Here is a 103,099-nt window from a genome sequence, read left to right as displayed (position 1 = left end):
CAGCAGCGCGAGAGAGGGCGCATTGTAGGGAAAGGGGGCGAGAAAGGCAAACAAGAAATTTTGATCCATCCTATAACAAAACGAAAACGGCACCCAGAAAGGTGCCGTCATCAGTCATCGTGCGCCATCGCTCCGTCAAGGACGGGGCGATGGACGCAGGCTCAGAGCGCGACGCTTTCGGCGACTTCGGCGAACTCAGGGATCTGATCGAAGTTCATGTAGCGATAGATCTCGTTCGCCTTGCTCGTCACCGGCTGCAGGTGCGCGAGGTACTCTTCCACCGTCGGGATGCGGCCGAGCAGCGCACAGACCGCCGCGAGTTCGGCCGAGCCGAGGTAGACGCGCGTATCTAGCCCCAGCCGGTTGGGGAAGTTGCGCGTCGAGGTCGACATGGCCGTGGAGCCGCGCTTGATCTGCGCCTGGTTGCCCATGCACAGGGAGCAGCCTGGCACCTCCATGCGAGCGCCGGCGCGGCCGAGGATGCCGTAGTAGCCTTCCTCGCGCAGCATCATCTCGTCCATCTTGGTGGGCGGGGCGATCCACAGCCGCGCCGGGATGTCGCTCTTGCCTTCGAGCACCTTGGCGGCGGCGCGGAAGTGACCGATGTTGGTCATGCACGAGCCGATGAAGACTTCGTCGATCTTGTCGCCGGCGACTTCCGACAGGCGCTTGACGTCGTCGGGGTCGTTCGGGCAGGCGACGATGGGCTCGGTGATCTCGGAGAGGTCGATCTCGATCACCGCGGCGTACTCGGCATCTGGATCGCGCTCGAGCAGCTGCGGATTTGCAATCCAGTCTTCCATCGCCTTGATGCGCCGCTCGAGGGTGCGGCGATCCTGATAGCCTTCGGCGATCATCCACTTGAGGAGCGCGATGTTCGAGCGCAGGTATTCGATGATCGGCTCCTTGTCGAGCTTGACCGTGCAGGCGGCGGCGGAGCGCTCGGCGGAGGCGTCCGACAGTTCGAAGGCTTGTTCGACCTTGAGCTGCGGCAGCCCTTCGATCTCGAGGATGCGGCCGGAGAAGATGTTCTTCTTGCCCTTCTTCTCGACGGTGAGGAGCCCTTGCTGGATCGCGTAGTAGGGGATGGCATTGACGAGATCGCGCAGCGTGATGCCGGGCTGCATTTCGCCCTTGAACTTGACCAGCACCGACTCGGGCATGTCGAGCGGCATGGCGCCGGTGGCGGCAGCGAAGGCCACCAGCCCCGAACCGGCCGGGAAGGAGATGCCGATGGGAAAGCGCGTGTGCGAGTCGCCGCCGGTGCCGACGGTGTCGGGCAGCAGCATGCGGTTGAGCCAGGAGTGGATGACGCCGTCGCCCGGGCGCAGCGACACGCCACCGCGCTCGGTGATGAATTTCGGCAGCTCGCGGTGCATCTTGACGTCTACGGGCTTGGGATAGGCGGCGGTGTGGCAGAAGGACTGCATCACGAGGTCGGCGGAGAAGCCGAGGCAGGCGAGGTCTTTGAGTTCGTCGCGCGTCATGGGACCGGTGGTGTCCTGCGAGCCCACGGTGGTCATACGCGGTTCGCAGTAGGTGCCGGGACGCACGCCCTGTCCTTCGGGCAGACCGCAGGCACGACCGACCATTTTCTGCGCCAGGGTGAAGCCCTTGCCGGTGTCCTTGGGTTGCTGCGGCAGACGGAAGAGCGTGCTCGGCGGCAGGCCCAGGGCCTCACGCGCCTTGGCGGTGAGCCCGCGGCCGATGATGAGCGGGATGCGACCGCCGGCGCGCACTTCGTCGAGCAGTACCGGGGTCTTGAGGCGAGACTCGGCGATGAGCTCGCCGTTCTTGTAGGCCTTGACTTCGGCGGTGTCGTGGTCGATGACGAGCTCGACCTCGTCCCCCATTTCCATCTTGCTGACGTCGATCTCGATGGGCAAGGCGCCGGCATCTTCCTGGGTGTTGAAGAAGATGGGGGCGATCTTGCCGCCGAGGCAGATGCCGCCGTAGCGCTTGTTGGGCACGAAGGGGATGTCCTGACCGGTCCACCAGATCACGGAGTTGGTGGCGGACTTGCGCGAGGAGCCGGTGCCGACGACGTCGCCGACGTAGGCTACGACATTGCCCTTCTTCTTGAGTTCTTCGATGAGGCGGATCGGGCCGCGCTGTCCGGGTTCGTCCGGTTCGATACCGGGGCGGGGATTCTTGAGCATCGCCAGCGCGTGCAGCGGAATGTCGGGGCGCGACCAGGCGTCCGGCGCGGGGGAGAGATCGTCAGTGTTGGTCTCGCCGGGCACCTTGAAGACGGTGATCTCGAGGCGTTCAGGCACGGGCGGGCGGGAGGTGAACCATTCGCCTTCGGCCCAGGAGCGCAGCACGGCCTGGGCGTTGGCGTTGCCCTGGTCGGCTTTTTCCTTGACGTCATGGAAGTAGTCGAACACCAGGAGCGTCTTCTTGAGTCCTTCGGCGGCGATGGGACCGACGAGCGCGTCGTCGAGCAGATCGATCAGGGGCTGGACGTTGTAGCCGCCGAGCATGGTACCGAGCAGTTCGGTGGCGCGCTCGCGCGACAGCAGCGGGTTTTTCTCTTCGCCCTTGGCCACGCGCGCGAGGAATTCAGCCTTGACTTTGGCGGCGTCGTCGACGCCGGGCGGCACGCGCTGCTCGAGCAGTTCGAGCAGGAAAGCCTCTTCGCCGGCAGGCGGTTGGCGCAGCAGCGCGACGAGCTGCTCGGTTTGTTCTTTCGACAGCGGCAAGGGAGGAATGCCGAGCGCGGCGCGTTCGGCGGCATGGGCACGATAGGCTTCTAGCACGACGATCACCTCATCTGGGTTTGGGTCGAAAACCGCGGAAAGCGAACAGGTTCGATATTATATGTCTTTTATAAGACTTGGGCGTCCCCCGGCTCATTGTACCAAAGGGCAAGGCGCAAAAAACCCTCGATCGGAACGATAATTCGCTTCGATCGACCCTGCACGGCAATCGGGTCGAAGATGTTCTAGACTATTGCCAGACGGCGAAACCGTGTCGACCAGCGTTTTTTATAGGAGGTGTCCGATGTCCGTTGCTGCCGCTACGCTCAAGACCTTCCACATCCCGGGCGTCGGGACGGGGAGATTTCACGACCTTCATGCGCTGGAGACGCTCGGCATTGGCTCGGTGAAGCGCCTGCCGGTGTCTATCCGCCTGGTGCTGGAGTCGCTCGTGCGCAATTGCGACGGAGTGCGCGTCGAAGAACACCACGTGCGCGAGCTCGCCAACTGGCAGCCGCAGGGGAAACGCACCGATGAGATTCCCTTCGTCGTCGCCCGGGTGGTGCTGCAGGATTTCACCGGCGTGCCGCTGCTGTGCGACCTGGCGGCGATGCGCTCCACGGCCGCCGAAATGGGGAAAAAACCCAAGGCGATCGAGCCGCTCGTGCCCGTCGATCTGGTGGTCGACCATTCCGTGCAGGTGGATCATTACGGCACGCCGGATGCGCTGCGCAAGAACATGGAGCTGGAGTTCGCGCGCAACCGCGAGCGCTACCAGTTCATGAAGTGGGGAATGCAGGCATTCGACACTTTCCGCGTCATCCCGCCGGGCATCGGCATCATCCACCAAGTCAACCTCGAATACCTCTTCCGCGGCGTTCGTCGGCAGGATACGCCCGAAGGCCCCGTCTATTATCCCGACACGCTGGTGGGCACCGATAGCCATACGACCATGATCAATGCCGTGGGCGTGGTCGGCTGGGGCGTGGGCGGAATCGAGGCCGAGGCGGCCATGCTCGGCCAGCCGATCTATTTCCTCACCCCCGACGTGGTCGGGGTGGAACTGGTCGGCTCACTTCCCGAAGGGGTCACCGCCACCGACCTCGTGCTCACCATCACCGAGATGCTGCGCAAGGCGAAAGTGGTCGGGCAGTTCGTGGAATTCTTCGGCGAGGGCGCCGCGAGCCTGAGCGTACCGGATCGCGCCACCATCGCCAACATGGCACCCGAATACGGCGCGACCATGGGATTCTTCCCGGTGGACGAGAAGACGGTGGAGTACCTGCGTGCGACTGGCCGTACCGAGGAAGAGATCGCTGCCTTCGAGGCCTACTTCCGCGCCCAGAGCCTCTTCGGCATGCCGCGTGCGGGCGAGATCGACTATACGCGCACGCTGAAACTCGACCTCTCCACGGTGCGCGCCTCGCTCGCCGGCCCGAAACGCCCGCAGGACCGCATCGAGCTGCAGGCGATGAAGTCGAATTTCGAAACGCTCTTTTCCAAACCGGTGAGCGAAAACGGTTTCGGCAAATCGGCCGAGGAACTGGGCAAGCGCTACCCGGTGCCGAGCCGCGAGGGACTCACGCTCGGGCACGGCGACGTGCTCATCGCCGCGATCACCTCCTGCACCAACACGAGCAACCCGGCGGTGCTCATCGCTGCGGGGCTGCTGGCGAAGAAAGCGGTCGAGAAGGGTCTGAGCGTGTCGCCGCACATCAAGACCTCGCTCGCCCCCGGTTCGCGGGTGGTCACCGAATATCTGCAGAAAGCGGGCTTGCTCGATCCGCTCGCCCAGCTCGGATTTGCGCTTGCCGGCTACGGGTGCACGACCTGCATTGGCAACGCCGGCGACCTCGCCCCCGAGCTCAACCAGGCGATCACCGAGAACGATCTCGTGGTGGCGGCGGTGCTCTCGGGCAACCGCAACTTCGAGGCGCGCATCCACCCCAACATCCGGGCGAATTACCTCGCCTCTCCCCCCTTGGTGGTGGCCTTCGCCATCGCCGGACGGGTGAACGTCGATCTCACGAGCGAGCCGCTGGGCACGGGCGCCGACGGCAAGCCGGTCTATCTGCGCGACATCTGGCCGAGCAGCGAGGAGATCCACGCCGTCCTGCCCTACGCCAACGATCCCGAAGTCTTCCGGCGCCTCTACCGCGATTTCACCAAGGATCACGACCTGTGGAATGCCATCCCGGCGCCCACGGGCGAGGTCTACAATTGGCCGAAGTCGACCTATATCGCCCGGCCGCCCTTCTTCGACGATTTCTCCATGCAGCCGCCGGGGGTGCAGCCGATCACGGGTGCCAAGGCCTTGCTGCTGCTGGGCGACTCGGTCACCACCGACCACATCTCCCCCGCGGGTTCCATTCCCGAAAACTCGCCCGCCGGTCAATGGCTCAAGGCGCACGGGGTGGAGCGCAAGGATTTCAACTCCTATGGGGCGCGGCGCGGCAACCACGAGGTGATGGTGCGCGGCACCTTCGCCAATGTCCGGCTGAAGAACCTGATGCTGCCGCCCAAGCCCGACGGCAGCCGCATCGAGGGGGGCTATACGCTGCTCGATGGCAAGCAGACCACCGTCTATGAGGCGGCCATGGCCTACCGCGAGCGCGGCATCCCGACGGTGGTCTTCGCCGGCGAGGAGTACGGCACCGGTTCTTCGCGCGACTGGGCGGCCAAAGGGACGATGCTCCTGGGCATTCGGGCGGTGATCGCCCGCAGCTTCGAGCGCATCCACCGCTCCAACCTGGTGGGCATGGGCGTACTGCCGCTGCAGTTCCTGGGCGAGGATTCGTGGCAGAAGCTGGGCATCGACGGCTCCGAGACCTTCGACATCCTGGGGCTCGATGAAGCACGGCTCGCGCCGCAGCAGCAGCTCACCTTGCGCATCCGCCGCGCCGACGGCAGCACGCAAGAGGTTCCGGTGCTCTCGCGCATCGACACGCCCATCGAGGTGGAATACTACCGCCACGGCGGGATCCTCCCCTACGTGCTGCGCCAGATCCTGGCGCGCGTTTGATCGATCCGCCCCCGCCTTCGGGTGGGGGTGCCTCCTTGGCTAGGAGCCGTCGTGAACCCGGAAAAAGTCGTCTTCGGTTTCTTCATCCTACTGGCGGCCACGCTCAACTTCGGCTTTTTCATCGGCGATATCGGGGTGGCCGCCTACCACGACGTCTATGAACTCTTCGCCGCGCTGGTCGTGAGCCTGATCGCCACCATCCTGAAGCTGGGCGATCGCACCCAGATCGGGGCAGTGCACCTGGCCACCTCGCTCGTGGCCGACCTGCAGCTGATCACCGCCGCCATCGTCTGGGCCTATGCCGAACATGCCACCGCGGCCGGCCTCACGCCGGAGATGGTTGCGCGTATCGTCTCGCTCTCGGGCGGGGCCTTGCTCGCCAACCTCGTGTCGGTCACCATTCTCGTGGCCGAGACGCTGATGCAACGCCGTTGAGCCCTCCCCCATGAACGTCGAAGGGCCAGACCGCAATTTCAGCGTCATCCTGCTGGTTTTACGGCGGCTGCGCGGTCCCCTGATCCTGATGGTGACCCTCTTCGCGCTATCGGTATTGGGTATGGCGCTCGCCCCCGGCCCGCCCGATGCCGAAGGTCGACCGACGCATCTGAGCCTCTTTCACGCCTTCTACTTCGTGAGCTACACCGCCACGACTATCGGGTTCGGCGAAGTCCCCGAGGCGTTCTCCGATGCGCAGCGCCTGTGGGCGATCGTCGTGATTTACCTGAGCGTGCTTGCCTGGGCCTACCTGCTCAAGCAGGCGGTCACCTTGATGCAGGACGAAGCGCTGCGTCGGGCGGTGGCGGCGCTCGGCTTCGCACGCCGGGTCCGGCGCTTACACCATCCTTTCGTCCTGATCGCCGGTTTCGGCGAAACGGGGGCGCAGCTTGCATTGGCCCTGGATCGTGAAGGCATCGCGACGGTGGCGCTCGATCTCGACCCGAAGAAGATCGAGCGCGCGGAAATGATGGAATTCGTCCACCCACCCGTCACCCTGGCGGCGGATGCAAGCGACCCGAACGTGCTGCTTGCCGCCGGCTTGCGCCAGCCGCGCTGCGCTGCCGTGGCGGCGATGACCGACGACGACGCGGCCAACCTGGCGGTGACGGTAACCCAGGGTCTGCTCGCGCCACGCCTGCCCACCGTTTGCCGCGCCGAGCACGACGCCACGGTGGCCAATATGGCCGAATTCGCCACGACGGCGATCATCGATCCCTTCCACGTCTTTCAAAACGACCTGGCGCTCGCGCTCGAACATCCGGCCGCCTGGCGGGTGCGCCAGATATTGCTCGACATGCCGATGGACGAGATTCGCACCGACCGACCGCCTCCACGGGGCAGATGGATCATCTGCGGCGCGGGGCGCCTGGGTCTGGCGGCAGAGGCGGCGCTGCGCGGCAGTGAGCTCGAACTGGTGGTGATCGACCGCGCCGCCACGGACGGGGGCAAGCATTCAGAATGGATCACGGGCGATGCCACCCAGGCGGAAGTCTTGCGGCGAGCAGGAATCGAGAAAGCGGTCGGTATCGTCGCAGCCACATCCAATGACATCGACAACATTTCGATCCTCGTCGCCGCCCGCCGCCTCAACCCCTCGCTCTACACCATCGTGCGGCAGAACCGCAGACGCAACGAAGCGCTCTTTGCCGCTTTCCACTACGACCTGCGCGTGGTGCCACGCCACCTCGTCGCTGCCGAGGCGCTCGCGTGGTTGCGTCTGCCGGAGATTCCCGCCTTCCTTGCCTGGCTCGCGAACGCCCCGCAAGAACTCGCCCATGATCTGCAGGAAACGCTGCTGCGCCTGCGACGGCATGGCCCCTTGCGCAACCTGAAGATCGCGATTCTGCCGCAAACCGCTCCTGCGTTGTGGCACGCGCTGGCCGATGATTCCGGGGTCACGCTCGAGCGGCTGCTGCGCTCGCCTTCCCTGCGGCCAGAACCGTTGGCATTGCGGGTACTGGCGCTGGAGCGCGAAGGGCATTGGCAGCCCTTGCCGGAGCCGTCGACCCTCTTGCGGCGGGGCGACGTATTGCTGGTAAGCGGTACCGCCGCGGCGCTTGCCGACCTGAAAGAAATCTGCGGCTATGAGCCGACCCTCTACTACGTGCTCGAAGGCCGCGAGCGACCGCAGACTTGGCTGGGACGATGGTGGGCGAAACGCGCCCCGGAGGGATGAGCATGGCACCCTGGAGTGAACGCATCCGTGCCGTTGCCGAACGGGCACTCGCCTGCGGCGCTCTGGAGCCGATCGCCACCGAGGCGCTCGAGCGCCATGAACAGGGGTTCCCCTTCGTGCTGCGCTGGGTCTCGACGCTGGCGCACAAACCGCACCCCAGAAACGATGCAGGGCGCAACCCCTTCCTGCCGCCCGAGCCGGAACTCACGGTCGGCGCGCTCGGCAAGCGGCACCTGGTGGTACTCAACAAGTACCCCGTCTTTGCCGGCCATACCCTCATCGTCACGCGCGAGTTCGAGCCGCAGACGGCGCCGCTTTCCGGCGACGATTTTCTTGCCTGGCATGCGCTGCTCGCCGAAGGGGGGCTGGGGTTCTACAACGGCGGAGAGATCGCCGGAGCGAGCCAGCCGCACCGTCATCTGCAGTGGCTCCCGGAGGGTCATCTGGGCGAAAACCAACTCCGCGCCTTCCTGCCTCCCGGCGAAACCGGTTGGGCGGAACTGCCGTGGGCGGCCTGGCGCGAGCCGTTACCCATGCATACCGAAAGCGCCGCCTGGGCTGCAGCGGCCCGCCGCGCCTACCGCGCCGCGCTCGCCTCAATGGGTTGGCATGACGAGGCGCCGCAGCTGCCGCCTTACGACCTCCTGCTGCGGCTCGATCGCCTGTTCTTCATCCCGCGCCGGGTCGAGCGACTCGCGGGCGTGTCGGTCAACGCGCTGGGCTATGCCGGTTCGCTCTTTGCCGCCTCCCCAGAAAAACTGCGCGCGCTCGCCGCGCTCGACCTGGTCGCAGGGCTATGCACCCTCGGCTGGCCCCGCGCCGAGCTCGCCTCGGGCAAACGCTGAGAGATCGGCGGTGACGCGCCACAGCGTCTGCCCCGAATCCCGGTACTTGCGCTCGAAAGGCGTCATCGGCTCCTCGGGCACGAATGGGGTGCATTCGCCCCGTATCCCCGAAAGGGCCAGCGCGGCGATGAGCTCGCGGGCATAGACCGACCAGTTGGTACGGCACTCGAAGCGTCCGCCGAGTTGCAGCACGGTAGGCCAAACGGGATGCGCATACCAGCGCCGCCCAAGGTGCCCGATCTTGGGCCATGGGTTGGGATAGAGCCACCAATGCTCGCGCACCGGAACGCTGGCTTCCAGCGCCAGGCGCCAGAAGTCGATCACGTCGGCGCGCACGAAACGCAGGTTCTCGGGCCAGGTCGCGCGCGGATAGGGTTTCTGCCGCGAGAGCCGCTCTTGCGATTGGTCCACGCCGACGACGAAAGCCTCAGGGCTGCGCCGCGCCAGCAGGATCGTCGACCAACCCACACCGCAGCCGGAATCGAGGATCCACGGCGAGCGCCCGTCCCATGCGGCGAGCGTCTCTTCGAAGGCGGCGAGGTTATAGGGCGCGTAGGGTTTGCGGAAGGACCGAGCGAGATGGCGGCGCACGAGTTCGGGCAGGCGCTCGTGCACCTCGCCCTGGGCGCTCGTCGGGATGCGGGAGATGCCGTAACTCATGATCGCTCAGAGGAAAGAAAGGGGAATTTTAACGAAAACCCCTTGCCCCGACTGGATCGATCGGCGATAATTTGCGTTTTCTCCAAGCAAAAGGATGGCCAAATCCGCCATCCGCCCGATCCCGAGGTGCCCCATGAAAGAGAACATCCATCCGAATTACGCCGAAGTCCAGGTGACCTGCTCCTGCGGCAATTCCTTCGTGACGCGCTCCACCATCGGCAAGCCGGCGCTGCACGTGGAAGTGTGCTCCGAGTGCCATCCCTTCTACACCGGCAAGCAGAAGATCGTCGACACGGCCGGCCGTGTCGAGCGTTTCCGCCAGAAATACGGCAATCTCGCCAACCGCGGCTGAGTTCGTCACGCCGGGTTTCAGCGAAAGGGCGGCCTTGCCGCCCTTTTTCATTGACTCCGTCCCGCCCGACGACGGGGAGCGACTATAATCGCCTCTTCCGCAACGAGTGGCAATGGCATGTTTTTCGACCCGCGTCCGGTTCCGCCGTGGCAACGACGACTCTACGGAAAATGGGGATTGGTGGCGCTACTGGCCGCCTTTCTCTTGGTCGGCACCACAGGACACGACCCTTGGCGCGGCGCCGATTTGCGCCATTTCTTTGCCGTCTGGCAGGTGCTCCAAGGCCAATGGCTGCTGCCTTCCGCGCTCATCGACGGCACCGTCCCTGCAGCCGGTCCGCTCTATTACTGGGTGGCGGCGCTCCTGGGTCTGCTGCTCGAACCCTTGGGCTTGGCGTTGCACGACGCAACCCGCTTCGCTTCTCCGCTTCTGCTGCTCTGCACGCTGCTGAGCCTGGGCGCAGCGGCGCTCCCCTGGTGCGGCAAACCCTGGCAGGCGGGCGCGATGCTCGTGGGACTGGGAACCCTCGGCTGGGTGCTCGACGCGCACCAGCATCAGGCCCTGCTCGCTTCTGCCGCCGCGATCGGCCTTGCCCTTGCCGCCGTGAGCCGACGAGAGGCGCAGCCGGCAAAGGCATGGATCGCTGCCTGTATTGCCATGGCAGCCGGCTTTCTCGCACAGGGGTTTGCTCTCCTGCTCGTGCTGAGCATCCCCTGGCTGGCGACCTGGCCCTGGCCTCGGATCGAGGCAGCGCGGCGTCTGTCGCTTCTCATGGCCACGGCGCTGATCTTTGCTCTCCCTGCGATCTGGTTCGTCACCGTCTGGCGCACTGCCGAAGGCGAGGCTTGGTTTGCGCTGCAAGCACCGCAGCTCTCACAGGAATTCATCGCCTCCAACCTCGATGACGCCTGGCGTGACGCAGCCTGGGTGGCCTGGCCTTTGTGGCTGCTGGCATTGTGGCCACTGCGCCGGGCTGTCAACGGCGATGGGTCGAATCTCCGGCTTCTTGCCGTGGCTTGGGCCATGATCGCCATGGGACTGGTCGTGGTAACCGCCTGGCCTCCCAGCAATCCCAGCGACCTCCTCATCCTCTTGCCGCCGCTCACCCTCTTGGCGACGGAGCGGCTGCGGCGCATGCCTTCCGGCGCCCGCGCGGCGTTCTCGTGGTTCTCTGCGGCAACGGTGCTGAGCCTCGTCGTCTTCGCCGGCCTCTCGTGGAGCGCATGGAACCTCGACTGGCCGCCGGGGCTTGCGCGCCACATGGTGCGCGTCGCGCCCGAGTTTGAAATGAGCGGGTCTTTGTGGCGCCTCGGTGCGGCCACGGCGGTGCTGCTCACCTGGTTCGTCCTCGCCGTGACGACCCCGCCTTCGCCGCTGCGCCCGGCAATCCATTGGGCGCTCGGCGTCACGCTCGCCTGGGTGGTGCTGGTGCTGCTGCTCGAGCCCTGGTTCGAGCATACGCGCAATCTGCGGCCGATCGTCGAGCAGATGCAGGGAACGCTGCGCGAACGCGCTCCTTCCTGCGTTTCCGTGCCCGGTCGAGAGCCCGACGTGCGGGCGGCGCTCGTCTATTTCGGCGGCATCCCTGCGACCCTGGAAGACGGCTGCCCCGTCCGTTTCGCCCGACTGCGCGGCCAGCAGCCCTTGCCGTCGGACGGCAGCGTGCTCTGGTCGATGACGCGTGGCCAAGGCAAACGCCTAGAATACTGGCTTCTGCTGGACAACGAACGAGCGAGGCCCACCCATGACTGATTCTCTTCCCCCTTTCGTCGCGCCCGAGCAGACCCCTGCATGGGCCGAACTGCTCGCCTTGGCCGATCTCTGGCTGGCGCGCCGCATTACGGATGCGTTTTCCGCCGATGCCGCTCGGGTCGATGCGCTCTCGCTGCCGGCAGGCGCCTTGTGGCTCGACGCGAGCAAGCAGGCATGGGACGCCGGAGTGCTCGCGCAGCTCCTCGCCCTTGCCCGGGCGGTGCGGCTGCCGGAGGGAATCGAAGCGCTCTTTGCCGGGGCGGAAGTCAACTTCACCGAGCGTCGCCCGGCACTGCACATGGCCTGCCGCGGCGGAGCGGACGTACCGCCGGCCGATCGCGAGCGCTTCGCCGCAACGGAAAGCCGACTGCAAGCGTTCGTCACCGCCTTTCACCGCGGCGAGCTGCGCGGTGCCACAGGCGAGCGGCTCGATCATGCCGTCAACCTCGGCATCGGCGGCTCCGACCTCGGCCCACGGCTCGCCTGCGAGGCGCTCTCGCATCAGGAAGCGCCGCAGCGGAATGTGCGCTTCGTCGCCAATCTCGACCCGAGCGATTTCAGCGCAACGATACGCGGGCTCGAGGCGGCGCGTACGCTCTTCGTCGTCTCTTCCAAGAGTTTCGGCACCGCCGAGACGCTCGCCAACCTCGAACGCGCGCGGGCGTGGCTTTCCCGGGAACTGGGAACGCACGAAACGGCGGCACATTTCCTCGCCGTCACCTCCAACCCGGACAAGGCGCAGGCGCTAGGATTTGCGCCGGATCGCATCCTCTGGCTGCCGCCTTGGGTAGGTGGACGCTATTCGCTGTGGTCGGCCGTGGGCTTGCCGGTGGCGCTCGCTTTCGGCTGGGAACGGTTCCTCGAACTGCGTGCCGGCGCGCGCCGCATGGACCAACATTTCCGCACGGAGCCGCTCGAACGCAACCTGCCGGTGTGGCTTGGGTTGCTTGGTCTGTGGAACGCGAACCTGCTCGATGTTCCTTCCTGGGCCGTGCTCCCCTACGATCAGGGGCTTTCCTGGTTTCCGGCCTGGCTGCAGCAGCTCGAAATGGAGAGTAACGGCAAGCGCTGCCGGCGCGACGGTTCGCTCGTGCCCTATCCCACCGCGGCCGTCGTCTGGGGCATGAGCGGTACCCTGGGACAACACGCCTTCCATCAGCTTTTCTACCAAGGAACGCGGCGCCTCACGCTGGACTTCATCGTCCCCCTCCCCCGTCCGCTCGATGCCGGGCGTCGGGCCTTGGCGCAACATGCGCTTGCGCAGGCAGGCGCCTTGCTTGCCGGTCGCACGCGCGACGAGGCGCGCGCGGCGCTTCGGACGCAGGGCCTGGCACCCGAAGAGATCGAAGCGCTCGCGCCGCACCATGAGATTCCCGGCAACCGCCCCAGCTCCGTGCTACTCACCGAGGGCTGGGACGCCAGCGTGCTCGGGGAGCTGCTCGCCGCCTACGAACACGCCACGTTCGTGCGCGGCTGGATCTGGGGGATCGATCCGTTCGACCAGTACGGCGTGGAGCTGGGAAAGGAACTGGCGCGCACGCTCGCCGCGGGCGGAACGCTCGCCGGTTTCGACCCCTCCACACGCGCCCTCGCCGCCCGGCTGGATGCGCACCGCTGAAACGGGGCACCCCGAAAAACGCCGCGAGCGGAAAAGTCGCGAGGCACCAAAACGCTCAGCCTTCAGGCAAACGCAGGAAAGCAGCGCGGTAGCGGCGCAGCTCTTCGATCGACTCATGGACGTCGGCGAGTGCCGTATGCTTGCTTTCCTTCTCCCAGCCCTGCAGGATGGCGGGGGCCCAGCGGCGCGCGAGTTCCTTGAGGGTGGAAACATCCAGGTTGCGGTAGTGGAACCAAGCCTCGAGCCGCGGCATGTAGCGGTAGAGGAAACGCCGATCCTGGCAGATGGTGTTGCCGCACATGGGGCTCGAGCGCGGCGGCAGCCAAGGACTCAGGAATTCGAGCAGCATCGCCTCGGCCTGGGCTTCGTCGATGCGTGAGGCACGCACCCGCTCGATCAGGCCGGAAGCGCCGTGCGTCTTCTGGTTCCAGTCGTCCATCGCGGCGAGCACCTCGTCGCTTTGGTGCACCGCGATCACCGGCGCTTCGGCGAGCACGTTCAGGTCATTGTCGGTGACCACCATGGCGATCTCGAGGATGCGGTCGCGATCGGGATCGAGCCCGGTCATCTCCAGGTCGAGCCAGACCAGCTTGTCGGAAGGCGCGTTGTTCTCACTCATGCGGTTTTCCTTTCTTGGGGGAATGGGTGCGCTATACTGCCACGGCCGCGTGCCGGACGGCGCGATCCTCACCCGTATTTTTTCGTATCCTGCCCATGGATGAAACCTTCCTCGCCACCGTCGTCGCCGCCCACGGCCGCAGCTACGAGATTTCCCGGACGATTCCGTGGCACGAGCCGCCCTGGCACGCCGTCACCCGCGGCAAACGCCACGACTATGCCTGCGGCGATGTGGTCGAGGCGCGCGCCACGGCCCCCGGCCAGGCGGTGATCGAGCGGCACCAGCCGCGCTCCTCGCTCTTCTGGCGGGCGGACGGCGTACGGCAAAAGCTCATCGCCGCCAACGTCGATCAGGTCGTCATCGTCACTGCGGTCGAGCCGCCCTTCTCGTCCGAACTGGTGACGCGCTGCCTCGTGGCCGCCGAACATCAGGGGATCGAAGCCCTCATCGTGCTCAACAAGTGCGACCTCAAGGACGGCCTGGATGCGGCGCGCGCACGGCTAAAGCCATTTCTCGCTGCGGGCTATCGGGTGCTCGGCCTCTCGGCCAAACGGGACGTCGCCCCGCTCGAACCGCTCTTCGCAGGGAAGCGATCGCTACTCGTCGGACAATCAGGCATGGGAAAATCGACGATCATCAATGCCCTGGTGCCAGAAGCCCGAGCGCGCACGGGCGAAATCTCGCGTGCGCTGGAATCAGGACGGCATACCACCACCGAGGCGCGGCTCTATCCCTACCGGCAAGGGTGGATCATCGACAGCCCCGGCCTGCAGACCTTCGGCTTGGCCCACGTGCCACTGGAGGCGCTGGAAGCCTGTTTCCCCGAACTGCGTCCGGCGCTGGGTGAATGCCGTTTCCGCGATTGCCGCCACGATGCCGAGCCGGGATGCGCCCTGCGCGCGCTGGCAGAGCGCGGCGCGATCAGCCCCGAGCGCTGGCAGCAGTACCGCCGCATCCGCGCCGAACTCGAGGCGCTGGCGCGGCGGTCCGCGACGGGGAGGTAGGGCAGGAACCACCCTATCCCCGCCCTCGGGACTCAGAGACGCTCGAAGATCACCGTCAGGCCCTGACCGCCGCCGATGCACAGGGTCACCAGGGCATAGCGCCCGCCGATGCGGTGCAGCTCATGGATCGCCTTGGTGGCGATGATCGCGCCGGTCGCGCCCACCGGGTGCCCCAGGGCGATGGCCCCGCCGTTGGGGTTGGTCTTGACCGGATCGAGCCCGAGCCCCTTCATCACCGCCAGCGACTGGGCGGCGAAGGCCTCGTTCGATTCGATCACGTCCATGTCTTCGAGCTTGAGGCCAGTCTTCTCCAACGCTTTCTTGGTGGCCGGGATGGGGCCCTCGCCCATGATGTCGTTGGGCACTCCCGCCACGGCGTAGCCGACGATGCGGGCGAGCGGTTTCAGGTTTTTCTGCTCGGCCGTCTTGGCGTCGGCGAGCACGAGGAAAGAGGCGGCGTCGTTGATGCCGGAAGCGTTGCCGGCCGTCACCGTGCCGTCTTTCTTGAACGCCGGCTTGAGCTTGGCAAGGCTCTCCATCGTCGTATTGGGCTTGGGATGCTCATCGACTTCGAACACCACGTCGCCCTTGCGCGTCTTGATCGTCACCGGCACGATCTGCGAGCGGAAGCGCCCTTCTTCGATCGCACGCGCGGCGCGGCGCTGCGACTCCAGCGCGAAGGCGTCCTGCTCTTCGCGGCTGATGCCCCACTTGACAGCGAGGTTCTCGGCCGTGATGCCCATGTGGCCGACGCCGAAGGGATCGGTGAGCACCGCCACCATGGCATCGATCATGGTCGTGTCGCCCATGCGGGCGCCGTTGCGCATCGTCGGTGAGAGATAGGCTCCGCGCGACATCACTTCCACGCCGCCGCCCACGCCCATGACCGCGTCTCCGAGCATGATGTTCTGGGCCGTGGTGACGATCCCCTGCAGACCGGAAGAACACAGGCGGTTGACCTGCATCGCCACCGAGCTCATCGGCAGCCCCGCCTGGATGGACGCCACGCGCGGCACGTAGGCATAGCGCGAATCGGTCGGGATGCAGTTGCCAACCGTGACGTATTCGACTTCGTTGGGATCGACGTCCGAGCGTTCGATCGCCGCCTTCATGACCTGGCCGGCGAGCTCGGCCGGTTCGATCTGCGACAGAGTCCCCCCGAAGGTTCCAATGGCGGAACGCACGGCGCTCAGTACCACGACGTCTTTGTTCGGCATATCCTCTCTCCTTGCTGGTCAGTGAAACGGTTCCATGCGACTGGATTCATCATACGACGAAATTGTGACGATTGTCACCTGGGAGGTCGTGCTCATTCTTCTTTACCACGAATTAGTTCGAGGAACATACGCAGCATGGCCGCTGTTGCCCCCCAAATGAAATACTGCCGCCAGGGAACGGCCCAATAGTGGCGACGGCCTGCTCCGTATTCCAGCGAGTGACGCACGTAGCGGCGCGGATCGAGCACGTGCGACAAAGGTACGGTGAACACCTCGGCAACCTCGAACGGATCGGGGCGCAGCTCGCCCGGATCCTCTACCCAGCCGACGAGGGGGGTGATGCGATAGCCCGTGATGGTGACGTAAGGCGGCATCGCGCCCAACACTTGCACCCGCTGCGGCGCGAGCCCGATCTCTTCCTCGGTTTCGCGCAAAGCTGCCTCCACCGGACCGGGATCTTCGGGCTCCACCCGCCCGCCGGGAAAACTGATCTGTCCCGGGTGATGGGCGAGATGCGGCGTGCGGCGCGTGAGCAACACTCGAGGCCCTTCTTCGCCGGGCACCAGGGGGGCGAGTACCGCCGCCGGCCAGCGGACCTCGCGAGCCCCTTCGTCGCCTGCAGCAAGATCAAGAGGCCGATTCGCCGTCCGCTGCAGACGCTCGGCGATGCGCTCGCGCAGCCGTTCGGGCGAGGAAAGCAGATCCAAGAGTTCGTCATCGCGCATCAGTTCATTGTGGCACAAAAAAGCGGGAGGTTCGGCAGCGACTTCAGCAAAAATTATTTGACCAACCGGTCGGTTTATTTTATTATTCCTTGATCCAGATCAAACTCTGCCGTGAGAAGCTGCAGTACATTCACGGTACGCGAACGGCTTCGATCATGTTGAAGCCGATCCGCGAACGATCCGGATGGACGTTTTATCCACCCTAGAGGAGGCAACACCATGGCTCATCACGACAAACTCGCCCTACAAATGGACCTTCCGCCGCAGATCCCGCAGCCGAACGTCTTTCCCCTGTCTTGGCACGCCAAGACGCAGAAGATGGAGGAAATCTGGGATGCGGCGCAGCGCGAGTTTTGGGATCCGAAGAAACTTCCCTGGGACACGCTCGACGTCGAGTCCTATTCTTGGGAAGAACGCGAGGCGATCGCCTATTGGTGGACGCTTCTGTCCGTCTTCGACGCTTCCGCGCCTCCCGTCTTCGCCTCGGCGCTGATCAAGACCTACGAAGACCACGAAGAAGACCCGGTACGCCGCTGCTTCTTCTCGGTGACGCGCGACGAGCAGAACCACGAACAGATGTGCGGCCTGGCGATCACCAAGTTCCTGGGACACGACGATCCGCTCACCTACCAGCCCAAAACCGACCTGGGCAAGCGCCTGCAGAAAAACGCCATGTGGCTCTACTACAACGGCGGACGCTACTGGAACGGCTACAAGAATGCCGTGCCGAAGTACTCGCTTGCCGTGCTCTTCTCCTCCTTCCTCATGGGCGAGATCGCCGCGGCCACCATTTTCAAGCAGATGCATGACAACAGCCGGGAACTGGTGTTCAAAGAGGCGTTCCGCAATATCGGCCGCGACGAGGGTCGCCACATGGCGATCTGCATGGCGCTGATGGAGCGCGACTATCCCCGGCTCGCCGCCGAAGACAAGGCACTCGTCACCAAGCAAATCCGCGCCGGTTACCTCTTCCTCTCGGCGGTACTCTTCGAACCGCCGGAAGAATTCTGGGACCTGCCCGCCGACTTCATCAAGAACCAGCGTGAGGGCGAAGAAGTGGCGCGCGGCGCTGGCTTCGGCATCCCCACCTACGAGGCGAAGAAGGAGAACTGGCGCAACGCCATGCTCAACCTCAAGGGCGTGCTGGATCGTTACGGCATCCCCTTCCCTGCCATTCCGGAAGTCGGGATCGAAGGTCAGGAAGTAACGGAAGTCGACATGGACTCGATCATCCCGGTCTTCTGAGCTTCGGCGGCCGCCTGCAGGGGCGGTCGCGCCAAGGCACACCGACCGCCGGGGTCCGTGAAGGACACCGGCGGTTTCGTCGACCAGGCACCCCATCACCCCTCAAGAGAGCGAACCCGAATGAGTACTCTCATCAAACTGCACCCTTCCGGCCGCCAGATCGAATCCCGCCCCGGCGAGACCGTGCTGGAATCCCTCGAACGGGCGGGCTATGCGCTGCCGAACAATTGCCGGGCCGGCGCCTGCGGCGAATGCAAGGTCAAGGTCCTCTCCGGGCACTTCGACCAGGGGGTCGTGCTCGACATGGCCCTGTCGGCCGAGGAACGCAAGCAGGGATTCGGCCTCATGTGCATGGCCAAGCCCCTCTCGCCCGAGCTGGTGATCGAATGGGGCACGGCCGACGCAAAACCCAAACTCTTTCCGCCGCGGGAGAACCAGCGCTACGTCGTGATCGACCGCGTGCCGCGTACTCCTCGCATCACCGAATTCCGCTTGCGGCCATTGGGACAGCCGATGCGCTACTGGCCAGGGCAATACGTGACCCTGAGCGATGTCGAGGGCAAGATCCCGGCACGCTGCTATTCGATCGCCAACGCACCGCGCCCCGACGGCGAGATCACCCTGCAGATCACGCGCATCGAAGGAGGTGTGACCAGCGTCTGGATCCACGATCACCTGCAGATCGGCGACATGGTGCGCATCAACGGCCCTTACGGGACCTTCATCGGCGACCTGTCGCTGGATACACCCGTCCTGTGCCTGGCAGCCGGCTCGGGCCTGGCGCCGATCCGCGCGCTCACCGAAGCGGCCCTGCGCCGGGGCTACCGCAAGCCCGTCACGCTCCTCTATTCAGGAAAGACGAAAGAGGACATTTACGAGCTTGGCCTGATGCGCTATTGGGAGACCAAGCACCGCAATTTCACCTTCAAGGCCACGCTCACGCAGGAACGCGATCCTCAGTGGCTGCACGGGCGTATCCCGCAGATCCTGCCCGAGCTTTTTCCGACGCTGGCTGGCTACAACGTATTCATCGCCGGCAGCCCGGCCTTCGTGGCCGACTGCAGCGCGGCGGTGCAAGCCTTGGGTGCAGAGGAAACGATGATCCACACCGAAGGCTATTTCGGCCAGGCGCAACCCTCGGTGGCGCCGGCCGAACAGCTCATGAGTGCGTGATGCTGCATGACCTGCCCGGGATCACTCGATCCCGAGCAGATACTGGATCAGTCCCTTGGCGATGAAGCCGATGAATCCTATTCCCAGGGCGAGAAAGAGCCACAGGGTACCGTACTTGCCGGCCTTGGACTTCCACGCCAGGTTGGCGATGATGAAAATCATGTAGAGGATGAAGGCCGGCACGAGGATCTTGAAGGCCAGGTCTTCGAGCTGGGGAAAGGTGAGTCCAAAAAGTACCGTGTCTTCCATGGGGAGGCTCGCTTGGCCGGATTCATCGATCCGGCCAATTTATAGGTTAAATTAAATAAATTAAATATTAATTAGACGCCGCGTTTCTTTTCGAGTTTCGCCGCGATGCGCAAGCGCAGGGCATTGAGACGAATGAACCCTTCGGCGTCTTTCTGGTTGTAGGCGCCGCGGTCGTCCTCGAAGGTGGCGATCGTCGGGTCGAAGAGGGAGTCGGTGGGCGAGTCGCGTCCCACCACCATGACGCTGCCCTTGTAGAGCTTGACGCGTACCCAGCCGTTGACCGTCTGCTGGGTGGCGTCGATGAGGGCTTGGAGCGCGCGGCGCTCGGGGCTCCACCAGTAGCCGTTGTAGATCATCTCGGCGTAGCGCGGCATGAGCTGGTCTTTCAGGTGCGCGACTTCCCGATCGAGGGTAATCGACTCGATGGCACGGTGCGCTTTCAGCAGAATCGTACCGCCCGGCGTTTCGTAGCAGCCGCGGCTCTTCATGCCGACGTAGCGGTTCTCCACCAGGTCGAGCCGGCCGATGCCGTGCCTGGAGCCGAGTTCGTTGAGCTTGGCAAGCAGCTCGTGCGGCCGCAGGCGCACGCCGTCGATGGCCACGAGATCGCCCTTCTCGAACTGCAGCTCGACGTACTGCGGCGCATCCGGGGCCTTCTCGGGAGCCGTCGTCCAGCGCCACATGGATTCTTCCGGCTCGGCAGCCGGGTTTTCCAGGTGCCGCCCCTCGTAGCTGATGTGCAGGAGGTTGGCGTCCATCGAGTAGGGCGAGCCGCCTTCGCGGTGCTTCATCTCGATGGGAATGCCGGCCTTCTCGGCGTAGGCGAGCAGCTTCTCGCGCGAGGTGAGGTCCCATTCGCGCCAGGGGGCGATCACTTTGATCTCGGGCATGAGGGCGTAGTAGCCGAGCTCGAAGCGCACCTGGTCGTTGCCCTTGCCGGTGGCACCGTGGGCCACCGCATCGGCCCCGGTGAGTTTGGCGATCTCGATCTGGCGCTTGGCGATCAAAGGACGGGCGATGGAGGTGCCCAGCAGGTATTCCCCTTCATAGATCGTGTTGGCACGGAACATGGGGAAGACGAAGTCGCGCACGAATTCCTCGCGCAGATCGTCGATGTAGATGTTCTCGGGCTTGATGCCGAGCTTGAGCGCCTTTTGCCGCGCCGGTTCGAGCTCCTCGCCTTGCCCCAGGTCGGCGGTGAAGGTGACCACCTCGCAGCGGTAGGTGTCCTGCAGCCACTTCAGGATCACGGAGGTATCGAGCCCCCCGGAATAGGCCAGTACCACTTTCTTGACTTCGCTCATCGTCCTTTCCCATCGAGCGTTCGCACACGATCCGGACGCGGGGTGCGCCGGATCCCCAAAATCTGCCTCAACCGTCCATCCGGCCGAGCACGAGATATTCCATCAGCGCCTTCTGCGCGTGCAGGCGGTTTTCCGCCTCGTCCCAGACCACGGACTGCGGCCCGTCGATCACCTCGGCCGAGACTTCCTCGCCGCGGTGCGCCGGCAGGCAGTGCATGAAAAGCGCATCGGGCTTGGCCTGGGCCATCATCGCCGCGTCGACCTGCCAGTCGGCGAAAGCGCAGAGGCGGTCGTCGGTCTCGTGCTCGAAGCCCATGGAGGTCCATACGTCGGTGGTGACGAGATCCGCCCCGCGCGCAGCCTCCATCGGGTCGTCGAAGCAGCGGTAGTGCCCATTGGGGGTGACGCCTGCAAGCTGCGGGTCGATCGCGTAGCCGGGCGGTGTGGACACGTGCACCGTGAAGTCGAGCACTTCGGCTGCCTGCAGCCAGGTGTGGCACATGTTGTTCGCGTCCCCGATCCAGGCGACGGTCTTGCCGCGGATGGAGCCGCGGTGTTCGATGTAGGTGTAGACGTCGGCGAGCACCTGGCAGGGGTGGAACTCGTTGGTGAGCCCGTTGATCACCGGCACGCGCGAACGGGCGGCGAAGCGCTCGACGATTTCCTGCTCGAAGGTGCGGATCATCACCAGGTCGCTCATGCGCGAAATCACCTCGGCGGCGTCTTCCACCGGCTCGCCCCGCCCCAGCTGGGAATCGCGCGTGTTGAGATAGACCGCGAAACCGCCGAGCTGCTGGATGCCGGCTTCGAACGAGAGGCGCGTACGCGTGCTCGCCTTCTCGAAGATCATGACGAGCGTACGGTCGAATAGAGGATGCCAGGGTTCGTAGTTTTTGAACTTGCGCTTGATCCAGGCCGTACGCTCGAAGAGGTAGGCGTATTCGTCGGCGCTGAAATCCTTGAACTGGAGATAATGTTTCGGCGGCATGGCGACCCCTCAGTGGCGCGCGACGAAGCGCTCGACGAGCGGCACCAGGCGCTCGACGATCTGCTGCGCCTCCTCGATGGCGAGGATCAAGGGCGGGAGCAGGCGGATGACGCGCTCGGCGGTGACGTTGATGAGCAAACCCGCTTCCAGCGCATCGAGCACCAGCGCCCCACAAGGGCGGTCGAGCTCGACGCCGAGCATGAGCCCCTGACCGCGCACACCCTTGACCTGAGGAAGATGCGCCAGGCGCGCAGCGAGCGTCGCCTTGAGGTAGCCGCCGACCCGGGCAGCGTTGTCGAGCAGGGCGTCGGTCTCGATCACGTCGAGCGTGGTGAGCCCGGCAGTGCAGGCGAGCGGATTGCCGCCGAAGGTGGAGCCGTGGTTGCCCGGGCCGAAGAGCCCCGCTGCCGGCCCGGCGGCGAGACAGGCGCCGATGGGCACGCCCGAGCCCAGCCCCTTGGCGAGCGTCATCACGTCGGGGCGCACCTCGCTCCATTGCCAGCCAAACCATTTGCCGGTACGCCCGAGGCCACATTGCACCTCGTCGCAGATCATCAGCAGTCCATGCGCGTCACACAAGGAACGCACGGCGCGCAGGTATTCGGAATCGGCGAGCCGGATACCGCCCTCACCCTGGATGACCTCGAACATCACGGCCACCAGATCCGGCGTTTCGGCAATGAGCCGGGTGAGCGCGGCGATGTCACCGAAAGGCACGCGCAGGAATCCCGGCACGAGCGGCTCGAACCCCAGCTGGGTCTTGACGTTGCCGGTGGCCGAAAGGGTGGCGAGCGTGCGCCCATGGAAGGCGTGTTCCATCACGGCAATTTTTGGCGCTTCGACCTTCTTCACCTTGTGGCCGTAGAAGCGCGCTAGTTTGATGGCGCATTCGTTGGCCTCCGCCCCCGAGTTGCCGAAGAAGACCTCGTCCATGCCGGAGAGCTCGCACAGGCGGTCGGCCAGGCGCTCCTGGGCCGGGATGCGGTAGAGGTTGGAGGTATGGATCACGGCCTTCGCCTGGCGGGCGATCGCCTCGACCAGGCGCGGATGGCCGTGCCCCAGGGTGGAGACGGCGATGCCGGCGAGCGCATCGAGGTAGGGTTTGCCTTGTTCGTCGTAGAGCCAGACGCCCTCGCCGCGCACGAAAGCCACGGGCAGACGGGCGTAGGTGTTCATCAGATGCGACATGTGCGACGCTCCCGCGAAATCCGGTTTTCCCGTGCAGTAAGAAAGGGGTCCGGATCAGGAAAAGTCTATGATCTTACGGGAAAGGCGCTTTTTTTGAAAGAGCACCCATAGCAAAAAGCGGCGCCACGCGGCGCCGCCGTCTTTCTTGCACGATCAGGGCGCTCAGCTCTCGCGGATGGCCTCGGCGACCATCTCGAGGGTATGGGCGTCCTCGATGGTGGGAAGATCGCCGGGGTCGCGCCCTTCGGCGAGCGCCTGCAGCGAGCGGCGCAGCATCTTGCCCGAACGCGTCTTGGGCAGCCCCTGCACGAAATAGACGCGGTGTGGACGCGCGATCGCGCCGAGGAGCTCATCGACCGTCTTCTTGACCTCTTCTTCCAGCGCCCGGCGCGCCTCGCGCGTGGCGATGCGCGAAGGATCCTTGACCACGGCGAAGGCCACCGGCACCTGCCCCTTCACCTCGTCGTGCACCCCGACCACCGCCACTTCGGCGATCGCCGGATTGGCCTGGATCGCCTCCTCGATCTCGCGCGTCCCCAGACGGTGCCCCGCGACGTTGATGACGTCGTCGATGCGCCCGAGAATGGTGAGGTAGCCGTTCTCGTCCTTGATGCCCCAGTCGGCGGTGGAATAGACGAGCGGCTCGCGGAAGAGGCTGAAATAGGTCGACACGAAGCGCTCGTCCTGCCCCCAGACGGTGGCCAGACAGCCGGGAGGCAGCGGCGGCACGATGCCGACGATGCCTTTTTCGTTGGGGCCGCACTCGGTGCCGTCTTCGCGATAGACGTGCAGGTCGTAGCCGTAGACCGGCAGACCCGGCGAGCCGTACTTGATGGGCAGATCTTCCTGCACCCCGCGGCACAGGGCGAGGATCGGCCAGCCGCTCTCGGTCTGCCAGTAGTTGTCGATCACCGGCACGCCCAAGGCTTCGTGGATCCAGCGATGGGTGGTCTCGTCGAGCGGTTCGCCGGCAAGGAAGAGGTGCTTGAGCGAGGAGAGGTCCCGCTTCATGTAGGAAGGGTCCTGCTTCTTGAGCACCCGCACGGCAGTAGGCGCCGAGAACATGACGTTGACGCGGTACTTCTCGACGATGCGCCACCAGATGCCCGGGTCGGGGCGAAGCGGCGTACCCTCGTACATCACCGTGGCCATGCCGGCGAGCAGCGGCCCGTAGATGATGTAGCCGTGCCCGACCACCCAGCCGATGTCGGAGGTGCAGAACATCGTCTCGCCTTCGCCGCCGCAGAAGATGTGCTTCATGGAGCTCGCGAGCGCCACGGCGTAGCCGCCGGTGTCGCGCTGCACCCCCTTGGGCTTGCCGGTGGTGCCGGAGGTGTAGAGGATGTAGCTCGGATGGGTGGCATCGACCCACTCGACCGGCACGCGCGCCTCGCCCACTTCGTCGCGCAGCGTCGCATAGTCGAGGTCGCGCCCCTCGACGCGGGCGAAGTTGGGGTCGAGCCCGCGATCGACGATGAGCACCTTCTCCGGCGGGAACTGGGCGAGCCGGCAGGCTTCGTCGAGCAGGTGTTTGTAGGGGATGACGTTGCCGTTGCGCATGCCCGCTTCGGCGGTGACGACGAGCTTGGGTTGGGCATCGTCGATGCGGGTGGCGAGCGAGGCGGCGGCAAAGCCGCCGAAGACCACCGAATGGATGGCACCGATGCGCACGCAGGCGAGCATGGCAAACGCCGCCTGCGGGATCATGGGCATGTAGATGAGCACCCGGTCGCCTTTCTCCACGCCGAGCCGGCGGTAGATCGCCGCCATGCGCTCGACTTCGCGCTGCAGCTCGCCGTAGGAGTAAGTCTTCTCCTCGCCCGTCTCGGTGGAGACGTAGATGAGCGCCGGCGCGTCGGGGCGCTTGGTGGCATGGCGATCGACGGCGTTGTAGCAGAGGTTGGTGAGCCCGCCCTTGAACCATTTGACGAAAGGCGGATTGCTGTAGTCGCAGATGAGCTCGGGCGCTTTCTCCCAGTGGATGAACTGCGCCTGTTCGGCCCAGAAGGCGTCGCGATCCTCGATCGAGCGACGGTAGAAATCCTGGTACTTGCCCATGTCCTCTCCCCGATGACAAAGAAATTCCGGAGCGATGCCGTCCGGTCTTGCGAAAGTTGTCTATTATAAGACATGGTACCAAAGGGGAAATCCCCGGTCTCGCGGCAGAACGGCGAAACCAGGGAGTTCTGGCCAAAAAGGGCTCGGCTTACTCGCCGCCGATGCGCACCACCGTGCGCCCTTTGGCGCGGCCGGCGATGAAGTCGTCGAAGGCAGCGGGCAGTTCGTCGAGCGTGATGACGCGCGTGATCTCGGTCAGCTTCTTCGGTTTGAGATCCGTGGCGAGCCGCTGCCAGACGATGCCGCGGGTGGGAAAGCCGATGTAGCCGGAATCGACCCCCAGCAGGCTCACGCCGCGCAGGATGAAGGGAAAGACCGTGGTCTCGAGCTTGGGCGAGGCGGCATTGCCGATGGAGGCCACCGTACCGGCTTGCTGCATGGTGGCGAGCATCCAGTGCAGGATGGGGCCGCCGACGTTATCCACGGCGCCGGCCCAGCGGGATTTCTCCAGGGGGCGGGTGGCGGCAAAATCGATGGTATCGCGCAGCAGGATCTCGGCTGCCCCTAGCCCCTGAAGATAACCGCTCTCCTGTGCCTTGCCGGTGAGCGCCGTCACGCGATAGCCGCGTCCGGCGAACATCTGGATGGCAAAGCCCCCTACCCCGCCGGTGGCGCCGCTCACCACCACCGGACCTTTTTCCGGCTCGAGGCCATTGTCTTCCATGCGTTGGATGCCGAGCGCGGCGGTGAAGCCGGCCGTACCCAGCGCCATGGCCTCGAACAGATCCAGACCCTGCGGCAGAGGAATCACCCAGCCGGCAGGGATGCGGGCGTATTCGGCATAGCCGCCGTGGTGCGACACGCCGATGTCGTAGCTGGTGGCGATGACCTTGTCGCCGGGACGAAAACGCGGATCGCTCGACTCGACCACCGTACCCGAAAGGTCGATGCCGCCGATGCAGGGAAAGCGCCGGATGATCTTGCCCTTGCCGGTGGCGGCGAGCGCATCCTTGAAGTTGATGCTGGAGTACGCCACCCGGATGAGCACTTCGCCCGGATCGAGGACGTCGAACCCGACCTCTTCGATGCCGGAGCGCACCGCCCCGCCCTCTTCGCGGATCATGAGGCATTTGAATTTTGCGGGTAATTGTCGTTCTTGCGTCATGGCGACTCCTCCTTCGTGAATGAAACCGCAATCAGGGTGAAGTGCCGCGCTCGAGCACGGCAGCGAAAAAGCCGTCGGTGCCATGCACGTGCGGCGCCAGGCGCAGCACCGTCGGGCTGAAGCGATCGACCAGCACCTCGGCCGTCGGACTCTCCCATCGGGGAATCTGCTCGGGCACCCCCGCCTTGAAGAGCAGCGGCAAGGGATCGAGCAGGGAGAACCGCGGCTCCTGCGCGAGGAAGGCTTCGAGCACGGCCTCGTTCTCCTCGGGCAAGAGGCTGCAGGTGACGTAGACCAAACGGCCGCCGGGGCGCACCAGGCGCGCCGCGGCCGCGAGGATGGCGCACTGTTTTTCCTGCAGCTCGGCGATCAGCGCCGGGTGCTGACGCCACTTGAGATCCGGATTGCGCCGCAGTGTCCCGAGGCCGGAACAGGGCGCATCGACCAGCACGCGATCGGCCTTGCCTTCGAGCCGTGCGAGGCGCTCGTCGCGCTCATGCGCGAGCACCATGGGCTGTACGTTGGTGAGTCCGGAGCGCACGAGCCGCGGCTTGAGTTTGGCAAGCCGCCCGGCCGAGACATCGAAGGCGTAGACCTGGCCGGTGTTGCGCAGCGCCGCGGCGAGTTGCAGCGTCTTGCCGCCCGCTCCGGCGCAGAAGTCGACCACCGTCTGCCCGCGACGGGGGGCTACGAGCAGGGCCACCAGCTGGCTTCCCTCGTCCTGTACTTCGAACATCCCTTCCTGAAAGAGGGGATGGGCATGCAGTGCCGGTTTCCCTTGCACGCGGATACCCAAGGGCGAGAAAGGGGTTGGCGCGCAGTCGATGCCGTCGGCCTGAAGCCGAGCGAGCACCGCCTCGCGCGTCGTCCGCCACGAGTTGACGCGCAGATCGAGCGGGGCCGGTCGGTTCGAAGCCGCGAGCAGCGCTTCGGTCTCTGCCGGGCCATAGGCGGCATCGAGCCGCTCGATGAGCCAGTCGGGCGCATCGAGCCGCTCGGCGCGCGAGAGCACGGGCGCGGCCGCCTTGCGTTCGGCGAGCCAGGCGCGTTCCCCTTTCTCCAACCAGGGCTCGAGGCGAGCGAGCGACCAGCCTTCGCCGCGCATGAGCCAGGCGAGCAGCAGCGCGCGCGGATTCGTACGCCCGGCCCAGGTTTCCAGACTGCGTCGATGCCGCAATACGGCATAGACGCGCTCGGCGATCTCGCCGCGATCGCGCTGCCCCAAGTGGGGCCGCTCGCGGAAGAATCGCGACAAGACGGCATCGGCCGGTCGCTCGAAGCGCAGCGCCTCGGCGAGCGCTGCCACCGCCTCGGTCAGCCAGGGGGCACGCGGCGCGGTTTCGCCCGATGGGGCCTTTCGGCGACGGGAAGCGCTCATGACTGCAGCCAATGGTCGAACACGCCGTCTTCGGACTCGATGAGCAGGCGCACCGGTCGGGAGACGGGCTCGGATTGCCACCACACGGTCATGGCGAAATCGCCGCTGTCGGTGCGTGCCGTGATGCGCTGCACCGGGATTTCTCCCAGGCCGTCCACTTTCAAACGCTCCGGCTGTGGTTCGACGCGATAGCTCGCCTGCTTGATGCGCCTACCCGTGACCACGGCGATCTTGCCTTCCCGCGGTCCTTTCTGGCGCAAGAAACCGAGCTGGTGCATCAAGGAAAGATAGTCCTGCTCCTGATCGGTGAGGGGCAGCTCCTTCGTTTGCCCCTTGCGCGTGGTCCGCACGATGCGGGCATTCCAATCGAAATCGAGCAGCTCGGGCGGCTTACCCTGTCGATGGCGCTCATAGTGCAGCGGATGAAAACCCGTCTTCGCATCCCAGGTGCCGTTGCTCGTGCGTTTCTCATTGACCTGGGCGACCAGCGCGACCAGACCGGTGGTTTGTAATTGCAGGGTCATGGCGTAGCGCCCGTCGTCGCCCAGCGTCCAGGCGAGGTCGGCTTGCCCGATCTGTAGCCCCCTTTCGCCGCTCAGGACGCGATAAACGAGCCGCTGCGACTCGGCAGCGAAAGCGGATGCCGCAACGAGCATGCCAACAACGACCAGAATTTTCTTCAACATCATGACTCCAATGGCGGCCAGACGAGGGCCGCTTCTTGCACGCTGGCCGACACTCCCTGCAGCACGACGCGGCCGTCGGCCGTGAGCCGCAGGCGATCCTCGACGAACCAGCGCACCGCCTGCGGATAGATGCGGTGCTCCTGCGCGAGCACGCGCGCAGCCAGCGTCTCGGGGGTGTCGTCGGGCAGCACCGGCACTGCCGCCTGCACGACGATGGGCCCGTGATCGAGCGCCGGAGTGACGAAGTGCACCGTGGCCCCGTGCACGCAGCACCCTTCCTGCAGTGCCCGCTCGTGCGTGTGCAGTCCGGGGAAGGCAGGCAGCAGCGAGGGATGGATGTTCAGCATCCGCCCTTCGTAGCGGCGCACGAAGGGCGCTCCCAGCACCCGCATGAACCCGGCGAGCACCACCAGATCGGGCGAGAACGCGTCGATCGCCGCGGCGAGCGCCACCTCGAACGCCTCGCGCGAGGGGTGGGCTTTGTGATCGACCACGGCCGTGGCGATGCCGTGGCGCCGGGCGAATTCGAGGCCGGCGGCTTCGGGACGGTTGCTGATCACCGCCGCGACGCGCGCCCCTGGAATCGCAGCGCGCACGATCGCCTCCATGTTGCTGCCGCGGCCGGAAATGAGGATCACCAGATTGCGCACACCCGCTCCTTTCACGCCGGCTTCACGATAAACTTGGATTGTAGCGTCTACCGCCAAGCCCCATGCCCCGTATCCACCTGCTGCCCGACGCCCTGATCAACCAGATCGCTGCCGGCGAAGTCGTCGAGCGCCCTGCCTCCCTCGTCAAGGAACTGGTCGAGAATGCGCTCGACGCCGGCGCCCGTGCCGTGGCGGTGACGCTCGAGCAGGGCGGCGTGCGCCGCGTCCGCGTCCAGGACGATGGCCACGGCATAGCGCGCGAGGAGCTCGCGCTCGCGGTCATGCGCCACGCCACGAGCAAGCTGCACACCGCGGAAGACCTGGAGCGCATTGCCACGATGGGTTTTCGCGGCGAAGCGCTCGCGGCGATCGCCTCCGTCTGCCGCCTGACGATCACCTCGCGCGCTCAGGGAAGCGAGCACGCCTGGCGGTTCGACGCCGTAAGCGGCGAACTCGCCCCGGCGGCTCTGGAATCCGGCACGGTGATCGACTGCGCCGACCTTTATTACAACACGCCGGCGCGGCGCAAGTTCCTCAAAAGCGAATCCACCGAATACGCCCACTGCGAAGAGGCCCTGCGCCGCGTGGCCTTGTCGCGCCCAGAAGTAGCCTTCGCGCTCAGCCACAACGCCCGCAGCGTGCTGCACCTCAAGCCAGGCACCCCCGAGGAGCGGCTCGCCGCCCTGCTGGGGGAAACGTTCATCGAACGCAGCCGGGCCGTGGAGGCCGAGGCCGGGCCGGCTCGGCTCTTCGGCCGGGTGATCGAACCGCGCCACGCCGATCAAAGCCGACCGCCGCAATACTGGTTCGTCAACGGCCGCTTCGTGCGCGATCGCATGCTGACCCAGGCACTGCGCCAGGCCTACGCCGACGTCCTGCACGGATCACGCCAGCCCGCCTTCGCCCTCTTCCTCACCATCGACCCCGCGCTCGTCGACGTCAACGTCCATCCGGCCAAGATCGAGGTGCGCTTCCGCGATTCGCAGGCGGTGTTTCGCTTCGTGCTCGACGCGGTGCGCCGGGCGCTGGCGCCGAGCCGCATCGCGCTCGAAGCGCCTGAAGAAACCGATCGGCGAGGGAGCCCCGAATCTCTCGGCACGGCGCCCCTGCCGCAACAGCCAAGCCTACCCTACCCTTCCCGGAGCGGCGCACCGGCCTCGCGCCCGGCCCCCTATCCCGCCTCGCCTCCCCGCGCCCCCGCCGGTTCGCGTCTGCACGACGCCGACGCCGGTTCGCGCCTGCACGACGCCGCCGCCGAGACTGCCTATCTCGCCTTCGCCCGCTCGGCCCTTGCCCCAACGAGGGAAGCGGACGGCACCTCGGCCGTGCGACCGGTCGCAGAAAGCACCGAAAAGGGCTCGCCGGAAATTCCCGCCCTGCCGGCTGCCACCAGCACCGACGACGCCCTCGCCCCCCCGCCGCTCGGCTACGCGCTGGCGCAACTGCACGGCATCTACCTGCTCGCGCAAAACGCCGCCGGACTCGTGCTCGTCGACATCCACGCCGCACACGAGCGTATCCTCTACGAAGGGCTCAAGGAGGCATGGGATCGCACCCCGAGCGTGCAACGCCTGCTCGTGCCGCTCGTGCTCGCGGTCGATGCCCGAGAATATGCTGCATGGGAAGAACACCGTGAAACGCTCGAACGGCTGGGGTTCGACGTCGGCGCCCTGGGTCCCGAGCAACTGGCCGTGCGCTCGGCCCCTTCGCTCCTCGCCCAAGGTGCGCTGGAACCCTTGGTGCGCGCCCTGCTGCACGAACTTTCCGAGCTGCCGCAAAGCCTTGCCGTCGAATCCTTCCGTGATAAGATTTTAGCCACGATGGCCTGTCATGGAGCCGTACGGGCCAACCGCCCGCTCACGCTCCCCGAAATGAACGCGCTCCTGCGTGCCATGGAGCGCACCGAACGCAGCGACCAGTGCAATCATGGCCGCCCCACCTGGGTGCAACTGAGCCTCACCGAGCTCGACCGCCTCTTCCTGCGCGGACGCTGAACGCCCGCAGCTCTTCTGGCCGCTCAGCCCCACCCCCAGCGGTAGAGCGCATAGGCAAGGAGCAGTGCCGCCACGCTCGCCCAGCCGAGCCGGTCGATGATGCGGTGCAGCCTCGCCTCCATGCGCTCGCCGCCCCAGCGCATCAGCGCCGCCACGAGAAAAAAGCGCGCGCCGCGCCCCACGAGCGAGGCGAGCGTAAACGGCAGCAGCGCCATCTGCGCCACCCCGGCGGCGATGGTAAAGACCTTGTACGGGATCGGCGAGAAGCCGGCGATGAACACCGCCCACGCTCCCCAGGCGTCGAACCATGCCCTTGCCTGCAGATAAGGCTCCCAGTACGAAGAACCCTCCAGCCAGGGCCGGATCCCCGCGAACGCGAAATAGCCGATGGCGTAGCCGAAAAGCCCTCCCAACACCGAAGCCACGGTGGTGAGCAAGGCCAAAGCCCAGGCGCGGCGCGGCGCGGCCATGGCCATCGGCGCGAGCATCACATCCGGCGGCACCGGAAAAAACGAGGATTCGGCAAACGACAGCAGCGCCAGATACCACGGCGCGTGTGGATGGCGCGACCAGCGCATGGTGCGCGCGAACAGCGAAGAAAAGATCTTCATCGACGAAAATGGCCTGGCGGGATGAGAATCGGCCGGATTCTATGCTATAGAAAAGAAAATGCACATACCGCCACCCCCAAAGGGCGAGGTCACCAACCGTCCCCTTATCCCCTGGCTGCTCGGCCCTACCGCCGGCGGCAAGACGGCGCTCGCGCTCAGGCTCGCCGAGCGTTTTCCGCTGGAGATCGTCAGCGTCGACTCGGCGCTGGTCTATCGCGGCATGGACATCGGTACCGCCAAGCCCACAGCCCAGGAACGGGCGCGCGTGCCGCACCATCTCATCGATCTCGTCGAACCGGAAGAAGCCTACGGCGCGGCGCGTTTCCTTGCCGATGCGCTCGCCGCCATCGAGGAAATCCTCGCGCGCGGGCGGCTGCCGCTGCTCGCGGGCGGCACCATGCTCTACTTCAAGGCGCTAAGGGAGGGCCTCTCCGACCTTCCTCCAGCCGATCCGCGCCTGCGCGCCGAGCTCGACGCACGCGCGGCACGCGAGGGCTGGCCGGTGCTACACGCCGAACTCGCCCGCCTCGACCCGCAGGCTGCTGCCCGGCTCGCTCCCACCGACGCGCAGCGCATCCAGCGCGCACTCGAGATCGTCCTTCTTACTGGCGAACCGCTCGCTGCACGCTACGCCCGCCGCACCCCTGCCGCCCACGGTTACCGCTGGCTGCCGCTCGCGCTCGTGCCGACGGATCGCGCACGGCTGCACGAGCGCATTGCCGAGCGCTTCCACGCGATGCTGCAAGCAGGATTCATCGAGGAAGTGATGCGGCTACGGCAGCGCCCGAACCTCACCCTTTCCCACCCTTCCATGCGCGCCGTGGGCTATCGCCAGGTCTGGCACTACCTCGAAGGCACGATCAGGCGCGAAGCCATGATCGACGCCGGGATCGCCGCCACGCGGCAACTGGCCAAACGCCAGCTCACGTGGCTGCGCCAGTTCGGCGAAACCTGGCCCGAGCTGCGCCGCTTCGACCCCTTTGCGCCGGACACGCCGCAGCGCTTGGCTGCGGCGCTGGAGGAGGCGTTTTAGGCTGGCGAGCCCACGATGCGCGCCTGCGGCTCATCCCCTACCCGCGGCACCACCTCGCCGATGCGATAGACCGTCTCGCCCTGCGCCCGCAGCAGTCCTTCTGCCGCCCCGGCCTTCTCGGGCGCGACCACGAGCACCATGCCAATGCCGCAGTTGAAGACGCGCGTCATCTCGGCCTCGGCCACCTCGCCCTGCTCCTGCAGCCAGCGAAAGAGCGCCGGCCGGGGCCAACTGCCCAGATCGATGTGCGCGGCGAGCGGTTCTGGCAGGATACGCGGCACGTTCTCCCTGAGCCCACCGCCGGTGATGTGCGCAAGCCCCTTGACGGCCTCGGGCAGCTCGCGCAACAGCGCCAGGATGCTGCGCACGTAGATGCGGGTGGATTCCATCAGCGCCTCACGCAGCGGCTTGCCGTCGAGCACGAGCTCGGCATCGCGCGCCGCGTCCACCCCATGGCCCGCCTTGGCGAGCACGCGACGGATGAGGGAATAGCCGTTCGAGTGCGCCCCGCTGGACGCGAGCCCCAAGAGCACGTCGCCGGCGGCGATGCGCGAACCGTCGAGGATGGCCTCGCGCTCCACGGCTCCGACCGCGAACCCGGCCAAGTCGTATTCGCCTTCCGGATACATGTCGGGCATCTCGGCCGTCTCACCGCCAATCAGCGCACAGCCGGCGAGTTCGCAGCCGCGCGCGATTCCGCCCACTACCCGCGCCGCCACCTCGACGTCGAGCTTGCCGCAGGCGAAATAATCGAGGAAGAAGAGCGGCTCGGCGCCTTGCACGAGGATGTCGTTCACGCTCATCGCCACCAGATCCTGCCCCACCCCGTCGTGCATGCCCCAGGCGAACGCGAGCTTGAGCTTGGTGCCCACGCCGTCGGTGCCGGAGACGAGCACCGGATCGCGATAGCGCCCACCCAGCGCGAAGAGCGCGCCGAAGCCGCCGATGCCAGCGAGCACTTCCGGGCGCATGGTGCGCGCCGCCAAGGGTTTGATGCGTTCGACCAGGGCATCGCCCGCGTCGATATCCACTCCGGCATCCCGATACGTCAGTCCCGTCACAACGGCTCCTCTTGCTCAGCTTCCGGTTTCCCGGCGATAATTGACACCTATATATCACAAGGCGGTCGTTTCGACCGAACCCTCGCACATGGCGAACGACGCAAAATTGTACGATACCGCATGAACGGCGCACCCTCGACCCGTGCAGAATTTTGGCTGTGGGGTGGATGTGCGGCGCTCTTCGCGCTGCTCTTCTACTCCCTGCTGCCGGTGCTCACGCCGTTCATCGTCGGCGCGGTGCTCGCCTACATCTGCGGCCCCATCACCGACCGGCTCTCCGCCCTGGGCCTGCCGCGATCCTTGGCGGCCTGGCTCACCATCATGGCCGTCGGGCTGGTGCTGGTGACCCTCGTCCTGCTCGTGCTGCCCATTTTCTGGCGCCAGATCGCCGTCTTCATCCAGCAGCTGCCCGACCTGCTGGGCCGGCTCGACACGCTCTTGCAGGACCTGGGGCGGCGCATCGGGGTCGACATCGATCGCATCGACCCGGAGTTCGTGCGCGACTGGCTCAAGGAACACTGGGCGAGCGCCCAGAGCTGGCTGCTGGTGCTGCTGGGCAAGCTCAAGAGCGGCGGCGCCGTGCTCGTGGGAACGCTCATCGACCTCGCCCTCATCCCGCTGGTGATGTTCTATCTGCTGGTGGAATCGCCGCGCCTGCGCCGCGCGTTGTTGCGCCTGCTGCCGCGCGACTGCCAGCAGCCGGTGGCAAGGAAGATGCGCGGCATCGACCAGGTGCTGGCCGAATTCCTGCGCGGGCAGCTGTCGGTGATGATCGCGCTCGCTTTTTACTACAGCATCAGCCTGAGTCTGGCGGGGCTCAATTTCGCCCTGCCGATCGGCGTCATCACGGGACTCGTCGCCTTCATTCCCTACGTGGGCTACGGCACGGGAGTGGTCCTGGCCACCTTGGCCACCCTGCTGCAAGGGCCGGAGCTCGGGCTCGTGCTGCCCGTGGTCATCATCTTCGCCCTCGGTCAGGCCCTCGAGACCTATGTGCTCACCCCCTATCTGGTGGGCGAGCGCATCGGGCTGCATCCCTTGGCGGTGATCTTCGTGCTCATGGCCTTCGCCCACTGGTTCGGCTTCGTCGGTATGCTGATCGCGCTGCCCACCGGCGCGGTGCTGCTCGTGGTGTTGCGCGATCTTCTCGCGGCATGGAAGCGCAGCACCCTCTACCGTGGACGTCGGGGGAAAGGCCCTTGAGCACCCAGCTCGTGTTCGATTTCTTCGACGACACCGTGCCGACCTTCGAGCGCACGGTCATCGGGCGCAACGCGGAGCTGGTAGCGGCGCTGCAGTGCGTGGTGCAGACGCGAGACGGCAATCCCCTGCCCGCCGCCCATCTCTACCTCTGGGGCGACTCAGGCAGCGGTCGCACGCACCTTCTGATCGCCACCGCCGAGTTCGCCCAACGCCACGCTCGCCCCGTACACTACTTCGCCGCAGAGCATTTCGCCGGCGAAGCGCTGCCGGAGACGCCCGAGGCGATCCTTCTCCTCGACAACGTGCAGCGCGCCCCCCCTGGGCTGCAACATGCGCTCTTCAACGCCTACAATCGCGCACGCGAACTCAAGCAACGGCTGGTGGTGAGCGGTGACGCCCCGCCGCTGCGACTGGCGCTGCGCGAGGATCTGCGCACCCGCATCGGCCAGAGCCTGGTGTTCCACGTCGAGCCACTCGACGATGCGCAGCGGCTCGGCTTCCTGCAGCAGTGGGCCCAGGCACGCGGCATGCGGCTGGAACGCGACGTAGCCACCTACGTGCTGCACCGCATCGAACGCGACCCGCGGCGCCTGGCCGCTTTCGTCGCCGCGCTCGACCGGCGATCGCTCGAGCGCCAGCGTCCCGTGACCGTGGCGCTCGCGCGCGAGGTGCTCGCCGAGCTGGAGGCGGAACCGCTTCGGGATGAATCTGGTCTATCAAACAAGGAATGATGGTGAACCTCTCGCTCTTCGATCTGGACAACACCCTGCTTGCCGGCGACTCGGATTTCGAGTGGGCGCAGTTCCTGATCCGCAAAGGACTGGTCGACGCCGAGCTCTATGAAGCAAAGAACGCCGAGTTCTACGCCCAGTATCAGGCCGGCACGCTCGACATCCACGCTTTCCTCGATTTCCAGCTCGCCCCGCTCGCGCGCCACGAGCGCCGCACACTGGAGGCGCTGCACGCCGAATTCATGCGGGAAGTCATCGAACCCATGATGACGCCGGCGGCCAAAGCCTTGGTACGCGAGCATCTGGCCGCGGGCGACGTGGCGGCGATCGTCACCGCCACCAACGCCTTCGTCACCGGACCGATCGCGCGCGCCTTCGGCATCTGCCACCTCATCGCCACCATCCCCGAGCAGCAAGACGGACGGTTTACCGGCCGCTGCCGCGGCACGCCGGCCTTCCAGGCGGGCAAGATCGCGCGCGTCGAATCCTGGCTCGAATCGCTGGGCCTATGGTGGACGAGCTTTTCCCGCACCACCTTCTACAGCGACTCGCACAACGACCTTCCCTTGCTCGAACGCGTCGACGAGCCCGTCGCAGTCGATCCGGACGAGCGGCTGCGCATGCACGCCCTTACCCACGGCTGGCGCATCTTGTCGCTGCGCGAATCCTCGCCCGCGACGTGCTGAGAAACCCATGATCCGCAAACTCATCAAAAAAGTCATCGCCAAAGTCACCAAACCGAGCGCTTCGGTGCCGGCCGTCTTGCCGGCCGCGCGCTACGGCATCACGCCCGAGCACATTTCTCCCGGCGCCCGTCTCGTGTGCGAGACGCTGCAGCGCCACGGCCATCAGGCGTACGTGGTGGGTGGCGCGGTGCGTGACCTGCTCTTGTCGCGCACGCCCAAAGACTTCGACGTCGCCACCGACGCCCATCCCGAGCAGGTGCGTGCCCTTTTTCGCCGCGCCCATATCATCGGACGCCGCTTCAAGATCGTGCACGTCTATCACGGCAAGGAAACGGTGGAAGTCACCACTTTCCGCGGCCTGGTCGATCCCGAGCGCGCCCCGGTGGATGCACACGGCAGGCTCCTCGACGACAACGTCTTCGGCACGCACGCCGAAGACGCCCAGCGGCGCGACTTCACCATCAACGCCCTCTACTACGATCCGGTGGCCGGCGTGCTGCACGACTTCCATCACGGCGTGGGCGACATCGAGGCGCGTACCCTGCGCATGATCGGCGACCCGGAGCAGCGCTACCGCGAAGATCCGGTGCGCATGCTGCGTGCCGTACGGCTCGCCGCCAAGCTCGACCTCCTGATCGACCCGGCGGCCCGCGCCCCCATCCGGCGGCTCGCGCCGCTCCTGGAGAACGTTCCGCCGGCGCGGCTCTTCGACGAGATCGTGAAGATCCTCACCTCGGGTTACGCACTCGCCTGCCTCGAGCGGCTGCGCGAGGAGGGCTTGCACGGAGGTTTGCTGCCGGTGCTCGATCTCGTCTTCGCGCATCCGAGCGGCGAGCGCTTCGTGCGCCTTGCCCTGGAAGACAGCGACCGACGCATCCGCGAGGGCAAGAGCGCCTCGCCCGCCTTCAGCTTCGCCGCCTTGCTGTGGCCGCGCGTGCTCGACGAATGGCGCCGGCGTCAGGCCCAGGGCGAACCGGTCTTCCCGGCGCTGGAAGCCGCAATGGACACCGTACTGGAGACGCAGGCCGAGTCGCTCGCGATCACGCGCAAGCTCGCCGGCGACATCCGTGAGCTGTGGATGATGCAACCGCGCTTCGAGCGGCGTGCCGGTAAGGCCCCCTACCGCCTCGTCGAGCAGCCGCGCTACCGTGCCGGTTGGGATTTTCTCTCGCTGCGTGCCAAGGCAGGGGAAGTGCCGGAAGAATTGCCGCGCTGGTGGCAGCGCTTCGCCCACGGCGACGAGGCCGAACGCGCGGCGCTGCTGCGCGAAGCGCGAAGTGCCGGTGAACCGCCGGCCAAACGCAAGCGCCGCCGCCGTCCGCGCAAGGCAAACGCGGTCGAACCCGGGACGATCGCAGTCACTCCCACGCCGGACGCGCCATGACCCCCGTGCTTGCCTACGTCGCGCTCGGAGCCAATCTCGGCGAAGCCGAAACCACGGTACGGGCGGCGATCGCCGCCCTGGGGCGATTGCCCGGCACGCAGCTCGTTGCCGCCTCCTCGCTCTACCGCACCGCGCCGCTCGAAGTCCCCGAGCCGCAGCCGGACTACATCAACGCCGTAGCGCGCCTGGCTACGACGCTGACGCCGCATGCCTTGCTCGACGAACTCCTCGCGCTGGAAGCGCGCTTCGGCCGCGTCCGTCCCTACCGCTGGGCGCCGCGTGCGCTCGATCTCGACCTGCTGCTCTATGGCGACGTCGTACTCGACACCCCCCGCCTCACCCTGCCCCATCCGCGGCTGCATCGGCGCGCCTTCGTGCTCGAACCGCTGCTCGAACTCGATTCCTTCCTGGAAGCCCCTGGCCTGGGGCCGCTGTCGGCCTGGCGTGCGCGGCTGAGCGACCAGGACGTCGAACGCCTCCTGCCCCATCCCGCATGAACGCGCTCTCCCACCCCCCTCTCTGGCTGCAAACGGCGCTGCTGCTTTCCGCTTCCAACCTCTTCATGACTTTTGCCTGGTACGGCCATCTCAAGCATCTGGCCGACCGGCCGTGGTGGTTCGCCGCGCTCGCCTCCTGGGGCATCGCCTTTTTCGAGTACCTGCTGCAGGTGCCGGCCAACCGCATCGGCGCCCAGGCGCTCGCCCTGCCGCAGCTGAAGCTGATGCAGGAAGTCATCACGCTCGCCGTCTTCGTGCCGTTTGCCGTCTTCTACATGAAGCAACCGCTCAAGCTCGACTATCTCTGGGCCGCGTGCTGTCTGCTCGGCGCCGTCTATTTCACCTTCCGGACGACCTGACCATGCTCGACAAGGCCCGCTATCTCGTCATCGAAGGCCCGATCGGCTGCGGCAAGACTCGGCTCGCGCAGAAACTGGCCGAGGCGCTCACCCTGCAGCCAGCGCTGGAAGCGCCCGAGCGCAACCCCTTCATCGCCCGCTTCTATCAACACCGCGAACGGTGGGCGCTGCCCTTGCAGCTCGACTTCCTCTTCCAGCGCCTCGAAGCGCTCTCGAGCGTGAGCCAGATGCTCGCCGCCGGGCAGCGCGTGGTGAGCGACTTCATGCTGCAGAAAGACACTCTCTTCGCCGAGCTCAACCTCGAGGCGGACGAATACGCCCTCTACCGGCGGATCCAGGAGCGGATCGTCCCGGCAAACCTCCCCAAGCCCGACCTCGTCGTCTACCTGCAGGCGCGCCCCGAGACGTTGGCCGAACGCGTCGAGCGCCGCGCCTGGGCGGCCGAGCGCGGCATCTCGCTCGATTACCTCACCGACGTCTGCGCCGCCTACGCCCGCTTCTTCTATGAGTACGACGCCTCCCCCCTCTTCATCCTGGACGCGGAGGTACTCGATCCCATCCACGAATCGGGCGACTTCGCCCTTGTGCTCGAACGCCTGCGCGAGATGCGCAGCCACCGCGAGTATTTCGGCTACGCCTGAGCGGCGCGGGTTGTGCGCCGCGGCGAAATGCGCCACAATCGCCCGCACCATCGCTGCACGGAGGAAGTCATGAGCGCCCAACCCTTGGACGACAAGCCCGTCACGCTCACGCGGCTCGCCGAGATGCGCGCCGCCGGCGAGAAGATCGCCATGCTCACCTGCTACGACGCGAGTTTCGCCACGCTCTTGGAGCGCGCCGGCGTCGACGTCCTGCTCGTGGGCGATTCGCTCGGTAACGTCGTACAGGGACAAAAGAGCACCCTGCCGGTGACGATGGCCCACATGGTCTATCACACCGAATGCGTGGCCCGCGGAGCCCGGCGCGCCTTCGTCGTCACCGACCTGCCGTTTGCCTCCTACCAGGAAAGCCCGCAGCAGGCGCTACGCAACGCCGCTGCCCTCATGGCTGCCGGGGCGCAGATGGTCAAGCTCGAAGGCGGGCAGGTGATGGCCGAGACGGTGCGATTCCTCGTCGAACGCGGCATTCCGGTGTGCGGGCATATCGGCCTCACGCCGCAGGCGGTGCACCAGCTCGGCGGCTATCGCGTGCAGGGGCGCAGCGAGGAAGACGCACGCCGCCTCCTCGAAGACGCCCTGGCGCTGGAAGAAGCCGGAGCGACACTCCTCGTCATCGAGATGGCCCCGCGTACCCTGGGTGCCGAGATCAGCGCCAAACTTTCGCGCACGGCCACCATCGGCATCGGCGCCGGGCCTGAGTGCCACGGCCAGGTCTTGGTACTGCACGACATGCTGGGCATCTACCCCGGGCGCAAGGCGCGCTTCGTCAAGAATTTTCTCACCGGCCGCGATTCGGTCGAGGAAGCGGTGCGCGCCTACGTGCGCGAAGTGAAGGAAGGGACGTTTCCCGCCCCGGAACACTGCTACTAGAGGCTTTAGAGGCTTGCCATGACCACGATTGCACCGCTCACGACCGTGGCCGAAGTCCGCGCCCTGCGGCCCTCCCTGGGACGCGTGGCGCTGGTGCCGACCATGGGCTGCCTGCACGAAGGGCACCTCGCCCTCGTGCGCCAGGCCAAGACGCTCGCCGACACGGTGGTGGTGAGCATCTTCGTGAACCGCCTGCAATTCGGCCCGAACGAGGATTTCGAGCGCTACCCGCGCACCCTGCCGCGCGACCTGGAGCTGCTCGCCGCCGAAGGCGTGCGCCACGCCTTCGCCCCCAGCGAAACGGAAATGTACCCCGAACCGCAAACCTACACCGTGGCGCCTCCGCCCGAGCACACCGACATCCTCGAAGGCGCCGTGCGTCCCGGGCATTTCCGCGGTGTGGCCACCGTGGTCACCAAGCTCTTCGGCATCGTGCAGCCCGAAGTCGCTCTCTTCGGCAAGAAGGACTACCAGCAGCTCATGGTGCTGCGCAACCTGGTGCGCCAGCTCGCCCTGCCGGTGACGATCGTCGCCGGCGAGACGATGCGCGCCCCCGACGGCCTTGCACTCTCCTCGCGCAACACCTATCTCTCAGAAGCCGAGCGTGCCGAAGCCCCGCGCCTCTACCGCGTGCTCACGCGCATCGCCCAGGCCGTGCGCGCCGGGGCCACCGACCATGCTCGGCTGGAAACGGAGGCGATGGCCGAACTTGCCGCCCACGGCTGGCAGCCGGACTACGTCACGGTACGCCGCCGCGCCGACCTGCAGCCGCCCGCACCGGGCGAGCAGGAACTCGTCGTGCTCGGCGCCGCGCGCCTGGGCAGCACGCGGCTCATCGACAACCTCGAGATCTGACGGGAACCGACATCAGCGCGGCGTGTAGCGCAACCCCACGAAAGCGCTCAGTCCCGGTGTGTTGTAGCCGCGCACGCTCTCGTAGTCCTTGTCGAAGAGGTTGTCGATGCGCGCCTCCAGCTTCAAATCCGGCGCGAAACGATAGCTCGCCACGAGGTTGAAGAGGCTATAGGCGCCGAGCTCGCCGCCGCCGGCCGTCGCGGCTTCCGGACGCCGCTCCATCCCCACCCATTCGAGGCCGGCGTCCCACGCGCCCCATTGGCGCCACAGCGACGCGGTGGCGCTGTGCCGCGCCCGGCGCGCGAGCGCTTTGTCGGTGGTCTCGTCGATCGCCTGCAGCCAGTCGTAGCTCGTGCGCCACTGCCAGGCACCCGCAGTCCCCTCCCAGGCGAGCGTCACCCCCTCGAAGTGCGCTTTGCCGACGTTGATGTAGCGTCCGCCCCAGGTGTCGGTCGGCACCCAGTCGATCAGATTTCTCACCCGGTTGTAATAATAGGTGAGCGAGGCGGACTGCTGGCCGCGTTCCCAGACGAGCGCGACTTCACGGTTGCGCCCTTTTTCCGGCTCCAGCTGCGGATTGCCGGAATAGGGGTCGAAGAGCTGGTAGAGCGAAGGCGCCTTGAATGACGTCCCCAGACTCGCGTGCGCTCGCCATTCGCGGGCGATCTGATAGCCGTAGGCGAGCGCGTAGGTATCCTCGCCGCCAAAAGTCGAATGCTGGTCATGCCGCGCGCTCAGCTGCCAGCGGTGCGGCCCGAGGTTGGCGCTCCAGGCGGCCACGGCCGAGTTGATGGCGATGGATTCCTCGCTCGAGGACTCGTCCCCTAACGGCGCGTTCTGCTCGAAGCGCTCCAGCGCGAGCATCGCCCGCCCCAGCGGCAGGGCCACGTCGTTCTGCCAGCTGTATTCGTCGTTCTCGGTGCGCATCCGGCTGGGCCAGGAGGAGACGTATTTGTGCCAATCCAGAGCGTGCCCGATGCGCAAGGTGCTCGTCCAAGCGTCGGTGAGGGCGTTGCGCGTATAGACCTGCCACTGCTGCGTGCGAAACTCCTCGTAGTCGTTGAACTGGCTCGTCGGCGGGATTTCGTCGTAGTGGGCCCGACCCTGGTTTTGTCGCAGCACGAAGCCCATCTCGTGGCCGGCGAGCGGCGTGAGCACGAGCGAGGCGGTACCGCCGCGGTTGCGGTAGGCATCGTCGTCCGCGTCCTGCCCCGAGGCATTTTTCATGGCGGAGAAGCCACCGCTATAGCTCTGCTGGAAGTCCGCCCGCAGCCGGACGAGCTCGTTGCCCACCGACAGCCCGGCGCTGCCCTGCGCCGTGTCGTACGAGCCATAGCCCGCGAAGGCATCGACCGAGAGGCCGGGCGCACCGCGCCGGGTGAAGATCTGGATCACGCCGCCGATGGCATCCGCCCCGTACAAGGTCGAAGCCGGTCCGCGCAGGATCTCGATGCGATCGACATCGGCCAGCGACAGGAAACGCAGGGGCGAACCGGCCAGGTCGAGCGAGTTGATCGGGACGCCATCGACCAGCACCTTGGTCTGGTCGGGACGCGTCCCGCGCACGAAGAGGCTGGCCGACGTCCCAGGCCCCCCGTTGCGCGTCATCTGGATGCCGGGCTGGCGGGCGAGCAGGTCGACCACGGTCTCGCCCCCCGCGCGCTCGATCTCCTCGCGCTCGATCACCGTGACGTCGGCAAGGATCTCGGAGACCCGCGTCTGCTGCCGCGTGGCCGTGACCACCACCGGCTCCAGCGCCTCCTGGGCCTCGACTCCAAAAGAAAAAGACGACAAAAGCAGGCTCGGCGGCAGCGCGGCCGCCAAAGATTTGACGAAGCGATTCACATGATTCCCCTCGGCCGGCCACCCCGCCGGCCCGAATGGAAAGCCCACCGCAGGCGAGCACCTCGCCTGCGCCCTGCGTTTCTGGCCGGTCTCCGGGCTTGCGAGATTTGACGCGCCGCCTTCCCGGGCCCAAAGAGCCCAGTGGCGTTTCGGCGCGCCCGCACTCGCCTACCGTTGCGGGGGCAGCAGCGGCTTTGCCGGAAGCACTCCAGCGCACCGCTTTCCCGTTTCACCGCGCCGGGAGAACCCCGGCCGCGGCACCAGAAACGTGAGGGCGAATTCTACCTCAAGGCGCCCCGACCTCGCCGTCGGCCATGCGATCGAGGATCTCGCGCACCTCGGTCGAACGGACCTGGCGGCGGGTCGCCTCCAGCACGGGCGCGAAGGACGCACGATAGGGTTCGGCCCAACGCCGCCAGCGCTCCAGCGTCCGGGCCAGGCGCGATCCCACGATGGGGTTGGTCGCATCGAGCCGCAGCACCGCCTCCTGCCAAAAGGCCCAGGCCAGCTCGCCGGCGGCGCAGGCTTCGGCAAGGTTGTTGGCAAAGAAATTGAGTACCAGGGCATAGACCTTGTTCGGGTTGGTCCAGCGAAACGCCCGATGCTCGGTCAGACGCCGCACGCGCGCAAGCACCACCCCCGGGGCAGCGTGCCACGACCAGCGCATCGCCTGGCGGGCGAACCATTTGTCGAGCACCAGCTCGTCGTCGGCGTAGCGCGCCTCGAAGGCGGAGAGCAGCGCCTCGCCCACCGACTCGTCGGGATGCGCGAGCGCGGCATCGAGCGCCGCCAGCCGCTCGGTGAGGTTGTCGGCGACGGCAAACGTGCGCGAGCAGCGTTCGTCCTCACCCAGCAGCGCCTCCATGCGCCAGGAAAACGCGGCGAGTGCACGCCGGCCGGCCTCCAGCGGATCGTAGCGGTAGGGGCGAGCGGCTCCGGAATCCCGCCAGCGGGGCCACAGCTCGGCTCCAGCCCGGGCGAGCGCGAGCGAGGCGCGCACGAGGGCGGCACGCAGGCGCACCGGGTCGGCCGGCGTCATCGCCTCCAGCAACCAGCGCTCGCTGGGAAGCGCCGCGGCCTTGACGCGGAACATCGCATCGAGCGACTCGTCGGCGAGAAGCTGCCTCCAGGACGCGACGAACCCCTCGTCCAGCGTCTCGGCTTCACCCCGCGCCAGCCGCAGCACCTGGCGCTGCGCCCAGCTCTGCGCCGCATCCCAGCGGTTGAAGGCGTCCGAATCGTAGGCCATGCGGTGGCGCAGCGCCTCGTCCGGCTCATCGAGCATCAGCCGCACCGGTGCCGAAAACCCGCGCAGCAGCGAAGGCACCGGCTTCGGCCCTGGCGGCAGACCGACGAATTCGAGCGCGAGCGTCTCCCCCGTCAGGGTGAAGAGGCGGGTCCTCGCCCCCACCGCGGTGTCGCGCGGCGCGATCGGCCGCATCCCTCCGGCTGGCGGCGCCTCGGGTTCGGGCACGGCATCGCGCTCGTCGGCGAGCACGAGCGGCAGGTCGCGCCCGTCGGCACCGAGCAGCCCCAGGCGGATGGGCAGCACCACCGGCCCTTTCTCCGGCTGTCCCGGCGTAGGCGGAGTGAATTGCCTCAGGCGCAGCCCGTAGCGCCCCGCTTGGCCGTCCCAGTCTTCCTCCACCACCAGCCGCGGCGTGCCCGCCTGTTCGTACCAGCGCAGGAACGGCGTCAGATCCACGCCGTTCGCCTCGGCCATGGCCGCGACGAAATCCTCGCAGGTCACCGCCCGACCGTCGTAGCGCTCGAAGTAACGGTCCATCCCGGCGCGAAAGCCTTTTTCTCCCAGCAAGGTGTGCAGCAGCCGGATCACCTCGGCGCCCTTTTCATACACGGTGGCGGTGTAGAAATTGTCGATCGCCCGGTACGCCTGCGGGCGGATGGGATGCGCCATCGGCCCGTCGTCCTCGGGGAACTGCGCCGTGCGCAGCGTCTGCACGTCCTCGATGCGTTTCACCGCCCGGGCCGACGCCGCCCGTTCGGGCCCAGCCGCCTCGGCCAGCTGGTCGGCGCTGAATTCCTGCTCGCGGAACACCGTGAGCCCTTCTTTCAAAGTGAGCTGGAACCAGTCGCGGCAGGTGATGCGGTTGCCCGTCCAGTTGTGGAAGTACTCATGCCCCACCACGGCCTGCACCGCGGCATAGTCCGCATCGGTGGCCGTCTCGGGGCTCGCCAGCACGTACTTCGTGTTGAAGATGTTGAGCCCCTTGTTCTCCATCGCCCCCATGTTGAAATCCGACACCGCCACGATCATGTAGCGGTCCAGATCGAGCACGCGGCCAAAGCGGCGTTCGTCCCAGCGCAGCGCCGCCTGGAGCGACTCCAGCGCCCAATCCGCCCGCGGCAAGTGTTCGGCCTTGACCCACACCTGCAGCAAGGCCCGGCGCCCGTCGGCCAGCGCCACTTCCCGCTCGAGCGCCTGCAGGTCGGCCGCCACCAGCGCGAAGAGATAGCACGGCTTGGGGAAAGGATCCACCCACACCGCGCGATGCCTTCCGCCGGGCAAGCGCGCCGTCTCCTGCAGATTGCCGTTGCTGAGCAACACCGGATAGCGCGCCTCGTCCGCTTCCAGGGTCACGTGGAAACGCGCCATCACGTCGGGCCGATCGGGAAACGGTGTGATGCGGCGAAAGCCCTGCGCCTCGCACTGCGTGAAAAGCCCCGTGCCCGAGCGGTACAGCCCCGAGAGCGCCGTGTTGCGCGCCGGATGGATGCGCACCACGGTCTCTACCCACGCCTCGGGGCCGCGTGCGCCGTAGAGCCGCAGGCTGGAGGCGTCATACACGAACCCGCGTTCACCCGGTCCGGCCAGCGGCGACAGCGGCTCGCCATCGAGCGTCACCGAGACGAGCTCGAGCTCCTCGGCATCGAGTACGACCGGTTCCTCTTCGCTCACCCCTTCGCCGCGCACGCAGTGCAGCCGCGCCCGCACCTCGGTCGTTTCCTCGTCGAGCGCAAAGGAGAGCCACGCCTCGCGCACCGACCACTGCGGCGGCCGGTAATCTTCGCGTCGGATCAGGTTTTCCGTCATGGTTTGCTCCTCATCGTTTCGGTGGCAGCAGCACGACTCGCGTGCCTGCCAAGCGGTCATGCAAGAATTGCCCCTCGGCATCGACGAAGGCCCATAGCACCCCAAGCCCCGTCAACCACGAAGGCCAGCAGAGCAGGTAGCGCCACAGGCAGCGCCGCAGGCCCGGGGGCGCACCGTTGCACTGGACCAGCCGCAGGCGCCAGGTCTGCATCGCCAGCGTCGCCCCCAGGCGCCACCAGCAACCGACGAAATAGGCGCCCAACAGCATGAAAAGGTGCAGGAAAAGCCAACCGCCAGAAGCGATCCTCCCCCAGACCGTTCCAATCAGGATCCACGGCAGCATGAATCCGACCCCCACGATGCCGCCCAGGAGCAGCAGCTCGTAGAGGGCGGCGGCAAGCCGCCGTGGCAGCGGCGCGAGCACGGCCACGATCTTGCGCCCTTCGTCTTCCATTCTTCGCTCCGAAATCGTCAATGCAGATGCCACCACGCATAGAAGGCCGCACTGCTCGCCACCACGTTCAAGGCCGCCTCGGCGAACCCTCCATTGGCGAAGAGCCGAAAACCCACCCGCCGGCGCCACGGCCAGAATAGGGGGATCCCGCCGTCGGTGAGGAAATCGCCAAAAAGGTGCGAGGCGTAGCCCGCCGCGAACCCCAGGCCGATCGGCATCGACACGAAACAAAAGAGCCCTCCGCCCACCAGCGCGAGAAACGCGAGCGAATGCGTCAGCCCCCGATGCCCGGCGATGCAGCGCACCAGCCACGACACGAGCGGCATCGCCCGCCCCATGCGCGAATGCGGGTGATCCACGTCAGGGAAGAGCCCTCCGACCACCGCCGCCGCCATCCACAGCATGAACTCGTTCGCCCCGCCCACCGGCAGCCGCCCCACCCCTGGCAGCGGCACCACCTGCACTGCCGCCCACGAGGCGCTGCCGGCCAACACGGCCCAGAGCAAATGCGATTTGTACGTCATTGCAGGATGATCATCGTTACGTTCGGTTTTCGCGCCGGCGCTGACGCGGCGCCCTTCCCCCTCCCTCATCGGGCGCAGACTGTACCATTTCCGGCGCCGCTACTGCGCCCTCTCCTCCACTGCCCCCTCGCAAAAGCCCACCAGCGTCCCCGGCGGAATCGGCGTCCAGGTTTCGTTGTCGGTGAGCGGCGTGGTGGCGATCACCGCCACGCGGTCCTGCGGCGTGGTCACCTCGCTGAAGTCCATCGTCAGGTCTTCGTCGCACAGATGCGCCGCGGCAAAGGGCGCCTGGCGCACCCGGTAGCACAGGCGGGTCGAAGCGTGCGCATAGAGCCGCTCGCCGTTGGAGAGCAGGAAGTTGAATTCCCCGTGCGCGGCAATCTCCCGCACCGTCTCGCGCAGCGTGGCGAAGAGCGCTGCCGGCGTCGGCGGCCCATCGGGGAAACGCCGCGCCAAGGTATCGAGCAGGTGGCAAAAAGCCCGCTCCGAATCGGTATCCCCCACGGGCAGGAAACGTCCGCTCAAACGAGGCGCGTAGTCGAGAAGGTTGCCGTTGTGCGCGAACACCCAGTAGCGGCCCCACAGCTCGCGCACGAAAGGGTGCGTGTTCTCCAGCCGCACCACCCCTTGCGTGGCCTTGCGGATGTGGGCGATCACGTTGAGCGAACGGATGGGGTAGTGGCGCACGAGCTCGGCGATCGGCGAATCGGCGCTCGGCTGCGGATCGAGGAAGACGCGCACGCCACGCCCCTCGAAGAAGGCGATCCCCCAGCCGTCGCGGTGGTGATCGGTGCGCCCGCCCCGCGCGCGGAAGCCGGTGAAGGAAAAGCAGATGTCGGTGGGAACGTTGCAGTTCATGCCGAGCAGCTGGCACATGGACAGACCTCGCAAGCACGAATCATGGGTTCGACGAGCGATAGTCTAACGCAGACGAAACCTTGCTTGACCGTGCGCACTCCCATCGTTATAATTTCATGTTCTCTCATACCCTTTTTCGGAGCAGCGCCATGTACGCGGTCATAAAAACCGGCGGCAAGCAGTATCGCGTCACCGTCGGCGAAAAGATCAAAGTAGAACAGATACCTGCTGAAGTGGGCGCCGAAATTTCCCTGGACCAGGTCCTGATGGCCGGTGAAGGTGATTCGGTGAAAATCGGCACGCCCGTGCTCGAAGGCGCGCGCGTGAAGGCCACGGTCGTCGCCCACGGCCGGCACCCCAAAGTGCGCATCTTCAAGATGCGTCGCCGCAAGCACTACCAAAAGCACCAAGGCCACCGGCAAAACTACACCGAATTGCACATCCAGGCGATCGAAGCCTGATCCCCTTGCGCGAGGACAACCACCATGGCACACAAAAAAGCGGGCGGCAGTTCCCGTAACGGCCGCGACTCCGAATCGAAACGGCTCGGCGTGAAGCGCTACGGCGGCCAATTCGTGATCGCCGGCAACATCATCGTGCGGCAGCGCGGCACCCAGTTCCACGCCGGCGACAACGTCGGCGTCGGGCGCGACTACACGCTCTTCGCCCTGAAAGACGGCATCGTCGAATTCACCGTCAAAGGGCCGAAGCAGCGCCGCTACGTCACCATCCGGCCGCTCGAAGCCTGATTCACCGCGCCGCCCCTGCGGCCTGAGGAAAGCCTCGTCCGGCGTACCGGGTGAGGCTTTCCCTCTTTGGAAGACCCATGAAATTCATCGACGAAGTCCGCATCGAAGTCATTGCCGGCAAAGGGGGCGACGGCTGCGCCTCGTTCCGCCGCGAGAAATTCATCCCCAAGGGCGGGCCCGACGGCGGTGACGGCGGACGCGGCGGCAGCATCTGGTTCGAGGCCGACGAAAACCTCAATACCCTCATCGACTACCGCTACACCCGCCTCTTCCGTGCCCAACGCGGAGAAAACGGCCGCGGCAGCGACTGCTACGGCGCCTCCGGCGAGGACATGACGCTGCGCGTGCCGGTGGGCACCCTGATTTTCGACGACGAGACCGGCGAGCTCCTCGCCGACCTCGCCCGGCCGGGCGAGCGGGCGCTCATCGCCAAAGGCGGCCGCGGTGGGCTGGGAAACCTGCACTTCAAATCGAGCACCAACCGCGCCCCGCGCCAGCGCACGCTCGGCGAGCCGGGCGAACACCGCCTGCTGCGCCTCGAACTGCGCGTGCTCGCCGACGTGGGGCTCCTGGGGCTGCCCAACGCGGGCAAATCCACCTTCATCCGCGCCGTCTCCGCCGCGCGGCCCAAGGTAGCCGACTATCCGTTCACCACGCTCCACCCCAACCTCGGCGTGGTGCGCACCGACGTGAACCGCAGCTTCGTCGTCGCCGACATCCCCGGCCTGATCGAAGGGGCGAGCGAAGGCGCCGGGCTCGGTCACCGTTTCCTGCGCCACCTGCAGCGCACGCGCCTGCTGCTGCACCTCATCGACCTCGCCCCGCTCGACCCGGAGGCCGACCCGGTGCACGACGCGCACGCGCTCGTCGAAGAGCTGCGCCGCTACGACGAAGCGCTCGCGGCCAAACCCCGCTGGCTCGTGCTCAACAAGATCGACCTCATCCCTGAGGACGAGCGCGAAGCCCGCATCGCCGCGTTTCTCGACACCTACGGCCCCGCGCCGCGCCATTTCGCCATCAGTGCCGCCACCGGCGAAGGCTGCCAGGCGCTCGTCTACGCAGTGCAGGAAGCGCTCGAGGCGATGAAAGCCGAAGCGCCCGCGCCGCAGGATCCGGAAGACGTCTTGGACGACCGCGACGAGACCGAGCATGACGCATCCTGACCGCCGCGCAGCGCTCGCCACCGCCAGGCTCCTCGTGGTCAAGGTCGGCAGCGCGCTCGTCACCGCCGACGGCCGCGGCCTGGATCACGAGGCGATCCGCGGCTGGGCAGAGCAGATCGCCCGCCTCTTCGAGGAAGGGCGGCGCGTCTGCCTCGTCTCCTCGGGGGCGATCGCCGCCGGCATGCAGCGCCTGGGCTGGCGCAAGCGTCCCAAGGAAATCCCCATGCTGCAGGCCGCGGCCGCCGTCGGCCAGGCCGCACTCGTCGACGCCTACGAGCACGCCTTCCGCCCCCACGGGCGGCACACGGCCCAGATCCTCCTCACCCACGCCGATCTGGCCGATCGCACGCGCTATCTCAACGCCCGCAGCACCCTCAAGACCCTGCTCGATCTGGGCGTGGTACCCATCATCAACGAGAACGACACCATCGTCACCGACGAGATCAAGTTCGGCGACAACGACACGCTCGGCGCGCTGGTGACCAACCTCATCGATGCCGACGCCCTCTTCATCCTCACCGACCAGCAAGGGCTCTACACCGCCGACCCGCGCCTCCATCCCGAGGCCGAGCTCGTGGCCGAGGGCAACGCCGAAGACCCGCGTTACGCCGCCATGGCCGGCGGGGCCGGCTCGAGCATCGCCAAGGGCGGCATGATCACCAAGATCCGCGCCGCCGCCCGCGCCGCCAAGAGCGGAGCGCACACCGTCATCGCCTCCGGGCGCGAGCCCGAGGTGATCGTGCGCCTCGCACATGGCGAACCGCTGGGAACGCTCCTCTACGCCGAGCGCAACCGGCTCGCGGCGCGCAAGCAGTGGCTCGCCGACCACCTCAAACTCGCCGGCAGACTGTACGTCGACGCGGGGGCCGCCCGGGCGCTGCGCCAGGGCAAGAGCCTGCTGCCGGTCGGCGTCACCCGCGTGGAAGGCGAATTCGTGCGCGGCGCCGCCGTCGCCTGTCTCGACCCCGAAGGGCGGGAGATCGGCCGCGGTCTCATCAACTACAGCGCCGCCGAGGCGCGGGCCATCCTCGGCCTGCCCTCGAACCAGATCGCCGAGCGCCTCGGCCACGTGGACGAACCCGAGCTCATCCACCGCGACAACTTCGTGCGCACCGGCTGAGCGTCAGCGCCGAATCATCGCAGCCACCCCAGGATCACGCTCAGCGTCAAGGCCGAGGCCAGCGTGGTGAGCGAAATGAGCCGCGCCACGGCCGGCGCGTCGCCCCCGAGGCGGCTTGCGAGGATATAGGCCGAACTCGCAGAAGGCAGCGCCGCAAAGAGGATCAGCATCTGGCGCGCCAAACCCTCGATCCCCCACCACTGCGCCAACCCCCAGGCGACGAGCGGCAGCGCCAACAGCTTGATGAACACGATGAACCACGCCCCTGGCTTGACGAAGGAACGATCCAGGCGCAAGGCCGTCCCCACGCCAAGGAGCCCCATGGCCACCGCCGCGGATGACAGGCGCCCCAGCAGCGTATCGACCGGCGCGGGCAACGGCAGACCCGCCGCGTGATAGGCGGCACCGGCCAGGGTGGCCAACACCAGGGGATTGGTGAGCAGCGCCCGCACGGTGGCCCGAACCCCTCCCCGGCTCATGGAGCCCACCGCCAAGACGTTCGCCAGCGGCACCATCGAGCCGCACAGCGCCCCCATGAGGGCCGAGCCGCTCGCCCCGGCCAGTTGCCCCGCGAGCGCCATGCCGATATAGGTGTTGAAGCGATAGGCGCACTGGATCTGCGAGGCCGCCCGCACCGCATCCGGGTCGATCGCGCGGCGCAGCATCCACCCCAGGGCAAAGCCCGCAATCACCGTGACCGCCGCCGCTCCCACCAGGGCCACGGCATCCGCGCCCAAGATCGGCGCATGGACGAGCGAGCGGAAGAGCATGGCCGGAAAGAGCACGAAATACACCAGCCGCTCCACCCCGTTCCAGAATTCCGGCTGCACCATCACCCGGCGTGCGAGCAGCGCCCCCAGCACGATCAAGGCGAAATCCGGCAGGACCAGCGCGAATCCCTCTCCCATGTGCCCTCCTCTCCTGGTTCAGTCGCCCATTGTACGGCTTGAGGCAATGGGAAAAATCTCCTTGAAATCCCCCGCTCCCGCCCCCATAATGGATCGACGACCCCTATCTGCGGAGCAAACAGGCATGACCGAAGAAACCCGACGCACCGAACCGATCGATCAGCCTCAAACCCCCGAGGCAGCCAGTGCGAACGAAAGCACGGCCAATGCCAACGAAGAAAAAACCGACGTGATGCCCAGCCTCGAAGAGATGCTGCGCATCGCCGAGCAGAAAGCCGCCGAACACCACGATGCCTGGCTGCGGGCCAAGGCCGAGGCGGAAAACGTCCGCCGCCGCGCCCAGGAAGAAGTCGCCAAGGCGAGCAAGTTCGCCAGCGAGCGCTTCGCCGCCTCCATGCTGCCGGTGAAAGACAGCCTCGAGGCCGCCCTCGGCACACCCAACCAGACTTTGGAAACCCTGCGCCAGGGGGTGGAACTCACCCTGCGCCAGCTCGAAAACGCCTTCGAGAGCGCCAACGTGCGCCAGATCGATCCGCAGGGCGAAAAATTCGACCCCCACCTGCATCAGGCGGTGGGCATGATCGAGAGCGAGGCCGAGCCCAACACCGTCGTGCAAGTCCTGCAAAAAGGCTATCTGCTGCACGAACGCGTACTGCGCCCGGCGCTCGTCATGGTCGCCAAGCCCAAGTCCGAACCGGAAAGTACCAAGGGCGGCGAGCAGGGCGCCTCCTCTTGAAAAACCGGCTCCTCGCCGCCATCTGAACTTCAACCGCATTCAAACGAGAGGAACGCATCATGGGAAAAATCATCGGCATCGACCTCGGCACCACCAATAGCTGTGTGGCCGTAATGGAAAACGGCAAGCCGAAGGTGATCGAGAACTCCGAAGGTGCGCGCACCACCCCCTCGGTGGTCGCCTATCTCGAAGACGGCGAAATCCTGGTGGGCGCCCCGGCCAAGCGCCAGGCCATCACCAACGCCGCCAACACCATTTACGCCGTCAAACGCCTCATCGGCCGCAAGTTCGACGACCCGGAAGTGCAGAAGGACATCAAACTGATGCCCTACAAGATCGTGCGCGCCGACAATGGCGACGCCTGGGTCGAAGTGCGCGGCAAGAAGATCTCGCCGCAGCAGGTCTCGGCCGAGATCCTGCGCAAAATGAAGAAGACCGCCGAAGACTATCTCGGCGAGGAAGTGACCGAAGCCGTCATCACGGTGCCGGCCTACTTCAACGACGCCCAGCGCCAGGCCACCAAAGATGCCGGCCGCATCGCCGGGCTCGACGTCAAGCGCATCATCAACGAACCCACCGCCGCGGCGCTCGCCTACGGCATGGACAAGAAGCCGGGCGACTCCAAGATCGCCGTCTATGACCTCGGCGGTGGCACCTTCGACATCTCCATCATCGAGATCGCCGAAGTCGACGGCGAGCACCAGTTCGAAGTGCTCTCCACCAACGGCGACACCTTCCTCGGCGGCGAAGACTTCGACAACCGGCTGATGGACTACATCGTCGACGAGTTCAGGAAGGAACAGGGCGTCGACCTCAAGAAAGACCCCCTGGCGATGCAGCGGCTCAAGGAAGCGGCCGAGAAGGCCAAGATCGAGCTCTCCTCGAGCCAGCAGACCGAGGTGAACCTCCCCTACATCACGGCGGACGCAAGCGGCCCGAAACACCTCGCCATGAAGATCACCCGGGCGAAGTTCGAGGCGCTGGTCGACGACCTCATCGAGAAGACGCTCGAACCCTGCCGCATCGCCCTCAAGGATGCCGGGCTCAAGGTCTCGGACATCGACGACGTCATCCTCGTCGGCGGTCAGACCCGCATGCCCAAGGTGCAGCAGAAAGTCAAGGAATTCTTCGGCAAGGAGCCGCGGCGCGACGTCAACCCCGACGAAGCCGTCGCCATCGGCGCCGCCATTCAGGCGGGCGTGCTGCAAGGGGAAGTCAAGGACGTGCTGCTTCTGGACGTCACGCCGCTGTCGCTGGGCATCGAGACGCTCGGTGGCGTGATGACCAAGCTCATCCCCAAGAACACCACCATCCCGACCAAGGCGACGCAGATCTTCTCCACCGCCGAGGACAACCAAACGGCCGTCACCATCCGCGTCTTCCAGGGCGAGCGGGAACTCGCGCGCGACAACAAGCTGCTCGGGGAATTCAACCTCGAGGGGATTCCGCCTGCGCCGCGTGGGGTGCCGCAGATCGAGGTCACTTTCGACATCGACGCCAACGGCATCCTGCACGTGTCGGCCCGCGACAAGGCCACCGGCAAGGAGAACAAGATCACCATCAAGGCGAACTCCGGCCTCAGCGAAGAACAGATCAAGCAGATGATCCGCGACGCCGAAGCGCACGCCGAGGAAGACCGTCGCCTGCGCGAGCTGATCGAGGCGCGCAACCAGTGCGACGCGCTCATCCACTCGGTGCGCAAGAGCCTGGAAGAGCTCGGCGACAAGGTGAAGGCCGACGACAAGGAGAAAATCGAAGCGGCCCTCAAGGAAGCCGAAGAGGCGATGAAATCCGACGACAAGGGTAAAATCGAGGCTGCGATGCGCAAGCTCGGGCAGGCGAGCGCCGAGATGTCGCAGCACCTCTACGGTAGCGGCGAAGCGGGTGGCGCGACCGGCAGCGCCGGCGCCTCGTCGAGCCAGCGCGCGGGCGACAGCGACGTGGTCGACGCCGAGTTTACCGAGGTCAAGGACGACAAGAAACACTGACCGGCCCTGCCCTGCACCCTGAAAGCCGAGCCCGCGTCGGACCCTTCCGGCCGGGCTCGGCTTCATCATGATTCCACACGGGCGAGACGATGGCACAACAAGACTATTACGCGATCCTCGAGGTGAGCCGCGAAGCGACGGCGGCCGAGATCAAGAAGGCCTACCGGCGCCTGGCGATGAAATACCACCCGGACCGCAATCCCGGCAACAAAGAGGCCGAAGAGAAATTCAAGGAAATCCAGCGCGCCTACGACGTGCTGAGCGACGAGCAAAAGCGCGCCGCCTACGACCGCTACGGGCACGCCGGCGTCGATGGCGCGGCCGCGGGCGCTGGGGCGGCCGGATTCGACGACTTCGCCGAGGCCTTTTCCGACATCTTCGGTGACCTCTTCGGCGGCGGCCGGCGCGGCCGCTCCCAGGTCTATCGTGGCGCCGATCTGCGCTACCAGCTCGAGATCACGCTCGAAGAGGCCGCCCACGGCACCACCAAGACCCTCCGCATCCCCACCACCGAGACCTGCGACACCTGCCACGGCACCGGCGCGCGCCCCGGCACGCAGCCACGGGTGTGCCCCACCTGCGGCGGCGTCGGCCAGGTGCGCATGCAGCAAGGCTTCTTCTCCATTCAGCAGACCTGCCCCGAATGCCACGGCAGCGGCAGTATCGTCGCCGATCCCTGTCCCGACTGCGGCGGCGCCGGACGCGTGCGGCGAACGCGCACGCTGGAGGTGAAGATTCCCGCCGGCATCGACACCGGCATGCGTCTGCGCCAGAGCGGCTATGGAGAAGCCGGCATCAACGGCGGCCCGCCGGGCGATCTCTACGTCGAGATCCGCATCAAGCCCCACCCCATCTTCCAGCGCGAGGGCGACGACCTGCACTGCGAGATGCCCATCTCCATCACCACCGCGGCGCTGGGCGGCGAAATCGACGTCCCCACGCTCGATGGCATCGCCAAGCTGCGCATCCCGCCGGGCACACAGACGGGCAAGGTCTTCCGCCTGCGCGGCAAAGGCATCCGCAACGTGCGCAACCAGGGCGTGGGCGACCTGCTCTGCCACGTGGTGGTAGAGACACCGGTCAATCTCACCGAGCGGCAGAAAGAACTCTTGCGCGAATTCGAGGAGATCGCCCGCGAGAATGCCGAGCGCCACAACCCGCGCAGCAAATCCTGGTTCGACCGCATGCGCGAGTTCTTCACCGGCGAGACGCAATGAGGCGCTGACAACGGACGCGGCGGCAGGCTTCGATCCCCCCTCTCCGACCGAGGGGGACGCATCACCCTAGCCCTCGTCCAGACGCGCGCCGCGAATCTGCTATCCTTGCCCAGCCGTCTTCGTACAGGACCTTCCCATGCCGCAGACCGCTTCCCGCATGAACCCCTGGCGCCGCGCCCTGCTCGCGGCGCTCTTCGCCTGCACCTTCTCCCCCCTTTCCTTCGCCCAAGGAGCCCAAGCCGTGCAAGTCAAACTCGCCACCAACCGCGGTGACATCGTGCTCGAACTCGACGCCGCCAAAGCGCCCAAGACCGTCGAGAACTTTCTCGCCTACGTCGAGAGCGGCCACTACGACGGCACCATCTTTCATCGCGTCATCGACGGCTTCATGATCCAAGGCGGCGGGCTCACCGCCGACATGAAGCAGAAACCCACCCGTGCCCCCATTCCCAACGAGGCCGACAATGGTCTCAAGAATCTTCGCGGCACCGTGGCCATGGCCCGCACCCAGGACCCGAATTCGGCCACGGCGCAGTTCTTCATCAACGTGGCCGACAACGACTTCCTCGACTACCGCGCCCCCACCGTCCAGGGCTGGGGCTACTGCGTCTTCGGCAAGGTCGTACAGGGCATGGACGTGGTCGACGCCATCAAGTCGGTGAAGACCGGCGCCGTCGGCCCGTACCGCGACGTGCCGCTCGAACCGGTGGTGATCGAGCACGCCGAGGTGATCCGGTGATGGCGCTGCCGGCGTTCGAAGCGCCGCGCCTGCGCCTGCCGCGCGCCGCTTTCGTCTCCGACCTGCACCTCGACATCGACCGCGATACGCCGCGCCTGCACGCCTTCCGCGAATGGCTCGCGCAGCGCCCGGCCGAAGAACCCATCTTCCTCCTGGGCGACATCTTCGAATACTGGATCGGCGACGACTGGACGCACCCGGTGGTGGAGACGCTCATCGACGCCTGCGCCGCCGCCCGTGCACGCGGGGCCGCGTTCTACTTTCTCACCGGCAACCGCGATTTTCTCGTAGGCGAGACCTTCGCCGCGCGCGCCGGCTGGGAGATGCTGCCCGACCCGGTGACGGTGGAGATCGCCGGAATCGCCTTCGTGCTCACCCACGGCGATCTGCTCTGCACCGACGATCACGCCTATCAGATCTGGCGCGCCCAGGCACGGCAGCCCGCCGCCCAGGCTGCCTTCCTCGCCCAGCCGCTACCGGCGCGCATCGCCTTCGCCCAGCGCTCGCGCGAGCAGAGCCGCGCCTACCAGGGGGAGCTGGAGGCGCCGATCGACGTCAATGAGGAAGAAGTCCGCCGCTGGCTCGAAGCCTGCCGCCCCGCGGTGCTGCTGCACGGCCACACCCACCGCTGCGCCGTGCACCACTATGCGATCGCAGGCGAGCCACGCGAGCGCTGGGTGCTGCCCGAATGGCACGACACCGCCCGCTGGCTGGAGATCGGCCCCGACGGCGCCACTTGGCACGGCGTGACGCCGGCCAGAGTGGAGCACTCGTGAGCGCACCATGCCGACGATCAGCCTCTTCTATGGCATCATCATCAACATGTACTTTTTTGACGACGAGCGGCACAAGCTTCCCCACATCCATGCAAAATACCAGGGAATGGAAGCCGCTTTCTCCATCATCGACGGCTCGTTGTTGAGTGGGGATTTTCCTGCGGCAAAAGCCAGGCTCGTCCAAGCATGGATCGAGATCCATCGAGAGGATCTCTTGGCCGATTGGGAACTCGCCATCAACGGTCAAGCTCTTTTTCCCATCGACCCCTTGCGTTGAGGTTCTGCCATGGAATCGGTCGTCCGCGTCATCCCGCACGAGAACTTCACGCTCGAGCTCTGGTTCGACGACGGAAGCCATCGCCTCTTCGACGCCCGTCCCTATCTCGAACGTGGCATTTTTACCCGCCTGAAACGGTGGGACGAATTTCGGCTGGCCCACGTTGGGCTCGGCACCGTCTGCTGGCCCGGAGGACTGGACATCGCCCCGGAGACGCTCTACGACAAATCGGTGCCGCTCGCATCCGGGGAACCTCTGAATCTCGCCACCGGCTGAAGCCTCAGCCGCCGATCGCATCCAGCCCGCGGGCGAGGTCGGCTTGCAGGTCTTCGACCTCTTCCAGGCCGACCGAGAGGCGCAGCAGGTCTTCGCCCACGCCCATCGCCTGCCGCACTTCCGGCGCCAGCCGGCCGTGCGTGGTGCTTGCCGGGTGCGTGATGGTGGATTTGACGTCGCCGAGGTTGCCGGTGATCGAGAAGAGCCGGGTGGAATCGATCACGCGCCAAGCCTCGCTGCGTCCGCCGCGCACGCGGAAACTCACCACGCCGCCCCCCAGTTTCTGCTGGCGCCGGGCGAGCGCGTGCTGCGGGTGCGATTCGAGCCAGGGATAGAGCACCTGCGCCACGTTCGGATGCCCCTCGAGCCAGCGCGCGAGCGCGAGCGCCGCCTCGCTCTGCGCCCGCACCCGCAGCGGCAGTGTCTCCAGGCTCTTCACCAGCACCCAGGCATTGAAGGGCGAAAGGCTCGGCCCCGCCGTGCGCAGGAAACGATAGACGAGGTCGATGAGGGAACGCGCGCCGAGCACCGCTCCGCCGAGCACCCGGCCCTGGCCATCGAGGTACTTGGTGGCCGAATGGATGACGAGATCCGCCCCCAGGGCGAGCGGCTGCTGCCCGATGGGGGTGCAGAAGGTGTTGTCGACCGCGAGCAAGGCCCCCGCGCGGTGTGCCCGTTCGGCGAGCGCGGCCAGATCGACGAGCTGCACGAGGGGATTGCTGGGCGTCTCGCAGAAAACGAGTTTGGTGCGTGGCGTGAGCGCCGACTCGAGCGCCGTGGCATCGTTCAGATCGACGAAGCGCGTGGTGATGCCAAAGCGCGGCAGGATGGCCGAGAAGAGCTGGTGCGTAGCGCCGAAGAGTCCCTGCCCGGCCACGATTTCCTCGCCCTGGGAGACGAAGGCCATGGCCGTGCACAGAATCGCCGCCATGCCCGAAGCCGCGGCGATGCAGGCTTCGGCCCCTTCAAGGCTTGCGAGCCGCTCCTGGAACATGCTCACCGTCGGATTGGTGAAGCGGCTGTAGGTATAGCCCTCTTCCTGCTCGAGGAAGCGCGCCGCGGCTTGCGCCGCGTCGGCGAAGACGAAGCTCGAAGTGAGATAGAGCCCTTCGGCATGCTCGCCGAATTGGCTGCGCAGCACGCCGTCGCGCACCGCGCGCGTGCCCAGTCCTTTACCGTCGTCCATCACCGTCCTTTCATGCATCTTGGTCGAGCGGGAGGTTGAGGTCGAGCTGCGCCGCGCCGGCGCCTTCCTCCCCTTCCCGTGAAGCGACCGAATCCTCGCCGCGCCGTTCGATCCGTTCAAGGTATTCGGGCGTGACGTCGCCCGTGATGTAGCAGCCGTCGAAGCAAGAGGACTCGAAGCGCTGGATCGACGGGTTGACGCTCTGGATGGCGCGCTTGAGATCTTCGAGTTCCTGATAGAGCAAGCCGTCGGCGCCGATCTGGCGGCGCACTTCCTCCTCGTCGCAATAGGCGGCGATGAGCTCGCGGCGGCTTGGCATGTCGATGCCATAGACGTTGGCATAGCGCACGGGCGGGGCGGCCGAGGCGAGGAAGACTTCCACGGCACCGGCGTCGCGCGCCATCTGGATGATCTCGCGGCTGGTGGTGCCACGCACGATGGAGTCGTCGACGAGCAACACGCGCTTGCCGCGGAATTCCTGATGTACGGCGTTGAGTTTCTTGCGCACGGAATTCTTGCGCACCGTCTGCCCCGGCATGATGAAGGTGCGGCCGATGTAGCGGTTCTTCACGAAGCCTTCGCGGTAGGGTAGCCCCAAGCGGGTGGCCATCTCCAGCGCCGCCGGTCGGCTGGAATCGGGAATCGGGATCACCACGTCGATGCGTGCGTGCGGATAACGGGTGCGGAAGCGCTCGGCGAGGTATTCGCCCATTTTCACCCGCGCCTCATAGACCGACACCCCGTCGATCACGGAATCGGGCCGCGCCAGATAGACGAATTCGAAGAGACAGGGGGCGAGCACCGGCTCGTCGGCGCACTGGCGCGCCCGCATGGTGCCGTCGATGCCAAAGAGGATCGCCTCGCCCGGGGCGACGTCGCGCACGAGACGGAACCCCAGGGTGTCGAGCGCGACCGATTCGGAGGCGACCAGCCACTCCGTTCCAGAGGACGTGTCGTTGCGGCCGAAGACGAGCGGACGGATGCCGTAGGGATCGCGGAAGGCGAGCAGGCCGTAACCGGCGATCATCACCACCACCGCGTAGGCGCCGCGGCAGCGCCGATGCACGCCCCGCACCGCCGCGAACACCGCCTCGTCGTCCGGCCGCGCCCCTTTGGAGGCGGCCGCGAGCTCGTGGGCGAAGACGTTGAGCAGAATCTCGGAGTCGGAATTGGTGTTGATGTGGCGCAGGTCGGTTTCGAAGATCTCGCGCTTGAGCGCCTCGCCGTTGGTGAGGTTGCCGTTGTGCGCGAGCAGCAGCCCGAAGGGCGAATTGACGTAGAAAGGTTGCGCCTCGGCCGGATTGCAGGCATCCCCCGCCGTGGGATAGCGCACGTGACCGATGCCCCAGTTGCCCACGAGGCTGCGCATGTTGCGCGTGCGAAAGACGTCACGCACCAGACCCGGCCCTTTGTGCATGTAGAAGCGGTCGTCACTGCCGGTGGCGATACCCGCGGCGTCCTGGCCACGGTGCTGCAATACCATCAGGCCGTCGTAGAGGAGCTGATTGACCGGCTGATGGGCGACCACCCCGATGATTCCGCACATTCAAACGATCTCCCTAGGCAAAGGCAATTTCTCGATCAAACCTCGCGGCAGCCAAGGCTCCAGGCGCTGCAAGGCCACGACGATCCACGGCACCGTGCGCGCCTGTCGCCACCAAGGGGATTCCTGGGCACCGACCGCCAGCAGCACCGCCGCACACAACAACACCACGGCCGCTCCGCGCAGCACACCGAAGATGGCACCGAGCAGACGGTCCACGCCCCCCAGCCCGATGGCGTGCAGGACCTCACGCAAAGCGTAGCGTACCAACGCCGCCAGCATGAAGACGGCAAGAAAGATCGTCGCAAACCCGAAGATGCGCTGCAGCAAGGGATCGGCGAACCAACCTGCATAGAACGCCCGGCCGATCGGCCAGCCGAACGCCCACCCCAGACCGATCGCCAGCACCCAGGCCGCCAGCGAGAGCAGCTCGGCGACGATGCCGCGCCAGGCGCCCACGAGGAGCGAAATGCCGATCACCGTGAATACCGCGTAATCGAACTCATTCATGGTGAAGCGACATGCACGACGCGCGGGCTCAGGCGCTGCTGCTCGGCGATCGCCTTGGCTGACTGCGCCTTGGCTTCACTCACGAAAGGACCAATGCGCACGCGGTACCACCCGTCGGCGCCTCCTTCGACGAAGGCATCGAGCCCGGCGCCGCGCAGCTGCCCGGCCACCTGTTTCGCCTTGGCCTCGTCGCGGAAGGCACCCGCCTGCACCACCCAGTAGCCCGGCAGCTTCTGTCCCGGTTTCAGCGCCCCTTCCAGGGCCGCGAGCGCGCGCGCCTTCTCCTGCAGGGCATCGGGTTTGACGGTAGGCGCCGGTTTGGGTTCGGGCACCGGTTTGGGGGATTCCGGCGGCGCGGCGGGTTTGGCCGCCGCCACGTTCGCTTCCGGTCGCGGCGGGAGAGACGCCACCGGTTTCGATTGCGGCGGCTCTGGTTTGGCAGCAGGTTCTTGCCAGGCCGGAGGGGATGAGGGAGGAACCGGTACGGGCGCTTCGGCGAGTTCGGCTTCCGGGGGCGGTGTTCCTTCGGGGCCGGCCGTCTGGGTCGGGTCGGGAACGGCTGCGGGCGGCGGCACGGTCGCCGGCACCTGATCGCGCGCGGGGATCCGCACCTCGACCGGGGCTTTCTGCCCCTTGGGCTTTTTCTCCATCACCAAGGGTAGGGTGATGAGCGCCGCGAGCAGCAGGACGATCGCGCCGACGAAACGCCGCCGTATCTTGCGCAACCGCTCGAGAGTGTCTTCCTGGGTCGTCACCGTGCTTCCGTGTCCTGGACGTGCAGCGCACGCAGCGCCTCGGCCACCGTGAGGAAAGAGCCGAACACGACGATTCTATCATCGTCCTTGGCCTGCGCCCTGGCCGCAGCAAGCGCCTCGGGCACCGAGGCGAACGTTTCCCCAGGCACCACGCCCGCAGACTCCAAGCGCGCGGCGAGCGCCCCGGCCGTGAGCGCGCGCGAGCCTTGCAGACCGGCGGCGAACCATGCATCGATCCGGCGGACGAGCGCGCGCGCCACCCCTTCCACGTCCTTGTCGGCGAGCATGCCGACCACCGCCAGCGTGCGCCGGTAGCCCGGCATGGCGGCGAGGTTCTCGGCGAGCACGGCCGCGGCCTGCGGATTGTGCGCAACGTCGAGGATCACGCTCGGGCGGCCCGGCAGCACCTGGAAGCGCCCCGGCAGTTCCACCGTCATCAGGCCCTCGCGCACCGCCTGCATCGCCAGCGGCAGACGATCGCGCAGGCAGGTGAGCGCCATCAGGGCCGCGGAGGCGTTCATCAGCTGATTGACTCCGCGCAGCGCCGGATAGGGCAGACCGCCGCGGTTGCCCGCCGTGCGCGACCACCAGCGCCACTGCTGGCGGTCGCCGTCGTAGCCGAAATCCACCCCGAGGCGGTAGAGCTCGGCACCGAGCGCAGCGGCCGTCTCCAGCACCGAGCGCGGTGGCACCGGATCGGCGACGATGGCCGGACGTCCGGAGCGGAAGATGCCGGCTTTTTCACGACCGATCGCCTCCCGGTCCGGCCCGAGCCAGGCCTGATGGTCGAGCGCCACGCCGGTGAGGATCGCGGCATCCGCATCGAAGACGTTGGTGGCATCGAGCCGCCCGCCCAGCCCGACCTCCAGGATGATGGCATCGAGCGGTTCGCGGCAGAAGGCCACCCAGGCCGCCAGCGTGCCGTGCTCGAAATAGGTGAGCGGCACGTCGCCCCGCACTGCCTCTACGGCTTCGAAGGCGGAAAGCAGGGCTTCGTCGCCGATCGGCTGACCGTCGAGGCGCACGCGCTCGTTGTAGCGCAGCAGATGTGGCGAGGTGTAGCAACCGACGCGGTAACCGCCGGCGCGCAGCATCGCTTCGAGCAGCACGCAGGTCGACCCTTTGCCGTTGGTTCCAGCCACGGTGATGAGCACCGCCCCAGTCGCAACCGGCAGGCGATCGAGCACCGCCCGCACCCGCTCGAGCCCCAGGGCGATCACATGGCTCGCTGCCCGCGCTTCGAGCTTCTCCAGCCAGCGATCCAGGGCGGAAGTCTGCGTCATGCCACCTCGTGCGGGCGCAGCCCCAGCAGAGAGAAGGTACGCGCGAGCCACGGCCGCAGCTGGCGCCGATCGACGATGGCATCCAGCGCCCCCTTCTCCAGCAGAAACTCGGCGCGCTGGAACCCTTCCGGCAGAGTCTGGCGCACCGTCTGCTCGATGACGCGCGGCCCGGCAAAACCGATGAGCGCTCCCGGTTCGGCCACGACCACGTCCCCCATGAAGGCGAAACTGGCCGACACCCCGCCCATGGTCGGATCGGTGAGCACCGAGACGAAGGGCAGCCGTGCCTGGGCGAGCTGCGTGAGCGCGGCATTCGTCTTGGCCATCTGCATGAGCGAGAGCACCCCTTCCTGCATGCGCGCGCCGCCGCTTGCGGCGATGCACACGAAGCCGCAGCGATGCTCGATGGCGTGGCGCACCCCGCGCACGAAACGCTCGCCCACGACCGAGCCCATGGAGCCGCCCATGAACTCGAACTCGAAGCAGGCCGCCACCACCGGCAGGTTCTCTAGGTGCCCGGCGAGCACGATGAGCGCCTCGCTCTCGCCCGTGGCCTTGGCCGCTTCCTTGAGCCGGTCGGTGTAGCGTTTGCTGTCCTTGAATTTCAGCGCATCCACCGGACGTACTTCGGCACCGATCTCCACTCGCCCTTCGGGGTCGAGCAGCGCCTCGAGCCGGGCACGGGCGCGGATACGGTGGTGATGGCCGCATTTGGGGCAGACGCGCAGTTCGCGATCGAGGTCGGCAGCGTAGAGCACCTCGTCGCAGGCTTCGCACTTGGTCCACAGCCCCTCGGGGACGCTGTGGCGCGCGCCGCTCACTTCACGCCGGATGCGCGGCGGCAGGATCTTGTCGAGCCAGCTCATGGCGCCACTCCTTCATCGAGCGCCCGGCGGATCGGGCGCAGGAATTCCTCCGCCCGCCGGCACGCCTCGTCGGCATGTGCAGCGCCTTCGATCGCTTCGAGCAAGCGGCTGCCGATGACGACCGCGTCGGCCGCCGCGCCGATCTCGGCGGCGGTGTGCGCATCCCGGATGCCGAAGCCCACCGCGATGGGAAGCCCCGTGCGCTCGCGCAAGGCGGGAATGCGCGCGAGCACCTCGGCCACGTCGAGGGAACCGGCCCCCGTCACGCCGGTGAGCGAGACGTAATAGACGTAGCCGCCGCCGAGCCGTGCCACCTCGTCGGCCCGCTCTGGTTTGGAAGTGGGCGCGAGCAGAAAGATGGGGTGCAGCCCCGCTTCGTGCAGCCGCGCGGCGAAGGATTCCGCCTCCTGCGGCGGATAATCGACGGTGAGCACGCCGTCGACGCCGGCGTCGCGCGCCGCCTCCACGAAGCGCTCCTCGCCCATCGCCTCGATCGGATTGGCGTAGCCCATCAGCACTACGGGCGTGTCGGCATCCATGCGGCGAAAGTCGCGCACCAAGTCGAGCACTTGCGCAAGCGTCATACCCTGCGCCAAGGCCCGTTCGCTCGCACCCTGGATGGTGGGGCCGTCGGCCATGGGGTCGGAGAAAGGGATCCCCAGTTCGATCAGGTCGGCGCCGGCGCGCACCAACGCCGGCAAGAGCGCCTGCGTTGTTTCGACCGAGGGAAAACCCGCCGTCACGAAAGGGATGAGCGCCTTGCGCCCCTGCTCGCGCAGGCGGGCGAAGGTGCAATCGATGCGGTTCATGGGACGCTCCTCGTTCACCAGCGAATGCCCGAGCGTTCGGCCACGGTGTGCATGTCCTTGTCGCCGCGCCCCGAGAGATTGACGAGCAGCACCGTCTCGCGCGGCAGGCTCGGCGCGAGCTTGGCCGCATAGGCGAGCGCGTGCGAGGATTCGAGCGCGGGGATGATGCCCTCGTAACGGCACAACGCGTGGAAGGCCGCCAGCGCCTCGTCGTCGGTCACGGCCACGTACTCAGCGCGCCCCAGATCCTTGAGGAGCGCATGCTCCGGCCCCACGCCGGGATAGTCCAGACCGGCGGAGATGGAATGCGTCTCGCGGATCTGGCCGTGCTCGTCCTGCAGCAGGTAGGTGCGGTTGCCGTGCAGCACGCCGGGGCGACCGGCCACGAGCGTGGCCGCGTGCCGCCCCGTCTCGATCCCCTCGCCGGCCGCTTCCACTCCGATCAGGCGCACCGATTCATGCTGCAGATAGGGGTAGAAGATCCCGATGGCGTTGGAGCCGCCGCCGACGCAGGCGATCACGTAGTCGGGCTGACGGCCGATGAGCTCGGGCATCTGCCACAGGCACTCTTTGCCGATGACGGACTGGAAGTCGCGCACCATCTCTGGATAGGGATGCGGCCCGGCGACGGTGCCGAGAATGTAGAAGGTGTCGTGCACGTTGGTGACCCAGTCGCGCATGGCCTCGTTGAGGGCGTCCTTGAGCGTGCGCGAACCGGAGGAGACCGGCACCACTTCGGCCCCCAGCAGCTTCATGCGATAGACGTTGGCCGCCTGCCGGCGCACGTCTTCTTCGCCCATATAGACGACGCAGCGCATGCCGTAGCGCGCCGCCACCGTGGCGGTGGCTACGCCGTGCTGCCCCGCGCCGGTCTCGGCGATCACGCGCGGTTTGCCCATGCGCCGGGCGAGCAGCGCCTGGCCGATGCAGTTGTTGATCTTGTGCGCGCCGGTGTGGTTCAGGTCCTCGCGCTTGAGATAGATCTGCGCCCCACCCAACGTCTCCGACCAGCGTTTGGCGTGGTAGATGGGGCTGGGGCGGCCGACGTAGTGTTTGAGCTCATCCTCGAACTCGGCACGAAAAGACGCGTCGCGCTTGGCCTCCTCATAGGCCTGGGCGAGCGCCTCGAGCGCCGGCACGAGCGTCTCGGCCACGTAGACGCCCCCGTAGGGGCCGAAATGGCCCCGGGCATCCGGGTAGTGATAATCCATCAGCGCATTCCTCGGGTCACGGCGGCGAAGAAGGCCGCCATCTTCTGCGGGCATTTGATTCCTTTGGCCGCCTCGACGCCGCTCGAGACATCCACGGCCCAGGGTCGCACGCGCGCGATCGCCTCGGCCACCGTCTCGGGCGTGAGGCCGCCGGCGAGCACCACGGGGCACGGCAGACCGGGCGGGATCAGGTTCCAGTCGAAAGCACGGCCACTGCCGCCCCATACGGCGGAGTCGGCATCGAGCAGCAGCCCCTTCGCGTCGGGATAGCATCGCGCCAATTCTAGCAGATCGAGCCCCGGGCGCACCCGCAGCGCCTTGAGATAAGGCCGGGCGAAACGCCGGCACAACTCGGGCGGCTCGTCGCCGTGGAACTGCAGTAGATCGAGCGGCACACGCTCGAGCACCGATTCCACCTCGTCCGGGGTGGGATTGACGAAGAGCCCCACCGTGGTGACGAAGGGGGGCACTTCGGCAAGCAGGGCTTCGGCCTGCGCGATCGTCACCGCCCGGGGGCTGGGCGGATAGAAGACGAAACCGAGCGCATCGGCGCCCAGCCGGCAAGCCTCCCGCACGTCCTCGGAGCGCGTCAGACCGCAGATCTTCACGCGCACGCGGCGGGGGGGGGCAGAATTTGAATTTTGGGGGTCAGGATTTTGGGACATCCACTTCCTCGTCCAAGCCGAATTCGGGCCGGCGCACGATCCGCTCGGGCACGCCCAGCCCTGGCGGATACTCGACCCCACAGAAATAGAGCCCGGCGGCAGGAAAAGTGGGCGCGGCGAGCGCGCGCTCGCGCCGTTCGAGCACCTCGCCGACCCATTCGGGCGGGAAACGCCCCTTGCCCACGTAGACGAGCGCGCCAACGAGGTTGCGCACCATGTGATGCAAGAAGGCGTCGGCGTGGAAGTCGAAGTGCAGGAAGGGGCCGCGGCGTTCGATTTCGAGGCGATGGAGGGTCTTCACCGGCGAGCGCGCCTGGCATTGGGCCGTGCGAAAGGCCGAGAAGTCGTGCGTCCCCAAGAGCGACGTCGCGGCCTCGCGCATCGGCTCGAGCGCAAGCGGCCGCGCTTCCCAGCCCACCCGGCCGGCGAGCGCGGCCGGGCGCACCGGCGCATTGTAGAGCACGTAGCGGTAGTGGCGGGAGACGGCGCGATAGCGCGCGTGAAACGCCTCGGATACGGGCCAGGCCGCACGCACCGCCACGTCTTCGGGCAGATGGGCATTCACGCCCCGCACCCAGGCGTAAGGCGGTCGTTCGGCCTCCGCGTCGAAATGCACCACCTGGGCGAGCGCATGCACTCCGCCATCCGTGCGTCCGGCGCAATGCAGGCGCACCGGCTGCGCGGCGAGTACCGAGACCGCCGCCTCCAGCACCGCCTGCACCGTGCGCCCCTCTGCCTGCATCTGCCAGCCGAGGAACCCCTGCCCGGCGTATTCGACGAGCAATGCCCAGCGCACCGCGCCTCACCCCCGCCGGCGGGAGAGTCCCGTCAAGCTTTACTCCCCAGGATCCGGTCCATGAGCTGCTGCGCCGCAGCGCGCTGTGTCTCGTCGCCGTCGCGCAGCACTTCCTCGAGCAGTTCACGCGCTCCTTCGGTATCCCCCATCTCGAGATAGGCCTCGGCGAGTTGCAGGCGGGTGTCGTGATCGGCCGTGCCGGCTTCACCGGCGAAGCGCTCGAGGTCGATGTCCATCACCTCGGTCGGCGGACCGGCCTCGGACGACTTCTGCTCTTCAGCGCTTGCCGGAGCCACCGCGGAAGGCTCCGCTCCTTTCGGCGGTTCGGTCGGCTCCTTGCCCGGCGCCTCCGTCTCCGGCGAGATCTCGGCGAGATCGAAATCGATCTCTTCGAGCATGGACTTCAATTCCTGCGACTCCGCCATTTCGGCCGGAGAAGGAGCGGGGCGCTCTTCACGCGGCGCCGCAGCGTTCTCTTCCAGCGAAAGCTCGGGGAATTCCAGCGCCGAGGAATCCTCCCCTTTTTCCGGGGAAGGAGCCTCTGCCGCCGGAGCCCCCGAGGGCGCCTGCGGCCGAGCTTCTTCCTCGGGAGGAAGTTCGAGATCGAAATCCAGCGCATCCGGGGCCGGCGCAGGCGCCGCGGTAGCCGGCGCAGGCTTCGGTTCGGCCGCCATCTGCTCCGTCAGTTTGTCGAGATCGAAGTCGAGTTCGACGAAGTCTGCTTGGGGAACGGTCGCAGCTGGCTCGGCAGTCGCGGCCGGTTGGGCCGGCGCCTCGGCGGCCGGCGCCGTAGCCGATGCAGGCGAAATCTCGCGCTGCAGCGTCGATTCGCCCGCTTTTTCGGCCAAAGACTCCGTGGGCTCCAAGGTGTCGGTCACGACCACCGTGGCGAAACGCTCGTCCTGCGGCCAGGCCCGCTGCCCGATCGCCAGGGCCATGGTCCAGTCGGGCCCCTGCTCGCCGGTCAATTCGGACAGGGTCCGCAGATATTGATCGAATTTCGCCCGATCGCCGCGCTTGGCATAGACTTCGAGCAGCTTGAGGTAGATGGCCGCACGCCGCGGGTTCTGCTTGAGCGCGTCGAGCAGGATCTCCTCGGCCTGGGGGTCGCGGCCGTAGGCCAGATAGACCTCGGCCTCGGCCACGGGATCGACCCCTTCGTCGGCATGCAGGGCGTTGAACGCGACTTGGGTGAAATCGGTACCGAGGATGCTGGAGGTGTCGATGTTCTGCCCCGAGGTGACGGCGCGACCGGACTCGGTGACCGGACCGGAGTGCTCGATCGTGGTCACGGCGGGGGTCTCTGCCGTCACCGTCGCAGGAGCGGAGGAAATGGGAAGAGCGGCTTTTTCCTCGCGCCGGCGGCGGTAAGCAGACCAGCCAAACATCGCAAGCAGCGCGGCCGCGGCCCCTCCTACAGCAGGCAGGAGCCCATCGATCCACGACGCCTCGCTCTGTTTGGCGCTGGCTTCGGCCTGCGCCTGCAGGCGGGCCAGGGTAGCGTTTTGCGCCTCGAGCTGTTTCTGCAGACGGGCGATTTCCGTCTCGAGCTTGACGATGCGCTCGTTCGCCTCGCCGAGCGCCGCTTCCGAGGCAGAGAGGCTCTCTTGCAAAGCCGCGGTCTCGGGCAAAGGAATGGCGGGGCTTTTCGTTTCCGTGCCGGCCCCCGTCTCCGGAGCCGCACCGACCTTGAGCCGATCTTCGGCGGGCGCAGGCGATGGGGCTTCGAGCGCCTCGCGGGCGATCGCCTTGCCCTTGTCTGCCGCAGCCTCCGGCGCTGGCGCAGGCCCCGTTTCGCGGGCAGGCGCTGCCGCGGCCTGCCGCGGCTTGCTTGGCGCACGCAGCATCGAACGCGCTTCGGCCAGAGGGATGCGGCGGATCTCCTCGCTCGAAGGCACCTTGAGCGTCGCGCCGACCTTGAGCCGGTTGATGTCCCCCTCGATGAACGCATTGGGGTTGGCGCGCCACAATGCCACGAGCGTCTGCTCGGTCGTGGCACCGGATGGCGAGACTTGCCGTGCGATGGCGTAGAGCGTTTCGCCGGGCTGCACGGTCCATTGACCCGGCGTCTGCCGCGCTGCCGCCTTGGCGGGTACGGTCACATCCTTTCCGGTAGCCGGCACCGGACGTGCCGGCGCAGCCATTTCTGGCGGATCGAGCAGGATGGCGAATTCCCGCACCAGACGTCCGCCGGCCCAGTTCATGTCGAGCAGGACATCGACGAAGGGCTCCCGGATCGGCGTGCGGCTGGTGAGCACGATCTTGGCCCGGTTGCCGTCCCGGACCACTTTGGCATCGATCGCCTGGATCGTGGCGTTGTACGGCACGCCGACTTGGCGAAAATACTCGGCGGGGGCGATGCGTGCCGAGAGGGATCGCAGCTCTTCCGGAGTCGCCTTCACGGTGATCTCGGCCGTGAGCGGCTCCCCCAGGCGGGAGCGCACGATGAGCTCACCGAATCCCGCGCTCCAGGCGTTACCCCACAAAGCGCCCAGCAACAGGGCCAAAGGCACCTGCCTCGTTCGTTTCATGTTCTGCGCTCCCTCGTCGACATCGAATCCTGCAGCGGTTCCTCAGGCTTGCAGCAGGATCCGCAACATTCGGCGCAACGGCTCGGCCGCTCCCCACAGGAGTTGGTCGCCTACCGTAAACGCCCCCAGATACTCCGGCCCCATGGCGAGCTTGTGCAAACGCCCGATGGGTACCGTCAAGGTCCCCGACACGGCCGCCGGCGTGAGCTCGCGCTCGCTCGCCTCGCGCTCGTTCGGTACCACTTTCACCCACTCGTTGGCCCCGGCGATGATCGCTTCGATCTCCTCGAGCGGCACGTCGCGCTTGAGCTTGACCGTCAACCCTTGTGAATGGCAGCGCATGGCGCCGATACGCACGCACAAACCGTCGATGGGGATCGACCCTGGCGTGCGGAAGGGCGGCTTGCCGAGAATCTTGTTGCACTCGGCCCCGCCCTTCCATTCTTCCTTCGACTGACCGTGCTCGACCGGCACGTCGATCCAGGGGATGAGGCTGCCGGCAAGCGGCACGCCGCGGAAATTCTTGGTGGGAAAATCGGGCGAGCGCAGAGCAGCCGTCACCTTGCGGTCGATCTCCAGGATGGCGGAGGCTGGGTCGGCGAGATCTTTCTCCACCGCCCGATAGAGCCGCCCCATCTGCTCGAGGAGCTCGCGCATGTTCTGCGCCCCCGCGCCGGAAGCCGCCTGGTAGGTCATCGACGAGACCCACTCGACGAGCTCCTCCCGGAAGAGCCCGGCGAGCGCCATCAGCATGAGCGAGACGGTGCAGTTGCCGCCGATCCAGTCGCGCCCGCCCTTGGCGAGCGCCGCGTCGATGACCGGCCGATTGACCGGATCGAGCACGATCACCGTGTGCGGTTCCATGCGCAGGGCGCTCGCCGCGTCGATCCAATGCCCTTTCCAGCCGGCCGCGCGCAGCTTGGGATAGACCGCCTTGGTGTAGTCGCCGCCCTGGCAGGTGAGGACGATGTCCATCCGGGCGAGCGATTCCAGGTCGTAGGCGTCCTGGAGCGGCTCGGCCGGGGTCACGCCGCCGAAGCCCGGCGCGGGTTTGCCCGCGGCCGAAGTGGAAAAATAGACCGGCTCGAAGAGGGCAAAATCGTTCTCTTCTTCCATGCGCTGCATCAGCACGGAACCGACCATCCCGCGCCAGCCGACCAATCCGACTCGTTGCATTGCCATTCTCTGTTCCTCGTCTCGTTTTTCTGTCATTACAGCGCCGCGACCACCGCGTCGCCCATCTCGGCGGTGCCGACGAGCCGCGTGCCGGGCTCGAAGATGTCGCGTGTGCGCAATCCCTGCGCGAGCACCGTGCGCACGGCCCGCTCGATGCGCGCGGCCGCGTCTTCCCAGCCGAAGCTGTGGCGCAGCATCATCGCCGCCGACAGGATGGTGGCGAGCGGATTGGCCACGCCCTGGCCGGCGATGTCCGGCGCCGAGCCGTGGCAGGGCTCGTAGAGCCCCTTGCCCTGCTCGTCGAGCGAGGCCGAAGGCAGCATGCCGATGGAGCCGGTGAGCATGGCCGCCTCGTCCGAGAGGATATCGCCGAACATGTTGCCGGTGACGATCACGTCGAACTGCTTGGGTGCGCGCACGAGCTGCATGGCGGCGTTGTCGACGAGCATGTGCGTGAGCGTCACGTCGGGGTACTCCGGCGCGAGCTCGTTCATCACGTCGCGCCACAGCTGGGTGGTCTCGAGCACGTTCATCTTGTCGACCGAGCACAGCTTCTTGCCGCGGCGGCGGGCCGTTTCGAAGGCCACGCGCCCGATGCGGCGGATCTCGCTTTCGCGGTAGATCATGGTGTTGAAGCCCACGCGCTCGCCGTCGCGCACCTCGATGCCGCGCGGCTCGCCGAAATAGATGTCGCCGGTGAGCTCCCGCACGATGACGATGTCCAGCCCCGAGACGACTTCGGGCTTGAGCGCCGAGGCCGATGCGAGCTCGGGAAAGAGCACGGCCGGGCGCAGGTTGGCGAAGAGCCCCAGATCCTTGCGGATACCCAAAAGCCCCCGCTCGGGACGCTGGGCGCGCGGCAGTTCGTCCCACTTCGGCCCGCCCACGGCGCCGAGCAGCACCGCGTCGGCCCGGCGCGCCGCCGAACGCGTTTCCTCGGGATAAGGCTCGCCGGTGGCGTCGATCGCCGCACCGCCCAAGAGGGCATATTCGTACTCGAGCGGCAGCGCAAGAGCGTCGAGCACTTTCACCGCCTCGGCGACGATCTCGGGGCCGATGCCGTCGCCAGGAAGTACGCAGACTCGTTTCTTCATGCTGCGGACTCCTCGACAAAGTAATAGGGATGGCGCGCGCGATAGGCCTCTTCGAAGCGGCGGATCTCGTCGGCGTGGCGCAGCGTCAAGCCGATGTCGTCCCAGCCGTTGAGCAGACACTCCTTGCGGAAGGAGTCGATCTCGAAGGAAATCACCCTGTCCTCGGGCGTGGTGATGGACTGCGACGGCAGATCGATCGCCAGACGGTAGCCGGGCGCGGCCTCGCATTCGCCAAAGAGCCGATCGACCTCCTCGGCCGGCAGCACGATGGGCAGCAGCCCGTTCTTGAAGCAGTTGTTGTAGAAGATGTCGGCGAAGCTCGGACCGATCAGCGCCCGAAAACCGTAGTCGAGCAAAGCCCAGGGCGCATGCTCGCGCGAGCTGCCGCAACCGAAGTTCTCGCGCACGAGCAGGATCTGCGCCCCCTGGTAGCGCGGCTGGTTGAGCACGAAGTCGGGATTCTTCGGCCGCTTGCTGCAGTCCATGCCCGGCTCGCCACGGTCGAGGTAGCGCCACGCGTCGAAGAGGTAGGGGCCGAAGCCGCTGCGGTGGATGGACTTGAGGAATTGCTTGGGGATGATGGCGTCGGTGTCGACGTTGGCCCGATCGAGCGGAGCGACCAGGGCGTCGAGGCGGATGAATTTTTCCATGTCTTTGTCTCTCTCGGGTCTCAGACGGAGGCCGGCAGCAGTTCGCGCACGTCGACGAAGTGTCCGGCGATCGCGGCGGCGGCGGCCATGGCGGGGCTCACGAGGTGCGTGCGCCCACCCGCACCCTGGCGGCCTTCGAAGTTGCGGTTGGAAGTCGAGGCGCAGCGCTCGCCCGCCTCCAGACGATCGGCGTTCATCGCCAGGCACATGGAACAGCCCGGGTCACGCCATTCGAAGCCGGCTTCGATGAAGATGCGGTGCAGCCCCTCTTCCTCGGCCTGTTTCTTCACCAGACCCGAGCCGGGCACCACCAGCACGCGCTTGACGTTGGGTGCCTTCTTGCGCCCGCGCACGACGGCGGCGGCCGCGCGCAGATCCTCGATGCGGGAATTGGTGCACGAGCCGATGAAGACCTGATCGACGCGGATCTCGCCGATCGGCGTGCCCGGCTCCAGCCCCATGTAGGCGAGCGCCCGCTCGGCGGCGTCCCGCTTGACCGGATCGGCGAAAGAAGCCGGATCGGGCACGCGCCCTTCGATGTCGGTGACCATCTCGGGCGAGGTGCCCCAGGTGACCTGCGGCTTGAGGGTGGCGGCATCGAGCACCACCTCGCGGTCGAACCGGGCCTCGGGATCGGAGACGAGGGTGCGCCAGTATTCGACCGCCTGCTCCCACAGCTCGCCCTTGGGCGCGAGGGGTTTGTCGCGGAAATAGTCGAGGGTCTTGTCGTCGACCGCGACCATGCCCACGCGCGCGCCGGCCTCGATCGCCATGTTGCATACCGTCATGCGCCCTTCCATGGAGAGCGAGCGGATCGCCTCGCCGGCGAATTCGATGGCGTGCCCCGTGCCACCAGCGGTGCCGATTCTGCCGATGATGGCCAGGATCACGTCCTTGGCGTAGACGCCCGGCGGCAGGCTGCCGTCGACGCGCACGCGCATGTTCTTGGCCTTTTTCTGGATGAGGCACTGGGTGGCGAGCACGTGCTCGACTTCGGAAGTGCCGATGCCGTGGGCGAGGCAGGCAAACGCCCCGTGCGTGGAGGTGTGCGAGTCGCCGCACACCACGGTCATACCGGGGAGCGTCGCCCCGCTCTCCGGGCCGATGACGTGCACGATGCCCTGGCGCGGATCATGGAAGGGAAAATAGCGCAGCGCGCCGAAAGCGCGGATGTTCTGGTCGAGCGTGACCACCTGCTCGCGCGAAATGGGATCGCGGATCTCGGTCTCGCTAGGATCGGTAGGCACGTTGTGATCGGCCGTGGCGACGATGGAACCCGTCCGCCAGGGCTTTCGCCCCGCCAGACGCAGCCCTTCGAACGCCTGGGGACTGGTCACCTCGTGGATCAGGTGGCGATCGATGTAGATGAGGGCCGTGCCGTCGGGCTCCTGACGTACCAGATGCGCGTCCCACAATTTGTCATACAAGGTCTTGGCGTTCATCGAACGGTCTCTCCGGGTCAATCGCGCCACCCACGGCGCGTAATTATTTCACAACCTCGTCATCGGCGCCAACACCATGGCGTAGCGCATTAGCAACAGGTCATCCCTTCAAAGTGGCGAAGGAATCGAACCCGTTGCACCCGGCGACAAAGCCGGAACGGGGGAAAGCGGCGGCACCACGTCGCCGCACTGCGCCCGATGGCGCAGCGCCTGATCCATCAGCACCAGGGCGAGCATGGCCTCGGCAATCGGTGTGGCGCGAATCCCCACGCAGGGGTCGTGCCGTCCGTGGGTGGCCACCGTGGTCGGCACCCCACGCAGGTCGATCGAACGGCGCTCGAGCCGGATGCTGGAGGTGGGCTTCACCGCCAGATGCACGACGACGTCCTGCCCCGTGCTGATGCCGCCGAGAATACCGCCAGCGTGGTTCGACAGAAACCCCTGCGGCGTGAGCTCGTCGCCATGCTCGCTGCCGCGCTGGGTCACGACGGCGAACCCGTCGCCGATCTCCACGCCCTTGACGGCGTTGATGCTCATCATCGCCGCGGCGATCTCGGCATCGAGCCGCCCGAACACCGGTTCGCCCCAACCCGGGGGTACGCCGCGGGCCACCACCGTGAGCCTTGCGCCGACCGAGTCGCCCGCCTTGCGCAGCGCATCCATGAAGCGTTCGAGCTCCGGCACCAGCTCGAGATTCGGAGCGAAGAAAGGATTCTGCTCCACGTGCTCCCAGGAAACGAAGGGGATCTCGATCGGCCCCAGCTGGGCCATGAAGCCGCGGATCACCACGCCGTGGCGCTCGCGCAGCCACTTCTTGGCGATCGCCCCGGCCGCCACCCGCACCGCCGTCTCGCGCGCCGAAGAGCGCCCGCCGCCGCGCGGATCGCGCCGGCCGTATTTCATGGTGTAGGCGTAGTCGGCGTGCCCCGGACGGAACGTCTCCACGAGGTTGCCGTAATCCTTGGAGCGCTGATCGACGTTGCGGATGAGCAAGGCGATCGGCGTGCCCGTCGTCATGCCCTCATAGACGCCCGAGAGGATCTCGACGGTGTCGGGCTCGCGCCGCTGGGTGACGTGGCGCGAAGTGCCGGGCTTGCGCCGGTCGAGCTCGCGCTGGATGTCGGCCTCGGTGAGCGCCAGGCCCGGCGGGCAGCCGTCGACCACGCAGCCGATCGCCGGCCCGTGCGATTCCCCGAAGGAAGTCACCGTGAACACTGTGCCGAAGGTATTGCCCGCCATCGCTTACCCTACCGTCCGTGCGCAAAAGAACGAGTTTAGCATGCGCTCCACACGGCTTCGACTCACTGGAAGAATCGCTCCAGCTGCACGAACACCTCGTGATCGGCTCCATGGCGGCGCACTTCGAGCACGTCGACCAGGCGCTCGAGCTGGCGGACGAGCTGTTCCAGCCGCTGGTCGGCGAAGACGGTGAGCCAGATGCGGCTGCGCCGCCCGTCGGGCAAGGGCATGCACAGGATCCCCTCGACGTTGAAGGCGCGCCGCGCGAACAAGCCACAGACGTGACTCATCACGCCGGGATGGTTGTTGACCTCCAGCTCCAGCACCACTTTCTCGAAACCGCCCGTAGGCAGCGGTTCGGCCACTTGTTCGATCATCTTCCTCTCCTGTCAGCCCTCGATCATCTCGGTGTTGGCGGCGCCCGGCGGCACCATGGGATAGACGAAGCGCTCGCGCTCGATCGAGCAGTGGATGAGCGCCGGACCGGGGCGGCGCAGGATCGCCGCCAGATCGGCCTCGGGATGCTCGCTGCGATCCAGATCGAGCGCTTCCAGCCCGAAGCCCTCGGCGATCTTGACGAAGTCCGTCGGCCGGCGGTAGTTCGAGGCGATCACGCGCTTGCCATAGAAGAGATTCTGCTGCTGATAGACGAGCCCGAGCGACTGGTTGTTCATCAGCACGATCTTGACGTTGCCTCCTTCTTCGGCGAGCGTCGCCATCTCCTGGATGTTCATCTTCAGGCTGCCGTCGCCGGTGAAGCACACCACCGTGCGCTGCGGCTCGGCGAGCGCAGCGCCGATCGCCGCCGGCAGACCGAAGCCCATCGTGCCCAGCCCGCCGGAGGTGAGCCACTGCCGCGGCCGGCGCAGCGGATAGGCTTGCGCCACCCACATCTGGTGCTGGCCGACGTCGGTGACCACCACCGCCTCGTCGTCGAGCGCCTTGGCCACCGCCTGGACGAGCCCGTAGTGGCTGCGCGGATCCTCGCGCCCCTCCAGCACGAGAGGGAAGCGCGACTTCAGTCCCGCCACGTGGCTCAGCCAGCGCTTGCGCAGCTGGGCCCGCACCCGCGGCAACAGCGCCTGCAGCACCGCCTTGACGTCGCCATGGATCGCCACGTCGGGGCGACGGATCTTGCCCAGTTCCGCCCGGTCGATGTCGATGTGGATCACTTTCGCCTCGGGGCAGAACTGCGACGCCTTGCCGATGGCCCGGTCGTCGAAGCGCGCCCCGACGCAAACCAAGAGGTCCGCCTCCTGCAGGGCAAAATTGGTATGGCGCGCCCCGTGCATGCCCAGCATCCCCAGCGAGAGCGGATGATCGACCGGCATCGCACCCAGCGCCATCAGCGTCATGGTGGTAGGCATCGAGGTCTGCTCGGCCAAGGTCACCGCGAGCGGGGCCGCATCGGCATGGATCACTCCGCCGCCCAGGTAGAGCACCGGGCGCTCGGCCTCGTCGATCAAACGCGCCGCCGCCGCGATCGCCGTTTCATCCAGCGGCGGCAGCGGATCGGGCACGGCCGGCGCGGGCAGTCGCTCGAAGGTGACGAGCTGGTTCTGCACGTCCTTGGGCACGTCGACGAGCACCGGCCCGGGACGCCCCGACATGGCGATGCGAAACGCGTGTGGCATCACCTCCAGCAGCTCGGCGGCCGAGCGCACGAGGAAATTGTGCTTGGTGATCGGGATGGTCATGCCGTAGATGTCGACTTCCTGAAAGGCGTCGGTGCCGATCATGGCAAGCGGCACCTGCCCGGTGATCGCCACCAGCGGGATGGAGTCGAGCCGCGCATCGGCGATCGCCGTCACCAGGTTCGTCGCCCCGGGGCCGCTCGAAGCGAAGCACACCGCGGGTTTGCCCGTCACCCGCGCCATGCCCTGAGCCATGAAGCCGGCACCCTGCTCGTGGCGCGCGAGCACATGCCGGATCGTCTTCGACTGGCTCAAGGCGTCGTAGAGCGGCAGGATCGCCCCGCCGGGAATGCCCACGATCGTCTCTATCCCCTGCTGTTCCAACAAGCGCACGATCAATTCGGCGCCGGTCATCGTCATCATCGCCCTACTCCTCGTTGCCGGGAAAAACGAAAACCCCCTCGGGAGACTGGCTCCGGAGGGGGTCGGGTTCGAATCGGTAATACGGTTTGATCCGGCTTCAGTCCCTCCGGGGCGCACGCAGCCCTACGCCTACGCGTACGAGCAGCAGCACGGCCAGGGAAACGGGGAAACGGATCACCAAAGCACTCCGACTCGACTCACGGACAAAAGTAAAACATGAAATCCGGTCTCTGACAAGCGGTTTTTTCACCCCTGCCGCCAAGCTTCCTCGCGCAGCGCGCGGCGCAGGATCTTGCCCACCTGCGTCTTGGGCAGTTCCTCGCGGAATTCGACGTAATGCGGCACCTTGTAGGGGGTGAGCCGCTCGCGGCACCATTGCCGAATCGCTTCGGCATCGAGCGTGGGGTCACGACGCACCACGTAGGCTTTCACCGCCTCGCCGCTGCGCTCGTCGGGCACGCCCACCACCGCCACCTCCAGCACGCCCGGATGCAGCGCGATCACGTCCTCGACCTCGTTGGGATAAACGTTGAAGCCGGACACGAGGATCATGTCCTTCTTCCGATCGACGATGTAGAGGAAGCCGCGCTCGTCCATTCGCGCGACGTCGCCCGTGCGCAAGAATCCATCGGGGAAGAATACCTTGGCCGTCTCGTCCGGGCGGTTCCAGTACTCCCGCATCACCTGCGGTCCGCGCACGCACAATTCCCCCGCATCACCCGGCGGCACCTCGGCGCCGGCGTCGTCGCGCAGGCTCACCTCGGTGGACGGCAGCGGCAGGCCGATGGAATGGTTGAACGCCGGCAAATCCAGCGGGTTGATCGTCACGGCCGGCGAAGTCTCGGTCAAGCCGTAGGCTTCGAGCAGCGGCCGGCCGGTGAGCTGCTGCCACTTCTGCGCCACCGCCTGCTGCACGGCCATGCCGCCGCCCAGGGTGAGCTTGAGCGGGGAAAAATCGAGTTTGGCGAAACCGGGGTGATGCACCAAGGCGTTGAACAGGGTATTGACGCCGGTGATGGCCGTAAACGGCCACTTGGCCAATTCCCGTACGAGACCGTCGAGGTCGCGCGGATTGGTGATGAGCAGATTGTGCCCGCCCAGACGGAAGAAGACGAGGCAGTTGGCGGTGAGCGCGAAGATGTGGTAAAGCGGCAAGGCGGTGACCACCCGCTCCTGCCCCTCGCGCAGCACCGAACCCACCCAGGCCGTAGCCTGCAGCACGTTGGCGATGAGGTTGCGGTGCAGCAGCACCGCACCTTTTGCCACCCCCGTGGTCCCTCCGGTATATTGCAGGAAGGCGACGTCTTCCAGCCCTGGTTCGACGCGTGTCATGGGGCGTGCCGCCCCCCGGCGCAGGGCTTCGCTCCAGCGCCGATGCCCCGGCAGGCGCCACGGCGGCACCATCTTCTTTACCCGACGAACGACGAAGTCTACGGCCCAGGAACGCGGTGCGCCCAGCATCTCCGCCAGCGAAGTCACCACTAAGGCCCGCATCGCGCCCGCCTCGGGCACCTCGTCGAGCGTATGGGCGAAATTCTCCAGCACGACGATCGCCTCGGCTCCTGCGTCGCGCAGCTGATGCGACACCTCACGCGGCGTGTAGAGCGGATTGACATTGACCACCACGCAGCCCGCCCGCAGGATGCCGAACATCGCCACCGGATACTGCAGCACGTTGGGCAGCATCAGGGCCACCCGCGCGCCCGGCTCGAGGCCCAGTTCATGCTGCAGAAAGGAAGCGAAGGCGGCCGAGAGACGATCTATCTCACGATAGGTCAATGTCCTGCCCATGTGGGTGAACGCGGGCAGATCGGCGAAACGCGCCACGCTGCGCTCGAACAAGTCGACCAGCGAGGCATGTTCGGTCGGGTCGATTTCCGCCGGCACGCCCGGCGGATAGCTCCTGAGCCAGATTTTTTCCATGAATACTCCTCCATGTCGGACCATGCCGCGGCCCTTGCATGCCGCGGCCCCTGGCCCCCCCTCCCGGCAAACCGCCGCCTCTTACGGGCGGCTCGGCCGGACGACCATGAATCAAGTATCTTCTTCGTCGACTCCCGGCCAATTGCGGATGTAGTTCTTCAGCATCCGGTTCTCGAAATCCTTTTCCTCGAGCACCGCCTTGGCGACATCATAGAACGACACCACGCCGAGCAGCGTTCCGCCCTCCATCACGGGGAAATAGCGCTGGCGCGTCTCCACCATGCGGCGACGCAGCTCGTCGAGCTCCATGTCGGGATCGGCGACGATGGGCTGGCGCAGCATGGCCTCCTCCACCGTCAACATCCCCCAGGAGGCGCAGGCATGATGGATCGCCACCAGCACTTCGCGAAAGGTGAGCAACCCCGCCATCTTCCCCGCGTCGAACACCACGAGCGAGCCAATGTCCTGCTCCACCATCACCGCCACGGCATCGGAGAGAAAGCGGCGGGGCGTGATGGTGAAGAGCGCCGTTCCCTTGATCGCCAGGATTTCACGTACCTTCATGCTTTTGCCCCTGGCTGCTCAGCGGATGAGCTGGTCGCGCTTGTTCTTGACCTTTGCCCATTCATCGGCATCGGGCAAGGGATCCTTGCGCTCCACGATCGGCGGCCATTTCTTGGCGAGTTCGGCGTTCAGAGCGATGAAATCGCGCTGATCGGCCGGGACGTCGTCTTCGGCGTAGATGGCCTCGACGGGACATTCCGGCACGCACAAGGAGCAATCGATGCACTCATCGGGATCGATCACCAGCATGTTCGGGCCCTCGCGGAAGCAATCCACGGGACAGACGTCCACACAGTCGGTATACTTGCAACGGATGCACGCTTCGGTCACGACGTAGGTCATGAGAAATCCCCTGTTTGTGCGCGACGGCAGGGCGAACGGCTCACCCGCCTTTTGCATTTATACCACGCCTTCGTCGTTTTGCGCGGCCGCAGCCCCCTTCCCGCCTCCTTACCCCTTGACGCCGCGGCCATGATGCCCTAAGTTACGCCTTATCGCCCCGCAGCCGTTCGGCCGGGGCTTTCCTTCTCTCCCGACCACCCCCGAGACACACGATGAGTGAACACATCCATCACGTGAGCGATGCCACTTTCGAGCAGGAAGTCCTGCAGTCGAAGACGCCGGTGCTGCTCGACTTCTGGGCCGAATGGTGCGGCCCCTGCAAAATGATCGCGCCGATCCTCGACGAGATCGCCAAGGAATACGCCGGCAAGCTCAAGGTCTGCAAGCTCGACATCGACCAGAATCCCGAGACGCCCGCCAAATACGGCGTACGCGGCATCCCGACGCTGATGCTCTTCAAGAACGGCAACGTCGAGGCCACCCGCGTCGGGGCAATGGCCAAATCCCAGCTCGTCGCGTTCATCGACAGCAACCTCTGACGCCGACTGCGCGCCTGACGTGTTTTCCGGCCGGCCGTTCGTGCCGGCCTCCTTTCAGCCTCCCTCTTCCGGCTTGCTGCCACGATCATCGCGGCAAGCCGGTCTCGATCTCTTCCCATCCAGAACCTTCATCGACCGAAAACCATGCATCTGTCCGAGCTCAAGTCGTTGCACGTCAGCCAGCTCTTGGCCCTAGCCAATGAACAAAACATCGAAGGCGCCAACCGCCTGCGCAAACACGAACTCGTATTCGCGCTGCTCAAGAACCGCGCCAAGAAAGGGGAACCCATCTTCGGCGAGGGCGTGCTGGAAGTCCTGCCCGAAGGCTACGGCTTTCTCCGTTCGCCCGACACGTCCTACCTCGCCAGCCCGGACGACATCTACGTCTCACCCTCCCAGATCCGTCGCTTCAACCTGCACACGGGCGACACCATCGAGGGCGAGATCCGCATCCCCAAGGAAGGCGAACGCTACTTCGCCCTGGTGAAGCTCGACCGCATCAACGGCGAGTCGCCCGAGAAGTGCAAGCACAAGATCCTCTTCGAGAACCTCACCCCGCTGCACCCGAACGAAGCCTTCAAGCTCGAGCGCGACATCCGCAGCGAAGAGAACCTCACCGGCCGGGTCATCGACATCATCGCCCCCATCGGCAAAGGCCAGCGCGGCCTCATCGTCGCCCCGCCCAAGACGGGGAAGACCGTGATGCTGCAGCACATCGCGCATGCCATCACCTCGAACCATCCCGACGTCGTGCTCATCGTGCTCTTGATCGACGAGCGCCCCGAAGAGGTCACCGAAATGCAGCGCTCGGTACGCGGCGAGGTGGTCGCCTCCACCTTCGACGAGCCGGCCGCGCGCCACGTGCAGGTGGCCGAGATCGTCATCGAGAAGGCCAAACGCCTCACCGAGCACAAGCGCGACGTGGTGGTGCTGCTCGACTCGCTCACGCGCCTGGCGCGCGCCTACAACACCGTCGTACCCTCCTCGGGCAAGGTGCTCACCGGCGGCGTGGACGCCAACGCCCTGCAAAAGCCCAAGCGCTTCTTCGGCGCGGCGCGCAACCTCGAAGAAGGCGGCAGCCTCACCATCATCGCCACGGCGCTCATCGACACCGGCAGCCGCATGGACGACGTGATCTACGAGGAATTCAAGGGCACCGGCAACATGGAGCTGCACCTCGACCGGCGCATGGCGGAGAAGCGCGTCTATCCGGCGATCAACGTCAACCGCTCCGGCACCCGGCGCGAAGAGCTGCTGATGAAACCGGACATCCTGCAAAAGGTGTGGATCCTGCGCAAGCTCCTCTATGGCATGGACGATCTGGAAGCCACCGAATTCCTCCTCGACAAACTCAAGGCGACGAAGAACAACGCCGAGTTCTTCGACGCCATGCGCCGCGCCTAAAACAGAACGGTCGAGGCGGGAGCCGCTTCCGGCAGCCCGGCCTGCGCCAAACCCAAGCGCAAAAAACCGCGGTTTCGAACCGCGGTTTTTCGTCTACCGCCCGGCTACGGCCCAGGACAATCGCCCCGAGCAGCCTGAGGCTTACCTGTCGTAGCGGTAGAACCCTTCGCCCGTCTTGCGCCCGAGCCGGCCGGCCTCGACCATCTCCACGAGCAGCGGCGCGGGGCGGAATTTCGGATCCTTGAACCCTTCGTAGAGCACCTGCATCACCGCGAGCTCGACGTCGAGCCCGATGAGATCGGCGAGCGCCAGCGGCCCGATCGGATGGTTGCAGCCCAGTTTCATCGCCTCGTCGATCCCCTCGGCGCTCGCCAAGCCTTCCTGCAGCGCGAAGATCGCCTCGTTGATCATGGGGCACAGCAGGCGATTGACCACGAAACCCGGGCTGTTCTTCACCGCCACCGGCGTCTTGCCCAGCGCCTTGGCGATCGCCTCGGCCTTCTGGTAGGTTTCGTCGGAGGTCTGCAGGCCGCGGATGAGCTCGATGAGCGCCATCACCGGCACCGGGTTGAAGAAGTGCATGCCGATGACGCGTGCGGGATTCTTCGTCGCGGCGGCGATCTTGGTGATGGAGATGGAGGAAGTGTTGGACGCGAGGATCGCCTCGGGCTTGGCGAGCGCGTCGAGCTTGGCGAAGAGCTCGAGCTTGAGCGCCTCGTTCTCGCTCGCCGCCTCGATCACCAGGTCGGCCGAAGCCACGCCGTCGAGCTGGGTCGCCGTTGCGATGCGCGCGAGCGTCGCGTCTTTGTCCGCCGCCGTGAGTTTTTCTTTCTTCACCAGGCGATCGAGGTTGGCGGAAATGGTGGCCCGAGCCCGCTCGAGCTGTTGCGTGGAAATGTCGTAGAGTCGCACGGAAAACCCGCTCTGGGCCGCGACCTGGGCAATGCCGCTGCCCATCGTTCCTGCGCCGACGATGAAGATGGTCTGCATGGATGACTCCTCTGCGGTTGGTGGAAGACGTGCGCCGGCATCCGGCGCGTTTGCTGCAGTGCAGTGTAGCACAGCGCCAACCGGAGCGCTTGCCGCCTCGCCCAGCCTCCTTTATCATGGAAAGCGCATGACGACTGGCACCGCCCATGCCCCGAGCCCTTCTCATCGACGACGAACCCGACCTGCGCACGCTGCTCACGCTCGCGCTGCACCGCCACGGCTGGCAGGCCGACGCCGTGGGTGACTGCGCCGGGGCCCGCCGCGTGCTCGACGATACCGCCACGCCGTATCATCTCATTCTCACCGATCTGCGCCTTCCGGACGGCAACGGGCTCGATCTCGTGCGCCACGCCCGCGAGCGCCGCCCCCTCACCCCCGTGGTCGTCCTCACCGCCTACGGCGACATCGACACCGCGGTACAGGCTGTCAAGCTGGGGGCGCACGACTTCCTCACCAAACCCTTGCGCATCGAGCGCCTCGCCCAGCTCCTCGAAGGTTTCGCCCAGTGCCCGCCGGATCAGGACGCCCCCGTCGACCCGGCGGCATTGCGCGCAGCCCTCGAGCGCAACCGCTGGAACCAGAGCCGGACCGCACGGGAACTGGGCTGGACGCTCGCCAAGCTGCGCTACTGGATGCAACGCCTCGGCCTGACCCAATAGCGCCTTGCGAAATCAAGAAAATAGCATAAAACGAACCCTTCCCCGCTGATGGTACAATTTCTTTTTTCTCTTTCGAGGAGTCTCCCTCATGTTCATCACCGACGCTTACGCCCAAGGCGCCCCGGCAGCGGATCCGACCGGCGGCCTGATGCAGCTGCTGCCCATCATCCTGATGTTCGTCGTGCTGTGGTTCCTCATGGTGCGGCCGCAGATGAAACGGGCGAAGGAGCACAAGGCCATGATCCAGGCGCTCGCCAAAGGCGACGAGGTAATCACCCAGGGCGGCATCGCCGGTCGGGTGACCTCGGTGGACGAAGATTTCGTTCGGGTCGAAATCGCCAAAGGGGTTGAAGTGACGGTGCAAAAACCCACCATTGCCGCCGTGCTGCCCAAGGGCACGCTGAAAAATCTCTAAAGCGCTCCCCTACCCATATGAACCGCTACCCTCTGTGGAAGAATCTGCTGATCGCCTTCGTGCTGCTGCTGGGGGCGATCTACGCCGCGCCGAACCTCTTCGGCGAGATCCCCGCCGTGCAGATCACACCAGCGCGGCCCGGTGCCCCGTTCGACGCCCGTTCTCTCGCCGCCCGGCTGGAGCCGAAGCTGACCGCGGCTGGGCTCACTCCCCAGGGTTTTCTCTTCGAGGCCGGGGCCCTGAGGGTGCGGTTCGCTGACACCGAAACCCAGATCCGGGCAAAAGACCTGATCGAAGCCGAACTCAATCCCGATCCGGAAAAGCCCGAGGCGATCGTGGCGCTCAACCTCCTGCCCGGCACGCCCGAGTGGCTCGCACGGCTGGGCGCCAAACCGATGTATCTCGGGCTCGACCTGCGCGGCGGCGTCCACTTCCTGCTCGAAGTGGACATGGACGGCGCGCTGACCAAGCGGCTCGACGCCATCGCCGCCGACCTGCGCTCGCTCATGCGGGCGGAGAAGATCCGCCACCAGGGAATCGTGCGCAACGGCCGGCTCATCGAAGCGCGTTTCGCCGACGAAGCCGCGGCCGAAGCGGCGCGGCGCGTGATCGCCAAGAACGTGCCCGATCTGGCCCTCGACGTGACGGCCCAGGGCGAAACGGTGAAGCTCGTCGCGCGGCTCACGCCCGCGGCGGAGAAGACCCTGCGCGAATTCGCCCTCAAGCAGAACATCACCACCCTGCACAACCGCATCAATGAGCTGGGCGTCGCCGAACCCGTCATCCAGCAGCAGGGGACAGACCGCATCGTCGTGCAACTGCCCGGCGTGCAGGACGTAGCCAAGGCCAAGGACATCCTTGGGCGCACGGCCACCTTGGAAGTGCGCCTAGTCGACGACACGCCGGGCGCGCTCGAAGAGGCGATCGCCGGCCGCGTTCCACCGGGCACCGAGCTCCTCTACGAGCGCAATGGCCGCCCCATCCTGGTGAAGAAAGACGTCGTGCTCACCGGCGAGCGCCTCACCGACGCCCAGCCCGGCTTCGACGGGCAGACCGGCGAGCCGGCGGTGCACCTGACGCTGGATTCGGCCGGCGCGCGCATCTTCCGCGACGTCACCCGCGACAACGTCGGCAAGCGCATGGCGATCCTGCTCATCGAGCGGGGACAGGCCGAAGTGATCACCGCCCCGGTGATCCGCACCGAGATTACGGGCGGACGGGTGCAGATCTCGGGGGCGATGACGGTGGAAGAGGCGCGCGACATCGCGCTGCTACTGCGTGCCGGCAGCCTCGCCGCCCCGATGCGCATCGTCGAGGAGCGCACCGTCGGCCCCAGCCTCGGCAAAGAGAACATTGAGCGCGGCGTGCACGCCACGCTGTGGGGTTTCGCGATCATCGCCGTCTTCATGATCGTCTATTACCAGCTCATCGGCCTTTACTCGGTGGTGGCGCTGGCGGCCAACCTCATGCTCCTCGTGGCGCTGCTGTCGCTCTTGCAGGCCACCCTCACCTTGCCGGGAATCGCGGCGATGGCACTCACCTTGGGCATGGCGATCGACGCCAACGTCCTCATCAACGAGCGCATCCGCGAGGAATTGCGCCTGGGCGTCTCGCCGCAGATGGCGATCGCTGCCGGCTACGAGCGGGCGTTTGCCACCATCCTCGACTCCAACGTGACCACGCTCATCGCCGGCGTGGCGCTCCTGGTCTTCGGCTCCGGCCCGGTGCGCGGCTTCGCCGTGGTGCATTGCCTCGGCATCCTCACCTCCATGTTCTCGGCCATCCTGGTGTCGCGCATGCTGGTCAACTTCACTTACGGCGGCAAGAAGCGCGTCGCCCACGTCTCGATCGGCTGAACGGAGACTTCCATGGAATTATTCCATCCGCGCCAAGACATCCCCTTCATGCGGCACGCCCTGTGGTTCAACGCCGTGTCGCTCCTCACTTTCGTGGCCGCCGTGCTCTTTCTCGCCCTGCGCGGGCTGAACCTCTCCATCGAATTCACCGGCGGCACCTTGGTGGAAGTACGCGCCAGCGAGGCCGTTGCGCTCGAAGCGGTACGCGACGTGCTCGCCCAGGCTGGGCTGCGCGAAGCCCAGGTGCAGAACTTCGGCTCGGCGCGCGACCTCCTCATCCGGCTGCCGCATCTGGGCGACGGCGAGAGCGCCCAGGCCGGCGAACGGGTGAAGGCGCTGCTCTCACAAGTCCCGGGAGCGAACTTCGAGGTGCGCCGCGTCGAGTTCGTGGGGCCCCAGGTGGGCAAGGAACTGGCCACCAACGGGCTCATGGCGCTCGCCTTCGTGGTATTTGGCATCGTCACCTATCTGGCGATGCGCTTCGAGTGGCGCTTCGCGGTCTCGGCCATCATCGCCAACCTGCACGACGTGGTGATCATCCTCGGGGCATTCGCCGCCTTCCAGTGGGAATTCTCGCTCTCCGTGCTCGCGGCGGTGCTCGCCGTGCTGGGCTACTCGGTCAACGAGACAGTGGTGATCTTCGATCGGGTGCGCGAGGTTTTCAAGCAGCGCCGTGGCAAGATGGACACGCCCGCCGTGCTCGATCATGCGATCACCGCCACCATGTCGCGCACCATCATCACGCACGCGAGCACCCTGGCGATGGTGGTGACGATCCTGCTCTTCGGCGGCGAGACGCTGCACTACTTCGCGCTCGCGCTCACCATCGGCATCGTCTTTGGCATCTATTCGTCGATCTTCGTCTCGGCCGCACTCGTGATGTGGTTCGGCGTCACGCGCGAGGATCTGGTCAAACCGGCGAAGAAGAAGGAAGAGGCGGTGGTCTGATTCTCTCTTCTGTGGCATGAAAAAGCCCCCGGAACCGGGGGCTTTTTCATGGGTAGCGCGAAAGGGCGGCGGGCTTACTGATCGACGAAGGCCCGTTCGATGGCGTAGTGACCCGGCACGCCCATGCTGGGCGAGACCTGGAAGCCCAAATCGTCGAGGATCTTGCTCGTGTCGGCGAGCATGCGCATGCTGCCGCACAGAAGCGCCCGGTCGGTCTCGGGGTTGAGCTGGGGAATGCCCAAGTCGGCGGCGAGCTTGCCGCTGGTGATGAGATCGGTGATCCGGCCTTGGTGAATGAACGGCTCGCGCGTGACGGTGGGGTAGTAGATGAGTTTTTCGCGCACCAGCTCGCCCAGGAACTCGTGCTGCGGCAGTTCCTTGGTGATGTAGTCGTAGTAGCCGAGCTCGCGCACCCAGCGCGTGCAGTGCACGAGGATCACTTTTTCGTAGCGATCGTAGACGTCCGGATCCTTGATGATGGACATGAAAGGCGCGAGCCCCGTGCCGGTGGCCAGAAGAAAAAGCCGCTTTGCGCCGGGCAGGAGGTTGTCCTGCACGAGCGTGCCGGTGGGCTTGGTGGAGACGAGCACTTCGTCGCCTACCTTGAGGTGCTGCAGCCGCGAGGTGAGCGGGCCGTTGGGCACCTTGATCGAGTAGAACTCGAGGTGCTCTTCCCAGTTGGCGCTGGCGATGGAATAGGCGCGCAGCAGCGGCTTGCCGTCGACCATCAGACCGATCATGACGAACTGGCCATTGATGAAGCGGAAACCCGGATCGCGGGTGCAGCGGAAGCTGAAGAGGGTGTCGGTCCAGTGATGCACCCAGATCACTTTCTCGACGCGCAGGTTCTTGGGCAAGGCGGGGGAAGACGTCTGCTCGGCAACGGCACCGGTTTCGGCCATGGCGGTCAAATCCTCGCTGAAGAACTAAAAAACGCAATGATAGCACCGGCTTAATTCCGGCGCCAACACGATTGGAATCTCAGATGCGCTTGGCGAGCTCCTCGGCCTTGCCGGTGTATTTCTGCGGCACGAGGGCGAGCAGCCGCTCCTTGGCCGATTCGGGCAGAGGCAAGCCGGCGATGAAACCGCGCAGCGCCTCGGCGGTGATCGCCTTGCCGCGGGTCATCTCCTTGAGTTTCTCGTAGGGGTTGGGGATGCCGTGGCGCCGCATCACGGTCTGCACCGCCTCGGCGAGCACCTCCCAGGCTTCGGCCAGATCGCGCTCGAGCGCCTTCGGATCTGCTTCGAGCTTGTCCAGCCCGCGGCGCAGCGAATCGAGCGCGAGCAGCGTGTGCCCGAAGGCCACGCCCAGGTTGCGCAGCACCGTGGAGTCGGTGAGGTCGCGCTGCATCCGCGACACCGGCAATTTGTCGGCGAAATGGCGCAGCAGGGCGTTGGCGATTCCCAGGTTGCCTTCGGCGTTTTCGAAGTCGATGGGGTTCACCTTGTGCGGCATGGTCGAGGAGCCGACCTCGCCCTCCTTGAGCTTCTGGCGGAAGTAACCGTAGGAGATATAGAGCCACAGATCGCGGCATGCGTCGATGAGGATGGTGTTCGTCCGCGCCATGGCATCGAAGAGTTCGGCCATCGCGTCGTGCGGTTCGATCTGGATGGTATAGGGGTTGAATTCGAGCCCGAGCGATTCGATGAAGTGGCGATTGAATTCTTCCCAGTCGATCTCGGGATAGGCGATCGCGTGGGCGTTGTAGTTGCCCACCGCGCCGTTGAACTTGGCCGTGAGGCGCACGGCGGCGATGGCGGCGCGGGCGCGCTGCAGGCGCGCGGCGACGTTGGCCATCTCTTTGCCCAGGGTCGTGGGGCTCGCCGGCTGGCCGTGGGTGCGCGAGAGCATGGGCAGGGCCGCGTGTTCGTGCGCGAGCGCCCGAAAGCGTTCGATCACGGCGTCGAGCGCCGGCAGCAGCACCCGGTCGCGCCCGGCGGTGAGCATGAGCGCGTGCGCGGTGTTGTTGATGTCTTCGGAGGTGCAGGCGAAATGTACGAACTCGCGCGCCCGCTCGGCTTCGGGCAAGCCTTCGAGCCGCTCCTTGATCCAATATTCGACGGCCTTGACGTCGTGGTTGGTGCGCGCCTCGATCGCCTTGATCGCCGCGGCATCCGACGGCTTGAATTCCTCGACGAGCAAGTCGAGCTCGCGCACGGTGCTGGGGGAGAAGGTCGGGACTTCGGCGATACGGGGATCGGCGGCGAGCGCCTTGAGCCATTCGATCTCGACGCGCACGCGCTCGCGCATGAGGCCGTATTCGGAGAAAATCGGGCGCAGGGCGTCGAGCTTGGTGGCGTAGCGGCCATCGAGCGGGCTCAGGGCAAGGAGGGTGGCAGGATCGGTCATCGCGGCATGCCCCTTAGCTGCGGTATTCGGCGTTGATGCGGACGTAGTCGAAGGAAAGATCGCAGGTCCAGACGGTGGCGGTGGCTTCGCCCCGGGCGAGATCGACGCGCACGGTGATTTCGGCGTGCTTCATGACGCGGGCGCCGTCTTCCTCACGGTAGGAAGATGCCCGACCGCCCCCTTCGGCCACCAGGATGGAATCGCCCTCGGCTTCGAGCCAGACGCGGATCGCCGCGGGATCGAGATCGTCGATGCCGGCGTAGCCGATGGCGGCGAGGATGCGGCCCAGGTTGGGGTCGGAAGCGAAGAAGGCAGTCTTCACCAGCGGCGAGTGGGCGATGGCGTAGGCGACCTTGCGGCATTCTTCGCGCGACGCGCCGCGCTCCACCCGCACGGTGATGAACTTGGTGGCGCCTTCGCCGTCGCGCACGATGGCCTGGGCGAGCCAGCGCGAGACTTCGATCACGGCGGCGCGCACCTTGCGGTAGTCTTCGTCGTCGCTCACCGCGAGCTCGCGCGACATGGCCGCGCCGGTGGCGATCAGCACGAAGGAGTCGTTGGTAGACGTGTCGCCATCGACGGTGATGGCGTTGAAGGATTCATCAGCCGCCTCGCGCACCAGGGCATCGAGCAAGGGTTTGGCGAGCCTGGCGTCGGTGGCCACGAACCCGAGCATGGTGGCCATGTTGGGGCGGATCATGCCGGCGCCCTTGCTGATGCCGGTGATGGTGACGACGGTGCCGTCGGACAGGCGCACCTGGCGCGAGCAGGCCTTGGGCACCGTGTCGGTGGTCATGATGGCGTAGGCGGCATCCAGCCAGGCGTCGGGGCGCAGGTTGGTGACGAGCGCCGGCAGCGCGGCCTCGATTTTCTCTACCGGCAGCGGCTCGAGGATGACGCCGGTGGAAAACGGCAGCACTTCCTGCGGCTCCACCCCCAGCACCTGGGAGACCGCCTTGCAGGTGCAACGCGCCGCCTCCAGCCCCTCGGCGCCGGTACCGGCGTTGGCCACGCCCGTGTTGATGACGAGCGCGCGGGGCGCGGCCTCGCCCGCCAGGTGTTCGCGGCAGACCTGCACCGGCGCGGCGCAGAAGCGGTTCTGCGTGAAGACGCCGGCCACGCGGCTGCCGGGGGCGAGCGAGATCACGGTGAGGTCGCGCCGTCCGGCCTTGCGGATGCCGGCTTCGGCCACGCCCAGGCGCACGCCGGCGACGGGGCGAAGGTCCTTGGGATCGGGGGCGGTGAGATTGACGGCCATCGCGGGACTCCGTTCAGCTCAGTTTACCGTGGCAGTGTTTGTATTTCTTGCCGGAACCGCAGGGGCAGGGATCGTTGCGGCCGACCTTGGGCAGCGCATTGGTCTGCGGCCGGGCCTTGACGGCCGTCTCACCTCCCTCTTCGGCACCGGGTTCGGCGTGATGGTACTGCACTTGCTGCACTTCGGGGGGGCGTTCGACGACCTCTTCGACCGCGGCCTCGGTGCGCACCTGCACCGAAAGAAGGATGCGGCTGACGTCGCGCCGGATGGCGTCGAGCATGGCCTCGAAGAGCTCGAAGGCTTCGCGCTTGTATTCCTGTTTCGGGTTCTTTTGCGCATACCCCCGCAGATGGATGCCCTGGCGCAGGTGATCGAGCGCCGAGAGGTGTTCGCGCCAGTGCGTGTCGATGCTCTGCAGCAGGATGCTGCGCTCGAACTGTTTCCAGGCCTGCGGATCGACCAGGCTCGCCTTGGCGCGGTAAGACGCTTCGGCCGCTTCGAGCACGCGCTCGAGCAGCTGCTCGTCGCTGAGATCCGGTTCGGCCTCGAGCCACTGGCGCAGCGGCAGCGACAGGTTGAATTCGCCGGCGAGCGTCTGCTCCAGCCCGGCGAGATCCCATTGCTCTTCGACGCTGTCGGCCGGCACGTAGGTGCGGAAGATGTCGGTGAGGGTGCCGGCGCGCATGTCGGCGACGAGTTCGCTCACGTCCTCGGCGTCGACCACTTCGTTTCGCTGGGCGTAGATGACCTTGCGCTGTTCGTTGGCGACGTCGTCGTATTCGAGCAGCTGCTTGCGGATGTCGAAGTTGTGCTGCTCGACGCGGCGCTGGGCCGATTCGAGCGAGCGCGTCACCATGGGATGTTCGATCGCCTCGCCCTCGGGCATCTTCAGGCGCACCATGATGGCGTTGAGCCGGTCGCCGGCGAAGATGCGCAGCAGCGGGTCTTCCAGCGAGAGGTAGAAGCGCGAGGAGCCGGGGTCGCCCTGGCGTCCGGCGCGGCCGCGCAGCTGGTTGTCGATGCGGCGCGATTCGTGCCGTTCGGTGCCGATGATGCGCAAGCCCCCGGCGGCGATCACCGCGTCGTGCGCTTTCTGCCATTCGGCGCGCAGTGCCTCGATGCGCTTTTCCTTTTCTTCGTCGGAGAGCGCGGGGTCGTTGCGGATCTCCTCGATCTGCGGCGCGATGTTGCCGCCGAGCACGATGTCGGTACCGCGGCCGGCCATGTTGGTGGCGATCGTCACCATGCCGGGGCGCCCGGCCTGGGCGATGATGTGCGCCTCGCGCTCGTGCTGCTTGGCGTTGAGCACCTGGTGCGGGATCTTTTCCTTGGTGAGGAGCCGGGAGAGGAACTCGTTGACCTCGATCGAGGTGGTGCCGACCAGCACGGGCTGGCCGCGTTCGCGGCAGTCCTTGATGTCCTCGATCACCGCCTGCCATTTCTCCTTGGCGGTGCGATAGACGCGGTCGTTCTCGTCGCGGCGCACGAGCGGCCGGTTGGTGGGGATGATGACGGTCTCGAGGCCGTAGATCTGCTGGAATTCGTAGGCTTCCGTGTCGGCCGTGCCGGTCATGCCGGCCAGCTTTTCGTACATGCGGAAGTAGTTCTGGAAAGTGATCGAGGCGAGCGTCTGGTTCTCGGCCTGGATGCGCACGCCTTCCTTGGCTTCGATCGCCTGATGCAGCCCTTCGGACCAGCGCCGGCCGGGCATGAGCCGGCCGGTGAATTCGTCGACGATGATGATTTCGTCGTTCTGCACCACGTAGTGCTGGTCGCGGTGAAAGAGCGCGTGCGCCCGCAGCGCCGCGTAGAGGTGGTGCAGCAGGGTGATGTAGCGCGGATCGTAGAGGTTGCCGCCTTCGGGCAGCAGCCCCATGCGCATGAGGATGCCCTCGACCTTTTCGTGCCCCTGCTCGGTGAGCAGCACCTGACGCGCCTTGAGGTCGATGGTGTAATCCCCGGGCTCGAGCACTTCCTCGCCCTGCATCTTCTGTTCGGTAAGGAGCGGCACCACCTCGTTCATCTTGAGGTAGAGCTCGGTGTTGTCCTCGGCCTGACCGGAGATGATGAGCGGGGTGCGCGCCTCGTCGATGAGGATGGAGTCGACCTCGTCGACGATGGCGTAGTGTAGCCCCCGCTGCACGCGATCGACCGGGGCGTAGACCATGTTGTCGCGCAGATAGTCGAAGCCGAATTCGTTGTTCGTGCCGTAGGTGATGTCGGCCGCGTAGGCTTCCTGCTTTTCGCCGTGCGACAGGCCGGGGACGTTGCAGCCCACCGTCAGCCCCAGGAAACGGTAGATTCGCCCCATCCAGTCGGAGTCGCGCCGCGCGAGGTAGTCGTTGACTGTGACGACGTGCACCCCTTTGCCCGTGATCGCATTGAGGTAGGCCGGCAGCGTCGCCACCAGGGTCTTGCCCTCGCCGGTGCGCATCTCGGCGATCTTGCCCTCGTGCAGCACGATGCCGCCGATGAGCTGGACGTCGAAGTGGCGCATGCCATGCACGCGCTTGCCCGCCTCGCGCACCACGGCGAAGGCCTCGGGCAGCAAGGCATCGAGCGATTCGCCATTGGCATGGCGCTGTTTGAATTCCGCCGTCTTCGCGCGCAGGGCTTCGTCCGAGAGGGCGGCCACGCTCGGTTCGAGTTCGTTGATGCGGGCGACGGTGGTGCGGTAACGCCGCAGCAGCCGGTCATTTCGGCTGCCGAAGAGTTTCTTGAGGACGCGGGTAATCATTACGTGCGGTCGGCTTGTCGGAGCGAATGGTGAAGTTTATCATGCCCCATCGGACGAGGCACGGGAAAGGGCGATGACACGGAAACTGGGAGAACTCTTCCGTCTCAGCGCGGAACTGGAGCCGCTGCGTCATCATGCCATGACATTACAGCGGCTGCAGGAAGAAATCGACCGTCTGCTGGAGGAGGAGTTCCGGGGGCGGGTGTCCGTCGCCAACCTGAAGGACGGAACGCTTTATCTGCACACGGCCTCGGCGCTCGCGGCGGCGAAGCTGCGGCACCGTCTGCCCAGCCTCACGGCAGCGCTCGCGGCATCGGCCCCGGTCCAGGCGATCAAGTTGAGGGTACGCCCCACGAACGCCCCCGCGAGCGGCGTGGCGGCACCGCGGCCGCCGCGGGTACGGACCATCGGGCCGGGGGGGCGCGCAGCGATCGCCGAACTGTGCGCCCGGCTCGCGCCGGATTCGCCCCTGCGTCAGGCGCTGGAGCGGCTGATCGAGCGCGCGGCGATGGCCTCAGAGCAAAGGCAAGAGGGCGATCCGCTCGAGCGCAAAGAGGCCGAGATAGATGAGGACGATGCCGAGCGCAAGCCTCAGGATGCGTTTGGCGTACAGTAGCCAGCGCCGCTCGCCGCTCCAGAGATAGGCGGCGACGCAGACCCCTGCACCCAGAAGGACGAAGACGAGGAGAAGGCGGAACCCCAGCACGGCATGCGCTTACGTCGTCGCGGCGCCGGTGGCGAGCGTAGGCAGGAGCGCCGGCGCCTCGTCCCGTTCCAGGGTGGTGAGTTCCCAGGCGCTGCGATCGGCCATGAGGGCGCGCAGGAGCTGGTTGTTGAGCGCATGGCCGGATTTGTGGGCCACGTAGCGCGCGAGCAGCGGGTGACCGGCCAGGTACAGGTCGCCGATGGCATCCAGGATCTTGTGCCGTACGAATTCGTCGGGGAATCGCAAGCCTTCGGGATTGAGGATGCGGTATTCGTCGAGCACGATGGCGTTGTCGAGGCTGCCGCCCTGGGCGAGGCCGAGTTCGCGCAGCAGCTCCACTTCGTGCACGAAGCCGAAGGTGCGGGCCCGGGCGACGAAGCGCGGATAGGCATGCTCGGAGAGATCGACCACGGCGCGGGTTTGCGAGGCGCTGATCGCCGGATGGTCGAAGGCGATGGAGAATTCGAGACGGAATCCGAGATAGGGTTCGAGGCGGACCCACTTGTCGCCCTCGCGGACCTCCACCGGTTTGAGCACTTTCAGGAAGCGCCGCGGCGCCGGCTGGGCTTCGAGGCCCGCCTCGAGCATCATCATGACGAAGGGCGCGGCGCTGCCGTCCATGATGGGGATCTCGGGCCCATCGACGTCGATGTGCACGTTGTCGACCCCCAACCCGGCCAGCGCCGACATGAGGTGCTCGACGGTGGCGATTCTCACGCCGTCGCGCTCGAGCCCCGTGCACAGGCGCGTCTCGCGCACCGCCTCGGGGGAGGCGGGAATGGACACCGGCGGATCGAGGTCGACGCGATGAAAGACGATGCCGCTATCGGGCGCGGCCGGTCGCAGCCACAGCTGCACTTTCTCACCGGAGTGCAGGCCGACTCCGGTGACGTGCGCGATGGACTTGAGCGTGTGCTGGGAAATCATGCCGGTCCGGGACGATCAGTCGTTTTGCTTGCGCAGGAAGGCGGGGATGTCGAGCCGGTCGAGCCCGGGCATGCGATCGGCGAGCGTGCTGCGGCGCCCCCGGACGGAACGCTCGACCTGGGGCATGCCGCCGCGCTGCGGAGTCTCGGTGCGCCCTTGCGTGGTGCCCATGGTGGCGCCGCCGCCATAGGTTCCCGTGCCACGGATCACTTCCATTTGGGGCTGCGGCCGCGTGGAACGCGCCGCTCCGAGACCGGTGGCGACGACCGTGATGCGGATGCGGTCTTCCATCGTGTCGTCGAAGACGGCCCCGTACTTGACGAAGGCTTCGGGAGCGGCAAAGGCCTGCACCGTGCGCACGGCGTCGCGCACTTCGGAGAGCTTGAGCGAGCGGCTGGCGGTAATGTTGATGAGGACGCAGCGCGCGCCGGAGAGTTCCGTCCCTTCGAGCAGGGGGCTCACTGCGGCCTGCTCGGCGGCGATGCGCGCGCGATCGATGCCAGAAGCTTCGGCCGAACCCATCATGGCGCGGCCCATCTCGCCCATGGCGGTGCGCACATCCTGAAAATCGACGTTGACCAGCCCCGGCACGTTGATGATCTCGGCGATGCCGGCCACGGCGTTCTTGAGCACGTTGTCGGCGGCCTTGAAGCAGTCTTCGAAGCCGGCGTCGTCGCCGAAGACTTCGAGCAGGCGGTCGTTGAGCACGACGATGAGGGAATCGACGTGGCGCGTGAGCTCTTCGATGCCGCTTTCGGCGACGCGGTCGCGGTTTTCGAAATCGAAGGGCTTGGTGACCACCGCCACGGTGAGGATGCCCATCTCCTTGGCGATCTCGGCGATGACCGGCGCGGCGCCCGTGCCCGTGCCGCCTCCCATGCCGGCGGTGAGGAAGGCCATGTGGGCCCCCTCGAGCGCGGCGACGATGCGCTCGCGCGACTCCATTGCCGCTTCGCGCCCGGCTTCCGGCTTGGAGCCCGCCCCCAGGCCGGAAGAGCCGATCTGGACCTTGGTGGGGGCGAGGCAGCGCGTGAGCGCCTGCGCATCGGTATTGACGGCGACGAACTCCACCCCGCCGATGCCCTCGCGAATCATGTGGTCGACGGCGTTGCCGCCCGCCCCCCCGATGCCGAGCACTTTGATGACCGTACCCTTGTGGGTGGTGTCGACCAATTCTTCAATCCCTTTGACCGCCATGACATTCTCCCGCTTTTGTCGTGCATTCTAACCAAGAAATCGTGATATTCAGAAATTTTCCCGGATCCATTGCCACGTGCGCCGCCACCATTGTCCTCCGGAGGCACGCCCTCCCCTGCCCGGGATCCTGCGCCGGGAATCGGCCGCCTCGAGCACCAGGCCGACGGCGGCGGCGTACTCGGGATCGGCGAGCCGCTCGCGCAGGCGCCCGCCCACCAGCGGCGCGCCGAGCCGCGCCGGCATCCCCAGGACTTCCTCGGCCAGCTCGACCATGCCGCCGAGCTTGGCCGAACCGCCGGTGAGCACCACGCCAGAGGAGAGCATCTCCTCGTAGCCGCTGCGGCGCAGTTCCTGCTGCACCAGCTCGAATATCTCCTCGGCGCGGGGGTGGATCACGTCGGCCAGCCGCTGGCGCGACAGACGCCGCGCCGGACGGTCGCCCACCGGGGCGACTTCGATCATCTCCTCGGGATCGACCCAGTCGTGGCGCGCCGCACCGTGTTCGAGCTTGATCGTCTCGGCCTCTGCCGTGGGCGTGCGCAGCGCCATGGCGATGTCGTTGGTGATCATGTCGCCGGCGGCCGGAAGCACGGCCGTGTGCCGAATCGCCCCCTGGGTGTAGACCGCCAGGTCGGTGGTGCCGGCGCCGATGTCGATGATGCACACGCCCAGGCTCTTTTCGTCCTCGGTGAGGACGGCGTGCGCCGCAGCGAGCGGTTGCAGCACGAGTCCGTCGATTTCCAGCCCGGCGCGGCGCACGCACTTGATGATGTTCTGGGCGCTGGCCGCCGCCCCGGTGATGATGTGCACCTTGGCCACGAGCTTCACCCCGCTCATGCCGACGGGATCCTTGATGCCACCCTGGCCGTCGATGATGAATTCCTGGGTGAGCAGGTGCAGCACCTGCTGCTCGGAGGGGATGGGCATGGCGCGGGCGACTTCGATCACCTTGACCACGTCCTCGCGCGTGATCTCGCTGCCCTTGACGGCGAGCATCCCCTCGGCGTTGGTACATTGGATGTGGGCCCCAGAGATGCTGGCGTGCACTCGCGGGATGTCGCAGGCGGCCATGCGCTTGGCCTCGTCGACGGCCTGGGCGATCGCCGCCACGCTCGCTTCGATATTGACGACGGCGCCGCGTTTCATGCCGGTCATCGGCGCCACGCCGAGCCCGATCGGCTCGACGCCGCCGTCCTCGCGCAATCGGGCGACGAGGCACGTCACCTTGGACGTGCCGATGTCGAGCCCGACGAGCAGATCTCGATCTTCCCTCATCTCTTCTTCTTCCCCTTTGATTCCGGCGGTGGAGGCGGCGCAATGATACTCGCCGGCCCGGCGACCGCGAGCGCCTGCTGGTGGCGAAAATCGACGCGCACGGGCGCATAGCCGAGCCGCTCGCGGATCGCATCCCAGCGCTGGGCGAGCCAGGAGAGGCGCTGCTCGGCCTGCTGCAGGGAATCGAGCCGTCCGAGCACGAATTCTGTCCCTTGGCTCAGCCGCACGACATAGGAGAGCGTAGGGCCGACCTGCAGCACTTCCAGGCGGCCCAGCGGCTGCAGTACCCGGCTGAGCCCCTCGTAGGCTTCGAGCAGGGTTTCCTCCTGCCCGGCGGGGCCAATGATGCGGGGCAGATCGTCGGAGGGCGGCACGGCGCTGAAGACGTGCCCGTTGGCATCGAGCAGGGAGAGCTCACCGCTGGCGACGTCGATCCAGATCGCGATGGGACGATATTCGGCCAGGCTGACCACCAGGGAATCGGGCCAGACCCGGCGCACGTCGGCGCGGCGAACCCAAGGCAGGTCTTCCAGGGCTCGGCGCAAGGCTCCGAGATCGACGTCGAAGAAGGTCTTCCCCTCCACCGCCCGCAGGGCCGCATAACGCAGGCGGTCGGAGTCGCTGTGCTCGAGTTCGCCTTCGATGACGACGGTGCGAATCGGCGGCAACCATTGCTCCCCCCAGTAAGACCAGGCCGCGGCGGCGAAGAAGAGCAGCGCGAGCATCGTGAGGCGCCGCGTCCAGCGGGCGAGCACGAAGGCATCGCGCCACCAGCGTGCCCCGGGAGGCACGGGCGCGGGCGCATGGCGGGAGAAGCGCTCAGAGCGGCTCATCGCAGCGCGCTTCCTCGAGAATACGCAGGCACAAGGCCTCGAACTCGATGCCGAGCGCGCGCGCGGCGAGCGGCACGAGCGAATGCGAGGTCATGCCGGGTGCGGTGTTCATCTCCAGCAGATAGGGGTCTTCCCCCTCGAGCAACAGGTCGATGCGCCCCCAGCCGCGGCAGCCGAGCGCGCGCGCCGAGCGCATCGTGAGTTCGGCCAGCCGCACGGCGAGCGCTTCCGGCAAGGGGGCCGGGCAAAGATAGCGCGTCTCGTCGCTGAAGTATTTGTTGTGGTAGTCGTAGCGGCCTCGGGGAGCGATGATCTCGATGGCGGGCAAAGGCTGATCGCCGAGAAAGCCAATCGTGAGCTCCCGCCCGGCGATGAAGCGCTCGACGAGCACCTCACCATCGAAGCGCTGCGCCGCCTCCAGCGCCGGCCACAGATCCTCTTCGCGCTCGACGCGCGTCGCCCCCATGCTGGAGCCCTCGTGCACCGGTTTGACGAACACCGGCAGGGCGAGCGCCTCGCACACCCGCCGCGACACCGCCTCGGGTCCGGCGGCGAAGTCTTCGTCGGTGAGCCGCAGCGCCGGCGGCGTGGGCAGCCCCTGCGCCTGCCACAGGAGCTTGGTGCGCCATTTGTCCATGGCCAGGGCGGAAGCGAGCACGCCACTGCCGGTGTAGGGGATACGTAACCATTCGAGCGCGCCCTGGAGGGTGCCGTCCTCGCCGCCGCGGCCATGCAAGGCGATGAAGGCGCGCGCGAAGCCTTCGCGCTTCAAGTCGCAGAGGTCGCGCTCGGCGGGATCGAACGGGTGCGCGTCCACGCCGGCGCGGCGCAGCGCCTCGAGCACCGCCGCCCCCGACATGAGCGACACCTCGCGCTCGGCCGAGCACCCGCCCAGAAGCACCGCCACTTTGCCCAGATCGCCGCTCATGCCACCCGCTCCTCGTTCCCCGCCACGGCGGCGGATTCCTGCACCAGGCGTGCCGGCAGTCGCCCGATCGAGCCCGCCCCCATGGTCACGACCACGTCGCCGTCGCGTACCACCTGCGGCAGCACCGCCGGAACTTCATCGAGCTGCTCGACGAAGAACGGCTCGATCTTGCCGCGCAGCCTCAGCGCCCGCGCGAGGCTGCGTCCGTCGGCCGCCGGAATCGGCTCCTCGCCGGCCGGGTAGACCTCCAGCAGCACCAAGGCATCCACCCCCGAGAGCACGCGCACGAAGTCCTCGAAGCAGTCGCGCGTGCGGCTGTAGCGGTGCGGCTGGAAGACGACCACCACGCGCCGCCCTGGGAAGGCAAGGCGCACCGCGTCCAGCGTGGCTTGCATCTCCACCGGGTGGTGCCCATAGTCGTCGATGAGGGTGTAGGTGCCGCGCACCGTCCCGTCTTCCCCGACGAGGGGCAGCTCCCCGTAGCGCTGGAATCGTCGCCCCACCCCTTGGAAGCCCGCCAGCGCACGCACGATCGCCTCATCGGGCACGTGCAGTTCGCTCGCCACGGCGATCGCCGCCAGCGCGTTGCGCACGTTGTGCAGGCCGGAGAGGTTCAATTCGACCGGAAGACGCGTCTCGCGCCCGTTGCGCCGCACGGCGGTGAAGAGCATCTTCCCGCGCTCGGCGCGCACGTCCTCGGCGCGCACGGCCGCCTCCGGGTTCAAGCCATAGCCCACCGTTGGTCGCTCGATCCGCGGCACGATGGACGCGACGTGCGGATCGTCCAGACAGAGTACTGCCACGCCCCAGAAAGGCAGGCGATGCAGGAAATCGACGAAGGCGGTCTTGAGCCGCTCGAAGTCGTGCCCGTAGGTGGACATGTGATCGGCATCGATGTTGGTGACCACCGCCATCACCGGGGAAAGGTGCAGGAAAGAGGCATCCGACTCGTCCGCCTCGGCCACGAGGTATTCTCCCTGGCCCAGGCGGGCGTTGCTGCCGGCGGCGATCAAGCGCCCGCCGATGACGAAAGTCGGATCGAGCCCCCCCTCGGCGAGGATGCTCGCCACCAGCGAGGTGGTGGTCGTCTTGCCGTGGGTGCCGGCGATGGCGATGCCCTGCTTGAAGCGCATCAGCTCGGCCAGCATCTGTGCCCGCGGCACCACCGGGATGCCGGCCGCGCGGGCGGCGAGCACCTCGGGGTTGTCCGCCGCCACCGCCGAAGAAACCACCACGGCGTCGGCCCCGGCGACGTGCTCCGGGGCGTGCCCGAGCATCACCCGCACGCCGAGCGCACGCAGACGCGCGAGCGTCGCGCTCTCGGCCAGATCCGAGCCGCTCACCTCGAACTCCAGGTGCGAGAGCACCTCGGCGATACCGCTCATCCCCACCCCGCCGATGCCGACGAAGTGCACGCGTTTGACGCGGTGTTTCATGTTCCGTCCTTTGCCAATCGTTCGAGTTCGTCGGCGAGCGCCTCGGTCGCCTCGGGCCGGGCGAGCGCCCGGGCAGCGAGCGCCATCTGCCGGCAACGTTCACGGTCGAACCCCTGCAGCAATTCCGCCAGGCCCTCGGGCGTGAGCCCGGATTGAGGCAGCAACTGCGCCGCGCCGCCATCGACGAGAAAGCGCGCGTTCGCCGTTTGGTGATCGTCGACCGCATGGGGGAAAGGCACCAGCAGCGCCCCCACCCCGACGGCGGCGAGCTCTGCCACCGTCATCGCCCCGGCGCGCGAGACGACCAAATCGGCCTCGGCCAGGGCGGCGCCCATGTCCTCGATGAAGGGCAGCAACCGCCCTTCCACGCCGTGGTGCGCATACGCTTGCTCGAGCGCGGCGAAATGGGCGCTGCCCGACTGGTGCGTCACCACGGGCCGTTCATGCGGCGCCAACTGCGCCAGCGCCGCCGGCACCGCCTCGTTGAGCGCCTTGGCCCCAAGGCTGCCACCCACCACCAGCAGGCGCAAAGGCCCCTGCCGCCCGGCAAAGCGCACCTCGGGCGGCGGCACGGTAGTGAATTCGCGCCGCACCGGGTTGCCCACCCAGAGCCCGCCAGGCAGCGTCCCGGGAAAGCCAGTGAGCACGGCATCGGCCAGGCGCGCCAGCACCCGGTTCGCCAGCCCTGCCACGGCGTTCTGCTCGTGCACCACGAGCGGGATGCCTCGCAGGCGCGCGGCCACCGCCCCGGGAAAGCTCACGTATCCGCCCATGCCGAGCACCACGCCCGGGCGCACTTCTCCCAGCAAGCGCAGGGCGCGCGCAATCGCCACCGCCAAGGAAAACGGCAGCTTCAGTTTGCGCCCCATCCCCTTGCCGCGCAAGGCGCCGAAACCGAGCGAAACGAATTCGAATCCGCGCGGCGGCACGAGCCGGGATTCCATTGCCTCCGCGTTACCGAGCCAGACCACGTGCCAGCCGCGCTCGCGCAAGACTTCGGCCACGGCCAGCGCCGGAAAGATGTGCCCGCCGGTGCCTCCGGCCATCACGAGCGCGGTGCGCCTGCTCATATCCGCACCCCTCGCCGCAGGCAGCGCAGCTCCCAGTCGGCGCGCAATACCACCGCCATCGCCGCGAGGTTGGCGATGATACCCGAACCGCCATAGCTCATGAAAGGCAGCGTCAGCCCCTTGGTCGGCAGAAGCCCGACATTCACCCCCATGTTGATGAGCGCCTGCACGCCGATCCACAAGCCGATGCCGAACACCGCCAGACCGGAGAAGTACTGCTCCACGCACACCAGCCCCCGGCCGATGGAGAAGGTGCGCCAGATGACCACCGCAAAGAGCGCCACCACCGCGCACACCCCCACCCAGCCGAGTTCCTCGCCGACCACCGCGAGCAGGAAATCGGTATGCGCCTCGGGCAGATAAAAGAGCTTCTCCACGCTGCCGCCCAAACCGACGCCGAACCACTCGCCCCGGCCGAAGGCAATCAGCGCGTGCGTGAGCTGGTAGCCCTTGCCCAAGGGATCGGCCCACGGATCGAGAAAGACGAAGAGACGCTGGCGGCGGTATTCGGAACTCAGGATCAGGCCGGCGAAGGCAAAGCCGGCGAGCACCATCAGCGCGAAGAAGATGCGCAGCCTCAGCCCGCCCAGGAAGAGTACGCCGAAGGCGATGGCGCTGATCACGGCGAACGCCCCGAAATCGGGTTGCAACAGCAACAACACGCCCACGAGCACCACGACGAAGGCAAGCGGCAGGAAACCGCGCCAGAAACTGGCCATGAAGCGCAGCTTGCGCACCGTGTAGTCGGCGGCGTAGAAGGCGACGAAGAGTTTCATGAACTCGGAGGGCTGCAGATTGACCGGTCCCAGCGGGATCCAGCGCCGCGAGCCGTTGACCACTTTGCCGACCCCCGGCACCAGCACCAGCACCAGCAGCGCCACGCCCAACAGGAAGAGCCAGGGGGTGAGCGACTGCCACACCCGCATCGGCACCCGAAACGCCCCCCAGGCCACCGCAGCCCCCACGAGGACGAACACCATCTGCCGCACCAGGAAGTAGTGCGCACTGCCCCCCGTGGCGCGCGACTCGTCGGCAAAGGCGATGCTTGCCGAATAAACCATCACCAGCCCGAAGAGCGTGAGCGCCGTCACCGCCCAGAAGAGCGCCAGATCGAACTCTCCGAAGCGTACCGGCGGCACCTGCCCTGCATGGCGCGCGGCCGCCTCGGTGAGGCGGTCCGGCCCGCGGCCGAACCAGCGGCGGATCAGCGCATCGACCATCGTCCCTCCCCGCCCGGCAAAGACCGGATCGCCGCCAGAAACACCTCGGAGCGGTGCGCATAGTCGCGGAACATGTCCAGGCTCGCGCAGGCCGGCGAGAGCAGCACCGCCTCGCCCGGATGGGCCACCGCATCGGCCAGCGCCACCGCCTCGGGCAGCGAAGCGCATCGGCGCGCCGGCACACCCGCCTGGGCGAAAGCGGCTTCCAGTGCCGGGGCATCGCGCCCGATCAGGAGCGCCAGACGCACCCTGCCGTGCGCCGCCTGAGCGAGCGGCGCGAACGACTGCCCTTTGCCGTCGCCGCCGGCG

95 protein-coding genes, 1 pseudogene and 1 riboswitch are annotated in these 103,099 nt (G+C 66.7%); of the genes and pseudogenes, 39 read left to right on the top strand and 57 right to left on the bottom strand.

The genetic code is table 11. The annotated features are described in order from the left end of the window. Positions 1–161 precede the first annotated feature (161 nt). Positions 162–2,759 carry a bifunctional aconitate hydratase 2/2-methylisocitrate dehydratase gene (gene acnB / locus OA56_RS05405; protein WP_461583901.1) on the bottom strand — a complete coding sequence of 866 codons (2,598 nt, stop codon included), beginning with the start codon at positions 2,757–2,759 and terminating at the stop codon, positions 162–164. 244 nt (positions 2,760–3,003) lie between these two features. On the opposite strand from acnB, the gene acnA reads away from it, so the two are divergent. Genes acnA through OA56_RS05385 form a run of 4 tightly spaced genes read left to right on the top strand, consistent with a single transcriptional unit; the run spans position 3,004 to position 8,739 of the window. After that, positions 3,004–5,721 (top strand): aconitate hydratase AcnA, encoded by a 2,718-nt coding sequence (acnA, locus tag OA56_RS05400; protein WP_461583893.1) that lies wholly within the window; start codon positions 3,004–3,006, stop codon positions 5,719–5,721. A gap of 51 nt (positions 5,722–5,772) precedes the next feature. Continuing rightward, positions 5,773–6,156, top strand: a complete 384-nt coding sequence (locus OA56_RS05395; RefSeq protein WP_055422712.1) for a DUF6394 family protein — start codon at positions 5,773–5,775, stop codon at positions 6,154–6,156. A gap of 10 nt (positions 6,157–6,166) precedes the next feature. After that, positions 6,167–7,894, top strand: coding sequence for a potassium channel family protein (locus OA56_RS05390; RefSeq protein ID WP_461583890.1), 1,728 nt, complete (start codon positions 6,167–6,169; stop codon positions 7,892–7,894). A gap of 2 nt (positions 7,895–7,896) precedes the next feature. Continuing rightward, positions 7,897–8,739, top strand: a complete 843-nt coding sequence (locus OA56_RS05385; RefSeq protein ID WP_141054111.1) for a DUF4922 domain-containing protein — start codon at positions 7,897–7,899, stop codon at positions 8,737–8,739. Here the strand turns inward: OA56_RS05385 and trmB are convergent. After that, the gene (gene trmB, locus OA56_RS05380; protein WP_141054114.1) at positions 8,689–9,399 is read right to left on the bottom strand and encodes a tRNA (guanine(46)-N(7))-methyltransferase TrmB; all 711 of its coding nucleotides are present in this window, start codon (positions 9,397–9,399) and stop codon (positions 8,689–8,691) included. The genes OA56_RS05385 and trmB overlap by 51 nt on opposite strands. Before the next feature lie 133 nt (positions 9,400–9,532). Between trmB and rpmE the strand changes: the two genes are divergently transcribed. The 3 genes from rpmE (at position 9,533) to pgi (ending at position 13,121) form a co-directional block, all read left to right on the top strand. After that, on the top strand, positions 9,533–9,751 hold the full coding sequence (rpmE, locus tag OA56_RS05375; RefSeq protein ID WP_028874876.1) for a 50S ribosomal protein L31: 219 nt from the start codon (positions 9,533–9,535) through the stop codon (positions 9,749–9,751). A gap of 117 nt (positions 9,752–9,868) precedes the next feature. After that, complete coding sequence (locus tag OA56_RS05370) at positions 9,869–11,503, top strand: hypothetical protein (RefSeq protein WP_461583887.1); 1,635 nt, start codon at positions 9,869–9,871, stop codon at positions 11,501–11,503. Continuing rightward, positions 11,496–13,121, top strand: coding sequence for a glucose-6-phosphate isomerase (gene pgi / locus OA56_RS05365; RefSeq protein WP_141054120.1), 1,626 nt, complete (start codon positions 11,496–11,498; stop codon positions 13,119–13,121). The genes OA56_RS05370 and pgi overlap by 8 nt, the downstream gene beginning before the upstream one ends. A 55-nt stretch (positions 13,122–13,176) precedes the next feature. Here the strand turns inward: pgi and orn are convergent, their stop codons facing one another. Next, positions 13,177–13,740, bottom strand: a complete 564-nt coding sequence (gene orn, locus OA56_RS05360) for an oligoribonuclease (protein WP_055422706.1) — start codon at positions 13,738–13,740, stop codon at positions 13,177–13,179. A gap of 95 nt (positions 13,741–13,835) precedes the next feature. On the opposite strand from orn, the gene rsgA reads away from it, so the two are divergent. Beyond that, entirely contained in the window at positions 13,836–14,744 is a 909-nt protein-coding gene (gene rsgA / locus OA56_RS05355) for a ribosome small subunit-dependent GTPase A (RefSeq protein WP_055422705.1), read from the top strand. A gap of 32 nt (positions 14,745–14,776) precedes the next feature. On the opposite strand, the gene OA56_RS05350 is transcribed toward rsgA, so the two are convergent. Then, positions 14,777–15,961: an acetyl-CoA C-acyltransferase family protein gene (locus OA56_RS05350; RefSeq protein ID WP_461583884.1), complete on the bottom strand. Its 1,185-nt coding sequence runs from the start codon at positions 15,959–15,961 to the stop codon at positions 14,777–14,779. Between the two features lie 92 nt (positions 15,962–16,053). Continuing rightward, positions 16,054–16,686: a CoA pyrophosphatase gene (locus OA56_RS05345; protein ID WP_055422703.1), complete on the bottom strand. Its 633-nt coding sequence runs from the start codon at positions 16,684–16,686 to the stop codon at positions 16,054–16,056. A gap of 219 nt (positions 16,687–16,905) precedes the next feature. On the opposite strand from OA56_RS05345, the gene OA56_RS05340 reads away from it, so the two are divergent. Together OA56_RS05340 and OA56_RS05335 are read left to right on the top strand one after the other, a co-directional pair. Next, positions 16,906–17,931 (top strand): diiron oxygenase, encoded by a 1,026-nt coding sequence (locus tag OA56_RS05340; protein ID WP_055422702.1) that lies wholly within the window; start codon positions 16,906–16,908, stop codon positions 17,929–17,931. A gap of 120 nt (positions 17,932–18,051) precedes the next feature. Beyond that, positions 18,052–19,104, top strand: a complete 1,053-nt coding sequence (locus OA56_RS05335) for a 2Fe-2S iron-sulfur cluster-binding protein (RefSeq protein ID WP_055422701.1) — start codon at positions 18,052–18,054, stop codon at positions 19,102–19,104. Positions 19,105–19,125: 21 nt separating this feature from the next. On the opposite strand, the gene OA56_RS05330 is transcribed toward OA56_RS05335, so the two are convergent. From OA56_RS05330 to purN, 9 genes are all read right to left on the bottom strand, one after another. Then, positions 19,126–19,353: a DUF2788 domain-containing protein gene (locus OA56_RS05330; protein WP_055422700.1), complete on the bottom strand. Its 228-nt coding sequence runs from the start codon at positions 19,351–19,353 to the stop codon at positions 19,126–19,128. Between the two features lie 71 nt (positions 19,354–19,424). Continuing rightward, complete coding sequence (locus tag OA56_RS05325) at positions 19,425–20,657, bottom strand: argininosuccinate synthase (protein ID WP_055422699.1); 1,233 nt, start codon at positions 20,655–20,657, stop codon at positions 19,425–19,427. Between the two features lie 67 nt (positions 20,658–20,724). Beyond that, positions 20,725–21,645: an ornithine carbamoyltransferase gene (gene argF / locus OA56_RS05320; RefSeq protein WP_461583880.1), complete on the bottom strand. Its 921-nt coding sequence runs from the start codon at positions 21,643–21,645 to the stop codon at positions 20,725–20,727. Between the two features lie 9 nt (positions 21,646–21,654). Then, positions 21,655–22,833, bottom strand: a complete 1,179-nt coding sequence (locus tag OA56_RS05315) for an acetylornithine transaminase (RefSeq protein ID WP_461583878.1) — start codon at positions 22,831–22,833, stop codon at positions 21,655–21,657. Positions 22,834–22,995: 162 nt separating this feature from the next. After that, entirely contained in the window at positions 22,996–24,891 is a 1,896-nt protein-coding gene (locus OA56_RS05310; RefSeq protein ID WP_461583876.1) for a propionate--CoA ligase, read from the bottom strand. Between the two features lie 148 nt (positions 24,892–25,039). After that, the gene (locus tag OA56_RS05305; RefSeq protein ID WP_461583899.1) at positions 25,040–26,014 is read right to left on the bottom strand and encodes an oxidoreductase; all 975 of its coding nucleotides are present in this window, start codon (positions 26,012–26,014) and stop codon (positions 25,040–25,042) included. Between the two features lie 73 nt (positions 26,015–26,087). Further along, positions 26,088–27,434 (bottom strand): RsmB/NOP family class I SAM-dependent RNA methyltransferase, encoded by a 1,347-nt coding sequence (locus OA56_RS05300; RefSeq protein ID WP_461583874.1) that lies wholly within the window; start codon positions 27,432–27,434, stop codon positions 26,088–26,090. Further along, on the bottom strand, positions 27,431–28,120 hold the full coding sequence (locus tag OA56_RS05295) for a DUF3108 domain-containing protein (RefSeq protein WP_461583872.1): 690 nt from the start codon (positions 28,118–28,120) through the stop codon (positions 27,431–27,433). Before OA56_RS05295 ends, OA56_RS05300 begins: the two co-directional genes overlap by 4 nt. After that, entirely contained in the window at positions 28,120–28,770 is a 651-nt protein-coding gene (gene purN, locus OA56_RS05290) for a phosphoribosylglycinamide formyltransferase (RefSeq protein WP_461583870.1), read from the bottom strand. The genes OA56_RS05295 and purN overlap by 1 nt, the downstream gene beginning before the upstream one ends. A gap of 62 nt (positions 28,771–28,832) precedes the next feature. Here purN and mutL point away from each other — a divergent pair, with 62 nt between their 5' ends. Continuing rightward, positions 28,833–30,764: a DNA mismatch repair endonuclease MutL gene (gene mutL / locus OA56_RS05285; protein ID WP_461583868.1), complete on the top strand. Its 1,932-nt coding sequence runs from the start codon at positions 28,833–28,835 to the stop codon at positions 30,762–30,764. A 23-nt stretch (positions 30,765–30,787) separates the two neighbouring features. Here mutL and OA56_RS05280 read toward each other — a convergent pair whose 3' ends face one another. Then, positions 30,788–31,375: a YqaA family protein gene (locus tag OA56_RS05280; RefSeq protein ID WP_055422691.1), complete on the bottom strand. Its 588-nt coding sequence runs from the start codon at positions 31,373–31,375 to the stop codon at positions 30,788–30,790. A 58-nt stretch (positions 31,376–31,433) separates the two neighbouring features. On the opposite strand from OA56_RS05280, the gene miaA reads away from it, so the two are divergent. Further along, on the top strand, positions 31,434–32,408 hold the full coding sequence (gene miaA, locus OA56_RS05275; protein ID WP_461583866.1) for a tRNA (adenosine(37)-N6)-dimethylallyltransferase MiaA: 975 nt from the start codon (positions 31,434–31,436) through the stop codon (positions 32,406–32,408). Here the strand turns inward: miaA and purM are convergent. Continuing rightward, entirely contained in the window at positions 32,405–33,469 is a 1,065-nt protein-coding gene (gene purM, locus OA56_RS05270) for a phosphoribosylformylglycinamidine cyclo-ligase (protein ID WP_461583864.1), read from the bottom strand. The two genes, miaA and purM, sit on opposite strands and share 4 nt — an antisense overlap. A gap of 120 nt (positions 33,470–33,589) precedes the next feature. Between purM and OA56_RS05265 the strand changes: the two genes are divergently transcribed. The 9 genes from OA56_RS05265 to panC all read left to right on the top strand — a co-directional run bounded on the left by OA56_RS05265 (position 33,590) and on the right by panC (position 40,713). Further along, positions 33,590–34,672: an AI-2E family transporter gene (locus tag OA56_RS05265; RefSeq protein ID WP_141054153.1), complete on the top strand. Its 1,083-nt coding sequence runs from the start codon at positions 33,590–33,592 to the stop codon at positions 34,670–34,672. Beyond that, a complete protein-coding gene (locus OA56_RS05260; protein WP_461583862.1) occupies positions 34,669–35,403 on the top strand; it encodes an HdaA/DnaA family protein in 735 nt (244 codons plus the stop codon). The genes OA56_RS05265 and OA56_RS05260 overlap by 4 nt, the downstream gene beginning before the upstream one ends. Before the next feature lie 2 nt (positions 35,404–35,405). Further along, a complete protein-coding gene (locus OA56_RS05255) occupies positions 35,406–36,089 on the top strand; it encodes a histidinol-phosphatase (protein WP_461583897.1) in 684 nt (227 codons plus the stop codon). Between the two features lie 7 nt (positions 36,090–36,096). Beyond that, positions 36,097–37,473, top strand: a complete 1,377-nt coding sequence (pcnB, locus tag OA56_RS05250) for a polynucleotide adenylyltransferase PcnB (protein ID WP_461583860.1) — start codon at positions 36,097–36,099, stop codon at positions 37,471–37,473. Then, positions 37,470–37,970 carry a 2-amino-4-hydroxy-6-hydroxymethyldihydropteridine diphosphokinase gene (folK, locus tag OA56_RS05245; protein WP_055422685.1) on the top strand — a complete coding sequence of 167 codons (501 nt, stop codon included), beginning with the start codon at positions 37,470–37,472 and terminating at the stop codon, positions 37,968–37,970. Before pcnB ends, folK begins: the two co-directional genes overlap by 4 nt. Beyond that, positions 37,967–38,329: a DMT family protein gene (locus OA56_RS05240; RefSeq protein ID WP_055422684.1), complete on the top strand. Its 363-nt coding sequence runs from the start codon at positions 37,967–37,969 to the stop codon at positions 38,327–38,329. Before folK ends, OA56_RS05240 begins: the two co-directional genes overlap by 4 nt. A 2-nt stretch (positions 38,330–38,331) precedes the next feature. Continuing rightward, complete coding sequence (locus OA56_RS05235) at positions 38,332–38,970, top strand: deoxynucleoside kinase (RefSeq protein WP_055422683.1); 639 nt, start codon at positions 38,332–38,334, stop codon at positions 38,968–38,970. Positions 38,971–39,039: 69 nt separating this feature from the next. Next, positions 39,040–39,858, top strand: a complete 819-nt coding sequence (gene panB / locus OA56_RS05230; protein ID WP_055422682.1) for a 3-methyl-2-oxobutanoate hydroxymethyltransferase — start codon at positions 39,040–39,042, stop codon at positions 39,856–39,858. Between the two features lie 18 nt (positions 39,859–39,876). Next, positions 39,877–40,713 carry a pantoate--beta-alanine ligase gene (panC, locus tag OA56_RS05225; RefSeq protein ID WP_461583857.1) on the top strand — a complete coding sequence of 279 codons (837 nt, stop codon included), beginning with the start codon at positions 39,877–39,879 and terminating at the stop codon, positions 40,711–40,713. A 12-nt stretch (positions 40,714–40,725) separates the two neighbouring features. Here panC and OA56_RS05220 read toward each other — a convergent pair whose 3' ends face one another. The 5 genes from OA56_RS05220 to OA56_RS05200 all read right to left on the bottom strand — a co-directional run bounded on the left by OA56_RS05220 (position 40,726) and on the right by OA56_RS05200 (position 47,467). Then, positions 40,726–42,558, bottom strand: a complete 1,833-nt coding sequence (locus OA56_RS05220; protein WP_461583855.1) for a TonB-dependent receptor domain-containing protein — start codon at positions 42,556–42,558, stop codon at positions 40,726–40,728. Between the two features lie 66 nt (positions 42,559–42,624). Further along, positions 42,625–42,838, bottom strand: a riboswitch (cobalamin riboswitch). A gap of 6 nt (positions 42,839–42,844) precedes the next feature. Beyond that, on the bottom strand, positions 42,845–45,613 hold the full coding sequence (pepN, locus tag OA56_RS05215) for an aminopeptidase N (RefSeq protein WP_461583853.1): 2,769 nt from the start codon (positions 45,611–45,613) through the stop codon (positions 42,845–42,847). 10 nt (positions 45,614–45,623) lie between these two features. Next, the gene (locus OA56_RS05210; RefSeq protein ID WP_461583851.1) at positions 45,624–46,067 is read right to left on the bottom strand and encodes an RDD family protein; all 444 of its coding nucleotides are present in this window, start codon (positions 46,065–46,067) and stop codon (positions 45,624–45,626) included. A gap of 17 nt (positions 46,068–46,084) precedes the next feature. Beyond that, positions 46,085–46,591 carry a metal-dependent hydrolase gene (locus OA56_RS05205; protein WP_055422677.1) on the bottom strand — a complete coding sequence of 169 codons (507 nt, stop codon included), beginning with the start codon at positions 46,589–46,591 and terminating at the stop codon, positions 46,085–46,087. A gap of 99 nt (positions 46,592–46,690) precedes the next feature. Further along, on the bottom strand, positions 46,691–47,467 hold the full coding sequence (locus OA56_RS05200; RefSeq protein ID WP_055422676.1) for a class II glutamine amidotransferase: 777 nt from the start codon (positions 47,465–47,467) through the stop codon (positions 46,691–46,693). A gap of 131 nt (positions 47,468–47,598) precedes the next feature. On the opposite strand from OA56_RS05200, the gene rplU reads away from it, so the two are divergent. The 4 genes from rplU to proB all read left to right on the top strand — a co-directional run bounded on the left by rplU (position 47,599) and on the right by proB (position 50,481). Then, positions 47,599–47,910, top strand: coding sequence for a 50S ribosomal protein L21 (gene rplU, locus OA56_RS05195; protein ID WP_028874848.1), 312 nt, complete (start codon positions 47,599–47,601; stop codon positions 47,908–47,910). 24 nt (positions 47,911–47,934) lie between these two features. Continuing rightward, the gene (rpmA, locus tag OA56_RS05190) at positions 47,935–48,198 is read left to right on the top strand and encodes a 50S ribosomal protein L27 (protein ID WP_028874847.1); all 264 of its coding nucleotides are present in this window, start codon (positions 47,935–47,937) and stop codon (positions 48,196–48,198) included. A gap of 77 nt (positions 48,199–48,275) precedes the next feature. Next, on the top strand, positions 48,276–49,361 hold the full coding sequence (gene cgtA, locus OA56_RS05185) for an Obg family GTPase CgtA (RefSeq protein ID WP_055422675.1): 1,086 nt from the start codon (positions 48,276–48,278) through the stop codon (positions 49,359–49,361). Continuing rightward, positions 49,348–50,481 carry a glutamate 5-kinase gene (gene proB / locus OA56_RS05180; RefSeq protein WP_141054175.1) on the top strand — a complete coding sequence of 378 codons (1,134 nt, stop codon included), beginning with the start codon at positions 49,348–49,350 and terminating at the stop codon, positions 50,479–50,481. The genes cgtA and proB overlap by 14 nt, the downstream gene beginning before the upstream one ends. A gap of 14 nt (positions 50,482–50,495) precedes the next feature. Here proB and OA56_RS05175 read toward each other — a convergent pair whose 3' ends face one another. Next, positions 50,496–51,389: an AEC family transporter gene (locus OA56_RS05175; RefSeq protein ID WP_461583846.1), complete on the bottom strand. Its 894-nt coding sequence runs from the start codon at positions 51,387–51,389 to the stop codon at positions 50,496–50,498. A 124-nt stretch (positions 51,390–51,513) separates the two neighbouring features. On the opposite strand from OA56_RS05175, the gene grpE reads away from it, so the two are divergent. The 7 genes from grpE (at position 51,514) to OA56_RS05140 (ending at position 57,398) form a co-directional block, all read left to right on the top strand. Beyond that, the gene (gene grpE, locus OA56_RS05170; RefSeq protein ID WP_055422672.1) at positions 51,514–52,125 is read left to right on the top strand and encodes a nucleotide exchange factor GrpE; all 612 of its coding nucleotides are present in this window, start codon (positions 51,514–51,516) and stop codon (positions 52,123–52,125) included. Positions 52,126–52,184: 59 nt separating this feature from the next. Then, positions 52,185–54,113: a molecular chaperone DnaK gene (gene dnaK / locus OA56_RS05165; protein WP_055422671.1), complete on the top strand. Its 1,929-nt coding sequence runs from the start codon at positions 52,185–52,187 to the stop codon at positions 54,111–54,113. A gap of 89 nt (positions 54,114–54,202) precedes the next feature. Further along, positions 54,203–55,330, top strand: coding sequence for a molecular chaperone DnaJ (gene dnaJ, locus OA56_RS05160; RefSeq protein ID WP_055422670.1), 1,128 nt, complete (start codon positions 54,203–54,205; stop codon positions 55,328–55,330). Between the two features lie 241 nt (positions 55,331–55,571). Beyond that, positions 55,572–56,069 (top strand): peptidylprolyl isomerase, encoded by a 498-nt coding sequence (locus tag OA56_RS05155; RefSeq protein WP_055422738.1) that lies wholly within the window; start codon positions 55,572–55,574, stop codon positions 56,067–56,069. Then, on the top strand, positions 56,069–56,845 hold the full coding sequence (locus OA56_RS05150; protein WP_461583842.1) for a UDP-2,3-diacylglucosamine diphosphatase: 777 nt from the start codon (positions 56,069–56,071) through the stop codon (positions 56,843–56,845). Before OA56_RS05155 ends, OA56_RS05150 begins: the two co-directional genes overlap by 1 nt. 7 nt (positions 56,846–56,852) lie before the next feature. After that, the gene (locus tag OA56_RS05145) at positions 56,853–57,122 is read left to right on the top strand and encodes a DUF4160 domain-containing protein (RefSeq protein WP_055422668.1); all 270 of its coding nucleotides are present in this window, start codon (positions 56,853–56,855) and stop codon (positions 57,120–57,122) included. A 9-nt stretch (positions 57,123–57,131) separates the two neighbouring features. Next, on the top strand, positions 57,132–57,398 hold the full coding sequence (locus tag OA56_RS05140; RefSeq protein WP_055422667.1) for a DUF2442 domain-containing protein: 267 nt from the start codon (positions 57,132–57,134) through the stop codon (positions 57,396–57,398). A 4-nt stretch (positions 57,399–57,402) separates the two neighbouring features. On the opposite strand, the gene OA56_RS05135 is transcribed toward OA56_RS05140, so the two are convergent. From OA56_RS05135 to fdxA, 21 genes are all read right to left on the bottom strand, one after another. Then, positions 57,403–58,584 (bottom strand): O-succinylhomoserine sulfhydrylase, encoded by a 1,182-nt coding sequence (locus OA56_RS05135; RefSeq protein WP_461583840.1) that lies wholly within the window; start codon positions 58,582–58,584, stop codon positions 57,403–57,405. A 10-nt stretch (positions 58,585–58,594) separates the two neighbouring features. After that, on the bottom strand, positions 58,595–60,130 hold the full coding sequence (purF, locus tag OA56_RS05130; RefSeq protein ID WP_141054186.1) for an amidophosphoribosyltransferase: 1,536 nt from the start codon (positions 60,128–60,130) through the stop codon (positions 58,595–58,597). Then, the gene (locus OA56_RS05125) at positions 60,131–60,637 is read right to left on the bottom strand and encodes a CvpA family protein (RefSeq protein ID WP_055422664.1); all 507 of its coding nucleotides are present in this window, start codon (positions 60,635–60,637) and stop codon (positions 60,131–60,133) included. Next, positions 60,634–61,392, bottom strand: coding sequence for an SPOR domain-containing protein (locus OA56_RS05120; protein WP_461583837.1), 759 nt, complete (start codon positions 61,390–61,392; stop codon positions 60,634–60,636). Before OA56_RS05120 ends, OA56_RS05125 begins: the two co-directional genes overlap by 4 nt. Beyond that, positions 61,389–62,675 (bottom strand): bifunctional tetrahydrofolate synthase/dihydrofolate synthase, encoded by a 1,287-nt coding sequence (gene folC / locus OA56_RS05115; protein WP_461583835.1) that lies wholly within the window; start codon positions 62,673–62,675, stop codon positions 61,389–61,391. Before folC ends, OA56_RS05120 begins: the two co-directional genes overlap by 4 nt. Then, a complete protein-coding gene (accD, locus tag OA56_RS05110) occupies positions 62,672–63,541 on the bottom strand; it encodes an acetyl-CoA carboxylase, carboxyltransferase subunit beta (RefSeq protein ID WP_461583833.1) in 870 nt (289 codons plus the stop codon). Before accD ends, folC begins: the two co-directional genes overlap by 4 nt. Continuing rightward, complete coding sequence (gene trpA, locus OA56_RS05105; RefSeq protein ID WP_141054198.1) at positions 63,538–64,350, bottom strand: tryptophan synthase subunit alpha; 813 nt, start codon at positions 64,348–64,350, stop codon at positions 63,538–63,540. Before trpA ends, accD begins: the two co-directional genes overlap by 4 nt. A gap of 14 nt (positions 64,351–64,364) precedes the next feature. Further along, positions 64,365–65,561 carry a tryptophan synthase subunit beta gene (gene trpB / locus OA56_RS05100; protein ID WP_461583830.1) on the bottom strand — a complete coding sequence of 399 codons (1,197 nt, stop codon included), beginning with the start codon at positions 65,559–65,561 and terminating at the stop codon, positions 64,365–64,367. Continuing rightward, a complete protein-coding gene (locus OA56_RS05095) occupies positions 65,561–66,226 on the bottom strand; it encodes a phosphoribosylanthranilate isomerase (RefSeq protein ID WP_055422658.1) in 666 nt (221 codons plus the stop codon). Before OA56_RS05095 ends, trpB begins: the two co-directional genes overlap by 1 nt. Continuing rightward, the gene (gene truA, locus OA56_RS05090) at positions 66,210–67,022 is read right to left on the bottom strand and encodes a tRNA pseudouridine(38-40) synthase TruA (protein WP_461583828.1); all 813 of its coding nucleotides are present in this window, start codon (positions 67,020–67,022) and stop codon (positions 66,210–66,212) included. The genes OA56_RS05095 and truA overlap by 17 nt, the downstream gene beginning before the upstream one ends. 32 nt (positions 67,023–67,054) lie before the next feature. After that, positions 67,055–69,553, bottom strand: coding sequence for a FimV/HubP family polar landmark protein (locus OA56_RS05085; RefSeq protein WP_082438324.1), 2,499 nt, complete (start codon positions 69,551–69,553; stop codon positions 67,055–67,057). A gap of 42 nt (positions 69,554–69,595) precedes the next feature. Continuing rightward, positions 69,596–70,729 (bottom strand): aspartate-semialdehyde dehydrogenase, encoded by a 1,134-nt coding sequence (gene asd / locus OA56_RS05080; protein WP_461583895.1) that lies wholly within the window; start codon positions 70,727–70,729, stop codon positions 69,596–69,598. 35 nt (positions 70,730–70,764) lie between these two features. Next, the gene (leuB, locus tag OA56_RS05075) at positions 70,765–71,823 is read right to left on the bottom strand and encodes a 3-isopropylmalate dehydrogenase (protein ID WP_461583825.1); all 1,059 of its coding nucleotides are present in this window, start codon (positions 71,821–71,823) and stop codon (positions 70,765–70,767) included. Next, positions 71,820–72,473: a 3-isopropylmalate dehydratase small subunit gene (gene leuD / locus OA56_RS05070; protein WP_141054212.1), complete on the bottom strand. Its 654-nt coding sequence runs from the start codon at positions 72,471–72,473 to the stop codon at positions 71,820–71,822. Before leuD ends, leuB begins: the two co-directional genes overlap by 4 nt. Before the next feature lie 20 nt (positions 72,474–72,493). Beyond that, entirely contained in the window at positions 72,494–73,915 is a 1,422-nt protein-coding gene (gene leuC, locus OA56_RS05065; RefSeq protein WP_461583823.1) for a 3-isopropylmalate dehydratase large subunit, read from the bottom strand. 108 nt (positions 73,916–74,023) lie between these two features. After that, a complete protein-coding gene (gene aroC, locus OA56_RS05060) occupies positions 74,024–75,154 on the bottom strand; it encodes a chorismate synthase (RefSeq protein ID WP_055422653.1) in 1,131 nt (376 codons plus the stop codon). A 62-nt stretch (positions 75,155–75,216) separates the two neighbouring features. Next, on the bottom strand, positions 75,217–75,531 hold the full coding sequence (gene ilvN, locus OA56_RS05055) for an acetolactate synthase small subunit (RefSeq protein WP_055422652.1): 315 nt from the start codon (positions 75,529–75,531) through the stop codon (positions 75,217–75,219). A 12-nt stretch (positions 75,532–75,543) separates the two neighbouring features. Beyond that, positions 75,544–77,211 (bottom strand): acetolactate synthase large subunit, encoded by a 1,668-nt coding sequence (gene ilvB / locus OA56_RS05050; protein WP_461583820.1) that lies wholly within the window; start codon positions 77,209–77,211, stop codon positions 75,544–75,546. Between the two features lie 246 nt (positions 77,212–77,457). Continuing rightward, positions 77,458–79,134, bottom strand: coding sequence for an AMP-binding protein (locus tag OA56_RS05045; protein WP_141054218.1), 1,677 nt, complete (start codon positions 79,132–79,134; stop codon positions 77,458–77,460). Positions 79,135–79,245: 111 nt separating this feature from the next. Beyond that, entirely contained in the window at positions 79,246–79,698 is a 453-nt protein-coding gene (locus tag OA56_RS05040) for a CBS domain-containing protein (RefSeq protein ID WP_141054221.1), read from the bottom strand. A gap of 18 nt (positions 79,699–79,716) precedes the next feature. After that, positions 79,717–80,040: a ferredoxin FdxA gene (gene fdxA / locus OA56_RS05035; RefSeq protein ID WP_028874820.1), complete on the bottom strand. Its 324-nt coding sequence runs from the start codon at positions 80,038–80,040 to the stop codon at positions 79,717–79,719. A 212-nt stretch (positions 80,041–80,252) separates the two neighbouring features. Here fdxA and trxA point away from each other — a divergent pair, with 212 nt between their 5' ends. Next, positions 80,253–80,579 carry a thioredoxin TrxA gene (gene trxA, locus OA56_RS05030; protein WP_055422648.1) on the top strand — a complete coding sequence of 109 codons (327 nt, stop codon included), beginning with the start codon at positions 80,253–80,255 and terminating at the stop codon, positions 80,577–80,579. A gap of 144 nt (positions 80,580–80,723) precedes the next feature. Then, a complete protein-coding gene (gene rho / locus OA56_RS05025) occupies positions 80,724–81,983 on the top strand; it encodes a transcription termination factor Rho (protein ID WP_055422647.1) in 1,260 nt (419 codons plus the stop codon). Positions 81,984–82,124: 141 nt separating this feature from the next. On the opposite strand, the gene OA56_RS05020 is transcribed toward rho, so the two are convergent. Continuing rightward, positions 82,125–82,973 carry a 3-hydroxybutyryl-CoA dehydrogenase gene (locus tag OA56_RS05020; protein ID WP_055422646.1) on the bottom strand — a complete coding sequence of 283 codons (849 nt, stop codon included), beginning with the start codon at positions 82,971–82,973 and terminating at the stop codon, positions 82,125–82,127. A gap of 146 nt (positions 82,974–83,119) precedes the next feature. Here OA56_RS05020 and OA56_RS05015 point away from each other — a divergent pair, with 146 nt between their 5' ends. From OA56_RS05015 to secF, 4 genes are all read left to right on the top strand, one after another. After that, a complete protein-coding gene (locus OA56_RS05015) occupies positions 83,120–83,632 on the top strand; it encodes a response regulator (protein WP_055422645.1) in 513 nt (170 codons plus the stop codon). Between the two features lie 88 nt (positions 83,633–83,720). Then, positions 83,721–84,047, top strand: coding sequence for a preprotein translocase subunit YajC (gene yajC, locus OA56_RS05010; protein ID WP_055422644.1), 327 nt, complete (start codon positions 83,721–83,723; stop codon positions 84,045–84,047). A gap of 17 nt (positions 84,048–84,064) precedes the next feature. Then, positions 84,065–85,903 carry a protein translocase subunit SecD gene (gene secD / locus OA56_RS05005; RefSeq protein ID WP_141054228.1) on the top strand — a complete coding sequence of 613 codons (1,839 nt, stop codon included), beginning with the start codon at positions 84,065–84,067 and terminating at the stop codon, positions 85,901–85,903. Between the two features lie 12 nt (positions 85,904–85,915). After that, positions 85,916–86,851: a protein translocase subunit SecF gene (gene secF, locus OA56_RS05000; protein WP_055422642.1), complete on the top strand. Its 936-nt coding sequence runs from the start codon at positions 85,916–85,918 to the stop codon at positions 86,849–86,851. 74 nt (positions 86,852–86,925) lie between these two features. On the opposite strand, the gene OA56_RS04995 is transcribed toward secF, so the two are convergent. From OA56_RS04995 to secA, 4 genes are all read right to left on the bottom strand, one after another. After that, positions 86,926–87,753 carry a ferredoxin--NADP reductase gene (locus tag OA56_RS04995; protein ID WP_461583814.1) on the bottom strand — a complete coding sequence of 276 codons (828 nt, stop codon included), beginning with the start codon at positions 87,751–87,753 and terminating at the stop codon, positions 86,926–86,928. 79 nt (positions 87,754–87,832) lie between these two features. Further along, positions 87,833–89,203, bottom strand: coding sequence for an adenylosuccinate lyase (purB, locus tag OA56_RS04990; protein WP_461583812.1), 1,371 nt, complete (start codon positions 89,201–89,203; stop codon positions 87,833–87,835). 13 nt (positions 89,204–89,216) lie between these two features. Then, complete coding sequence (gene argJ, locus OA56_RS04985) at positions 89,217–90,461, bottom strand: bifunctional glutamate N-acetyltransferase/amino-acid acetyltransferase ArgJ (RefSeq protein WP_461583810.1); 1,245 nt, start codon at positions 90,459–90,461, stop codon at positions 89,217–89,219. A gap of 13 nt (positions 90,462–90,474) precedes the next feature. Continuing rightward, positions 90,475–93,198, bottom strand: coding sequence for a preprotein translocase subunit SecA (gene secA / locus OA56_RS04980; protein ID WP_055422639.1), 2,724 nt, complete (start codon positions 93,196–93,198; stop codon positions 90,475–90,477). 73 nt (positions 93,199–93,271) lie between these two features. Between secA and OA56_RS04975 the strand changes: the two genes are divergently transcribed. Beyond that, the gene (locus tag OA56_RS04975; protein ID WP_461583807.1) at positions 93,272–93,814 is read left to right on the top strand and encodes a DciA family protein; all 543 of its coding nucleotides are present in this window, start codon (positions 93,272–93,274) and stop codon (positions 93,812–93,814) included. Between the two features lie 99 nt (positions 93,815–93,913). Here the strand turns inward: OA56_RS04975 and lpxC are convergent, their stop codons facing one another. From lpxC to murD, 9 genes and pseudogenes are all read right to left on the bottom strand, one after another. Next, positions 93,914–94,831: a UDP-3-O-acyl-N-acetylglucosamine deacetylase gene (gene lpxC / locus OA56_RS04970; protein WP_141054247.1), complete on the bottom strand. Its 918-nt coding sequence runs from the start codon at positions 94,829–94,831 to the stop codon at positions 93,914–93,916. Between the two features lie 15 nt (positions 94,832–94,846). After that, positions 94,847–96,028 (bottom strand): cell division protein FtsZ, encoded by a 1,182-nt coding sequence (gene ftsZ, locus OA56_RS04965; RefSeq protein ID WP_461583804.1) that lies wholly within the window; start codon positions 96,026–96,028, stop codon positions 94,847–94,849. A 48-nt stretch (positions 96,029–96,076) separates the two neighbouring features. Next, positions 96,077–97,303 carry a cell division protein FtsA gene (ftsA, locus tag OA56_RS04960; protein WP_055422636.1) on the bottom strand — a complete coding sequence of 409 codons (1,227 nt, stop codon included), beginning with the start codon at positions 97,301–97,303 and terminating at the stop codon, positions 96,077–96,079. Further along, positions 97,300–98,136 carry a cell division protein FtsQ/DivIB gene (locus OA56_RS04955; RefSeq protein WP_055422635.1) on the bottom strand — a complete coding sequence of 279 codons (837 nt, stop codon included), beginning with the start codon at positions 98,134–98,136 and terminating at the stop codon, positions 97,300–97,302. The genes ftsA and OA56_RS04955 overlap by 4 nt, the downstream gene beginning before the upstream one ends. Next, on the bottom strand, positions 98,123–99,064 hold the full coding sequence (locus OA56_RS04950) for a D-alanine--D-alanine ligase (protein ID WP_461583802.1): 942 nt from the start codon (positions 99,062–99,064) through the stop codon (positions 98,123–98,125). Before OA56_RS04950 ends, OA56_RS04955 begins: the two co-directional genes overlap by 14 nt. Continuing rightward, positions 99,061–100,500 (bottom strand): UDP-N-acetylmuramate--L-alanine ligase, encoded by a 1,440-nt coding sequence (gene murC, locus OA56_RS04945; protein ID WP_461583800.1) that lies wholly within the window; start codon positions 100,498–100,500, stop codon positions 99,061–99,063. Before murC ends, OA56_RS04950 begins: the two co-directional genes overlap by 4 nt. Continuing rightward, the gene (gene murG / locus OA56_RS04940; protein WP_461583798.1) at positions 100,497–101,570 is read right to left on the bottom strand and encodes an undecaprenyldiphospho-muramoylpentapeptide beta-N-acetylglucosaminyltransferase; all 1,074 of its coding nucleotides are present in this window, start codon (positions 101,568–101,570) and stop codon (positions 100,497–100,499) included. The genes murC and murG overlap by 4 nt, the downstream gene beginning before the upstream one ends. Then, the gene (gene ftsW, locus OA56_RS04935; RefSeq protein WP_461583797.1) at positions 101,567–102,790 is read right to left on the bottom strand and encodes a putative lipid II flippase FtsW; all 1,224 of its coding nucleotides are present in this window, start codon (positions 102,788–102,790) and stop codon (positions 101,567–101,569) included. The genes murG and ftsW overlap by 4 nt, the downstream gene beginning before the upstream one ends. After that, positions 102,775–103,099, bottom strand: a pseudogene (gene murD, locus OA56_RS04930) (UDP-N-acetylmuramoyl-L-alanine--D-glutamate ligase); the annotation flags it as partial. The gene ftsW and the pseudogene murD, both read right to left, overlap by 16 nt.

Source organism: Tepidiphilus sp. HLB4, from assembly GCF_054823945.1.
The sequence above is the reverse complement of the archived record's forward strand: the minus strand, read 5'-3'. Positions and strand labels throughout refer to the sequence as shown.

Coding starts and splice junctions, on each gene's coding strand:
- OA56_RS05350 (WP_461583884.1), bottom strand. CDS start 15,961: ATGCCGAACAAAGACGTCGTGGTACTGAGCGCCGTGCGTTCCGCCATT.
- OA56_RS05330 (WP_055422700.1), bottom strand. CDS start 19,353: ATGGAAGACACGGTACTTTTTGGACTCACCTTTCCCCAGCTCGAAGAC.
- ilvN (WP_055422652.1), bottom strand. CDS start 75,531: ATGATCGAACAAGTGGCCGAACCGCTGCCTACGGGCGGTTTCGAGAAA.
- rpmE (WP_028874876.1), top strand. CDS start 9,533: ATGAAAGAGAACATCCATCCGAATTACGCCGAAGTCCAGGTGACCTGC.
- acnA (WP_461583893.1), top strand. CDS start 3,004: ATGTCCGTTGCTGCCGCTACGCTCAAGACCTTCCACATCCCGGGCGTC.
- trpA (WP_141054198.1), bottom strand. CDS start 64,350: ATGAACCGCATCGATTGCACCTTCGCCCGCCTGCGCGAGCAGGGGCGC.
- rpmA (WP_028874847.1), top strand. CDS start 47,935: ATGGCACACAAAAAAGCGGGCGGCAGTTCCCGTAACGGCCGCGACTCC.
- OA56_RS05015 (WP_055422645.1), top strand. CDS start 83,120: ATGCCCCGAGCCCTTCTCATCGACGACGAACCCGACCTGCGCACGCTG.
- miaA (WP_461583866.1), top strand. CDS start 31,434: ATGCACATACCGCCACCCCCAAAGGGCGAGGTCACCAACCGTCCCCTT.
- OA56_RS05385 (WP_141054111.1), top strand. CDS start 7,897: ATGGCACCCTGGAGTGAACGCATCCGTGCCGTTGCCGAACGGGCACTC.
- OA56_RS05200 (WP_055422676.1), bottom strand. CDS start 47,467: ATGTGCCAGCTGCTCGGCATGAACTGCAACGTTCCCACCGACATCTGC.
- secD (WP_141054228.1), top strand. CDS start 84,065: ATGAACCGCTACCCTCTGTGGAAGAATCTGCTGATCGCCTTCGTGCTG.
- ftsW (WP_461583797.1), bottom strand. CDS start 102,790: ATGGTCGATGCGCTGATCCGCCGCTGGTTCGGCCGCGGGCCGGACCGC.
- secF (WP_055422642.1), top strand. CDS start 85,916: ATGGAATTATTCCATCCGCGCCAAGACATCCCCTTCATGCGGCACGCC.
- OA56_RS05095 (WP_055422658.1), bottom strand. CDS start 66,226: ATGTCCCAAAATCCTGACCCCCAAAATTCAAATTCTGCCCCCCCCCGC.
- asd (WP_461583895.1), bottom strand. CDS start 70,729: ATGCAACGAGTCGGATTGGTCGGCTGGCGCGGGATGGTCGGTTCCGTG.
- leuC (WP_461583823.1), bottom strand. CDS start 73,915: ATGAACGCCAAGACCTTGTATGACAAATTGTGGGACGCGCATCTGGTA.
- purF (WP_141054186.1), bottom strand. CDS start 60,130: ATGTGCGGAATCATCGGGGTGGTCGCCCATCAGCCGGTCAATCAGCTC.
- OA56_RS05325 (WP_055422699.1), bottom strand. CDS start 20,657: ATGAGCGAAGTCAAGAAAGTGGTACTGGCCTATTCCGGGGGGCTCGAT.
- argF (WP_461583880.1), bottom strand. CDS start 21,645: ATGCCGCCGAAACATTATCTCCAGTTCAAGGATTTCAGCGCCGACGAA.
- ftsZ (WP_461583804.1), bottom strand. CDS start 96,028: ATGGCGGTCAAAGGGATTGAAGAATTGGTCGACACCACCCACAAGGGT.
- pepN (WP_461583853.1), bottom strand. CDS start 45,613: ATGACGGAAAACCTGATCCGACGCGAAGATTACCGGCCGCCGCAGTGG.
- OA56_RS05295 (WP_461583872.1), bottom strand. CDS start 28,120: ATGTTGAAGAAAATTCTGGTCGTTGTTGGCATGCTCGTTGCGGCATCC.
- mutL (WP_461583868.1), top strand. CDS start 28,833: ATGCCCCGTATCCACCTGCTGCCCGACGCCCTGATCAACCAGATCGCT.
- fdxA (WP_028874820.1), bottom strand. CDS start 80,040: ATGACCTACGTCGTGACCGAAGCGTGCATCCGTTGCAAGTATACCGAC.
- OA56_RS05305 (WP_461583899.1), bottom strand. CDS start 26,014: ATGATCCGCGAAGAGGGCGGGGCGGTGCGCTCCGGCATCGAAGAGGTC.
- OA56_RS05140 (WP_055422667.1), top strand. CDS start 57,132: ATGGAATCGGTCGTCCGCGTCATCCCGCACGAGAACTTCACGCTCGAG.
- lpxC (WP_141054247.1), bottom strand. CDS start 94,831: ATGATTTCCCAGCACACGCTCAAGTCCATCGCGCACGTCACCGGAGTC.
- OA56_RS05345 (WP_055422703.1), bottom strand. CDS start 16,686: ATGCGCGATGACGAACTCTTGGATCTGCTTTCCTCGCCCGAACGGCTG.
- OA56_RS05335 (WP_055422701.1), top strand. CDS start 18,052: ATGAGTACTCTCATCAAACTGCACCCTTCCGGCCGCCAGATCGAATCC.
- OA56_RS05390 (WP_461583890.1), top strand. CDS start 6,167: ATGAACGTCGAAGGGCCAGACCGCAATTTCAGCGTCATCCTGCTGGTT.
- trxA (WP_055422648.1), top strand. CDS start 80,253: ATGAGTGAACACATCCATCACGTGAGCGATGCCACTTTCGAGCAGGAA.
- OA56_RS05205 (WP_055422677.1), bottom strand. CDS start 46,591: ATGACGTACAAATCGCATTTGCTCTGGGCCGTGTTGGCCGGCAGCGCC.
- OA56_RS05370 (WP_461583887.1), top strand. CDS start 9,869: ATGTTTTTCGACCCGCGTCCGGTTCCGCCGTGGCAACGACGACTCTAC.
- OA56_RS05300 (WP_461583874.1), bottom strand. CDS start 27,434: ATGAGCGCTTCCCGTCGCCGAAAGGCCCCATCGGGCGAAACCGCGCCG.
- secA (WP_055422639.1), bottom strand. CDS start 93,198: ATGATTACCCGCGTCCTCAAGAAACTCTTCGGCAGCCGAAATGACCGG.
- trpB (WP_461583830.1), bottom strand. CDS start 65,561: ATGGATTATCACTACCCGGATGCCCGGGGCCATTTCGGCCCCTACGGG.
- pgi (WP_141054120.1), top strand. CDS start 11,496: ATGACTGATTCTCTTCCCCCTTTCGTCGCGCCCGAGCAGACCCCTGCA.
- OA56_RS05085 (WP_082438324.1), bottom strand. CDS start 69,553: ATGAAACGAACGAGGCAGGTGCCTTTGGCCCTGTTGCTGGGCGCTTTG.
- rho (WP_055422647.1), top strand. CDS start 80,724: ATGCATCTGTCCGAGCTCAAGTCGTTGCACGTCAGCCAGCTCTTGGCC.
- cgtA (WP_055422675.1), top strand. CDS start 48,276: ATGAAATTCATCGACGAAGTCCGCATCGAAGTCATTGCCGGCAAAGGG.
- OA56_RS05145 (WP_055422668.1), top strand. CDS start 56,853: ATGCCGACGATCAGCCTCTTCTATGGCATCATCATCAACATGTACTTT.
- grpE (WP_055422672.1), top strand. CDS start 51,514: ATGACCGAAGAAACCCGACGCACCGAACCGATCGATCAGCCTCAAACC.
- ilvB (WP_461583820.1), bottom strand. CDS start 77,211: ATGATGACGATGACCGGCGCCGAATTGATCGTGCGCTTGTTGGAACAG.
- aroC (WP_055422653.1), bottom strand. CDS start 75,154: ATGGCGGGCAATACCTTCGGCACAGTGTTCACGGTGACTTCCTTCGGG.
- OA56_RS05265 (WP_141054153.1), top strand. CDS start 33,590: ATGAACGGCGCACCCTCGACCCGTGCAGAATTTTGGCTGTGGGGTGGA.
- yajC (WP_055422644.1), top strand. CDS start 83,721: ATGTTCATCACCGACGCTTACGCCCAAGGCGCCCCGGCAGCGGATCCG.
- trmB (WP_141054114.1), bottom strand. CDS start 9,399: ATGAGTTACGGCATCTCCCGCATCCCGACGAGCGCCCAGGGCGAGGTG.
- murC (WP_461583800.1), bottom strand. CDS start 100,500: ATGAAACACCGCGTCAAACGCGTGCACTTCGTCGGCATCGGCGGGGTG.
- ftsA (WP_055422636.1), bottom strand. CDS start 97,303: ATGAGGGAAGATCGAGATCTGCTCGTCGGGCTCGACATCGGCACGTCC.
- purB (WP_461583812.1), bottom strand. CDS start 89,203: ATGACCGATCCTGCCACCCTCCTTGCCCTGAGCCCGCTCGATGGCCGC.
- OA56_RS05125 (WP_055422664.1), bottom strand. CDS start 60,637: ATGAATGAGTTCGATTACGCGGTATTCACGGTGATCGGCATTTCGCTC.
- proB (WP_141054175.1), top strand. CDS start 49,348: ATGACGCATCCTGACCGCCGCGCAGCGCTCGCCACCGCCAGGCTCCTC.
- OA56_RS05210 (WP_461583851.1), bottom strand. CDS start 46,067: ATGGAAGACGAAGGGCGCAAGATCGTGGCCGTGCTCGCGCCGCTGCCA.
- OA56_RS05135 (WP_461583840.1), bottom strand. CDS start 58,584: ATGGACGACGGTAAAGGACTGGGCACGCGCGCGGTGCGCGACGGCGTG.
- OA56_RS05280 (WP_055422691.1), bottom strand. CDS start 31,375: ATGAAGATCTTTTCTTCGCTGTTCGCGCGCACCATGCGCTGGTCGCGC.
- OA56_RS04955 (WP_055422635.1), bottom strand. CDS start 98,136: ATGAGCCGCTCTGAGCGCTTCTCCCGCCATGCGCCCGCGCCCGTGCCT.
- OA56_RS05340 (WP_055422702.1), top strand. CDS start 16,906: ATGGCTCATCACGACAAACTCGCCCTACAAATGGACCTTCCGCCGCAG.
- leuB (WP_461583825.1), bottom strand. CDS start 71,823: ATGAAGAAACGAGTCTGCGTACTTCCTGGCGACGGCATCGGCCCCGAG.
- OA56_RS04995 (WP_461583814.1), bottom strand. CDS start 87,753: ATGGCCGAAACCGGTGCCGTTGCCGAGCAGACGTCTTCCCCCGCCTTG.
- rplU (WP_028874848.1), top strand. CDS start 47,599: ATGTACGCGGTCATAAAAACCGGCGGCAAGCAGTATCGCGTCACCGTC.
- OA56_RS05150 (WP_461583842.1), top strand. CDS start 56,069: ATGGCGCTGCCGGCGTTCGAAGCGCCGCGCCTGCGCCTGCCGCGCGCC.
- orn (WP_055422706.1), bottom strand. CDS start 13,740: ATGAGTGAGAACAACGCGCCTTCCGACAAGCTGGTCTGGCTCGACCTG.
- OA56_RS05240 (WP_055422684.1), top strand. CDS start 37,967: ATGAACGCGCTCTCCCACCCCCCTCTCTGGCTGCAAACGGCGCTGCTG.
- argJ (WP_461583810.1), bottom strand. CDS start 90,461: ATGGCCGTCAATCTCACCGCCCCCGATCCCAAGGACCTTCGCCCCGTC.
- murG (WP_461583798.1), bottom strand. CDS start 101,570: ATGAGCAGGCGCACCGCGCTCGTGATGGCCGGAGGCACCGGCGGGCAC.
- OA56_RS04950 (WP_461583802.1), bottom strand. CDS start 99,064: ATGAGCGGCGATCTGGGCAAAGTGGCGGTGCTTCTGGGCGGGTGCTCG.
- OA56_RS05310 (WP_461583876.1), bottom strand. CDS start 24,891: ATGGGCAAGTACCAGGATTTCTACCGTCGCTCGATCGAGGATCGCGAC.
- dnaJ (WP_055422670.1), top strand. CDS start 54,203: ATGGCACAACAAGACTATTACGCGATCCTCGAGGTGAGCCGCGAAGCG.
- OA56_RS05235 (WP_055422683.1), top strand. CDS start 38,332: ATGCTCGACAAGGCCCGCTATCTCGTCATCGAAGGCCCGATCGGCTGC.
- pcnB (WP_461583860.1), top strand. CDS start 36,097: ATGATCCGCAAACTCATCAAAAAAGTCATCGCCAAAGTCACCAAACCG.
- OA56_RS05040 (WP_141054221.1), bottom strand. CDS start 79,698: ATGAAGGTACGTGAAATCCTGGCGATCAAGGGAACGGCGCTCTTCACC.
- leuD (WP_141054212.1), bottom strand. CDS start 72,473: ATGGAAAAATTCATCCGCCTCGACGCCCTGGTCGCTCCGCTCGATCGG.
- rsgA (WP_055422705.1), top strand. CDS start 13,836: ATGGATGAAACCTTCCTCGCCACCGTCGTCGCCGCCCACGGCCGCAGC.
- panB (WP_055422682.1), top strand. CDS start 39,040: ATGAGCGCCCAACCCTTGGACGACAAGCCCGTCACGCTCACGCGGCTC.
- dnaK (WP_055422671.1), top strand. CDS start 52,185: ATGGGAAAAATCATCGGCATCGACCTCGGCACCACCAATAGCTGTGTG.
- OA56_RS05315 (WP_461583878.1), bottom strand. CDS start 22,833: ATGTCGCATCTGATGAACACCTACGCCCGTCTGCCCGTGGCTTTCGTG.
- OA56_RS04975 (WP_461583807.1), top strand. CDS start 93,272: ATGACACGGAAACTGGGAGAACTCTTCCGTCTCAGCGCGGAACTGGAG.
- OA56_RS05175 (WP_461583846.1), bottom strand. CDS start 51,389: ATGGGAGAGGGATTCGCGCTGGTCCTGCCGGATTTCGCCTTGATCGTG.
- panC (WP_461583857.1), top strand. CDS start 39,877: ATGACCACGATTGCACCGCTCACGACCGTGGCCGAAGTCCGCGCCCTG.
- folC (WP_461583835.1), bottom strand. CDS start 62,675: ATGACGCAGACTTCCGCCCTGGATCGCTGGCTGGAGAAGCTCGAAGCG.
- folK (WP_055422685.1), top strand. CDS start 37,470: ATGACCCCCGTGCTTGCCTACGTCGCGCTCGGAGCCAATCTCGGCGAA.
- OA56_RS05020 (WP_055422646.1), bottom strand. CDS start 82,973: ATGCAGACCATCTTCATCGTCGGCGCAGGAACGATGGGCAGCGGCATT.
- OA56_RS05045 (WP_141054218.1), bottom strand. CDS start 79,134: ATGGAAAAAATCTGGCTCAGGAGCTATCCGCCGGGCGTGCCGGCGGAA.
- accD (WP_461583833.1), bottom strand. CDS start 63,541: ATGAGCTGGCTCGACAAGATCCTGCCGCCGCGCATCCGGCGTGAAGTG.